This is a genomic window from Mesorhizobium sp. M0590 (assembly GCF_040320905.1).
Lineage (GTDB): Bacteria > Pseudomonadota > Alphaproteobacteria > Rhizobiales > Rhizobiaceae > Mesorhizobium.
The window spans coordinates 1-83,063 of record NZ_JAMYQN010000026.1 but is presented as its reverse complement, the minus strand read 5'-3'; the positions used below and the strand labels follow the sequence as shown (position 1 = coordinate 83,063).

75 protein-coding genes and 11 pseudogenes are annotated in these 83,063 nt (G+C 60.6%); 36 read left to right on the top strand and 50 right to left on the bottom strand.

The window, feature by feature from the left end; genetic code table 11:
- A partial coding sequence (locus NKI52_RS29425) for a hypothetical protein (protein ID WP_352700500.1) occupies window positions 1-193 on the bottom strand: 193 nt, incomplete at its 3' end.
- 528 nt (window positions 194-721) lie between these two features.
- On the opposite strand from NKI52_RS29425, the gene NKI52_RS29420 reads away from it, so the two are divergent.
- Complete coding sequence (locus NKI52_RS29420) at window positions 722-1,084, top strand: hypothetical protein (protein WP_352700499.1); 363 nt, start codon at window positions 722-724, stop codon at window positions 1,082-1,084.
- On the opposite strand, the gene NKI52_RS32810 is transcribed toward NKI52_RS29420, so the two are convergent.
- A complete protein-coding gene (locus NKI52_RS32810) occupies window positions 1,081-1,482 on the bottom strand; it encodes a hypothetical protein (protein ID WP_502897819.1) in 402 nt (133 codons plus the stop codon). The two genes, NKI52_RS29420 and NKI52_RS32810, sit on opposite strands and share 4 nt — an antisense overlap.
- Here NKI52_RS32810 and NKI52_RS29410 point away from each other — a divergent pair.
- Together NKI52_RS29410 and NKI52_RS29405 are read left to right on the top strand one after the other, a co-directional pair.
- Complete coding sequence (locus NKI52_RS29410; protein ID WP_245274835.1) at window positions 1,481-1,651, top strand: hypothetical protein; 171 nt, start codon at window positions 1,481-1,483, stop codon at window positions 1,649-1,651. The genes NKI52_RS32810 and NKI52_RS29410 overlap by 2 nt on opposite strands.
- Window positions 1,652-2,100: 449 nt before the next feature.
- Complete coding sequence (locus tag NKI52_RS29405) at window positions 2,101-2,634, top strand: Ros/MucR family transcriptional regulator (RefSeq protein ID WP_023680033.1); 534 nt, start codon at window positions 2,101-2,103, stop codon at window positions 2,632-2,634.
- 82 nt (window positions 2,635-2,716) lie between these two features.
- On the opposite strand, the gene NKI52_RS29400 is transcribed toward NKI52_RS29405, so the two are convergent.
- The 3 genes and pseudogenes from NKI52_RS29400 to NKI52_RS29390 all read right to left on the bottom strand — a co-directional run.
- Window positions 2,717-3,028, bottom strand: coding sequence for a DUF736 domain-containing protein (locus NKI52_RS29400; RefSeq protein ID WP_023680034.1), 312 nt, complete (start codon window positions 3,026-3,028; stop codon window positions 2,717-2,719).
- A 141-nt stretch (window positions 3,029-3,169) separates the two neighbouring features.
- A pseudogene (locus NKI52_RS29395) lies at window positions 3,170-3,496 on the bottom strand (DUF736 domain-containing protein).
- Between the two features lie 552 nt (window positions 3,497-4,048).
- Window positions 4,049-4,813 (bottom strand): annotated as a pseudogene (locus NKI52_RS29390) (IS110 family RNA-guided transposase); the annotation flags it as partial.
- A 38-nt stretch (window positions 4,814-4,851) separates the two neighbouring features.
- Between NKI52_RS29390 and NKI52_RS32805 the strand changes: the two are divergent.
- Together NKI52_RS32805 and NKI52_RS29385 are read left to right on the top strand one after the other, a co-directional pair.
- Window positions 4,852-5,122 (top strand): annotated as a pseudogene (locus tag NKI52_RS32805) (IS110 family transposase); the annotation flags it as partial.
- A 239-nt stretch (window positions 5,123-5,361) separates the two neighbouring features.
- Window positions 5,362-5,583: a hypothetical protein gene (locus tag NKI52_RS29385; RefSeq protein WP_023680037.1), complete on the top strand. Its 222-nt coding sequence runs from the start codon at window positions 5,362-5,364 to the stop codon at window positions 5,581-5,583.
- Window positions 5,584-5,678: 95 nt separating this feature from the next.
- On the opposite strand, the gene NKI52_RS29380 is transcribed toward NKI52_RS29385, so the two are convergent.
- The 6 genes and pseudogenes from NKI52_RS29380 to NKI52_RS29355 all read right to left on the bottom strand — a co-directional run.
- Window positions 5,679-6,140 (bottom strand): hypothetical protein, encoded by a 462-nt coding sequence (locus tag NKI52_RS29380; protein WP_352700497.1) that lies wholly within the window; start codon window positions 6,138-6,140, stop codon window positions 5,679-5,681.
- Between the two features lie 733 nt (window positions 6,141-6,873).
- Window positions 6,874-7,470: a 2-hydroxychromene-2-carboxylate isomerase gene (locus tag NKI52_RS29375; RefSeq protein ID WP_023680039.1), complete on the bottom strand. Its 597-nt coding sequence runs from the start codon at window positions 7,468-7,470 to the stop codon at window positions 6,874-6,876.
- A 76-nt stretch (window positions 7,471-7,546) separates the two neighbouring features.
- On the bottom strand, window positions 7,547-9,676 hold the full coding sequence (locus NKI52_RS29370; RefSeq protein ID WP_352700496.1) for an ATP-binding protein: 2,130 nt from the start codon (window positions 9,674-9,676) through the stop codon (window positions 7,547-7,549).
- The gene (locus tag NKI52_RS29365) at window positions 9,673-10,920 is read right to left on the bottom strand and encodes an adenylate/guanylate cyclase domain-containing protein (RefSeq protein ID WP_352700495.1); all 1,248 of its coding nucleotides are present in this window, start codon (window positions 10,918-10,920) and stop codon (window positions 9,673-9,675) included. Before NKI52_RS29365 ends, NKI52_RS29370 begins: the two co-directional genes overlap by 4 nt.
- A gap of 146 nt (window positions 10,921-11,066) precedes the next feature.
- Entirely contained in the window at window positions 11,067-11,546 is a 480-nt protein-coding gene (locus tag NKI52_RS29360; RefSeq protein WP_352457996.1) for a c-type cytochrome, read from the bottom strand.
- Between the two features lie 55 nt (window positions 11,547-11,601).
- Window positions 11,602-12,057 (bottom strand): annotated as a pseudogene (locus NKI52_RS29355) (IS1 family transposase); the annotation flags it as partial.
- Between the two features lie 293 nt (window positions 12,058-12,350).
- On the opposite strand from NKI52_RS29355, the gene NKI52_RS29350 reads away from it, so the two are divergent.
- The 3 genes from NKI52_RS29350 (at window position 12,351) to NKI52_RS29340 (ending at window position 14,110) form a co-directional block, all read left to right on the top strand.
- Window positions 12,351-12,602 carry a hypothetical protein gene (locus tag NKI52_RS29350; protein WP_031212899.1) on the top strand — a complete coding sequence of 84 codons (252 nt, stop codon included), beginning with the start codon at window positions 12,351-12,353 and terminating at the stop codon, window positions 12,600-12,602.
- Between the two features lie 66 nt (window positions 12,603-12,668).
- Window positions 12,669-12,920 (top strand): helix-turn-helix domain-containing protein, encoded by a 252-nt coding sequence (locus NKI52_RS29345; protein ID WP_352700494.1) that lies wholly within the window; start codon window positions 12,669-12,671, stop codon window positions 12,918-12,920.
- Window positions 12,920-14,110, top strand: a complete 1,191-nt coding sequence (locus NKI52_RS29340) for a tyrosine-type recombinase/integrase (protein ID WP_352700493.1) — start codon at window positions 12,920-12,922, stop codon at window positions 14,108-14,110. The genes NKI52_RS29345 and NKI52_RS29340 overlap by 1 nt, the downstream gene beginning before the upstream one ends.
- Window positions 14,111-14,570: 460 nt before the next feature.
- Here NKI52_RS29340 and NKI52_RS29335 read toward each other — a convergent pair.
- Window positions 14,571-15,731 (bottom strand): annotated as a pseudogene (locus tag NKI52_RS29335) (IS30 family transposase).
- Between the two features lie 342 nt (window positions 15,732-16,073).
- Here NKI52_RS29335 and NKI52_RS29330 point away from each other — a divergent pair.
- The 5 genes from NKI52_RS29330 to NKI52_RS29310 all read left to right on the top strand — a co-directional run bounded on the left by NKI52_RS29330 (window position 16,074) and on the right by NKI52_RS29310 (window position 22,743).
- Window positions 16,074-17,258 (top strand): ROK family transcriptional regulator, encoded by a 1,185-nt coding sequence (locus NKI52_RS29330; RefSeq protein WP_352700492.1) that lies wholly within the window; start codon window positions 16,074-16,076, stop codon window positions 17,256-17,258.
- Window positions 17,259-17,370: 112 nt separating this feature from the next.
- Entirely contained in the window at window positions 17,371-18,678 is a 1,308-nt protein-coding gene (locus tag NKI52_RS29325) for an ABC transporter substrate-binding protein (protein ID WP_352700491.1), read from the top strand.
- Between the two features lie 76 nt (window positions 18,679-18,754).
- Complete coding sequence (locus NKI52_RS29320) at window positions 18,755-19,675, top strand: carbohydrate ABC transporter permease (protein WP_352700490.1); 921 nt, start codon at window positions 18,755-18,757, stop codon at window positions 19,673-19,675.
- Window positions 19,675-20,577, top strand: coding sequence for a carbohydrate ABC transporter permease (locus NKI52_RS29315; RefSeq protein WP_352700489.1), 903 nt, complete (start codon window positions 19,675-19,677; stop codon window positions 20,575-20,577). Before NKI52_RS29320 ends, NKI52_RS29315 begins: the two co-directional genes overlap by 1 nt.
- 24 nt (window positions 20,578-20,601) lie before the next feature.
- The gene (locus tag NKI52_RS29310) at window positions 20,602-22,743 is read left to right on the top strand and encodes a beta-galactosidase (protein WP_352700488.1); all 2,142 of its coding nucleotides are present in this window, start codon (window positions 20,602-20,604) and stop codon (window positions 22,741-22,743) included.
- Here NKI52_RS29310 and NKI52_RS29305 read toward each other — a convergent pair.
- Window positions 22,727-23,122: a substrate-binding domain-containing protein gene (locus NKI52_RS29305; protein WP_352700503.1), complete on the bottom strand. Its 396-nt coding sequence runs from the start codon at window positions 23,120-23,122 to the stop codon at window positions 22,727-22,729. The two genes, NKI52_RS29310 and NKI52_RS29305, sit on opposite strands and share 17 nt — an antisense overlap.
- 15 nt (window positions 23,123-23,137) lie before the next feature.
- Between NKI52_RS29305 and NKI52_RS29300 the strand changes: the two are divergent.
- A pseudogene (locus NKI52_RS29300) lies at window positions 23,138-23,234 on the top strand (carbohydrate ABC transporter permease); the annotation flags it as partial.
- A 713-nt stretch (window positions 23,235-23,947) separates the two neighbouring features.
- On the opposite strand, the gene NKI52_RS29295 reads toward NKI52_RS29300, so the two are convergent.
- A complete protein-coding gene (locus NKI52_RS29295) occupies window positions 23,948-26,017 on the bottom strand; it encodes an oxidoreductase (protein ID WP_352700487.1) in 2,070 nt (689 codons plus the stop codon).
- A 282-nt stretch (window positions 26,018-26,299) separates the two neighbouring features.
- Between NKI52_RS29295 and argE the strand changes: the two genes are divergently transcribed.
- Window positions 26,300-27,466 carry an acetylornithine deacetylase gene (argE, locus tag NKI52_RS29290; RefSeq protein ID WP_352700486.1) on the top strand — a complete coding sequence of 389 codons (1,167 nt, stop codon included), beginning with the start codon at window positions 26,300-26,302 and terminating at the stop codon, window positions 27,464-27,466.
- A gap of 75 nt (window positions 27,467-27,541) precedes the next feature.
- On the opposite strand, the gene NKI52_RS29285 is transcribed toward argE, so the two are convergent.
- The 15 genes from NKI52_RS29285 to NKI52_RS29215 all read right to left on the bottom strand — a co-directional run bounded on the left by NKI52_RS29285 (window position 27,542) and on the right by NKI52_RS29215 (window position 45,327).
- Complete coding sequence (locus NKI52_RS29285) at window positions 27,542-28,477, bottom strand: LysR family transcriptional regulator (protein ID WP_111547928.1); 936 nt, start codon at window positions 28,475-28,477, stop codon at window positions 27,542-27,544.
- A gap of 48 nt (window positions 28,478-28,525) precedes the next feature.
- Window positions 28,526-30,016, bottom strand: a complete 1,491-nt coding sequence (locus NKI52_RS29280; protein ID WP_352700485.1) for an aldehyde dehydrogenase — start codon at window positions 30,014-30,016, stop codon at window positions 28,526-28,528.
- 40 nt (window positions 30,017-30,056) lie between these two features.
- Window positions 30,057-30,731, bottom strand: a complete 675-nt coding sequence (locus NKI52_RS29275) for a DUF1028 domain-containing protein (protein ID WP_352700484.1) — start codon at window positions 30,729-30,731, stop codon at window positions 30,057-30,059.
- A 5-nt stretch (window positions 30,732-30,736) separates the two neighbouring features.
- Entirely contained in the window at window positions 30,737-31,153 is a 417-nt protein-coding gene (locus NKI52_RS29270) for a RidA family protein (RefSeq protein ID WP_112394870.1), read from the bottom strand.
- A 44-nt stretch (window positions 31,154-31,197) separates the two neighbouring features.
- Window positions 31,198-32,472: a flavin-containing monooxygenase gene (locus NKI52_RS29265; RefSeq protein ID WP_352700483.1), complete on the bottom strand. Its 1,275-nt coding sequence runs from the start codon at window positions 32,470-32,472 to the stop codon at window positions 31,198-31,200.
- Between the two features lie 141 nt (window positions 32,473-32,613).
- Window positions 32,614-34,218, bottom strand: coding sequence for a GMC family oxidoreductase (locus NKI52_RS29260; protein ID WP_352700482.1), 1,605 nt, complete (start codon window positions 34,216-34,218; stop codon window positions 32,614-32,616).
- 10 nt (window positions 34,219-34,228) lie between these two features.
- Window positions 34,229-35,032: an ABC transporter ATP-binding protein gene (locus NKI52_RS29255; protein WP_352700481.1), complete on the bottom strand. Its 804-nt coding sequence runs from the start codon at window positions 35,030-35,032 to the stop codon at window positions 34,229-34,231.
- A gap of 13 nt (window positions 35,033-35,045) precedes the next feature.
- Window positions 35,046-35,858, bottom strand: a complete 813-nt coding sequence (locus NKI52_RS29250) for an ABC transporter permease (protein WP_352700480.1) — start codon at window positions 35,856-35,858, stop codon at window positions 35,046-35,048.
- A 151-nt stretch (window positions 35,859-36,009) separates the two neighbouring features.
- Window positions 36,010-36,999: an ABC transporter substrate-binding protein gene (locus tag NKI52_RS29245; RefSeq protein ID WP_352700479.1), complete on the bottom strand. Its 990-nt coding sequence runs from the start codon at window positions 36,997-36,999 to the stop codon at window positions 36,010-36,012.
- A 1,676-nt stretch (window positions 37,000-38,675) separates the two neighbouring features.
- On the bottom strand, window positions 38,676-40,877 hold the full coding sequence (locus tag NKI52_RS29240) for a xanthine dehydrogenase family protein molybdopterin-binding subunit (protein ID WP_352700478.1): 2,202 nt from the start codon (window positions 40,875-40,877) through the stop codon (window positions 38,676-38,678).
- A gap of 3 nt (window positions 40,878-40,880) precedes the next feature.
- Window positions 40,881-41,339 (bottom strand): (2Fe-2S)-binding protein, encoded by a 459-nt coding sequence (locus tag NKI52_RS29235; protein ID WP_352467057.1) that lies wholly within the window; start codon window positions 41,337-41,339, stop codon window positions 40,881-40,883.
- A 237-nt stretch (window positions 41,340-41,576) separates the two neighbouring features.
- A complete protein-coding gene (locus tag NKI52_RS29230; protein WP_352700502.1) occupies window positions 41,577-41,873 on the bottom strand; it encodes a DUF4917 family protein in 297 nt (98 codons plus the stop codon).
- Between the two features lie 633 nt (window positions 41,874-42,506).
- The gene (locus tag NKI52_RS29225) at window positions 42,507-43,967 is read right to left on the bottom strand and encodes a mannose-1-phosphate guanylyltransferase/mannose-6-phosphate isomerase (protein ID WP_352700477.1); all 1,461 of its coding nucleotides are present in this window, start codon (window positions 43,965-43,967) and stop codon (window positions 42,507-42,509) included.
- A 55-nt stretch (window positions 43,968-44,022) separates the two neighbouring features.
- On the bottom strand, window positions 44,023-44,184 hold the full coding sequence (locus NKI52_RS29220) for a hypothetical protein (protein ID WP_352479197.1): 162 nt from the start codon (window positions 44,182-44,184) through the stop codon (window positions 44,023-44,025).
- A gap of 153 nt (window positions 44,185-44,337) precedes the next feature.
- On the bottom strand, window positions 44,338-45,327 hold the full coding sequence (locus NKI52_RS29215) for a nodulation protein NodZ (protein WP_352700476.1): 990 nt from the start codon (window positions 45,325-45,327) through the stop codon (window positions 44,338-44,340).
- 796 nt (window positions 45,328-46,123) lie between these two features.
- Here NKI52_RS29215 and NKI52_RS29210 point away from each other — a divergent pair.
- From NKI52_RS29210 to NKI52_RS29190, 5 genes and pseudogenes are all read left to right on the top strand, one after another.
- Window positions 46,124-46,489: a hypothetical protein gene (locus tag NKI52_RS29210; RefSeq protein WP_023718700.1), complete on the top strand. Its 366-nt coding sequence runs from the start codon at window positions 46,124-46,126 to the stop codon at window positions 46,487-46,489.
- Between the two features lie 476 nt (window positions 46,490-46,965).
- Window positions 46,966-47,282, top strand: a pseudogene (locus NKI52_RS29205) (nodulation factor ABC transporter ATP-binding protein NodI); the annotation flags it as partial.
- A gap of 131 nt (window positions 47,283-47,413) precedes the next feature.
- Entirely contained in the window at window positions 47,414-48,484 is a 1,071-nt protein-coding gene (gene gmd / locus NKI52_RS29200) for a GDP-mannose 4,6-dehydratase (protein WP_023718702.1), read from the top strand.
- A gap of 891 nt (window positions 48,485-49,375) precedes the next feature.
- Window positions 49,376-49,648 carry a hypothetical protein gene (locus NKI52_RS29195; protein ID WP_023680062.1) on the top strand — a complete coding sequence of 91 codons (273 nt, stop codon included), beginning with the start codon at window positions 49,376-49,378 and terminating at the stop codon, window positions 49,646-49,648.
- Window positions 49,649-49,768: 120 nt separating this feature from the next.
- Complete coding sequence (locus NKI52_RS29190; RefSeq protein WP_245278576.1) at window positions 49,769-50,467, top strand: thermonuclease family protein; 699 nt, start codon at window positions 49,769-49,771, stop codon at window positions 50,465-50,467.
- 43 nt (window positions 50,468-50,510) lie between these two features.
- On the opposite strand, the gene NKI52_RS29185 is transcribed toward NKI52_RS29190, so the two are convergent.
- A complete protein-coding gene (locus NKI52_RS29185) occupies window positions 50,511-50,663 on the bottom strand; it encodes a hypothetical protein (RefSeq protein ID WP_352700475.1) in 153 nt (50 codons plus the stop codon).
- A gap of 137 nt (window positions 50,664-50,800) precedes the next feature.
- Between NKI52_RS29185 and NKI52_RS29180 the strand changes: the two genes are divergently transcribed.
- Genes NKI52_RS29180 through NKI52_RS29170 form a run of 3 tightly spaced genes read left to right on the top strand, consistent with a single transcriptional unit; the run spans window position 50,801 to window position 52,378 of the window.
- Complete coding sequence (locus tag NKI52_RS29180; protein ID WP_023718705.1) at window positions 50,801-51,286, top strand: hypothetical protein; 486 nt, start codon at window positions 50,801-50,803, stop codon at window positions 51,284-51,286.
- Entirely contained in the window at window positions 51,283-51,987 is a 705-nt protein-coding gene (locus NKI52_RS29175; RefSeq protein WP_352680970.1) for a hypothetical protein, read from the top strand. The genes NKI52_RS29180 and NKI52_RS29175 overlap by 4 nt, the downstream gene beginning before the upstream one ends.
- Window positions 51,971-52,378, top strand: a complete 408-nt coding sequence (locus tag NKI52_RS29170) for a hypothetical protein (protein WP_352700504.1) — start codon at window positions 51,971-51,973, stop codon at window positions 52,376-52,378. The genes NKI52_RS29175 and NKI52_RS29170 overlap by 17 nt, the downstream gene beginning before the upstream one ends.
- Here NKI52_RS29170 and NKI52_RS29165 read toward each other — a convergent pair.
- A pseudogene (locus tag NKI52_RS29165) lies at window positions 52,307-53,013 on the bottom strand (IS110 family transposase); the annotation flags it as partial. The gene NKI52_RS29170 and the pseudogene NKI52_RS29165 overlap by 72 nt on opposite strands.
- A 503-nt stretch (window positions 53,014-53,516) precedes the next feature.
- On the opposite strand from NKI52_RS29165, the gene NKI52_RS29160 reads away from it, so the two are divergent.
- From NKI52_RS29160 to NKI52_RS29140, 5 genes are read left to right on the top strand one after another with little or no spacing between them, the layout of a single operon-like run.
- The gene (locus NKI52_RS29160) at window positions 53,517-54,695 is read left to right on the top strand and encodes an SIR2 family NAD-dependent protein deacylase (protein ID WP_352700474.1); all 1,179 of its coding nucleotides are present in this window, start codon (window positions 53,517-53,519) and stop codon (window positions 54,693-54,695) included.
- Window positions 54,682-56,580: an ATP-binding protein gene (locus NKI52_RS29155; protein WP_023718710.1), complete on the top strand. Its 1,899-nt coding sequence runs from the start codon at window positions 54,682-54,684 to the stop codon at window positions 56,578-56,580. The genes NKI52_RS29160 and NKI52_RS29155 overlap by 14 nt, the downstream gene beginning before the upstream one ends.
- A gap of 3 nt (window positions 56,581-56,583) precedes the next feature.
- Window positions 56,584-56,802, top strand: coding sequence for a KTSC domain-containing protein (locus tag NKI52_RS29150; protein ID WP_023718711.1), 219 nt, complete (start codon window positions 56,584-56,586; stop codon window positions 56,800-56,802).
- A gap of 20 nt (window positions 56,803-56,822) precedes the next feature.
- Window positions 56,823-57,860, top strand: a complete 1,038-nt coding sequence (locus NKI52_RS29145) for a hypothetical protein (protein ID WP_023718712.1) — start codon at window positions 56,823-56,825, stop codon at window positions 57,858-57,860.
- 41 nt (window positions 57,861-57,901) lie between these two features.
- Complete coding sequence (locus NKI52_RS29140; protein ID WP_352700501.1) at window positions 57,902-59,266, top strand: DUF4062 domain-containing protein; 1,365 nt, start codon at window positions 57,902-57,904, stop codon at window positions 59,264-59,266.
- Between the two features lie 443 nt (window positions 59,267-59,709).
- On the opposite strand, the gene NKI52_RS29135 is transcribed toward NKI52_RS29140, so the two are convergent.
- The 13 genes from NKI52_RS29135 to NKI52_RS29070 form a co-directional block, all read right to left on the bottom strand.
- Window positions 59,710-59,982 carry a DUF2274 domain-containing protein gene (locus NKI52_RS29135; protein ID WP_023718715.1) on the bottom strand — a complete coding sequence of 91 codons (273 nt, stop codon included), beginning with the start codon at window positions 59,980-59,982 and terminating at the stop codon, window positions 59,710-59,712.
- Between the two features lie 11 nt (window positions 59,983-59,993).
- Complete coding sequence (locus NKI52_RS29130) at window positions 59,994-61,211, bottom strand: TraB/TrbI/VirB10 family type IV secretion system protein (RefSeq protein WP_352700473.1); 1,218 nt, start codon at window positions 61,209-61,211, stop codon at window positions 59,994-59,996.
- A 10-nt stretch (window positions 61,212-61,221) separates the two neighbouring features.
- A complete protein-coding gene (trbG, locus tag NKI52_RS29125; RefSeq protein ID WP_352700472.1) occupies window positions 61,222-62,250 on the bottom strand; it encodes a P-type conjugative transfer protein TrbG in 1,029 nt (342 codons plus the stop codon).
- Entirely contained in the window at window positions 62,240-62,971 is a 732-nt protein-coding gene (trbF, locus tag NKI52_RS29120; protein WP_352700471.1) for a conjugal transfer protein TrbF, read from the bottom strand. The genes trbG and trbF overlap by 11 nt, the downstream gene beginning before the upstream one ends.
- Window positions 62,972-64,294, bottom strand: coding sequence for a P-type conjugative transfer protein TrbL (gene trbL / locus NKI52_RS29115; RefSeq protein WP_352700470.1), 1,323 nt, complete (start codon window positions 64,292-64,294; stop codon window positions 62,972-62,974). It abuts the gene before it with no gap.
- Between the two features lie 36 nt (window positions 64,295-64,330).
- Entirely contained in the window at window positions 64,331-65,056 is a 726-nt protein-coding gene (gene trbJ / locus NKI52_RS29110; protein ID WP_023718720.1) for a P-type conjugative transfer protein TrbJ, read from the bottom strand.
- Window positions 65,053-67,503, bottom strand: coding sequence for a conjugal transfer protein TrbE (gene trbE / locus NKI52_RS29105; protein ID WP_352700469.1), 2,451 nt, complete (start codon window positions 67,501-67,503; stop codon window positions 65,053-65,055). The genes trbJ and trbE overlap by 4 nt, the downstream gene beginning before the upstream one ends.
- On the bottom strand, window positions 67,497-67,769 hold the full coding sequence (locus NKI52_RS29100) for a VirB3 family type IV secretion system protein (protein ID WP_352700468.1): 273 nt from the start codon (window positions 67,767-67,769) through the stop codon (window positions 67,497-67,499). Before NKI52_RS29100 ends, trbE begins: the two co-directional genes overlap by 7 nt.
- Window positions 67,769-68,077, bottom strand: coding sequence for a TrbC/VirB2 family type IV secretion system protein (locus NKI52_RS29095; protein ID WP_352528997.1), 309 nt, complete (start codon window positions 68,075-68,077; stop codon window positions 67,769-67,771). The genes NKI52_RS29100 and NKI52_RS29095 overlap by 1 nt, the downstream gene beginning before the upstream one ends.
- An 11-nt stretch (window positions 68,078-68,088) precedes the next feature.
- On the bottom strand, window positions 68,089-69,057 hold the full coding sequence (gene trbB / locus NKI52_RS29090; RefSeq protein ID WP_352700467.1) for a P-type conjugative transfer ATPase TrbB: 969 nt from the start codon (window positions 69,055-69,057) through the stop codon (window positions 68,089-68,091).
- Complete coding sequence (locus tag NKI52_RS29085) at window positions 69,054-69,467, bottom strand: CopG family transcriptional regulator (RefSeq protein WP_352700466.1); 414 nt, start codon at window positions 69,465-69,467, stop codon at window positions 69,054-69,056. Before NKI52_RS29085 ends, trbB begins: the two co-directional genes overlap by 4 nt.
- Before the next feature lie 119 nt (window positions 69,468-69,586).
- Entirely contained in the window at window positions 69,587-71,614 is a 2,028-nt protein-coding gene (locus tag NKI52_RS29080; protein WP_352700465.1) for a conjugal transfer protein TraG, read from the bottom strand.
- 974 nt (window positions 71,615-72,588) lie between these two features.
- The gene (locus NKI52_RS29070; protein ID WP_352700464.1) at window positions 72,589-72,822 is read right to left on the bottom strand and encodes a hypothetical protein; all 234 of its coding nucleotides are present in this window, start codon (window positions 72,820-72,822) and stop codon (window positions 72,589-72,591) included.
- Between the two features lie 274 nt (window positions 72,823-73,096).
- On the opposite strand from NKI52_RS29070, the gene NKI52_RS29065 reads away from it, so the two are divergent.
- The 8 genes and pseudogenes from NKI52_RS29065 (at window position 73,097) to NKI52_RS29030 (ending at window position 78,355) form a co-directional block, all read left to right on the top strand.
- Window positions 73,097-73,315, top strand: coding sequence for a KTSC domain-containing protein (locus tag NKI52_RS29065; protein ID WP_352662409.1), 219 nt, complete (start codon window positions 73,097-73,099; stop codon window positions 73,313-73,315).
- Between the two features lie 760 nt (window positions 73,316-74,075).
- Window positions 74,076-75,125 carry a YihY/virulence factor BrkB family protein gene (locus NKI52_RS29060; protein ID WP_352467848.1) on the top strand — a complete coding sequence of 350 codons (1,050 nt, stop codon included), beginning with the start codon at window positions 74,076-74,078 and terminating at the stop codon, window positions 75,123-75,125.
- Between the two features lie 99 nt (window positions 75,126-75,224).
- Window positions 75,225-75,395 carry a hypothetical protein gene (locus NKI52_RS29055; RefSeq protein ID WP_352662260.1) on the top strand — a complete coding sequence of 57 codons (171 nt, stop codon included), beginning with the start codon at window positions 75,225-75,227 and terminating at the stop codon, window positions 75,393-75,395.
- Between the two features lie 15 nt (window positions 75,396-75,410).
- Window positions 75,411-75,734: pseudogene (locus NKI52_RS29050) on the top strand (transposase); the annotation flags it as partial.
- 237 nt (window positions 75,735-75,971) lie between these two features.
- Window positions 75,972-76,319 carry a hypothetical protein gene (locus NKI52_RS29045; protein ID WP_352467850.1) on the top strand — a complete coding sequence of 116 codons (348 nt, stop codon included), beginning with the start codon at window positions 75,972-75,974 and terminating at the stop codon, window positions 76,317-76,319.
- Between the two features lie 4 nt (window positions 76,320-76,323).
- Window positions 76,324-76,719, top strand: a complete 396-nt coding sequence (locus NKI52_RS29040) for a phage holin family protein (protein ID WP_352662262.1) — start codon at window positions 76,324-76,326, stop codon at window positions 76,717-76,719.
- Window positions 76,716-77,597 carry a hypothetical protein gene (locus NKI52_RS29035; protein ID WP_352700463.1) on the top strand — a complete coding sequence of 294 codons (882 nt, stop codon included), beginning with the start codon at window positions 76,716-76,718 and terminating at the stop codon, window positions 77,595-77,597. The genes NKI52_RS29040 and NKI52_RS29035 overlap by 4 nt, the downstream gene beginning before the upstream one ends.
- A complete protein-coding gene (locus NKI52_RS29030) occupies window positions 77,594-78,355 on the top strand; it encodes a hypothetical protein (RefSeq protein WP_352700462.1) in 762 nt (253 codons plus the stop codon). The genes NKI52_RS29035 and NKI52_RS29030 overlap by 4 nt, the downstream gene beginning before the upstream one ends.
- Window positions 78,356-79,087: 732 nt before the next feature.
- Here NKI52_RS29030 and NKI52_RS29025 read toward each other — a convergent pair.
- The 6 genes and pseudogenes from NKI52_RS29025 to NKI52_RS29000 form a co-directional block, all read right to left on the bottom strand.
- Window positions 79,088-79,597, bottom strand: coding sequence for a ferritin-like domain-containing protein (locus tag NKI52_RS29025; RefSeq protein WP_352700461.1), 510 nt, complete (start codon window positions 79,595-79,597; stop codon window positions 79,088-79,090).
- Window positions 79,598-79,929: 332 nt separating this feature from the next.
- A complete protein-coding gene (locus NKI52_RS29020; RefSeq protein ID WP_352700460.1) occupies window positions 79,930-80,163 on the bottom strand; it encodes a hypothetical protein in 234 nt (77 codons plus the stop codon).
- A 2-nt stretch (window positions 80,164-80,165) separates the two neighbouring features.
- Window positions 80,166-80,393 (bottom strand): annotated as a pseudogene (locus NKI52_RS29015) (transposase domain-containing protein); the annotation flags it as partial.
- 28 nt (window positions 80,394-80,421) lie between these two features.
- A complete protein-coding gene (locus NKI52_RS29010; RefSeq protein ID WP_352700459.1) occupies window positions 80,422-82,491 on the bottom strand; it encodes a recombinase family protein in 2,070 nt (689 codons plus the stop codon).
- Complete coding sequence (locus tag NKI52_RS29005) at window positions 82,478-82,666, bottom strand: hypothetical protein (RefSeq protein WP_352458677.1); 189 nt, start codon at window positions 82,664-82,666, stop codon at window positions 82,478-82,480. The genes NKI52_RS29010 and NKI52_RS29005 overlap by 14 nt, the downstream gene beginning before the upstream one ends.
- Window positions 82,667-82,974: 308 nt before the next feature.
- Window positions 82,975-83,063 (bottom strand): annotated as a pseudogene (locus tag NKI52_RS29000) (IS66 family transposase); the annotation flags it as partial.

Genomic DNA, 83,063 nt, shown 5'->3' with positions numbered 1-83,063 from the left:
CGCGGGCGTTGAAGCGGCCACTCCCCTTCCCGGCACCGCTGCTTGCACCGAGGCGATAGGGATTGCCGCCCTGCTTGCGGATGGCAATCTCGACCTGGCGCACAAAGGGCAGCGTGCGCGAATTGACCGGCGCGCCGCCATGCCGCGTCCGGCCGGTGCGAACCTGGAATTGGTCGCTGTCACGATCTGCCATGACGGCAGCATCGGGCGTCGGGATTCGCTCTTCAAGACGGCCGGAACGCTGAGCGTGCTATGGAGCGCAAAGACTTGCTGTGGCGTATAAACGGCGGATCGCACATCGCCCGGGCACCGCACCTTTACTTTTCAGATCAGCAGGATAGCGGACCAACCGGCACCCGCCACACCTCGCGTGGTGCCTCCCGGTGTCCGCATGTGCCGGAAAAAACAATGTGCAGACACACACTTACGAGCGAAGCGAGGGCGAGCGCCAGCTCGCTTTATCTTGCTGTCCCCCACCACCCTCGCTGTCCCCCACCACCCTCGGTAACCGTCCGGATCCTGCACATCTTTCGGGTCGTGCAATCTCGCAACATGTGACGTTCCTTGCTATTGAGAGATTTCCGGCGGTGCCTCAACGTTCCTGGGACAAGGCCAACAACCCGTGCTGGTCGACGCATGACGCGACCTGGTATCGGGCCGTTTTGAGGCGGAGGAATATTGCCGCCGGCGCAAGCTTTCGACGAAGACTTTTGAGCTGTGAGTGCGCCATCTGGTGAGCCCGGAAGATCGGCGCAAACGTACGGAATATCTGCGGAAATTGCGCCAGGAAAAGCCGGAAAAGCGGGGCAAGAAAGGGCCGCCGAAGCGACGCAAGAGCCCGCGCCGCTACCGCTACAGCGTGCGTACGGACACCGGTCCGATTGCCCTGCAGGCGTTCTGGGGCAAGCATGTGGAGGCGATGAACTGGAGCGGGTTGGGGCTTGCCGAATATGCCGCGGCGCTCGGACTTTCGCCCCATGCGCTGCGCAAATGGCGCGCTCGTCCCCGAGGAATTCGAGGCCGAAGTGGACTGGCGATCTCTGTTGCATCCGAGTGCGCGGGCTCAATTCAGCAGCGCTGCTAATTGCGTACGGCGCCAATGTCACTTGACACCGCCGTTGACGGGCGGTCGAACCGGCGCCGCTTCAGCAACGCACAGAAGCAGGCGATCGTGCAGGAGACGGAGAAGCCCGGCGTCAGTGTGGCGGAGGTTTGCCGCCGCCATGGGATGGCCACCAGCATGCCTTCGGCCGGCGTGTCCAGTTCGGCGTGACCGCTCGCAAGGCGCCGCAATTGGCAACGGTTGCACTCATCCATGGGACGGAAACCGAACCGCCGGTACTGACTGCCCTGCGCAATCTCGTACGACCGCCGGACGGCGTGATGACAGCCCAACTGGACGACGGGCGGCGCGTCTTTGCATCCGTCGGCACAATGCAGATGCAGTCCAGCAGCATCTCGCGGCGAGGAAGAACGCATCATGATCGTCGTTCCGACGGGGGTGAAGGTGCATCTGGCGCTCGGTCATACCGACATGCGCAAGGGGCTCGATGGGCTCGCGGCGCCGTGGTGTCAAACGAGTTGTCAGCTGCGGGGTGGCAAGCGCTTCAAAAGCAGCACGCCGTTCATCAGATATTCGTTGAGCCAGTAGGCGGCAGCCGTTCGGGCGCATGCCGGCTGCCATGTCAGCAACATCCATCCTGCCGATCGGCGCGAGGCGGTGCAGCCCACCTGAATGAGTCCCACAAGAGGTACACGCGAGGGCCAATTCATGCCGGGGCGAGACCAGGACCGCGGCACAGAGTGTCGCGACGACAATTGTTCATGGCTCAATCCTGCGACGCAGGAGCCATGATTCATGGCGCTGGCTTGCGTTGGGCTGTGCGCTTGGCGCGCGGAGAAGCGAGGGGGAAAGCCTTCCTGCTTCCCCGACGCGATCGGCAACTTGTCTGCAGCCGGACCGAACGATCGCAGCGACACTTGCCTGCTTGATATTTACACGGAATGAGGTTTGTTGGCGGAGTAACGAATTATTTGCCTGGATTGGCGAATAGACAGACCATCCGTTTTCAAAGCGCGCTTTGGACAAGAGGAAATTCGATGACCGTTTCTCCAGACCCAAGCGACCAGGCTGATCTCGTATCAATCACCGCTGACATCGTTTCCGCCTACGTTTCGAACAATCCGTTGCCGGTCGGCGAGTTGTCGAAGCTGATCGGGGATGTCTATGTCGCTTTGCAAGGGATCGGCACACCTGTGGCTCCGACCGCAGCCAAACTGGAGCCGGCGGTGTCGATCAAGAAGTCAGTGTCACCTGATTTCATCATATGCCTGGAAGACGGGAAAAAGTTCAAATCCTTGAAGCGGCATATCGGAACGCACTACAATCTGAGTCCGGACGAATACCGCCAGAAATGGAACCTGCCCTCCGACTATCCTATGGTTGCGCCGAACTACGCGGCGACTCGCTCGGCCCTGGCAAAATCAATAGGATTGGGCCGCAAGGCGGCAGCGCCAGCGACAGCTGCGGCGGAAAAACCAAAACGAGCTGCTCGCGCGCCAGCGGCGGCAGCAATTGCCACGGCAATCAAATCGCCGGTGAAGAAGGCGCGCAAAACACCCGTCAAAGCATAGCGTGCTGCACCAGATAGAGGTGCAGTGGCGAACCTGAACATGGCGAAGCCCCGCCTTGCGCGGGGCTTCGTGTTAGCTCGGATCACTCGGCGGCGCGGCGGGACCAGATGAGCGAGAACTCGCCCCCGGGGTCGGTTTCGACCAGGCTCGCATAGATCGGAGCGGGGAAGCTGGGATCGTCGAGCTTGACTGAGTGATAGTCGCGGCCCTCGCGCGAGGTCTTCTTCCATGCCGCCCCGAACTCGATGGCGCCGGCGAAGATGCGGAAGTCCGGACCTTTTTCATTGTCGCCGTCGACCGGGGTGAACGACACTGTCTTGACGTTGAGGTTGAGGGTTTTGACTGAGCCGGAGAAGCCGTTCGCGGTGCGGGAGAATGTGCCGATCGTCGCCATTGTGGTGGTTCCTTCTGTTTCTCGGGCCGCGCCCATTGCGGCCTCACATGAGGGACCACTCGTCAAGCTGTGGCTCTGAGCTGCTGAGTGGTCGTTTCTGGAGGACGCTCCGCTCGGTGCGAGGCGTCCTGTCAAGGGTGCTCAATCGCCGTTGCGGCGGTTCGGACGTGACCAGATGAGGCTGTAGCCCTGGCCGTCCTCGCCCACGACGAGGTTGGCGTAGATCGGAGCGGTGAAGCTCGGGTCGTCGAGCTTGAGACCCAGTTAGCTGCGACCCTCGTTGGACTGCTTGGACCAGGCCGCCCCGATTTCGATGCGGCCGACGAAGACCCGGTGGCTGGGAGCGTTTTCGCCGCTGGCGCGCGTATCGGGTACGATACGGACCTTCTTGGCCTGGAGGGAGAGGGTGACGATCTCGCCGCTGAACTCGTTGTTGTCCGATTGCTGGAAGTTGCCGATGGTAGCCATTGTCGTTCTCCTGACTGGTTGCCGAAGCCGCCCTGTGCGGCCTCGATAGCGGTCGTGAGGCGACGATCGGGCCGACTGCATCCTGTGGACCGCAGCGCCAGCGGAGGACGGCGGCAGCCGAGCTTGTTGTCCCGCGAGGAATGCGGCAAAGCCGCAGGGGAAGAAGGTCGGGGAAGCCGTTGCAGGCAGAGGCCCGACCGGCGCCAGACCAGCCAGTAGAGAGGCCGTATAGGGAGGATTTCAGCATCAGTCTCTCGAGAACGATGCTGGCCATCGGCCCTTCAGCCACGCATTCGGCACAAGCAGCGCGATCCCTACCGCCACATGAACCTGAGGTCTGAGCCCATTCCTGATCCGCGCGTTTGCACGTATCAACCTCACATCCGGTCGCCGCTCGAGCGGCCGCACCATAATCCCGCCTGCGGCGGCAAGGGCTCAGGAGGACGAGACCAGTCTCGATGACGGCGTTCAAAGCCATGCCGCAATGCGGTCGTCCACCTGGTTCCGGCGGGGCTGATCAGGCCCTGGCCGAACTGGAATGCGGTCAGATCGTCATGGTCTTACAAACGCTCCTTCGATCACCACGCCGGCGCGGACGTATTTCCACAAAGCCACGATCAGCTTGCGGGCCAGCGCGGTAATCATCACCTTCTTGAAGCGTCCGCCATTCTGGGCAACTCGCTCGTTGAACCAGCGGCTGAGCGCCGAGGCGGGCTGGTGCCGCAACCAGAGCCACGCCATTTCCAGCAGCGTCGATCGCAAGCGTGGGTTTCCGGACTTTCCGATCCCCTGTTCCCGGTCGATCGACCCGCTTTGCCATGGCGTCGGCGCAAGGCCGGCATAGGCCGCCAGCTGCCGGCGATTGTCGAAGCACCGAAACAAGCCCTCTCCCCACAGCACGGCCGCAAACTCTGGTCCGATACCGACGACTTTCGACAGCATAACCACTTCACGCGCCGATTGGCGTTCTTCGGCGAGCATGGCGTCCCGTTCCGCCTCGACTGCCTTGATCTGATCGAGCAACATTTCCATTCGGTCGACCTCACGCAGAACCTGGCGCTTCATATTTGCGGGCAGATCCCGTCCATCGCCGGTGTGAAGAGTTTCCAGCCGATCGCGACGATCACGCCGCAAAGGATCGTAGCCGGTGATGCCCTGCGAGAAGAGCAGACCCTTGATCCGGTTGCCGTGCCGGATGCGTTCTTCCATCAACACCTTGCGCTCCCGGACGATGCGGCGGCGATCCTCCTCATAAGGGCTCGGCACGCGTAGCATGGAGCAGACTCGCGGTTCGCCACGCTTGAACGCCAGCAGCGACGCCGAGTGGTTTTGAAAGCAAGGCAGCGCACAAAGAGCTGGACGAGATCTTTGTTTCGGTGGAGTTGAGCAAGAAGTCCTGGCTGGTCACCTCGATTCGCCGGGAGCTGGCGGGTTATCGCGCCATACCATCCCCGGCGCGGATATTGCCGGGCTTCTTGGCCGCCTCGCTCAGTTGAAGCAAAGGCTCGTAGCCGAACCGGCCGCGACTATCCGTTCGTCATCATTCAAGGGGCCGGCCTTGATGGCTTCTGGGTCCACCGAGTTCTGGAAGCAGAAGGCCACGACACTCATGTCGTTGACGCGGCATTTTGAACATCACTACGGTTCGGTCGCTCCTCCAAGCGCCCGCCGTGCGGGTGGCGGAGGAGTTGTATGGCCTCATGAGGGTTGAACGAATGTTTCGGGCAAGTTTGCAGCCAGCTCCGCCGACTGAACCAAGTCCGGAGATTCCATATCGACGCTTGGGTTGGACGCTCGCGCCAGCCGGAACCAACGGCGGCCACAAGCGGTTTACCAATCGAAGGGACTGCAATGGATGCAGGATAATGGAATTTTTGGATATGGAACTGGCGAGAGCCCGACAGCGGCTCAACGGAGCGCAGCTTTCCCTTAAACGTGCGAATGAAATGCTGGATGAAGACTGCGGCGTCGGCATCAATATCGCGCTGTGCAGCAGGATACGGGCTGCGCAACGGCGCGTGGTGGAGGCCAGATCGCGGTTGACGAAGATCGATCCCACCAGCGCTGACGGAGTTCGCACACGTTGAACCATCCGGGCCGTGAAAGCCTTCCGATCCGCCGCTGCCCCATGTCGTCACGGCTAGCGCCTCAGACCGCGCAGCAATATGTGAGGACCGGCCTCTCATTCGTCACGGCCCTCCGGCCAGCTCTTTGCGAGCGTAAGATCGGACAGCGGAACCAAAGGCGGATTCGCGAATTCTACCGCTAGACAATTGGATTGTCGCCCATGAGGCTCGCGACCCTCCACCTTGAAACTGCGAGATACGGCGATGTATATCGCGCCGCCAGGCTCGCGCGACTGACGCGGCAAATGATCCGGCACATCAAGCGCACTGACACCTCGGCTCAAAACGTCGAGCAAGCGCTGGCTAGGTTGGCCGAAGCAAACGCGCCCATGGATCGGCTCACGCTGCATCAGTAAGGCCGCCACGCTCATGCCCGCCCCCGCATCGGCACGATGTGCGGCGGGTTGTTCGTGTGGCGTTCCCTCCACATCCGTTTCGCGGTGCCGGGGATGGCGCTCATGATCTTGGCGATCGGGCGCTCGCTGCCCAGTCGAGTAGATCGAGCTGCGCTGGGTCATGATATCGCTTCTTCGTGACTCCGCTGGTCCTTAATCGGTTGTTCTTGCGAGACTTATGTAACATCGTGCCAGCGCCGTTCAGCGCATCGTTGCCGCCACGGCCTCGGATGATGTCGGCGACATTGAAAGAGCCGAGCCGTTGATGCAGCCCAGTTCGCTGCTACGGTCAATGATCCTGGTCGGCGGCAGACTTAAAAGTGCTGACGGGTGGCTAGAATGTATTACGTCCACGGATATGCCTACGAGAACGTCTTCCCCTTCCCGGGTGACTTTACGCGGCTTCCTCATCATCGTCCGACTCGTACTTTCGAGCTCGTGACGCTGGATCCCGGGTGCTGTCAGGCCGCATGCCGGCGATAGCAAAAGAACGCCCCCTCAATAGTGGGTCTTGCGATGTAGCGGTCTCCCACCCTCAAATTCCAAACAATTCTCTGTTGGAATACAGCGCGCTCTGAAGCCCAGGATGGCGCCGAAAGCTGTTTGCTGGGCCGTGCGCCAAATCAGCCGAATTGCTCTCTAGAAAGCCGTTCTTCTCCATACTTCTGTGCTACGCTATTTAGCACACAGGTTGGCGATCTCAATGAATTCAAGTGCTTGGCGCATAGCGCCTAGCATCGAGTTTGCGGCCTGCTGCGCTGGAGCGAGAGAACCCGACGACGAACGCGAACGCCCATCGACAGGTTTGAGAGATTTTGCTCTAGTGAGAGTATGATCCACGCCGCATAGACCGGTGTTATTTCCCCTGGCGATTCTTCCAAGAGATCGCGTCCTCAAGCCGGTCGTCACCCCAGAAAATCTCCTTGCCGACGACGAAAGTCGGCGAGCCGAAAATGCCGAGGCTCTTGGCTTGGTTCGTCGCGTCAACAAGCCCCGCCACGGCTTCTTCCGCGTCCGCGCGTGCCAGCACATCCTCCACATCGGCGCCGGCCTCCGTGATACTCTGGCTGATGTTCGGCTCATTTCCGGCAGGAAGTCCTTCTTCGATCCATCGCCTGTAGCTTGCCCGGACATAGGCGGGACACCAGCCTTCTGCTGCCCCCACGATTGCTACACGGTTCGCCCGTTCCAGCTCCGCTAGAGGGTACGGCGCCGGGAGCTTCGGCGAGAGCCCGCGCATTTGCGAGCGCCGCTCGATGTCCCTCCACATATAGGCGGCCTTTGCCGGCTTGTTCACAAAGGGGACGTTGTTCATCTCGATCATCACCACCCGCACATTGAAGGGTTTCCAGACGAAACGAACGCCAGTCTGCTTCTCGACCTGCTCGATGCGCATGACCGACAGGTATGTGTAGGTGCTGCCTATTGAGAACCAGAAGTCGATGATTGGCATTACCTAAAACTCCAGAGCATGACCCGCCTTGTCGCCAGCGAGGTGTGCTCCCAACGCGGCGATCCCGCTCCCGACATTAAGGCAGGCCTGGCTTCGTTGCCATTGTGGTTACCAATACGTCACCGGAAACCTGCGAGGCCAGGAAATTGCGAGCGTCGCGTATGTCCCGAGAGAACTCTGCATCTGCAAAGGGAACCAGGAGTTGCTCCAGCATCGAGCAGGGATAGAGCCCAGGGCTGGCCTCGTGTGCGAAACGCGCGAGATCTGTCGCGGCTCGAAGTTCCAACATTCGGGCGTCCTGCTGCCGCGCAACCTCCATTGCGGCGAGGAGGCTGGTTTCCACCCGGGAGAGGTCCGGCTGTGGTTGCTTCAGTGCCACCAGGCCATCGAGCCGATGAAGTTCAGCCAGCCAGAACTGCTCGCCCGACCGGCCAACGAACGCGAAACCTTCCCGCACCGCAGCCTCTGCTGCCACCGTATTGCCGGCCTTCAGAAGGCATTCGGCAAGCTGCGCGACGAACACTGACTCGAATAGGTGAGCGTCGCGCGTTCGATTGGAATCGAGCGCCTGACGGATCGTCGCTATGTTCTCGTCGGTTGGCTCGCGCCGGGCTCGCACACATGCATGGCATAGAACGCCGTTTCGCTTCAGGTGCTCGACCTTCCGTTCGCCGCAATAGGTGACGAGCGCAACAGCATCGCTCTCGCAAGCGTCGAGATTGCCGAACAGAAATTGTGGCCACACGATCGTGTAGAAGTTGCCTGCCGCGACGGTGTGAGCGTTGCCATGATTTAACAGCTCTGACCGCACCTGTTCACTGGATTTCGCGACGCCCTCGTACTGTCCCAGCAGAGCTAACGCCATTGTCTTCCAGTACAGGACGTTCAGGCCGGGGTCGATGCCAAACCAGGAGCTCAACACCTTCTGGCGGTCGGGGTCACGATATCTTTCAGCCGACTGCAGACTTTCCAGAGCCTCGCGAGAACGTCCGGTCAGGACCTGGGTCGTCCCGAGAAGCCGATAGGCGACCAACTTGAATGTCGGGTCGACCTGGCGGTCCGCAAACTCTACAATCTGCCGCGCTAGGGCGAACGCATCCTCCATCTTCCCCGCGAAATAGCTGCTCGCGCAAAGGCCATGCAGAACCGAGAAGCGTTGCAAGTCGGAACCGACGCCTGCGTCAAGCAGTGATTTGGCACTAGTCAACGCCGCAACTGTTTCCTGGAACGGCAGCAGCGAGTTGGCGCGGGCGACCAATAGAGCCAGTTCAAGTGGTCGACGCACCTGCTCGTCTTCGATTTGCCGGGCTGCCGTCAATCCGGCCCCGGTGTGCTGAGTGGCCTCGGCAAGAGCTGACCGCGACAGGGCCAATTCCGCAGCAGTCAGCCAATAGTGCGCCGCCGGCTCCGAGAGTCCCGCCTCAGTGTAGTGATGGGCGATCACCGCCGGCGCGGATTCGCTGCTATCAGCAAAGCGCTCGACAATTGACCGGGCGATGTCCGCATGGATGCGCTGTCTGCGGGAGCGAAGCAGCGAGTTGTGGGCTGCATCCTGCACGAGCGCGTGTTTGAAAACATAGATCGTGTCACCTATGGCGGCGCGAGAGAATACCAGCTCCGACTCGACCAGTTTGTGTAACGCCTCCTTAAGCGCGGTTCCGGTAATCGGCGAGATCGCTTCCAGCAGACGGTACGAAAATTCCCGGCCGATCGCCGCGCCAATCTGTGCGATTTCCCGGATCGACCCGAGCCTATCCAACCGCGCCATTAGGGAGTCCTGCAGCGTCGATGGAATCGCCAGTGCCGTCAACGGCGCGGCCAGCACAAAACACTGGCTTTGCTCGCGCAGTTGCCCCGATTCAAGGACCGCCTTGGTCAGCTCCTCGACGAATAAGGGAACGCCGTCAGTCTTAGAGATTATCGCGCTTTGCACTTCTGCAGGAATCTCCTTGCCGCCGGTGATGCGATCGATCATGGCTGCAGCGTGACGCCGTCCGAATCGGTTGAGCGCCAGCCCATGGCCTTGACCGACCCAGGGATTTGTAAACTCCGGGCGAGAGGTCACTATCAACAGCGCCCGCAATCCCGGTACTCGCTCGACGATGCCGCTGAAGAAATCCAGCGAGGTGGGGTCTATCCAGTGCGCGTCCTCCAGCACGGCAAACACGGGCGCCTCTCGCGTCAGCCCGGCGAACAGCTCAATCAACGCGCAATCGTCTGCTCCTTTGCCTCGCTCGGCACTACTCCGAGGTCCTGAAAGTGTCCCTCGGTCGAGATCGACAGAAGCGAGGCGAGATAGGATGCGACGCCCCGGCCACCGAGGCCCGAGCGGGCGATTAAAGCTTCGAGCCTTTCGATTTGCGCTGTCGGCGGCTCGCCGGACCTAAGACCCAGCGAAGATGATATCTGTCGGACGACTGGATACATCGAGACGTTGCGATGGTGCGGAGAACACTGGTAACGCACAAGGCCATAAGGTTGACCCACGATCCGTTCGCGCAGTGCCTCCAACAGGCGTGACTTGCCGATGCCTGCCTCGCCGGTCAGCAACACTACTTGGCCTTCCCCCCCGCACGCGTCGCTCCAGCGGTCGGCAAGCAACGCCACTTCCTGATCACGTCCCACCAGGGGCGCGTTCGACCGGGACGCCTCGAACCGATTGACGTTCTCCGTCTCGCGGAGGACCTCCCAGGCCGAAACCGGAGCATCAAAGCCTTTGATGACGTGGACGCCCAAGGCCTTGAGCTCGAATACCTCGCCAAGTAGTAGGCGCGTCGAAGACGCGATGACGATGCGGCCTGCGTTCGCCAGACCCTGAAGCCGGGCCGCGAGATTCGGCGTATCGCCGACCACCGCATGCTCGCGCGATGCACCATGGCCGATCACGTCCCCCACCACCACCAGGCCAGTCGCAATTCCGACGCGCGCCTGGAGTGTGCCTGCTGCCGCCGTTTCAATCGTGGCAACCGCAGCTACGATCTCCAGAGCGGCACGCACGGAACGCTCCGCGTCGTCTTGATGGGCAAGCGGATAGCCGAAATAGGCCAACACGCCGTCACCCATGAACTTCGCAACAAACCCCCCGTACCGGGCGATGATGACGGAGCAGGCTTCTTGGTAAGCGCGCAGTACGTTGCGCATCTCCTCCGGATCCAGCCGTGTCGACATTTGCGTCGAGCCGACGAGATCGCAGAACATAACTGTAATCTGACGTCGCTCAGCTGTGTCGACATGCGGCGTCGTCGGCTCTATGGGCTCGGGTTCCAATTGCCGCGCACCAAGGCGTTCGATTGCCTTCAACAACCGCTTGCGATGCCCGAGAAGCACGCCGATCTTTTCCAGGTCGGCGTCCGTAAGGTCAGGCAGCACTTCGCTGTCTATCCCGTTCTCACGGAACGAAGCTTCATATTGAACAAGACCGAGGCTCTGCAGCCATTTCCCTAAATTCATGGACGTATCGCAGCCCGATTGGACCAATAGTCCTCAAACGGGAGCCGGATGTCTAGTGAAGAGAATTCCGGGTAGTGGGTCAGTTTGAAATCTGACGCTGCGCTTTTTGCCAGGCGCCGTTCTTCGCTCAGCTCTGGGCATATTTGTCAGTTCTTCGGCATTTGGGGTGGCACAAGTTGAACGTATGGCGTCGTCGGTTCCTTATCAGGGCGAATGCGACTGGGGGCCGGCTTCCCGTGTTTGCCGAGCGACCTAATGTATTGATAGAGCGATTGCATATCGCTCTCGTCCATCGCTCGAAGATTGTACCAAGGCATCGGTGGAGACGTTCTAATGCGCTTCAGCATCCCTACAAATCCACGCTCGGTCATTACCGAAGCATCTATCCGAAGATTGGTCGCATAGGTCGTGCCCCAAGGACCGCGCCAACCGACCGAGTTGCCCATTAAAGCCTTTTCAGGATCAATCTTGCCTTCTGTTTCCCGGTAGCCTTCGGTATGGCAATCGTGACACCCGCCGATGATTGATACCTGCAACCCTCGTTCGACCGATACTTCGCCTTGAGCGAAGGCTGCAATTGGCATCGTGAGACCGGCTAATAGGAAAAACAGGCTTGTGACACGCATCCTTCCCTCCCATGCGTTCCGCTAAGCAGTATGAGCCAACGTCCGAAGGCGACGGCTAGCTTGAAAGGCTCTTTTTGTAAGGGCCGCGAATAGCCGGTTTCTCGGCTTCTCTCGCTTCGATCAGCGCAACGATGTCACCAATCTCCCAAAGCTTGTCAGTGACGCCAGTGGCCATCGCAGGCGTCATGCGCAACGTGGCATGGATGCGAACAAAATTGTAGTACATGAAATGCAACGCCACCGCATTGGCGTGAGCCTCCACCTTCTTGGAAAAGCCATTGGTCAGGCGAGTGAAGCGGCGCATGTGCATCCGCATGGTCAGGTTCTGGCGTTCCGCAAATGACGTGCTGACATGCTTGATGTCAGGATTTCCTTCGATCCGTTCTTTCCGCGCGCCAGTGCATTCGGCGGGGCTATAGCGGCCCTTGGCGCTGTCAGGCGAAGTGCCATAGAGCTTGATCAGCATGGCATAGTCGATATCGCCGCCGAACGCACCTTCAACAGCCTCTAGCGACTTGAACCCCCGACGTCAGCACCGAAACATTCTGCCGCATCTTACCCTGTCCGATTTGCACGTCGCTACTCGCCTTTCCCGAACGAGCCGGCCAAGCAGCTTCCGCACCACGCAACATCTCTTATCTTGGGCAACACGGTCTCTTCATTACCGGATGTGCGGGATGTGGATTTGTTGTGCCGAGTGCAATATGGCCCCGTTTACCGGGACCGAGGCTTGTCGAAACAGTCAACCGCCTGGATTTGATATCGTTGTGCTGTTTCAGTACCGACGTTCTCGAGGCCGCGTCTATGAAGAGTGACGCGCTTTCGTACCCGCCCCGCGGCCTCTCTCGTGAGGAAGCAGCGCGCTATGTCGGCGTCGGATCGACACTATTCGACGACATGGTTGCTGACGGCCGCATGCCGAGGCCTAAGCACGTCAACAGTCGCGCGATCTGGGATCGTGTGGCGCTCGATATCGCTTTCTCCGCCCTGCCAGACAAAGACAATGGTCTCCAACAACTATTGGAGCGGAGCAAACGAGAGCCGACAAGGAGATAAGCAACTACGCACATTGCGTATACGCTGCAGGCGTAGTACAGTCATCGCCTGAGCGGATGAGATGACGTGAACGACAATGAAAAGCTCGCGCGAGAAGTGAAAGCCTGGCGGGCGAAGGGAGGATTCACCGCCGAGAGTGCAGCCAAGGTCTTGGGAATACCGAAACGCACTTTTGAAGGCATAGAGCAAGGTCGAGGCTTCCCTTACCCGGTACTCTTGCGCATTGCCATGGAAAGCAAGACCCTTTCGCTTCAGGCAATGTTGGAGGATTCCCCGCCTGTGGAGCAACGGCAGCGGAAAACTCAAAGGGAGATTTGATGGTCAGGCCTTTTAAAGATGTCCGCTACCCCGGCGTTTCGTCGCGCATCAAGAACGGAAAGCTCGTCTATCGCTATCGCGGCAAAGGAATGCCCGAAATTCGGCTTCCTGGCGCACCAGGCGATCCTGAGTTCGAAGGCGCCTATGAACAGGCAACGCAAGGCCAAGGCCAAAAGGCCGTCATCATTGACTTGCCCGGTCGGGCGTTGCCAAAGACATTTGGTCATGCTGCACGCCGACTTGAAGCGACGATGGAATGGCTGAACTTCGATGAAGCGACGCAGCAGAAGAATGCTCGGCTTATTGAGTGCTTCCTTCAGATGCAGGTCGATCCTGCCTATCCGCTGACTTGGCGCAATACGCCGGTGGAACATCTCGATGCCGACCATCTGCGTGCGATTATCGAAAGCGTCTTTGCCACCAACCGGACGGTTGCCAAGCACCTGCTGGTGGCAATCAAGAAGCTCCTGTGGGTGGCGATCGAAGTTGAGAAATGGATCAAACCGCAGGACGATCCCTCGCTGTCGATCCGCGTCCGCATTCCCAAATCGACTGCCAATCCCGCCTGGCCGATCGCCATTCGTGAAAAGTTCGAGGCGCACCATCCAATCGGCTCAGCGCCGCGCACCTGCTATGCGCTCGGTTTCTGGCTCGGCAACCGACGCGGCGATATCGCCTCACTGGAATGGGACGACTTGGTCTTCGAGGAGATCGAATTGTTCGATGGCTCCTTGGAAACAATCGAAGCCTTCGACTTCCGACAGCAGAAAAATCGCAACCGTCATGGCGGGCGCGAGATGTTCATCCCGGTTGTGGACAAGCTGGCGCAAGCTTTAGTGCCATTAGATCGCTCTAAGGGTGGCACGGTATTGAAGAACGCCTATGGGCGTCCGTTCTCCGAAAAGAGCCTCACCGGCATGATGGCACATTGGAACAAGCAGGCCGGCATCCCGGAGGGCTACACCTTGCACGGGCTGCGCCGTACCTTCGGCACGTATCTCGCCGAATGCAACATCCAAGCGCGCGCTATCATGGAGGCGATGGGGCATTCTTCAATGACGGTAACAGACGAGTATGTGCGAGAGGCCAATAAGAAACGGATGGCTGTCGATATCGCCCGCGCCATTAACGAGCGGGAAGCCAAACGCGACGCCATGAAGCAACGGATACCCCTGCGCGTCATCAAATGAGTGAATCAACCCGACCAAGTGGAGGGTGGCATATCGGCCGCCCTTTTTTGGGCCCATAATGGGCCCAAACGTTTTGGGCCGAGGCGTATTTTCTTCAATAAAATCAATGGTTATGGTGGGCCCGGAGGATGTTTGGAAAAGAAGCTAAATCAAGCAGTTAGGAACCAGTGGGACAGCAAAGCATTCAAATCTGTTCCAATGTTTTTCGATGTTCTTGTCCCACCTGCGGCGCTACATTTCCACCCGATTAACGCCTCGCTCACCTTAACACGGTGGAAGGAGGATCATGACGGTGTTTCAGTCTCACATTGGAAGGTCGCGGTAGAACCATTGACGACACTCTGCGACGAGCGAGGAGCGTCTCGTTCGGGGCCGTTAACGGCCTGGCAGCTTTCAGGATGACTGGCAAGAAAGCCGACCGTTGCGCCCAGCGTAGTGCGGACCGCTTTGCGCGGCGGGTTCAACCGATCGCTGCAACACACTCAGCGAACTTCTCCGCTGGGGTCTGATAGAGCAAGGTCTTTCTGGGGCGTTCGTTGAGCTGCCGCGCGATGGCGCTGAGCTTTGCCTGGCTGTGCAGGGACAGGTCGGTGCCACGTGGCAGATATTGGCGCAGCAGTCGGTTGGTGTTTTCATTCGAGCCGCGCTGCCAGGGTGATCGAGGATCGCAGAAGTAGACCTCGACGTCCGTGGCCAGTGTCAGTCGCTGGTGCTCGGCAAGCTCTTTGCCTCGGTCCCACGTCAGCGATTGATAGAGTTCCCCGGGCAATTTCTGCGACTGCTTGATTAGGCCTGAGACGACGCTTTCGGTATCTTTGTTGGCGACCTTGATCAGCATCACATAGCGCGAGTGACGCTCGACCAGCGTCGCCACGTAGCTGTTCTTGGACCCGCCGATGAGGTCGCCCTCCCAGTGGCCGGAAACTGCTCGATCTTCGACGGTGGCGGGCCGTTCGCTGATGGAAATTGCATCCTTGATCTGGCCCAGCCCACTCCGCTTCATGCTGGCGTGCCGGGAACGGCGGATCGTGCGCCTGGCTCTAAGATGCTCCAGCAGTTCCTTTTTCAGCACTCCACGTGCCTGGATGAACAGGCTGCGATAGATCGTTTCGTGCGACACCTGGTTATGCGGCTCCCCTGGGTAGGTGCGCTTGAGCCAGCCGGCAATCTGCTCTGGCGACCATTTCCGCTGCAGCTTGACCGATACTGTCCGGGCTAGTGACGGACAGCAAGCCAGCTTGCACAGCTTGGGGCGCAGGGCCCGATCCCAAGCGGCGTGATCGGAACGTGCTGCTCTATACCGATCAGGCCCGCCATTGCGAAGGATCTCACGACTGATCGTGGACGGCGATCGACCCAGTGTGTGGGCGATCGAACGCAAAGAGCACCGCGTACTGAGCCCTCAGGATATCTCCTCCCGCTCGCCCAGACTGAGCGCCTTGGGCGCCCGTCGCCGCTCGGCTGGGCGAATGCCGCCGGCTGGGGAGATCACCGAGAACACCGATGATGACGCCCGATCAAACCGCCGCCCAATCGACTTCATCGACTCGCCAGCCTGCCATCGATCCCAGATCTCCGATCGCTGGGCGGCAGAATAATAGATGCGACCTCGCTGCTTCATGGCCCACACTCCATCTCTGATGAAAGACTAGTGTGTTGCCCTCACCGATTGAGCCCACCGCCAAAAGCGGTCATTGATGTTGGTTCCGCGCCAAAGGCGGACGAGCTCGTAACCGATTGAAGCAACCGGAGGCAGTTATTTGCACGAGTAAGCGCAGTGACTCCGGAGGGCTTGGGCGCCCGCCACGGATCGCCGTTATCATCGAACGGGCTACCGCGGTAGCTTTCACTGCGGAGCGACAACTGACGTTCGGCGTCATCAGAAAAAGGCGGACTCTGGCACGGTTCTGGTCTATGCCGACGCTCGTTGCCGGTCCGCCGGCCTTTTGCACCTGGTCCATGAATGAAGCGCCAGCCCACGACGTCGAGCCTGTTACGCCGACTCAATCGTTCGGCCGTGGTGGATTTGATCCGCACCGAAGGAGTGGCATCACCTTCGAGCCTAGCCGAGCGACTGAACATCAGCATCCCGACGGTGATGCGGGTGATCGAGGATCTGATTGCCGAGGATTTGGTGGCGTATGACGGGTTTGACGAGGCCAATGTCCGGGGCCGTCCCCGGGCACGCATCAAGTTCCGCGGCGCGGCGCATGCGATCATCGGCATCGAGGCCGGCAAGGGCGAGTTCTACGGCGCCGTGGCCAATCTCGAAGGCGTCGTGCAGACAGAAATGCACGAGACCGCCGACGATGATGGCGAGCGCAATTTCGAGAAGCTGCTCGGCCTGATCCGCCGGTTGATGGCGGCTCCCCGCCCACGCGGCCAAACCATTCGCGGCATCGGCATTGGCCTGCCCTCGATCGTCAGGCAGCCGGAGGGCGAAGTGGTGCTGACGCTCGGGCTCGGCTGGCGCGACATGCCGTTGCGGGCGCGGCTCAGCGAGCATTTTCAGATGCCCATCGTCGTTGAAAACGGGCGCAACCTCGCCGCCGTGGGCGAATGGGGATTCGGGGCCGGGCGTGGCGCCGACAGCGTCGTGAGCCTCTCGATCGGGCCCGGCGCCGGCGCGGGCGTCGTGATCGACGGCAAGCTCTATGGCGGGCACTCGCATGCGGCGGGCGAGCTCGGCTGGTATCTCGATGACCCCCTCCTCACCGGGCGGCCGTTCGAACATCTGGGCGACAAGCAATCGTTGCGCTTTTTCGGCATCCCCGAACAGGCGACCAAGATGCTCGAAGAGGCCAACACCCAGTATGCGGCGGGGAAGCTCACCCTGGCTGCCGTCACCGACCGGCAGGCGGGCAAAATCGCCCCGGTCGTGACCGAGCTGCTCGACTATGCGACGATGGCGGTGGGCAGTGTTGCTGCCTTCATGAACCCCGAAATCATCGTACTGGCGGGCCGGGTCGTCGGCGGCGGCGATCTGGTACTCGATGTGCTGCGGCATCGCCTCAAGGGCAATGTGTACGACCCGCCGCGCCTCGTGATCGGCGCGCTGGGGCACCGCGACATCGTGCTTGGAGCGGTGCGCCTGGTGCTCGATGCGACAACCCTCAACCCTGCCGACAGCCTCGTGATGGCCGACTAAGATCAATCGATCGCGATTGACAGCGACTGAATCTCGGCATTAAGTTTCTAACTGAAAGAAAAACCGCGTCCTGCGTCGTGTGGGAGCGTATCTTTCGTGGGAGGACTTCAAGATGAAGATTTTCAATCCGCTTGGGCGGACGATGCAGCGTCGTGACTTCTTGAAAGTCGCGGGTGCAAGCGTCGCGGTTGCAGCCCTGCCGGCGGCGGCTCGCGGTGCCGAGCCCGTCAAGGTGGTGCTGTGGTCGTGGGTGCCGGATCTCCAGCTTCAGGTCGACCTGTTCAACGCCGCGCATCCGGGCATCAAGGTCGAACTCGTGAATGCCGGCCAGGGGAACCCCGAATATCAGGCGGTCCGTGCGGGTCTGCAGGCGGGCAGCGGCCTGCCCGACGTCGTCCAGATCGAATACCAGCTGATCGAGACCTTCCGCCAGGTCGACGCCTTCGCCGACATCGGCCAGTACGCCAATGCCCATAAGGGCGAGTTCCCCGCAGGCCTATGGGCGCAGGTCGCCAAGGGCGATGTGGTCAACGGCATGCCGCAGGATTTCGGTCCGATGGCGATGCTCTATCACAAGGACATCTTCGATAAGCATGGGATCACGCCGCCCACCACCTGGGCCGAGTTTGCCGATGCGGGCAAGAAGATCCATGCGGCCGATCCGAATGTGTTTATCACCGACGCGCCGTTCGGAGCCAATGCCGACTGGGCCTTGGGTCTGTTGTGGCCGATGGGCTGGAAGCCGGTCAGCCGCGATGGCGACAAGCTCGCGATTAACATCAACGACAAGATTGCCAAGGACTTCGCCGCCTATTGGCAGGACCTTATTGACGCGGGTGTCATCGAGACCAAGCCGGGCTTCAATAATGAGTGGTACACCGGCCTCGATTCGGGCCGCTATGCCACGTGGCTCGCTGCCGGCTGGGGTCCGCTGTTCCTGACCTCGGTCGCCAAGACCAGCGTGGGCAAGTGGCGTGCCGCCGATCTGCCCCAGTGGGACGCGAGCAAGTTCGCGACCGGCGCTTGGGGTGGCTCAGCGCTAGCCGTGATGAAAACGACCCAGCATCTGCCCGAGGCCGCCGAAGCCGCGATCTGGCTGAACATTAATCCCGAAGCCACAAAGCTCTACACCACCAAGCAAAACTTCTTCCCCTGTACCAACGCGTTGCTGTCGAGCCCGGAATGGGCGGGCAACAAGCCGGAGTTCTTCGGCGGCCAGGAAGTGAACAAAGTGTTCGCCAAATCGGCGGCCGCAGTCAGCAACTTTGAGTGGAGCCCGTTCCAGGACTTCCTCTACCAGTCGATGGCCGATGAATTCGGCGCCTCGATCGGCGGCAAGGGCACGCTGTCGGATGCGTTCGACCGCATCCAAGATGCCGTGGTCGCCTACGCGAAGGAACAAGGCTTCACCGTAGACTGATTTCTCCCGGGCAATGGCCGGGCGCGCTTGACCGGCGCGCCCGATCTCTTCATCTTGCCGGACGGGGACCATGGCAATGTCGAATTCGCCAGCCGCCGCGACGCGCCCAGCGCGATCGGGCGGTTTTACGTCACGAAAGCTCGCGCCCTATCTGTTCCTGGCGCCCTTCGTGCTGCTGTTTATCGCCTTCATCGTCGCGCCGTTGGTCTATGCGTTCTACATGAGCCTCTACCGCGACACGCTGGTGGGCGGGCGGCAATTCGCGGGTGCAGCCAGCTACATCAAGGTCACGGGCGACGCCAAATTCTGGGGCGGCGTGTGGAACCTCGTTCTGTTCGGCATCGTGCAGGTGCCGATCATGCTGAGCCTGGCGCTGTTGTTTGCCATCGTGCTCGATCGTGGCCAGGTCTATGCCAAGGGCGTCTTCCGGCTCGGCTTCTTCCTCCCCTACGCCGTGCCGAGCGTGATCGCGACGATTATCTGGGGTTATCTCTACGGCCCCACCTTCGGCCCCTTCACGCAGATGGCCAAGGCGTTCAACCTGCCGCCACCGAACTTCCTGTCGCCGGGCGCGATGATCTTCTCATTGGCCAATATCGTGACGTGGGAATATGTCGGCTACAATATGGTGATCTACTACGCCGCGCTGAAGGCGATCCCGTCGGACCTCGCCGAGGCCGCGCGGATGGATGGCGCCTCGCCCTGGCAATTTGCGCGGCTGATCCAGCTGCCGCTGCTGTGGCCGGCGATCCTGCTCACCATCATCTTTTCGATCAACGGCACACTGCAGCTGTTCAATGAGCCGTATTTGATGCGCTCGCTCGCCGGTAACACTATCAATTCGAGCTACACGCCGAACCTCTATGCCTATTCGCTGGCGACTCAGAACCAGCAATATGGCTATGCGGCCGCCGTCTCGTTCGTGCTTGGCATCGTAATCGCCGGTGCCTCCTACATCTTCACCCTGATCACCAACCGCCGTCGGCCGGCGCAATGATGACTGCGACCACCGACATCGCCACTTTCGACGCTACCAGGCGCCGGCCCGGCGAACGGCGGCGCTCGCGGATCATCCTCACGCTGCTGCTGTCACTGTTCCTCGTCTACAGCTTCGTGCCGCTGGTCTATCTGGTCCTATCGGCAACGAAGACGAATGGCGACCTGTTCACCACGTTCGGCTTCGGCTTGGGCACCGAGTTCAACCTCTGGCAGAATCTGAGCGATCTGTTCAGCCGCGACAATGGCATCTTCTCGCGCTGGATGTTCAACAGCGTGCTCTATTCGACCGCCGCCGGGCTCGGTGCCGCGATCTTTGCTACCGCGGCAGGCTATGCGTTCGCCAAGTTCAAATTCGTCGGCCGCAATCTGCTGTTTGCGCTGGTCTTGGGCGCTGTGATGATCCCGCAGACGGCCCTCGTCGTGCCGATCTTCCTGCTGCTGGCGCTTTCGGGTCTCAGCGACAATCCGCTGGGCGTGATCCTGCCCTCGATGATCTCGCCGATCGGCGTCTATCTGATGCGCGTCTATATCGACCAGGGAGTCGACGACGAACTGCTCGATGCAGCGCGGCTCGATGGCGCCGGCGAGTTCGTGATCTTCCGCGCCATCGTGCTGCGGCTGGTGGCGCCGGGCATGGTGACCGTGGCGCTGCTCTCGTTCGTCGGGACCTGGAACAATTACTTCCTGCCGCTCATCGTGCTGCGCTCGCAGGAGTATCAGCCGATCACGGTGGGCCTTGCGACCTGGTATCAGCTCGCGCAGCAAGGCGGTGGCGGCGGACAGGTGCTGTTCTCGATCATCATCACCGGCGCGCTGGTCAGCATCATCCCGGTTATCGTGGTGTTCCTGCTGCTGCAGCGGTTCTGGCAGGGCGGCCTCACCGCCGGCTCCATCAAATAGACTATCGCCTGGAGTTTTCCGACTATGACGACTGCCTCGAAATCCGCGCCGCTCTCTGTCTGGCGGCCGATCGCGACCGACACTTTCCTCGTCGGTACCCCGCATTACCCGGAGCATGTCGATGAGAGCTATTGGCAGCGCGACGCCGACCGCATGGCAGCCGCGGGCTTCAACGCGGTGCGACTTGCGGAATTCGCCTGGCATATTATCGAGCCGCATGAGGGGACGTTCGACTTCGATTTGTTCGACCGCGCCATAGATGTGCTGGGCAAGGCTGGCATCAAGACCATCATGTGCACGCCGACGGCGACGCCGCCGCGTTGGCTGACGGTGCGTTATCCCGAAGTGTTGCGCGTCGATGCCAATGGCCGCGCCATGAGCCATGGCTCGCGCCAGCACGCCAATCTTGCGAGCGGAGTGTTCCGCCAGCATTCGAAGCGCATCACTAAAGCGATGGCCCAGCATTATCGCGGCAATTCGCACATCATCGGCTGGCAGACGGACAATGAGCTCAATACCTCTGGATCGCTGTCCTACGGTCCGGTGACTCTGGCCGAGTTCCAGGCCTTCCTCAAGGACAAGTACAAGACCATTGCCGCGCTCAACGATGCGTGGGGCGGGCATTTCTGGGCCACCGCCTACGACGATTTCGATCAAGTGGTGCTGCCCCTCGACTACGCCCCTGCCCCGGTCGGGCCAACCCATATGGTCGACTATCACCGCTTCCTTGCCTTCGTCACGGCGCGGTTCCAGCACGATCAGGTGCTGATCCTGCGCGCCACCAATCCAGACTGGTTCATCTTCCACAATCTGGGGCGGATCGACGACATCGACTTCCGCGGCGAGTTCTCGACCGATCTCGATTTTCTCGGCTTCGACATCTACCCGCATCTCTATGACGAGATGCAGCGGGTCGGCGGCGTCGGCGAGGTGCAGGCGCTGCATCTCGACATCTGCCGCGGCTTCACCGGCAACTTCATCGTGCCCGAACAGCAATCGGGCTTCGGTGCGCAGCCGAACATCTCGACGCTGACGCCCGAACCCGGCGAGATGCGCCGCATGGCCTATACGTCAGTGGCGCGCGGCGCCGATGGCGTGATGTTCTTCCGCTGGCGGCCGGCGCATTTCGGCGCCGAGATCTATTGGATGGGCATCATCGATCACGACGACATCCCGCGGCGGCGCTATGACGAGGCCAAGCAGTTTGCGGGTGAGGTCACGGCGCTCAAGGACAAGATCCTCGGCACGCATGTGCGCATGGATTTGGGCATCGCCGGATCAGATTTCGACAATCAGGAGATGCACCGCTCCTACCCCATCGGCATGCCGAGCCCGCAGGACGATGCGACGCTGCTGCACCGCTATTGCTACCGCCACAACATCGCCTGCGGCTTCATCCATCCCGAGGATGATCTCAGCAAGCTCAAGGCGCTCTACGTGCCGCATTGGCTGAAATGGACCGATGTGTGGACGGCGCGGATCGAGGCCTTTGCCAAGGTGGGTGGAACGGTAATCCTGGGCGGCCGCACCGGATCACGCGACGTTAACAACCACGTCATCCGCGACACCTCGCCGGGCAAGAGGCTCTCGGCGCTGGCCGGGATCACGGTCGAGGAGTTCGGGTTGCTGACGCCGATCGGCGGGGACGGCCTGTTCGAGCATGGCGGCCGCTTCGGCGCCAACACGGTGCGCAAGAAGCTGCCGGCGACGTCGGCGAGCCGCCAATACAAGCTCAAGATCGGGAATGCGCAGGTGACGGCGGCGCATCTTTATGAGCTGCTTAACGTCGCGCCCGGCACGGAGGTTATCGGCAGCTGGGCCAGCCGTTTCGCCGAGGGCCGAGCCGCAATGACTTCGCGCAAAGTCGGCAAGGGCAATGTGATCTACCTCGGCACGTACCTCAGCGATGCTCTGGTCGAGGTGCTGGCCGATCAAGTGCTGGCGCCCGCCGGTATCGTGCCGCTCATCACCGACATGCCGGCCGGCGTCGAGGCGACGATCCGCGAGAGCAAGGACCGCCGCCTGCTGTTCATCCTCAATACGATGGGCGAGCCGTCAAGCATCGGCAATGTCCCCGCGGGCAAGGATTTGCTCGGCGATGGCAAAGTACGCGGCGGTAAGCTGTCACTCCCTGCCTATGGCTGCAGCATCATTGAACTCGACTAGGGATGTTGTCGCGAGGCTTTGTGAAACGCTCAATATCTTCTGTCCCAGTGATCTTAGATTGGGCAGCAATCTCCACTCTAGGCATCCTTGTGCTGCCACGTGCCACGACTTTCGGTGCGACCGTCACGAACACGCTTTTCGTACGTCCCTCGATCCTTTCGATGAGAAGCCGTGCCGGCGTTTGCGCAAAGTTCGGCCCCGACTGATCGAAACTTGTCATGGAGGCGATACTGAGATCGCAAAAGGCTGTATTGTCGTGACCCATTATTGCCACGTCGCCTGGCACATGCAGACCCAGCTCCCTGGCAACGCTCAAAACCTCGAAAGCGACGAAATCCGTCCAACAAAGACCGCTTCGGGGCGTGTCGTTTGTCGAAATAGTCGAAGCGCTTGTTTCATGAACATCCTTCTGATCACCATCCCGCCGCTGATCGTCTACCTGTTCTTCCACCGGCAGATCGTCGCGGACGGCTGGCGCTGTAAAGGGATAGGAAGTTATGGACCCGTGTCCGCTTTGGGCCAAACCGGACATCATGTCGTCCAAGCCGAACGGCTGCTTTGAGGAAACGGCGAATTTGATCTCAACAGCCGACATGAGGCGCGAAGCGGTCATCCACGGCTCTGCCTACGAATGTCGCCTTCGGGGTCATGATCTCCGGTTCGGCAGAAGTCCGATTCCAGACAGGATATCGCAGCTGCAATAACCATGGGATCACAGATGCTGGCATTTCACACCAGCTTACTTCCTGCCGCGGCATCCTCGATTTGGCGCGCCAACCATCCATTCGTACGTCGTTGCCGCCTTTTGCCGCACGCGTTGCCCAAGGGTCTTTCCAGCCTTGAAATAGCTGGACTATACATGGCTGCACAAACCTGACTGAAAGGAGGACAATAGGACTTAAGAGCAGACACAACTCGCCTTTCCTAGCTCATGGATCGAGTCAATGCACCTGAGTCGTTGGAGATAGCGAATCTAGATTGGCCCACTTCGAAGCGAAGTAGACCATAAGTGATTGAGATTGAATAATTTTGGTGGGCCCGGAGGACGTTGATTCTATTGCGTTTTTCGTGGGCCAAAATTAGAAAATTTCCCGTATCGTTCCGTATTGTCTTGCGATTGATGCCGACATCAGATTTCGACACGCTAGCGCGAAACACTATCGGCCTGTGGCGACGTCATTCCCTATCAAGCCATGCCATCGGCCTACCCCGCCGCCAAAGCCGTCACTTCCCGCCGGAATGGCAGCGCATCGCCAATATCGGCTTCATCCAGCTCGCGGGCGAAACGGTGGCCGGCGTAAGTTGCCCAAGCAATCGGACCCGGCGCGTCGGCGTCTCCGATGACCTTGATCGAGCGGATGCCGCTACACGCCCACTCGTCCTGCCGTGTTTTCAGCTCGTGCCAGACCCCATCGTCTTGTTGGCGCGATGTCACCATCACCACCGCATCCGCGGCGATGTCGTATCGGGAACCCGTATAGGCACAGGCGGTGGCGACGCCTCCCGGCACGACGCGCGTCACGGTCCGGTTCAACACGATCTCGACGCCGAGTTCGGCGAGCCGGCGGTGAATGGCACCCTGCTCCAGCGTGTTGCGGGTCCAGTCGGACACATAGGCCGACGGCGTCACCAGCGTCACCTTTGCGCCCTGGCGCGCCATCAGCTCGGCCAGCACGCCACCCATGTAATAGTGGTCGTCGTCGAACAGCACGATGTTGCCGGACGGCACAGTGCCGCCCATCAGATCGTCGGGCGTATAAATCGGCATGGCCGGGTCCACCGGCATCGGCACGACATGCGCGCGCGCCACGCCGTCGCGTCGCCATGTCGAGCCGGTGGCGATGGCGATGTTCTGAAAGCCGAAGGCCAGTATATCCTCGGCAGACAACCGGCTTTCGAAATAGACGTCGACATTGGACATCTGGCTGATCTGGTACTGGCGATAGTCACGCACGCGGCCCCATGCGGAGAGGCCGGGCAAGCGGCATTCGCGCGCCACGCGGCCGCCGAGCTCGATGCCGGCTTCGGCGATGGCCACCTGATAGCCGCGCAGGCCTAGCGCGCGGGCGGCCTCAAGCCCGGCGGGACCGGCGCCGACGATCAGCACGCTGTCGCTGTCGCCCTTGGCCTGCATGCGTTCAGGATGCCAGCCCTTGCGCCACTCCTCCATGAAGGTCGGGTTCTGCGTGCAGCGCGAGATCGACATGGTCATGTCGCCGGTGATGCAGATGTTGCAGCCGATGCACTCGCGAATGTCCTCGATCCGCCCCTCTTCAACCTTCTTCGGCAGGAAGGGATCGGCGATGGACGGGCGCGCACAGCCGATGAAATCCAGCGTACCGGACTTGATCATCTTCACCATCACATCCGGCGACGTGAAGCGCCCGACGCCGACCACCGGCTTCGAGGTCAGCTTCCTGATTCCGGACACCAGGCTCTCCTGCGCGCCCTCCTCCTTGAACCGCGACGGCCCGGAGCAGTCCTCCCAGGCGCCATGCGCCAAGTCCCAAAGGTCGGGCAGGTCGGCATGCATCTCGATCATGTCGCGCACTTCGGAATTGGCGAAGCCGAGCTCGCCGATCATCTCGTCCAGCGACAGCCGCAGCGTCAGGCCGCACGTGTCGCCGATGGCACCCCGGCCTTCTTCGATCAGTTCACGCATCAGCCGCGAGCGGTTTTCCAGCGAACCGCCATATTCGTCACTGCGCTGGTTGGTGGCGGTGGACAGGAAGTGTTGGATGATGCCGAAGCCATGCGCGCCGTAGAGACAGACCAGGTCGAAACCGGCCAGCTTGGCGCGTTTGAAGGCATTGCGATGCCAGCGGCGCAGGTCACGTATATCCTGCTTGTCCATGGCGCGTGCCTGGACTGGATCGTTGGTGAAGGTGCGGATCGGCAAGGCCGACGGTCCGCGCGGCACTTCCTTGGTGTAGAGGTTCGAGCCGTTGATACCGGAATAGGCTAGCTGGATGCCGGCCAGCGCGCCATGCTGGTGCATGGCCTTGGCCATCTTCGCCAGAGCTGGGATGTCGGCGTCGTCCCAAAGCCTGAGCTCGATGAAGGGCGTAATCTCCGAGGTGTGGTGCATCTCGGTCTGCTCGGTGAAGATGACGCCCCAGCCGCCTTCCGACTTGATGCGCCGCATCTCGGCCGCGGCCGATGGATCACGATAGCCGCCGCCATTGCAGTGCGGCACCTGGTAGAAGCGGTTCTTGGCGGTCACCGGACCGATCTTCACAGGCTCGAACAGAATGTCGTAGCGTGGATCGCGCATGGAACTTGCCTTCCTGCCAGCTCAGCCTTGCAACATGCCCGATCATGGTTCGAGCCGTAGCGCAAGCCGGCCAGCCCAGTGGGTTGATGCCGTGAGAGACCATTCATAAGTTGCGGCAAGCGCCGGGAAACAACAGATTTCTTCTGTGCCGGTTAGGACGCGCCTAATCGGTCAACCCCGCTTGGATTAGCGTCCGCTGAATCCCGGCTGAGCCAAATGCAACTTCAAGACCGACGCGGCGCGATGCTAGATAGCGCGCACGGCCAACGAGACGCAGGACGCATGGACAGCATCCAGATCCTTGAAAAGCTCATGGCATTCCCGACGGTAAGCCGCGACTCGAACCTCGCCCTTATCGGCTATGTGGCAAAGCTGCTGGACACGCACGGCATTGCTTGCCAGATCATCCACAGCGAGGACGGCCACAAGGCCAACCTCTTTGCCACCATCGGACCGGCCGGCGCTTCCGGCATCATGCTGTCCGGTCACACCGACGTCGTTCCAGTCGACGGGCAGGCCTGGACGCTGCGGCCTTTCGAGATGACGAAACGCGACGGCAAGCTTTATGGGCGCGGCGCAGCCGACATGAAGGGTTTCGTTGCCTGCGCACTCTCGGCCTGCCTCAAGGCCTCGAGAATGACGCTGCGCACGCCGCTGCACCTGGCACTCTCCTACGACGAGGAGATCGGCTGCATCGGCGTGCGCAGCCTGATCGACATGCTGCAGACTGCGCCGCACCGGCCATTGCTGTGCATCGTCGGCGAGCCGACCAGCATGCAGGTTGCGACCGGCCACAAGGGCAAGCTTGCGGCGCGCGCCATCTGCAGGGGACGCGAAGGCCATTCGGCGCTGGCCCCCTTGGCACTCAATGCCATTCATCTGGGCTGCGACTTCGTCTCCGCACTGCGCCAAGAACAGGATCGGCTGGCGCGCGATGGCGTACGCGACGGCGACTACGACATTCCCTACACGACCGTCCACGTTGGCAAGATGAATGCCGGCGTGGCGCTCAACATCGTGCCGAACCTCTGCCAGCTCGACTTCGAGATCCGCAATGTCGCGGCCGACAATCCCGACCAAATCCTCGATGGGTTGCGCGCGGCGGCAGCGCGCATTGCCGCTGAGGCCTCAACGATCGCGCCTGAGGCGACCATCGACATCGATATCACCAACACCTACCCAGGGCTGGACACGCCAGCGAACTCGCAGGCCGTAGCCTTCGTCAAATCGTTGACCGGCGCCAACGATACCATCAAGGTTGCCTTCGGCACCGAAGGCGGATTGTTCAGCCGCGACCTCGGCACGCCGACCATCGTGTGCGGACCAGGCTCGATGGCGCAAGGGCACAGACCGGACGAATTCGTCAGCGTCGAACAGATGGGCCGCTGCGACGACATGCTGGACAATCTGCTGCGGCGGCTTGCTGGTCACCGGCTTCAGACGGCCTGATAGGTCGTCGCGGGATCTCTTCGTTTTGACGCAATTCCTGTGGGAAATCCGTTCCACACCTTTCCTGGAATTGCTCTATTCCACGACCCGCCCGCTGCCGAACACGCCCTGTTCGACGACGAAACGGCGGCAATGATCGATGAATGCCTGCACTGTCTGGGTGCGGTGCTCGGCGTTGGGCAATGCAACCCCCATAGTCAGAGGCCGCAAATCCCCCTCCAGCGGCACGAAGACCAGCGGCTTGCCGTCTGGCGCCAGCGTGTTGAGCGGCCGCATGTTGGCGATGCCATAGCCGAAGCCGTTCGCAACCATCGAACGCATTACCGCGATGTCGCCGGTGCGCTCGGCAATGTTCGGCCGGATCCCCCGCGAATGAAAGGCCGAGAGGAAATATTCGCGGCTATATGGCAGGTCGAGTAACACCATCGGCTCGTCGGCCAGCTCTTCCGTCGTGATGGAAGCCTTGCCGGCGAAGCGGTGCCCCTGAGGCAGCATGACATAGGCCGGCACCAGCATCAGCGGTTCGAACGTCGTGTCCTGCGACAGTTCTAGATCGTAGGTCAGCGCCGCGTCGATTTCGCCCCGTTGCAACATTTCGAGCAGCTGACCCTGGTTGCGTTCGAACTGCCTGAACCGCACCTCGGGATAGGCGCGCTCGAACTTCATGCGCAGGGTCGGCATGACGATCTGCGCGAAGGTCAGCAGGCATCCAACCGCCAGCGGCCCACGCACCTTCTCGGCGATGTCGCCGGCAATATCGTGCAGAGCGTCGGCGTCGGCCAGCAGCCTGGCGGCCTCCTTCAGAAAAACGCGCCCGCCGGCCGTGAGCGATAGGCCATGCGAATGCTTGCGCACAAAAAGCTGGACGCCGAATTCGGCTTCCAGCTGCGCGATCGACGCCGAGATCGAAGGCGGCGAAACATTGACCTGCTCGGCCGCCTTGGTAATGGAGCCGGCTTCGCCGACGGCGACGAAATATTCCAGTTGTCTCAGGGTGAAGCGTAGCGGCATGGGCTTCTATGTTGCCGGTTTGGGCGCCGGGATCAAGCGCCCGCGCCTTCAGTATTTGATCCATGTCGTTTTCAGCGCGGTGTACTTGTCGAGCGCGTGCAGCGACAGGTCGCGGCCAAAGCCGGATTGCTTGATCCCGCCGAACGGCGTCATCGGGCTCAGCGCATCGACCGTGTTGACGGAAACCGTGCCGGCGCGGAGCCGGCCGGCAACGCGGTGCGCACGCGAAAGACTGTCGGTCCACAGCCATGCGGCCAGTCCGTACGGGCTGTCATTGGCAATGCGGATAGCCTCCTCTTCGTCGTCGAAGGCTATGACCGAAAGCACCGGTCCGAATATCTCGTCGCGGGCAATCGGGTCATCATGGGCAACATTGTCGAAGATGGTCGGCTGTATGAAGCTGCCGCGACCGTTGATCGTGACCCGATCGCCGCCGGCAACCAGGCGCGCGGTCTTCTTGCCGGCCTCGACGAACCGCATGACGTTGGCGGCGTGGCGGGCATCGACCATGGCGCCCATTTTCGAGGCCGGGTCGAGCGGATCGCCAGGCTGGGTGGCCGCAGCGCGCTCCGCCAGTTTCTCCAGAAGCGCATCCTTGATGCCGCGTTGCACGAGCAGGCGCGAATTGGCCGAACACACCTCGCCCTGGTTGAAGAAGATGCCGAAGGCCGCCATGTCGGCCGCCGCATCGAGATCCTTGCAGTCAGCAAAGACAAGGTTCGGGCTTTTGCCACCGGTTTCGAGCCAGACCTGCTTCATGTTCGACTGGCCGGAATACTGCAGGAACATTTTGCCGACCGAGGTCGATCCGGTGAAGGCAAGGCAATCCACATCCATGTGGCGGCCGAGCGCTTGGCCGGCCGTCTCGCCAAGGCCGGGCACGACATTGAGCACGCCGGCCGGCAGACCCGCCTCCATGGCAAGTTCCGCCAGCCTGAGCGCAGAGAAAGGCGACTGCTCCGCGGGCTTCAGCACCACCGAATTGCCCGCCGCCAGCGCTGGCGCGCATTTCCAGGTTGCCATGTCGAGCGGGAAATTCCACGGCACCACGGCACCTACCACGCCGAGCGGCTCGCGCCGCACCAGCACCAGATCGCTCGTGCCGGTCGGCGCCACTTCGTCGTAGATCTTGTCGATGGCCTCGCCATACCACTGGAAGATCGCCGCCGAGCCGGGGACATCGACAGTCGCCGCATCCGTGACAAGCTTGCCCATGTCGAGCGACTCGAGCAGGGCAAGCTCCTGCAGGTTTTCGCGCAACAGCCGTGCCAGCCGCAGCAGCACCTCCTTGCGGTGCGCCGGGCTCGTGCGCGACCAGACACCGGCCTCGAAACTGCGGCGCGCCGCGGCAACGGCCAGGTCGATGTCTTCCTCACCGCAGGACGCCACCTCGGCCAGCGTTTCGCCGGTGGCTGGATTGATGCTGGCGAAGGTACGGCCCGAACGCGCGGCAACCGTCTTGCCGTCGATGAACGCCTTGTCGCGAAAACGGATCGCCGATGCTTTGCCGATCCAGTCCTTGTGACTGAGTTCGCTCATGCGGATGCCTCCCCCTGTATGCCGGCTACTCGCGTACTGGCTACTCGTCGCCCGGCACGCCGTAGCTCGGTGCGTCCGACGGATTGATCGCGCGGGTCACATAGGCATCGAGCTGCGGCTTGTAGCGATCCCACAAGGTCCCCAGTTCCTCGATCGGGCAGTCGTCTGTCCAGTCGCAGCGCAGGTCCGCGACCGGCCATGCGACCTCGCGCACCAGCTTCATTCCAGCCGAATGGACCGGGCCCGCCTCGCCACCCGCCTTCAGCGCGGCGCGCATGGTCGCGATCAGGCGGTCGCCGAGATGCCCTTCCGAAACCAGGAAGGCTTCTACCATGGCTTGCGGCACGCCATCATGGGCCAGCATGTTGCCGCCGCAGGCGACATTGTCCGCACGCGCCTCCGCCCAGATGCCAAGCGCCTTGGGCCCGGAATGAATAGCGGTTGTCCCGGCGGCGTCGACGGCCAGCACCTGCCGGTATTCGGGATAGGCGCCGGTGCGCCTCAAGATCGTAACCGCCTCGGCGGCCGAAGCGCCGCGCGCCAGCAGTTCGAGCCCCCTCGTGCCGAGCGCCGGATCGGTGACGTTCTGGCTGGCAATGGCGCCGACGCCTGCCTGCGCATAGGCACAACGCGCGGCCACCGCAGGCGACGAGGATGACACCGCGACCCCGAACATGCCGGTGCGGCTGCAGCGCGCGACGATGGAAAAGGTCATGGCCGTCAGTCCGGAATGACGGCGGTGCCGTCGATCTCGACCAGCCAGTCCGGCCGCGCCAGGGCCTGCACGACGAGGCCGGTCGAAACGGGATGCACGCCCTTGATGTACTCGCCCATGGTGCGGTAGACCGCCTCGCGATGGCGCACGTCCGTGATGTAGACGACCACCTTGACCAGGTGCTCCATGGTGCCGCCGCACTCCTCGATGAGCTGCCTGATGTTCTGCATCACCTTGTGCGTCTGCTCCGCCGGATCGTGGCTGTCGATATTCTTGGCGGTGTCGAGATCCTGAGGACACTGGCCGCGCAGATAGACCGTCCGGCCGCCCCGCGTGACGACCGCCTGGCACAGATCATTGTCGAGCTTCTGCTCGGGATAGGTGTCCTTCGTGTTGAACTTGCGGATTCTTGTATGCGCCATCCTGGTCTCCATCAGATCGGGCTCGTGGCTGTCGTCAGCGTCGGTCAGGCGTCCACGGTCTCGCGCCGAGCGGCAGCATGGTAGGCCAGATATTTGCGCTGCGTCGAAATCCGGTCTGCGACATGCTTGGCATCATGCCAGACACCCCAGATGAAACTGGACCCTCTTCGCGACTGCCAAGGCAGGCCGAGAAAATAGATTCCAGGCTCGACCGAGACGCCGCGCTGGTGCTTTGGCCGGCCCCTCTCGTCAAAAGCATCGACCTTCAACCAGCTGTAATCGACGGCAAAGCCGGTGGCCCAGATGATCGCCGCTATCCCGGCGCCAGCCAGATCGAGCTCACGAAGCGGGTTGGTCAAGCAGTCCGGATCCGGGTCGATCCGACGGGCCGTGGGCTCCTGCTGAAGGTCGAGGCCGTTGCGCGCGACATAGGCGTCGGCCTCGTCCAGCAGCGACATCAGGTTGGCGTCACCGCGGGCAATGTTCTTCGCCAGATCGGGCGCGAAGGTCAGCACGCCGTCCTGATATGTCTTGGTCATGCCCACAAGGGTAAGCCCCTGCGCGGCCAGTCGACGGAAATCAATCGTCTCGCCGCCACGCGCGCCGCTCACCGCAATCGTGACATGTTCCGTGCCAGGCCCCGGGGTTTCGAGGTCCCATTTGCCGAGAACGCCAAGCCACCAGCAGAAATCGCGCCCGCGATAGGCGCGTGGCGGGCGGTCGTGCGGGCCGACCGAGAGGTAGACGCGCCGCCCCGAGCGCTGAAGCTCGTCGGCGATCTGCACGCCTGACGATCCCGCCCCGACCACCAGCACCGCGCCCTTCGGCAGCTGTCCTGGGTTTCGGTACGCGCTGGAATGAATCTGCAGAATACCTGCATCGTCGGGGACAATGGCGGGGATGACCGGGACCTGGAAAGGTCCGGTCGCCGCGACGATGCTGTTGGCTTCGATCACCCCATCCGACGTCTCGACGCGGAACCCGGGTCGACCGACAATTCTTTGCGCGAGCTTGACCTCGACGCCGCAGCGGATCGGCGCATTGATCTGCCTTGCATAAGCGGCGAAATAGTCCGCAACCTCCTCCTTGGAGGGAAAGCCGTCGGGACCCGTCACGGGAAATTCCATGCCCGGGAAACGGTCATGCCAGGCTGGCCCATTGGCAACGAGCGAGTCCCATCGCTGCGAGCGCCAGCGCTCGGCGATCCGGCCACGCTCGAGAACGAGATGCGGCACCGCGCATTTGCTCAGATGCTCAGACATAGCCACCCCCGCCTGGCCACCGCCGACGACAAGCGTGTCTATTTTTTCCACTGACATTTCTGCGTCCTTTCCCTCCAAGAGTTTCTGCGGATGCGAGGAGGTCAGATCGCTGGTGTACTGGAGGGACTGGTTAGCGAAAATTACGATTTCACGTGGCAGTGGTTAGCTTGTCCCTAAACGCCAGGAGCCAACGCGAGACTACGACAACATCGCCCTGGCCGCTTTTTCGCCGATCATCATGGATGGCGCATTGGTGTTGCCGCCAATCAGCGTCGGCATGATCGAGGCGTCGGCCACACGCAGATTTTCGAAGCCGCGCACCTTGAGGCCGGCCGGATCGACCACCGCCTGGGTATCGGTGCCCATCTTCGCCGTGCCGACCGGGTGATAGACGGTGAGCGCCTCGGCACGCAGATAGGCGAGGATGTCGGCGTCGGTGACGACATCGGGTCCCGGCAGGATTTCCGGTCCGCGAATATCGGCAAAGACCGGCGAGGCCAGGATCGAGCGCGCCAGCTTGATGCCCTCGACCAGAGTCAAAGCATCCTGCCCGTCGCTGAAGAAGCGGTGATCGATCAGCACATTTCGGCGGGTGCCGTCGCGCTCGAGCGTGATGTCGCCGACGCTTCCGGGTCTGAGCACGCAGGTGTGCACGGCATAGCCGTGGCCATATTCGACGAGCCGGCCGCGATGGCTGCGATAGCCCGGAACAAAGTGGAATTGGACATCGGGAATATCGCCGGCATATTTCGTCTTGGCGAAGCCGCCGGCCTCGACGTAGTTGGTCGTCAGCATGCCCTTGCGCCGGACGAAATACTGAAACGGCGCCACCAGCATCGCCGGCAGATTGGCGAGCGACAGGCCGAGCGTCTTGGTGTTGTTCGACCGCACGGTGATCATGCCGTCGACATGGTCGCGCAAATTCTTGCCGACGCCCGGCACGTTCATGACCGGCTCTATCCCCGCCGCCTTCAGCTGGTCGGCCGGGCCGATACCGGAAGCAAGCAGGATGCGCGGCGATCCGATCGCGCCTGCGCTGAGCACAACTTCGGCGCGGCATGTCAGCCTTTGGGCTGCTCCGTCCTTGATCACATTGACGCCGGTGACGCGCCCGCTTTCGACTGCCAGATCAAGCACCTCGACGCCTGATAGGACTTGGAGGTTCGGGCGGCTAAGAACCGGACGAACGAAGGCTGCATAGGCCGAGAATCGCTCGCCCTTGTCCTGGGTGACATTGTAGATGCCGAGACCGAGTTGGCCATCGGCGTTGAAGTCGCGGTTTTCAGGCAGGCCGATGTTCCGGCCCGCCTCTACCCACAGGTTGGATAAGACGTTGGGATCACGCGGATTGTCGACCAGCAATTCGCCGTCGAAGCCGTGATAGGCCGGGTTCTGCGACAGGAGATTCCGCTCCAGCCTCTTGAAGACCGGCAAGACGTCTGCATAGGACCACCCCGCACAGCCAAGCGCTGCCCACTCATCGTAATCCTGGGCGGCGCCGCGAATATAGACCATCGAATTGATCGAACTCGACCCGCCGAGAAGCTTGCCCCGGTTGACCGGTATGCGGCGGTTGTTGAGCAGCGGCTGCGGCACGCCCTTGTAGCCGTAATCGAAAGTCGGATTGCCGTAGAGCGAGAGAATGCCGGCCGGCACACGCACCCTTGTGCGGTCATCGCTGCCGCCGGCCTCGACGAGGCAGACGCGGTTGGCGGGGTTGGCGCTCAGCCTGTTGGCCAGGACACAACCGGCCGACCCCGCGCCGATGACGATATAGTCGAATTCCGCGGTCGCGATGCTCATGCCTTGCCTGCTAGTGCTCTTCGTCTTCGTCGTTCTTCAAGAGCTCGAGGATTTCCCGCTTCATAGCGATGAAGTCTGGCTCCATGACCAGATCCATGCTGCGCGGACGCGGGAGGCTGACGCGGATTTCCTTCTTGATCTGGCCGGGCCGGCCGGACATGACGAGCACCCGGTCCGCCAGCAGGATCGCCTCGTCAATGTCATGCGTGACGAACAGAACCGTTTTCTTGGAATGGTCCCAGATCCTCAGCAAAAGCTTCTGCATTGAGTGGCGGGTCTGGCTGTCGAGCGCTCCGAAAGGTTCGTCCATCAGCAGCACCTGCGGATCGTTGGCGAGCGCACGCGCAATCGCCACGCGCTGCTTCATGCCGCCCGACAGCTGCGAGGGATAATGGTTGGCGAATTTCGCCAGGCCGACCTCTTGGAGAAAATGCTCGACGATGGCCCTTCGCTCGACCGCCGACATGCCCTTGCGCTTCGGACCGTATTCGACGTTCTGCGCCACGGTGAGCCAGGGAAACAATGTATATGCCTGAAACACCATGCCGCGATCCGGGCCCGGCTCGGTGACCGGCTTGCCGCCGACCGAGATCATGCCGCCGGTGCGCTCCTCGAGACCGGCGATGAGATAGAGCAGGCTCGACTTGCCGCAGCCGGATGGGCCGACGATCACACAGAACTCATTGGGCGCGACATGGAACGAGATGCCGTCCAGCGCCAGTACGGCGTTGTCGCCGGTGCCGTAGCGCAGGGCCACATTATCGACGCCGATGTCGGCGCTCTTCGGTTTCGTCGCAAGTGTCAGGGCGTCCATGTCAGCGAATTCCTCAATTGGCCCAGGGAGCGACGAGGCGGCGGATGCCCCGGAACAATTGGTCGGTGCACAGACCAAGGATGCCGATCATGGCGATGGCCATGAAGATGACGTCGACTTGGAAGCCGCGCATCGCCTTGAGCGAGATATAGCCAAGTCCGCTGCGAGCGGCGACGAGTTCGGCAACGACAAGATAGGTCCAGGCCCAGCCCATGGTCACGCGCAGCACATCCAGCACGTTCGGCAGCGTGGCCGGAAAGACGATGTGGAAGACCGTGTCGCCGCGTTTCGTACCGAGCGTGTAGGCGGCGTTGACGAGATCACGCTGAACGCCGCGGGCGCTGTCGGCAATCATCACGAGCTGCTGGAAGAAGATGCCGAAGATGATGACGGCCACGCGCTGCTCGATGCCGATCCCGATCCACAGGATGAAAAGCGGCACGAAGGAGGTTACCGGCAGATAGCGGATGAAATTGACGAGCGGGTCGAGCGCGGCCTGGACGATGCGATAGGTGCCCATCGTCAAGCCGAGCGGCACCGCCACGATGCTCGAAATGACGAAACCGATCAGCACCACCTGGACGCTGGCGAGCACGTGCTCCCACAATGAGCCGTCAAGCGCCATCCTGATGGTAGTGGACAAGACGGATTCCGGGCGCGGCAGGAACATTTCCTTGACCGCTCCGGAATAGGTCAAAGCGAACCAGCCGCCGATGACCGCGGCCCAGACCAGGACGCTGAGCGTGATGGCGAGAGGGCGCGACACGGCCTGAAAAGGCGTGGCGACAGCTTTCCAGGCGGATCGACCGGGCTGATTTTTATCCACGCTCGTGGTCACGATATGGCTGATGGGAGAGGTTGCATTCGGTGCCAGTGTCACAGGGAAACCCTTTGGGCTGGAGAGACCGCAGGCGCGAGGCCCTACCTGCGGTCCAGCGACCTCACTTTACAAGGCGAGATCACTTCGTGAGGCCAGATCACTTCGCAAGGAAGGACGGATCGACGAGGTCATCGTATTTGATGTCCATCTTGAGCTTGCCGAAGCCGCCCCAGACATCGCCGCCGAGCTTGATCAGCTTGCCGGCTTCACCGCTCTCGCCGCCGGCGAAAAATTGGGCATTGCGGTCCTTGCCGTAGAAGTTCACGCCCGCGGCGGACGAGGCGAAGTCCTTCGGATCCTTGAGCCAGCCGCCAACGCCCTTGGCCATCACCTCGTAAGCCTTCGCAGGATCTTCCTTGATCAACTCGTTGGCCTTGTAGAGGCCCTTCACCAGCGCCTCGACGTCCCCGGGGTTCTTGGTGATGTAGTCGCAGTTCAGCGCCACCACATCGACGATCACGCCTGGTGTCTTCGAGGAGTCGATCAGCACCTGCCCCTTGTTTTCCTTCTTGGCCAGCGTCAGATGCGGCTCCCAGGTGACGGCCACAGGAATGCGGTCGGCCATGAAGGCGGCGGCGGCATCATCCGCCGTCATGTTGGTGATCTTCACGTCGGCCTGACTGAGACCGGCCTGCTTGAGCAGGATGTTGAACCAGAACTGCGACACCGAGCCTTCGTTCAGCCCGACCTCCATGCCCTTGAGATCGGCGACGCTCTTGACGCCGCTCGGCGCCAGGACGCCGTCGCCACCATGGCTGTCATCCAATGCATATACCGATTTGAAGCAGACATCCTTCGAGCGGTACTTCATGATTTCGTCTATGGTGGAAGCGCTGCCGTCGAGTTCGCCGGCGGCGACGGCGGCCATGTACAGCGATGCTTCCTCGATGATTTCGAGCGAAACATCGAGGCCCCCTTCCTTGAAGTAGCCCATGTCACGCGCAAGGAAGAGCGGGCCGTAACCGACCCAGGTCGTCATGCCCAGCTTCAAGCTGCCGGCTTCGGCGTGGAGGCTCACCGAAAGGGTGCTGAGGGCAATGCCGGCCGCAAGCGCGGCACGGCGAAACTTCGAGATTATTGTCGTCATCACGTTCCCCTGTCTTTTTCTGAGGTCAGGCGCTGTCTGCACCAAAACAACCCGCTTCGGGCGCATCGCCGAAGGCTGCCGCCTGACGTTCTTTTTGTTCTCTTTCAGCCGGCGGATGAAGCAAAGCACGCTGTGTGCGATGCACAAATAATGATTTTCGATAATTCTGCTTAGGCTGGGCCTAACCAAGCCGGCGCTGCCGCGTCTGCGCCACCCACAGACTTTGGCGTGAGACGGGTTGACGATCCCGATGACCTCATCGTCGCTTTCGGAGAGGTCAACGACGGTCGCCTCCTGGAATTTGCGAAGCTGGCTGGTGCGAAACAATTGGCGCCTGTATTCATGGTCGGGTGCAGGCAATGTAGAGCGAGGCGTGATAGCGATCAAAGCGACGGCGTGTGCAGAGTTTGCGTTCGATCTTCCTCATAGGCAGTGCCCTTTAGCATGGCTCGTCAGCATAGTGTTCCGGCAAAGGCGCCAACATCTGTGCTAGGCCGACGAAGTGGGACTGGAGAAGGTCGCCGATTTGCGCTGGCGAGCTCTCGCCATCGTGGAGGCGCAGGTCACGTCGCGAACAGCTGGCAAGTTCTGTTGCCGTGCCAACCGTGTGAACGAACTGTGGTCGACATCTCCCGTGAAGCGAATACCGCCGACGAGTTCATACCGAGGTGAAGCCAGCTTCTCTCGCGTCGGCCCCGAGGATGTCTGCTTTCAGGCCGCCGCGAAGCTGACCTGAACGTCCGATATAAAGCGCGAAGCGGTCGTTCACGCAGCGACTAACCTACGTCGTCTTCGGTTAGCCTATATGGCATGGGCAGCACTTCGATCAGGCGCTCGAGACCATCCCAATCGCACGTCATTACCGCCTTTTGCCGCATGCATCGACTTAAGGTCTTTCCATCCTCGAAGGAGAGGCGCTATGTGTGGCCGTGCAAAACAAAACTGCAAGGAGCAAGAACTGAAGCAAGGAGCAGAACCTCTACCCTGCCCTTGGATCGTGTTCATATAAACGCTGGCATAGTGAAGCTCGGTTTGGCCCACTTCTAAGCGAAGTTGACCATAACTAATTGATATTATACAGTTTTGGTGGGCCCGGAGGGTATTCAGAAAGCCATAAAAATCAATTGGTAAGAGATCAGTGGGACTTCAGAGCATTCAAATCTTTTCCAATGTTTTTCAATGTTGTTGTCCCACTCAGAAGTGCCTCAGTCCACCAAGCCGACGCACTGAACGCCTCACTCCGAAGGGAGGTTTGCGCAAGGCGAAAGGAAGATCGCGTCGGTGTGCAGCCTTCCTGAGAAAGGTCGCGGTAGCGCCAACTGCTGACGCTCAGCGCGAAGACATCAATGTCCTGTTATGGGGCCGTCAGAGGACCGGCCGCTTGTCGCGCCAAGAAGCGATAGCAGACATGCAACTAGGTGGTACAAAATCTCTAGCGTGACCCTTTCGAGACATTTGCGTGCGGCATTTGCGTCTCGAAAGCGGTTCTTTAGTGCTACCAGCACCAACGACCGTCGGCGGTCGTTCAGAACACGGGTTACCGTCTCTAAACCGTATATTGGACCGGGCAGCCGCCGGAAATTGATCGAATGGAGGTGATCGCATGTCAGGAGGCGTTCAAAAACGACCTACGACCGCGATCTTCATCGCGGCCGTTTTCATGGTGTCATTCCCGGCTATGCTGACAAGTTCTTTATGATCGGCAGCTTGCGGATCGTCTTGCCCGTCGCCGCCCGTAGCGCGTTGGCGACGGCCGGGCCGATCGGCGGCACACCCGGCTCGCCAACGCCCGTGGGCGGCTCGTCGGACGGCACAATGTGCACCTCGACGCGCGGCATCTGCTCGATCCTGAGCGGCATATAGGTGTCGTAGTTCTCTTGGTCTACGACACCGCCCGTCAGGGTCAGCTCCTCCTGGAGGATCGCGCCTAGCCCGAAGCCGATACCGCCCTCCATCTGAGCGCGGATCTGGTCAGGATTTATCGCGGTGCCGCAATCTACCGCGCAGACGACGCGGTCGACTTTGAAATCATTTCCATCGTTGAAGGTGATCTCGACCACCTCGGCGACATAAGTCGAGAGGCTTTCATGCAGGGCCACGCCGCGGAAACGGCCTTCCGGCAGAGGCTTGTCCCAGCCTGCCTTCTCAGCAGCCAATTTCAGCACGCCGGCATGCCGTGGATGGTGACCGAGCATCGACATGCGGAAGTCGACCGGATCACGGTTCGCAGCGGCGGCGAGCTCATCGATCAGGGTTTCCATTGCGTAAGCGGTGTGGGTGGAGCCTACCGAACGCCACCACAGCACTGGGATGTTCACGTCCGTGGTGGTCAGCTCGACCTTCAGGTTCGGGATCGCATAGGGCAGGTTGGTGGCGCCCTCTACGGAGGTCGGATCGATGCCGTTCTCGATCATCGCCGCAAAGGGCGAACCGCCCGCGATCGATTGGCCCACGATGTGGTCATGGAGAGCGACGACATTGCCTTCCTTGTCGAGCCCCGCCTCGACTGCGTGCACATAGGCCGGCCGGTACCGCCCACCCCGCATGTCGTTCTCGCGGGTCCACTGCACCTTCACTGGCTTGCCGGGTCCCAGTGCACGCGCTGTGGAAACAGCTTCGATAATGAGATCTGCGTCCGAGACCGCTCGGCGGCCGAAGCTGCCGCCGGTCTTCATCACGTGCAGCCTCACCTTGTCCGGCGTGGTGCCGCCTACTTGAGCGGCAGCCGCCTGATAAAGGTCGGGCATCTGGTGTCCGCCCCAGACGTCGATGGTGCCGTCTTCGTTGATTCGGGCGGCCGCGTTGAGTGGCTCGATCGAAGCATGGACAAGATAGGGGAATTCGTAGTGCCCTTGGATGACTTTCTCAGCACTGGCCAACGCTGCGGGAGTGTTACCGTCGTCGCGCGCGGTGGCCGCGCCCGGATCGTCTGCTGCCTTAGTGTATTCGGCCATGATCTCGGCCGTGCCGCGCCTTTCGGCCTTCTCTTCGTTCCAGGTCACCTCCACGAGATCGCGGCCCTTGAGCGCCGTCCACATGTCCCTGCCGACCACGGCAATGCCGCGCGGCGTCTGGACGACATCGACAATGCCGTCGAGTGCCTTGGCCTTGGAGGCGTCGAAGCTCTCGATCTCAGCGCCGAACTTCGGCGGATGGATCATAACGGCCGTATTGAGTCCATCCATCTTGAGGTCGATCGTGTAGGTCTGCGCGCCATTGGTCTTGCCGGCGGAATCGTAGCGCTTGAGGCTGTCCGATCCGATCTGGGCCCACTTGTCGCGCGGCTTTAGCGGCACGTCGTCGGGAACCGGCATTCCCGCTGCGGCTTCAGCCAGGTCACCGAAGCGCGCCTGCATCCCTGAGGCGTGCGACACGACCCCGGAAGCGACTGTGATCTCGCCGGCTGGCACGTCCCACCGCTGCGCCGCGGCCGCCACCAGCATGGCCCGTGCGGCAGCACCCGCCTTGCGATAGCGCTCCCACGACGAGCTCATCGACGTGGAGCCACCGGTTCCCTGCGCGGCCCCGCCCCAGGCGAGATTGCCGTAGAGCGCGGTATTGCCATATCCGCCGACCACGTGGACCTGCGCCCAGGCGCCGTCGAGCTCTTCCATAACCAGGGTGGCGATGCCGAAATAGGAGCCTTGTCCCATCTCGAACTGCGACGAGTGGATGACGATTCGGTTCTCCGGTGTGATCTCGACATAGGTCTGGAAGGGGTTCGCCTGGACCGCTGCAGGCGTCGTTTGTGCGTTGGCGGGCGCGGCCATCATTAGCCGGTAGCCCACGGCGAGGCCCGCGGTGGTGACGGCCGTGCCGAGGAGGAACTGGCGGCGCGTGGGCCCCACGGCATTATGCTTCGGGAGAAACTGCAACATGCCTCAAGTCTCCAGCCGGTTGGCGGTCTCGTGGATGGCCGCGCGGATGCGATGATAGGTGGCGCAGCGGCAGAGATTGCCGCTCATCGCCGAATCAATATCATCGTCCGTCGGCTTCGGCGTCTCTGTCAGGAGGGCCACGGCCGACATGATCTGGCCAGACTGGCAATAGCCGCATTGAGGTACGTCGAACTCGGCCCACACGGCCTGGACCGTTTCGCCGATCTTGCCCGACACGCCCTCAATGGTGGTGATCGAGGCTCCTTCGATGTCGCCGACTGCGGTCTGGCACGAGCGCGTCGGCATGCCGTTAACGTGAACCGTGCAAGCGCCGCACTGGGCAAGGCCGCAACCGAATTTCGTTCCTGTGAGTCCGATGCCGTCACGGATCGCCCAGAGCAGCGGCATCTCTGGATCGACGTCGAGTGTTCGCGCCTCGCCATTGAGGGTAAATGCGACCATGGCTTGCTCTCCTTGTCCTGAGCTGGCTATCTCGTTGCCCCTCCGCCCGGCTAGAAACCGGACTCTTCTTGCTGAGGCATAGCGACCACAGACTAGGATCGCGCAGCTCGAGCAACAAGCCGCTAGCTGGCAATCGCGAGATCGTGAAGTGGCTCGTGTCGAAAGGCTGGAGGCAACTGAATGTCATTTTTGGGCCGACCGGCCGGTCAGTTTCCGGCTCGATGACCTGGTTGGCAGTCATTCCGCTTCTAACCCTAAACACCAGACATGAACTGTAGCAGCATCATAAAAGACGACATCAAGCGGCGATTTTTCGTTGCGCTGCACCGCTAGCTCGTTCGCGTGGTTCATGATCCGCTGGTTATCCGCGGATGCTGGTTCACCATAGATGCCAACACAGAGCTTGCGAAACTTGCCACGCGCTATGCGGTTAAGGATGTGGTCGTCATTCGTAGCGAGCGAATGGCCGAAAATGAAGAAGCAATGGCTGGCGGTCTTCACATTCGCGGTGAACTGCTTGAAGCCTTGGTACAGGTGGGCATTGTGACGGATCTTCGCCTTCTTCTGGGCGCTGGTGGGCTGATGAAGGGCGGCTTAGGGTCATGATTTCCGGTTCATCGCGCTGCAATGACCGATGAGTCACAGACGCCGCATTTCGCGCTAGACCGCAGCTGCGGTATTCTCGATCATACGCTCACCCATCCTATTCGCACCTCGTTGCCCCCGTTCGCCGCACCTATCGATCGGAGGCTTCCAGCCTCGCGATAGCCGCGCTATGCGGCTGCACACAACCTGACGACGAACAGGAGCAAGATTGGACATACAAGCCAGCACAAGATCGCCCTCCCCCTGTCCTTGCTCGTTTTCATGCGAAAATAATCAACTGAGTGCTGCGGGGATAGCGAGGCCGATTTGGCCCACTTCAGAGCGAAGTCGGCCATAAGCCATTGACATTAAACATTTTGGTGGGCGCGGGGTGCTTGGAAAGTCAGAAATATCAAAGGCTTATTCGACAGTGGGACTGTGTTGCGTTGCTACGCTCTCCGGTCTTTTCCGTTTGATTTGTCCCACCCTGATGCCGATTGCGGTCATTCGCCGCTGCCTTGGTCAATTCCCGATTCCACAAGCATCCGGTCCTGAGTGGGCAGACGGCCTTCCTAGTGGCAATTAGCCAGCGACACGTTGACCTTTCTCGTCATGCGCGGGTGAAATCTGCGTTCGACCATATACGTCGTCGAAGCGAACGATATCATCCTCGCCGAGATAATCGCCGCTCTGCACTTCAATGATCACCAGGTCAATTCTGCCTAGGTTCTCCAGCCGATGCTTATGGCCGCAGGGGATGTAGGCTGATTCGTTTGTCGCCAGGAACAACTCCTGCTCGCCATTGACGATTTTCGCGGAGCCGCTGACCACGACCCAGTGCTCCGAACGATGATAGTGCATCTGCAGGCTCAGCCGCCGACCGGGCTTCACCTCGATGCGTTTGATCTTGAAGCGCTCGCCTTCCTCAAGAACCGTGTAGGTACCCCACGGCCGGTGTACCGTGCTATGGACCAGGTGAGCTTCATGTCCTGAAGCCTTGAGGCCCTCGAACAGCTTCTTGACGTCCTGAACGCGGTCGCGGGATGCGACAAGCAAAGCGTCCGGGGAATCGACGATCACCAGATCGCTGACACCGACCGTGCCGATGACGCGCTTGTCGGAGCTCACATAGCTGCCGGTCGTGTCGACCATATGCACATCGCCGCGTATCCTGTTCCCGCTTTCGTCGGGGGCGATCAAATCGGCCATTGCGTTCCAGGATCCGATGTCGTTCCAATCCATGTCGCAGGCAACCACGGCAAGTTTGTTCGTCTTCTCCATGACAGCGTGGTCGAGCGAGATTCGCGGGGCGGAGCCGAAATGCTCAGGCGCGAGTTCGATTTTGGCAAAGCCTTCGCCTTGACTGAAGCGCCCGTTCTCGTAGCTGTCGGAGACGGCCTGGATCACCGCGGGGCAATGCGATGCCATCTCGTCGAGCATGGTTTGTGCGCTAAAGCAGAAAATGCCGGCGTTCCAGAAGAAGCGCTTGGACGCGACATAGGCTTTGGCTGTGTCCAGATCCGGTTTTTCAACGAAACGGACGACTTTCTCACCATCCGCTTCGATATAGCCGAATGCCGTGTCCGGTCTGGTTGGGGCGATGCCCAATGTGGCGATCCGCCCGAGCTTCGCATGTTCGATGGCCCGGCACATGACGTCTAAAAATGCAGGCAGGTTGCCAACCATGTGATCGGCTGGGAAGACGCATAGAATCGCGTCAGGGCCTTGCGTTGCCTTGGCATGGATGGCGGCTGCCGCAACGGCTGCGGCCGTATCCCGGCCTTCAGGCTCGAGCAGAAAGGTGCGTGGCAGGACCACGGAATCTAGTTCGTCGAACTCGTCCTTGGTAAGGAAGAGGTGTTCCCCAGATGTCACGGCGACGAGTTCCACTACGCCCTTTATCGAACCGACGCGCAGCACAGTGTGCTGAATGAGAGAATGTCCATCTGCTACTTTAAGGAAAGGTTTGGGGTGCGATTGCCTCGAAGCGGGCCATAGCCGCGATCCGGCTCCACCGCTGATGATGACGGGAACCACTTTCATTAAACAACCTCGATTTCGTCTCTGGACGTCATTGCCCGCGCCCTTAGCGTCAGCGTCACGACCGCCGTCGCTCTAGGATGGTCTTGCGGCGCTCCGAGTAACAGCGAAGTTCTGGCGCGTTGCCGGACGGCCGCAGATGAATGATCTCGTCATTCTGTATTCGTGCCCTAAGGCCGTTGGTTTCATCGACGTCGGCAACAGTCCCGAATGGAGCCAAGAACTGCTGCAGTGTGTCCGGATCCTCGAGCCTGCGGATCAAGCTGAGCAGCTGCGGGACATTTAGCGTATGCCATGGCCCGCCTCTCGTGAATTGCGGTCGATGTCTCTATGCCTGTTCGTTGCATCTGCCGAATTGCCCCGGTAGCGGGCCCTAATCAAGATGAGAGATTCTTTGGCTGCCTTCTATCAAAATCAAACGACTTGGGTCCTTCAGATCGAACTCAATTACCCGCGGTACGAAAAGGCGTGCATATCGTGTAAAGGCGCTCGTCGGAGGAAACCGAATAACGGTATCGCAGCGCCCGAGAAGATACATCTCAACGAGGGCGGAAATTGCGCCGTCCATCCCAAGTGCTGCAGTGTGCAAGGGGCCGTCTTGATCGGATCGGAAATGCTTGGGGACGGTGAGAAGATCGGGAAACCTGGCCGACAGGTGATCCAGGATTTGCGCGCTGTCCGTGCACAAGAACAGCCGCACAGGCTTGGGGTGCGGTAACGCTTTAGCCTTATCAACCGCAGTGCACACTTGTTGAACGGCGAACTCCGGATCGGCCCAGTAGGGCGCATGGTCCATGATGTCTTCACCGTTACCATGTCGAACATGAACCCCGATGATGCTGTGCCCCTCAAAACATTCTTGGTAAATGGCATCTATGCGTGTTTGAATTTCAGACCGAGGCTTGACACTCTGGAAGACCTGCCGCTCGGCATCCTCATCGCAGCGCCACATTAAGCAAGCGTCACACACTACTGTGTTCGCTTCGACATCGTGTTCGGCCTGAAAGAGCTCGCCCAACTCGTCGCGCTCTTGGAAAATCTGCTCATCTGGGCGGTAAAGGCAGTCGATCGCTGGCCTATTCCACCACTCCGGGAAGAATGGACCCGGGAAGGAAAAGTCGTTGATCCGGTCGTCGCAAATAGCCGGTACGCCAGCGATGTCATTGATCGGTTGGAAGAACACCGGAAAGGCATTTGTGAAGGGTTGGTCGAGATAGCAGGACCCGCGCCAGTCGACGGCTAGCGTTCGTCCCGACCGCTGAGCGTAGCGCCAAGCGGCCGCCAGCGACCACAGACAATCACCGAAGCCCGTACGCCTCTGAGAGACGACGAACCTGCGCTTTACCAATCCACTGACCTGCATTTTCGGAAATCTCGTTTCAGAGACGAGGTTGCATCTGGCTTGGGATCTCTTAATCGATACTAGTCGACCGTTACGCCGGGCGATTTGGTAGAGGCTGCGCGTGGGGCAGAAGAGCTCCCTCAGCACTGCCTATCCTTATCTTCTGTGACGCTCGCAAATCTTGACGCCGGGTACACTCGCTTCCGGTTTAAATTCAGCGTTCTCTAATGCGCCCGGCGACATGTGTAAAATTGATTGCGTGAATGTGGCCCATCCATGTGATGGATACTAAGGCGTTCCTTGACCATGAGCCTCTGCTGACGTGGGGCCGCGCTTAGCTAAGCGAAACAGCCGGTCGAGGCAGTCCACAAAGTCCCTTTTTCAGTCCAATTCTTAACTGCCTCAACGTAACATGTCATTTGCGGGCGTTTCCTGAAGGACGGATGTGCAGGACCCGCCAGCCGTCGAATGTCAGGCGCAGGCCATCCACGTCATTTATGGCCATCATGGCGTCGGTCCCACCGAAAGATGCGACACGGCGCCCTCTGACGCTTTCAAGTGCGCCAACATGGCGCAACTCCTGCCGGATAGCTTTCGAGCCGGCTGGACTGAGCGACTGGCACGCGATGCTGTGCGACGATGGCCGGGAGAGGAATTTTGGCGTCTGCAGCCATGTGGAGGATCGTTCCGACGGTTCTGCGGGTTCTCGGTGTCAGAGCCGACACCTGTGCGAACCCGCTCTCGTCCGTTTTCGACAGGCCCTTGAGGTTCATGACCCTGTTGTTCGCCGAGATCACCCGCCAGTTCAGCGATCCAGGTGAAGATCGGCACGCCGGTCGATGCGGCGATCATCGCCTCGGCCAGCGAAGATGATGAAGAGGGCCATTGGGTCAAGTACAAGCGCCGACCAGCGTTTCATTGCTTCAAAGCCCATTTCGGTGCCTACGCCGAGACGGCCCTTGTCGAGGAGATCGCCGTCACGGCGCCCACACCGAGGACGGCAACGCCGTTCCTGATGCTCTGCCCGACAATCCCGGCGAAGTGTTTGCCGACAGCGCCTACCGAGGCAATCATCTCGGCGACGCGGTGCGCGCCAAGGGTGGAAGGCCGCGCATCGTCGCAACCGCTATGTGGGGGCGCGACGAGGCCGAAAGCTCGACGCCTGGAACCAACCGATCCTTAGAATTTGTACTCGGATCGAGAAGATCTTCGGCACCTGTAGCCGGATGCGATGGCGAGGGCTGGCAAAGGCGGCCGTTCAAATTCGCCGCACTGCGATCGCCTACAGTATGAAACACAGTTTGATGGTCGCCTCGTCCCGCCCATCGTTGAAGCCCAGCTACCGTTTTCGGGCTAGCGCGCCCGAAATTCCTTGGAGGTCAATACGTAATGCCCTACCCGGCTTTTCGCCGCCGTCTCAGATGTGCGGTTCGCCCAAAGCCCCCGACTGCCACGAACTTTGTCTTCGCGCGGAGCGAAACCTCGCGCCCACGACTTTGTGCCGCCGATGTGCCGCGCTGCCTGTCAAACAATCCATTTTATGGATGCACCTCATCCAAACAATCGATTTCACTGATCAAAACAATTTCCATTAGAAGACGCTGAAGCAGGCAAAGATTACTTGGTCAGCGCAAAAGAGGGATGGTGGAGTTCTAGTGTGGCTTGGACCCACATGCTCGCCATTTTAGCTGGGAACGGCTACGTGCCCTGCTGGCGCAGGGCAATACGATTCTACTGGCCACCAACTTCGTGGAAGAAGCGGAGCGGCTATGCAACCGACTGTGCGTGCTTGAGAACGGATGTAGAATCCCAGAAGGGCGTCCTAACTCGCTGATTGATGAGCAAATCGGGTGCGACGTGATTGAAATCTATGTCGCTCACCCCGCGAGCTGAGTTCGGCACTCAGGCCGCATGTGCGACTTAGGCAGGTTAGCGGCGAGACTCTGTTTTGCTATGCCTCGAAGCCGGAGCAGGTGTGCTCGCTGGCTGACACTGTCAATGACGAGCTCCGCGCCGCATCTGTCGAAATCCTACCATAGGGTATGAGGCGGGCCGCCGGTGTGGCGAGCCAGATTCGAAACTTCAACTACCATAGAGCAGGAAGAAAATGGGCGAGAACAGGAAAGTTGCTCTGGTTACGGGCATAACGGGACAGGATGGTGCCTATCTCACGCGTCTTCTGCTGGAAAAAGGCTACGTCGTTCATGGGATTAAGCGACGTTCCTCTTCCTTCAACACGGGTCGCATCGAAGACATCTACCAAGACCCGCACGATCCCGATCCGCGCCTAATTTTGCATTACGGTGACCTCACTGATGCGACTAATCTCATCCGAGTAGTTCAGGAATCCCAGCCAGACGAGATTTACAACTTGGCCGCTCAGAGCCATGTCCAGGTGTCGTTCGAAACGCCGGAATACACAGCAAACGCCGACGGTATCGGAACATTGCGACTTCTTGAGGCGATCCGCCTCCTCGGTCTGAAGGACAAGACCCGCTTCTATCAGGCCTCGACTTCAGAGCTCTACGGCCTCGTGCAATCCGTACCGCAGAACGAAACAACGCCCTTTTATCCGCGCAGCCCTTACGCCGCCGCCAAGCTCTACGCCTACTGGATCGTGGTCAACTATCGCGAGGCCTATGGTATCCATGCTTCCAACGGCATTCTCTTCAATCATGAAAGCCCACTGCGCGGCGAAACTTTTGTGACGCGCAAGATCACCCGCGCCGCCGCTGCTATCTACCTCGGCAAGCAGGACAAGCTTTATCTCGGCAATCTCGATGCTCAACGCGATTGGGGCCATGCGCGTGAGTACGTGCGTGGTATGTGGATGATGATGCAGCAGGATCAACCGGATGATTACGTGCTGGCGACGGGCAAGACGACCCCTGTCCGCCAATTCGTCGAATGGGTTTTCGAAGATGTCGGCGTCGAGCTCGAATGGCGTGGTGAGGGAGTCGACGAAAAGGGCTATGATGTCGAGACCGGCAGATGCCTAGTCCAGGTAGACCCACGCTACTTCCGCCCCACGGAAGTCGATCTTCTCCTGGGCGATGCCACAAAGGCGAAGGAGAAGCTCGGCTGGGTGCATGAGACATCCGTGCGCGAGCTCGCCGCGGAAATGGTGCGGGAAGACCTAAAGGTCATGCAGACATCGGTAATCATGAAGGAAGCATAATGTACGATCTGAAGGGAAAAGCCGTGTGGGTCGCGGGCCACAAGCATGGTGGGCAGCGCTGTTGTAGGCCGCCTCGCGTCTGAAGACTGCAAAGTTATGGCCGCCCTGACGTTTCCCCCAAATTTTATCCAGTCGATTACCGGATAGCTATCTGCCTTCACCTACCTCGGCCTAGTGCAGAATCTTGGCCGAATGAACTCGGCGCTCTTGCTGCACACCAATGGTCCGTCCGCGCGAAGTGCGATCATACCGCCGCAGCTTACCTTCAAATCCGGCACTGGGTAGATCCAAGCGGACGGCGCCGGGCATCAAATAGAAAGCCGCCGACCGAAGCCAGCGGGCTTGATTGGGATGGCCCGCGCGGACGGTCAAGGCTGCGCCGGCCGACCATGGCGGAGGGACCACCTTGGTCAACGGCACGGCCCGATGACGCCGTGCCGATGTACCACAACATGCGGCGAGATAGAGCCTTCCGGCGTCGCGGAAAAAAAGCCCGCCGGTTTTGAGCCAGCGGGCAAGTTCTGGAGTGGCTGAGATCAACCCAGCATCAGTCAACGACCGGCGGAACGGTTGGTTGCAGTGGATGCCAGCTAGCCGCAGCATGCTGTGAATCGTAGCAAAGTGAAAAACAAAACTCTGGACTTCTAGGTCGGACTCGCCCCAATATTTGTTTGGGGGATTCACATGAAAATTGGAGCACTCATCGCAAGTGCAGCCCTGTGCGTCAGCAGCTGCTCTACGAGCGCTGTCGTGTCGGACAGCGATCTCACGGCAATGAATACCGTTGCGCTATGTCACGTTCTCGCCAGCAGCACGGACGAACAGTATCGTAGCAGGGTAGCGGCCCTTCTAGTGCGCAGGGGCGCAACAGCAGAGAAGTGCACCAGGCTTGTGCAAACCGACAATGCTGTCGCGACAGGCATAGCAATCGCGGCTGTCGGCGGCGCAGCTGTGGGTGTCGCTGCCAACAACGGCTATGGAGGCGGAACATATTACCGGCCACCGCCACCACAAACCTATGGCGTCGCGTGGGACCAATTCTATGGCCAGAACTACAGCGTTATCTGGCGCTGCCGCGACCGGTCCACCGGGCGGTTCCTTGACGATTACTATTGCGCCGGCCTGCCCATGGTCGACAGCGCATGGCCGGGCTGGTCGGCGTAGCGGATGAGCAGGCCATACCGCAAATATCGATCCAATCGGTGGCAGAGACCCACCGGTGCCAAGCTGTGGCGGCGCCAACTTGCGAGCGTGCCGGCAATGCTCGGTCTTACGGCAGCGGCGGTGGCCGCCTTCCTGGCGCCGTCGGGCGCGCAACGTAGCGACGATGCATCAAAGGCCAGCCCACGAAGGGCGGCGCCCGCCTCGCTTACCGGTGTCGCTTCCGTCATTGACGGCGATACGATCGAAATCCACGGCCAGCGCGTCCGCTTCAACGGCATCGACGCGCCAGAGAGCCGGCAGCTGTGCCGCGATGCGAATGGCGCCGAGTATCCTTGCGGCCGGCGATCGGCCGAAGCGCTGGACGCTTTCCTGGCCGCGTCGAGGCCGCTCGAATGCACATTCGTGACGTGGGACCGCTACCACCGCTTTGTCGGCGATTGTCGGCGCGCCGACGGCGCGGGCGTGGCCGCCTGGATGGTCAAGCACGGCCAGGCGCTGGATTGGCCTCACTACAGCCAGGGCGCCTATGGGGGGCAGCAGGCGCAAGCCCAAGCCTCAAAGATCGGCCTGTGGGCCGGGACGTTTCAGGCACCCTGGGAATGGCGCGCTGCGCACGCCGACGGCGCGGCGCCGTCGAGTCGCCCGCTGGGCATCATCAGCCGTAAGCTGGTCGCGCAGAGCGGCTATTCTTGCGAGCCGCGGAGAACGTGCAAGCAGATCGGTTCCTGCGACGAAGCCAACTGGTACCTGCAAAACTGCTCATGGGGCGGAAAACTCGATCGCGACAAGGATGGGATCCCATGCGAAACACTCTGCTAGCAAGATCGCTGCGGCAGCGATTGGCCTTACGACAGGCGTAGCTCTAGGTGTCCATGGCGTTTTCTGCGAGCGAATCCGTAACTGCCATGGATTTGACGCTCGCCAGTGCGCCCTTTCTCATGGTGGCAATTGCTGAGCTCACCAAAATACCGATAGCCACCCTGCTTTTTAGTGCGTCCTGGTTCTGGAAGCCCATGATCTTGGTCTTCCTCCTCGTTCTGGCAGGCATAACCTTTGAGACGGTGTTTATGGGAATGGAGCGAGCGGGTGCTCTGCGCCAACTGCGTTACGAGGAACTCGTAAACAAAATCGACGCGCTGGACCCAGGAGGCTATGAAGCTGGCCTCGGCCGACGAACTTGGCCGAAAATCCGATCAGGTCGAACAGGCGCGTTCCGAAATTGAGCAGCTTGCGTCTCTTGCGGAAAAATCCCGGGCGACCTTTCAGTCGCAGATTGCCGAGGTCAATGCTGAATTGGAGGGAACGACCGCCCTTACTCCAGAAGCGTCGCGCGTTCGCGACCAAGTGGAGGAAAAAAGCGCGGTTCGATTGGCGTTGATTCAGCAGCGCGACGGCGAAGCAAAGGAAGCCGTTGATCAGTTCGAGCGTCAACGCGACAGCTTTGTTGAACGTATCAAGATGGCGCGCGATTCCGGCGATAGCGACTCGGCACGCCGGCTAGAATCAGAAGTGGCGAAACTTGCTAATCCACGCACTAAAATTATAGCCAAGTTCGACACTCAGATAGAGCCGCTCGACCAAGAGGTCGCCGCCCTGCGTGCAGGTTTCGATGTTTGCGGGCAAGCAGCCCTCCTATGACTGCCGACCAGAGGCAAAAACTTATGGATAGACGCTCGACGTTGGAACAGACGCGCGACAGTGATGCCGGGGCTTGGCAGCGCCGATTGGATGACGCTGGCAAACGGCTCGCAGAAGCGCAGGCCGCTGAGGCCAACAAGGCACACATCTCGGCCCAAAACCAGGTCAGACAAGACCTGATTGCCAAGGAACTCAGCGGTTTGGAGAAGGAGCGGATCCCCATGGCGCGAACAGATCAGGTCCGCCGTATTGCCTCCCGCTGGTACGGCAGCAAACCTGAACTGGAGACTGAGGCACAGGCCGGAATAATCTCTGTGATTTGGTTCGGCTCGCTCGCGCTCATCGCCGCGCTCGCGGGACCAATTACGGCAATGGTCGCTCTAGCGCTCCAGCGCATTGCCGCCCGAGAAGAGGACAATTCAGAGAGCAAGACTTCCAGGCTGCTCCGCAGAATGCTTCTGAGTTGGCGTTGGCGCCGAATTCGAACGATTAAGGTACCAGTCGAAGTTATGGTCGAGAAAGAGGTTGAGAAGCGGGTTGAGGTGCCTGTGGAAAAGGTGGTCAAAGAGATCCTCTATGTTCCGCTCTTCACGGACGACCCCGAAGTTCTTCGAAAAGCCCTGGACCAAGATTTGCCGCCTGAGGTCGCTGATCTCGTGACGGTATCAATGAAGGACCGCAAAAGTGCTCGTCAGGCATAACACCACGCTGCTTGAACAAGCCGTCGATCTCGCCGTCAAGAGGTCGGCAATTCCGACCCTGCAAGCTCAAGCCGCGGCTCAAGAGAAAACAGCTCGAGCGACCGCCATTCGCCGAATGGCGACAGGCGGGGCCATTGCAGTGGCGGCAGTCGGGATTGGGCTGGGCATCAAGCTTGGTCTCTGGGATAAAACCTTGCCGGAGCCAGTGGCTTTGCCGACCATAGAGCAGCCAAGCGATCTCACCTCCCCAACAGATGAGCCGCCTATTCCTGTTCCAACTCCAAAGCCAACTCAGGAGCAGGCGCCCCAAGGCGTCGCGTGCCTCTTCAACATCCTTGATCTGCTGGATCAGCAACTCGATGCGATCAAGCTCGCGGCTGATCTGCGCTAATGAGCGCTGGCGGCAGTGGACGCCCATCTGCGGTAATGAGCGCGTCGAGACATCTGCGTCGATCGCCTTTCAACGGTTCGTATCCGGACACACCTTGGCTGAACAAAAGGCCCTTTATCCTGTTGACGTGCCTGATCGCTCGTTCGTCAGAGCCTTCCGCTCCCGCACCAACCGGCGACGGTCTTCCTCCTCCAGCGTTGGCACTCGCAACATGGCGCAAACCCTAGGCTCGCCGCGGTTGTAGGCCAGCAACGCTCGAACCAGTGCTTCCCCGTCAATCCTGTCGGTCTTGGCCCGCCGGCGGCGACGCGATGTGGCAATGGATGCCGGGTCAACGACATAACTCTCGATGCCTTCGCGTTCGAGGACCCGATGTATCCAGAATCCATCCAGACCAGCTTCCTTGATTGATATGACCCGGAAACGCTGCCCTGTCCGCACTTCCGCCTTTCGTTGCAGCTCTGCGAAGTGATCGAGCAAACCCGGAATGTCGCCCCCGACACGAGGTGTCTCGACATTCTCTCGCCCCCACCTGGCGAAAGCGAAGTCACGAGCCATTTTGAACGAGACAGTTCTAACGAGACAAATATTGCGGCAAGATCGACGCGGATAGCGGCCGTGGTGTTGGCTTGCATGCTGACCTCCAGGTGATGTTTGGCGGCTTCACTCTGGCAGAGCGCTGGTCGCCTTCCATCCCCATAGGATCTTCACGAGAGCGGACTGGCAGCACACAGTATGATGATGCTCAGAGGCGGCCGTTCCGCTGTTGGCCCGTGAGCTGACGTCAAAATTCCTTGGGCATGTCCGATAGTGTGAAAACCGTATTTCACACTGACGACATACACATCGAGGGAATTTGCGACATCTACGCACCCTACACCTGCACCCGGATCTCTTCGGCTCTCGGTGGACTTGAGTAACTTGGCCGACGATTTGGCGAGTTTGGCGAATTTCTCGTCAAGCTCGCCGACCTTTTCGAGGTGATTCTTCTTTGTCACCGCGCGGTCATCCAGACTTAGCTTGCCGCCAATACCCTCATCGCACTAATTGCTATAGGACCGTCAACTGCCTTGGCGCGAATCGTAGCAATCAGATACGGTGCTAAATAGTTCGTCGTGAGGGCGACGGGGGTAAATACTTGGAACACGAAGCTGTACGCCAGATACATTATATCCAGCAGGCTCTATCCCAAAACAAGAGAGCGGTCGGCTTCTTCATTGGAGCCGGATGTCCGCTATCGATCCGGTTGGCCGACGGCTCGGCCTTGATCCCTGACGTCGCCGGCCTAACCAAAGTGATTAGCGAGACCTTCGCCGTCGGGGCGCACAAGGAAGCATGGAAGAAGTTGCTCACGGCCGTGATCGAGGACGATGGCGGAGCCAATAATATTGAATATATCTTAAGCTACATCCGGCAACTGGCCGCCGTTGCTGGTCCTAGTACAGTCAGAGGGCTCGACCGAACAACGCTCGATCAGCTGGATGCCGAGATTTGCGCCGTCATCAGTGAGCAAGTGGATAAGGCCCTGCCGGATCGCAGTTCTGCGTATCACGACTTGGCGATCTGGGCCCGATCGATCCGACGCGCCAAACCGGTTCAGATATTTACTACCAACTACGATCTCTTGGTCGAACAAGCGCTCGAAGAGTCCGCCACACCTTATTTCGATGGCTTCGTCGGAACTCGGAAGGCGTTTTTTGACCTTGGGGCCGTAGAAGATGAAAACCTGCTTCCAGCTCGCTGGGCGCGCTTATGGAAAATACACGGCTCGCTCAATTGGCGCTTGACGGGTGATGGCAAGAGAGTCGTGCGGTCAGACAACCGCGACACGAGCACCTCGTATCTGATCTATCCGTCGCATCTTAAATACGATCAGAGCCGGAAGATGCCCTATCTGGCAATGCTCGACCGATTGAAGGCCTTCATCCTTCAGCCGAATGCAATCCTGTTCATGTCGGGCTATTCGTTTAGCGATGAGCACATTAATGACGTCATCTGCAGGTCTCTGGAAGCCAATCCGACCGCCCAGGTCTTCGGCCTTATATACGGTGATCCCGCTGATGTTCGTTACAAGAAGGCTCGCGAGTGCGGACTTCAGCTGCCGAACCTGAGCATCTTGGGCGATCATTCGGCTATAATCGGGCGAATTGAAGGGCTCTGGAAGGCCCTCGCTGATGACGTTTCCTCTTCTATACCACCGGGCATAGTCATCAAAGCGGCCGACGGAAAGACAAAAGTCGGCGTAGGTAATTTCGCTCATTTCGGCTTTTTGATCCGTTATCTCACCGGTGAGGTGACCGAAGATGACGCCGTCTGAATCGGCCCTCGCGACGGTCATTGGCACGGTTCAGGACGTCAGTGGAACGACTGTGAGCGTTACGCTCGGTTCCGGGCAGCATTCGGGGCTGACCTTTGTCAGGGGCCAAGGCTACCGCATCGGCCAGATCGGCAGCTTCGTCAAGATCCCGGTCGGCTATACAGAATTATTCGGAATCGTCAGTCAGGTGGGAGCCAGTGCTGTCCCTGCCTCCAGGGTCGGAGAGCAGGCAGAAAGTCATCGGTGGATGACGGTGCAGCTGATCGGGGAAGGTCATAAGTCCGAGAGCTTCCAGCGGGGCATCTCCCAGTACCCCACCATCGACGACGAGGTTCACCTCGTCTCCGAGACCGATCTTCAGGCGATCTACGGCCGCGTGGGCGCGCTCAACAACTACGTAAGAGTAGGACACATTACGGGAAGCGAGTCGATCGACGCCCTTGTCGACATCAATAAACTGGTCACGCGCCACTCGGCAATCGTCGGAACCACGGGATCGGGCAAGTCGACGACCGTCGCAGGCATCTTATCCGCGCTGTCGGATCCAGGCCGGTTTCCATCATCAAGGATCGTTGTTCTCGATCTTCATGGAGAATACCCAAAAGCGCTGGGGGATCGGGCGAACATTTTTCGAATCAATCCAAACGCCAAGGCCGCCAACGAGCTTCCGCTCCGCATCCCCTATTGGGCTCTGAATTTCGATGAAATGCTCCGCCTGACCTTTGGGGCTCTACCGGCAGACGGCAAGGCGCGGAACGTCATCCTAGAACGCGTGATCGCAGCCAAAGGCGCGTTCCTGCGCACCTACCCACTTGCCGGGATTGACGAAGCCAGTGTCGGCGGAGACAGCCCTGTTCCCTTCTCTCTGAACAAACTCTGGTATGACCTGTATTGCGCCGAGTTCGGAACTTACAATCCCGCGCTCGGCAATCCATCTGATCCGAGCTCGTGGATGTATGAGAAGGATGGCGCGGGCAACGATATGGTGGGCGACGCGATGAAGGGCGTCGCTCCTCGCTTCCGCAGGGTCAAGGATATCAAGGGGGACGATGAGAAGATCCGCTATCTTCCGGACCCTCTCAATCTCGCCAGCGCGCTTGAAAATTTAGGGTCCAAGCTCCGGGTGTCACGGTTCGACTTTCTTCTGAAGGCGGGTGATTGGCATCCTGCCCTGGACGGAAAGGTCGAAAAAGACCTAATGGAGTTGATGAAGCAATGGATTGGGGGCGCTCGCAACACCAGCATCATCGACCTGTCCGGCGTGCCGTCATCCATGACCAACGACATCATCGGGGTCGTGCTGCGCGTCCTCTACGATGCACTGTTCTGGGCTCGAAACCTCTCCGAGGGAGGGCGAGAACGTCCGTTGCTGATAGTCATGGAAGAGGCTCACAACTATCTCAACGGCGCTAACGACGGCCTGGCGGCGAGCATCGTGCAGCGGATAGTCAAGGAAGGGCGAAAATACGGCATCGGTGCAATGATTGTCAGCCAGCGCCCCGCCGAAATCGATCCGACCATCCTCTCTCAGTGCGGAACTTTTTTCGCGCTACGGCTGAGCAACGCGACCGATCGCTCACACGTGACCGGCACGCTCTCGGACAATCTTGAGGGTCTGACGAACATGTTGCCTATCTTGCGGACGGGAGAAGCCATAGTGCTAGGCGAAGCCGTCAACATGCCGATGCGAGCAACTATCCAGGCCCCGCCCAAGGACCGCAGGCCCGACAGCCAGGATCCACTGGTCTGCGACGTCCAGATGCCAGAGGATTCCCAATCGCCGGGCGGATGGAATATTCACCTCAACGCGGACGCATCATACGACGATTTCGTTCGTGTCTGGCGGCAACAGAATCCTTCCCTCACAAACTCCAACGAGGCCTAGATCATGGCATTCCGAGACTTTGCACCATTCACTTCCTCCAGCATCCAGGCATTGCGATACGATGAGGGGACGCAGGTTCTGCAGGTTCTGTTCAATAATGGAGGCGTGTACGAATATTACGGTGTGCCGGCACGTATGGCTGAGGAGTTCGAACGGTCCGAGTCAAAAGGCGTCTTTCTAGCCGCGAACTTGAAGGGACACTACCGCTACAGCCGCGTCTGAACCCTGGAGGCCCCAACCGCATGGCAACCGTCTCGCTCGACCAGAAACGACGCCGGGTCGAAATCTCGTCCTTTGAGCTAGCAAACGAGGTGGTGTTCGCCTTCTTCAACCGGTTGCCTGCAGCCGATCGTGATGAAAAGCTGCATCGAGCGCTCTACATCGGTGTCCTTGCTCTGATGGAGGACCGGCTGTCTTCGTTCCTCTCTCAAACTGCAAACAGTCTCGGCACCGAACTGGAAAGCCTGAAGCTGATCTTCGATATGAAGCAAGAGCTTTTCTACAAAAGCGCCGCCAAGGGTGCGCACGCTGAGATTGAGATCGCGGACTTCCTCAACGACCTCATCAAATCACGCCGGTTTGAAGACACCGTGCATCTAACCGGAAGCAGCACAGGACTGCTTCCGCGGAACAAGACGGGGGATATCCTGTGCGAGATAGCGGGGCGTCCGGGCGCGCGCATCGCTATCGAGTGCAAGTTCGACAAGGGTATTCGGCTCGGCGACATCCGATCCAAGGACGTCTTCTCCAAGTCTTTCGACACCGCCTGGAGCCAACTTCTGGAGACCCAAGCCAACCGCGACGGACAGGCCGGCATCATCGTTCTGGACGCTACTTTGGCTGACAATTCGGTGCTCGCCGAAGTCAACGACCTGAAGTTCATTCCCGGTGTCGGTTTTGTGGTGATTGTGGATTCAGCCCGCGGCGACTACCGCAACTTGGCGATCGCCTATGCGTTGGCGCGGGACCTTGTTCTGCGACCCAAGAGCGATGACATCGATTTGGAAATACTCGCCCTCATCGTTAGCCGGACTGCGAAGGATCTTTCTGACGCGGCAGCCATCCGCTCGCTTGTCCTTTCCAATATCGAGACTGCCAAAGCGATTCTGGCGCGGCTAGAAAAGAGCATTTCCCTGATGGAATTCAACGGCCGGTATCTGGCGAAATTCATGAAGGACGGAACCCTGTCGAAACAGGATCTAATCAGCTTCTACTCCGGAGAGGAGGTTAGGGAGCGCTATCGTGTGGTAGAACAGGAAATCAGAGCCCTGGGCACTTAAGCAGCGTAGAGAGACTAGAGCGCTTGACGCCGCCCGTTTTAATGGCGGGTGACAGATTGCGTTCTTCGGATGGGAGAGTGCCGGTGTCCAGCAGGTTACGTGTGTTCATTAGTAGCACGATGAATGATCTCGGCGATGCGCGTCGGGCCGTGTCTGCACGGCTCAGCTCTCTCAACCTTGAACCCGTCAATGCCGAAAACATGCATCCCGATGGTAGCGCCAGTTGGGACGTCATCCGCGCAGAGATTGAGGCATCTCACCTCTTCGTCTTGCTGAGTGGAGACAGCTACGGTTGGATCCCGCCGACCGGCCCTGGAGGCGGCGAAGGACGATCGGTAACGCATATGGAGGCTCTGTACGCCAAAACGATCGGGCTGCCGATTCTTCCCTTCTTCAAGAAGATCCCGTACGGATCGTCCAACACCACGGTGGAGGCAATAGCGCGCGACTCGTTTCGCCGGGAGGTCGGAGATTGGGAGGCTGGCCGTTTCAGGCAAGAGTTCGAGTGGATTGATGAACTCGAGCGCAAGGTAGGAGACGCTTTGCTTGATCTTTTCCACCGCTCGGTCTTGAAGGAGATGGCCGAGAAGCGGCTCACTGGCATCCGGACACTTACGGGGGCCTCTGGACGGAAATTCGACAGGATGCCGATTCCTACCGGCTTCGTCGGTCTCGACCCGGTGCTCTTAGCTGGCGCAGGCATATCGGTGTCTGCTGGACTGCCGACGGCTAACGTGATGATTGAACTCTTCGGCGCGCGTTTGTCGCTTGGCATCGACGGGGACCGTATCCTCGCGAGGCACCGCTTCGCGGACGTCGCTTCTGCCGTTGAGCGCCGGTTCGGCCGAGCGGAGCTGGAAAGGACTGTGGTTCAAGCATTCGATATGGTGCAAGGTGTGGCGCCGACGCTTGGCCATCTGGCGGCGGTCTCAAGCTTCCGCCACATCGTCACCACTAATCACGACGACCTGTTCGAGCGGGCCAGCGTCGCACGAGGCGTGCCCTACACAGTCCGATCATCGAACGGTGAGGTTCGTGGGGACGGAGAGCAACTCACCATATTTCAGGTCGATGGGTCCGTCGGTAGCCCCTCTTCATTGATTGTCACCGAAGAGGACGCAGCCCACGCTCGCCTCGACAGTCTATACTGGAGTAGCATCGCCCAAGTGATCGGGAATCGACCAGTGATTGTTGTTGGCCACTCACTCCGGGATGAAAATGCGAGACGCGTGTTGGTAGAGCGCGGTAGTGGAGCCGGGCTCTACGTGTCAATCGCCAGTGATCCGATGGACGAGATCCTGCGCGATCGGTTCGGACTTGCGGAATGTGTCGGCACTGCGGACGACTTCCTGCAATCCTACGAGTACGCCCATAGGCAGGCGGAGAGCGGAGCCCTCACCCTGTAGCAATCGTTGCGTCGGCGAGCTACGATCTATACGACCATCCAAAGGCCACGCTAGAAAAACTCGGACGGGTTGGACTGCAAGCGGCCCAAAACAAAGCCCTCACTGTCTGGCGCTGTCTTTGGATCAATTCCATAGTAGAAGTGTTCCCCAAGAGCCTCCTATGGATAATTCGATCTACTAAATTGAGTCGTTCCTTAGAGAAGACCGTCTCAGTGTGAAAGTCCCATTTCACACTCTCGGACGATTCGAAGGAATTGTAGCGTCTGCTTTTAGGAGCCTGCATAACAGTCCGCAACGACCGACAACGGGCGCAGAGCCGGCATTGGTTCGGGGCAGATCAGCTCGTCTTTTGTGCCCTGTGTTTCGGCTTGCCGCCGGCAAGTTGCTTCAATGCATTTGCCCGCCTAGAAAGGTGCCCCCTCGGACTCACTGGTCGCTGTCACTTATTCGGACCCTGAAATTGGCTGCCGCCGCGATTTCTCTGACTTGTCGACGACAGGGAGCCCTTCCTTTCTGGCCTTGGCAAACGCTCGATCGCTCTCCAGGAACTCCGCCAGCATGAACGGGATGAGTTCCGCTACCGATTCGGACTCGCCATAGGTCTGACGATAAAGCGCCGCATAGTCCTTCAGTGCTTGGTTCAGGTCTGCACTTACGCTTATGGTGATCTTCGAAGGTGTCCGATCCGGAAGTTTGCCGAGTTTCAGATTGGTCATGATGACTCCAGTCAATTCGGGTACGGTCGCAGCACAAGATCCTTGTGCACGATGACGCGCAGTGGCCAACCAGGGCGGACGGTGATCGTGGGCTGAATATTGAGGTTCTTCTCGGTGATGCGCTGGCCAGCTTGACTGACGTTCTGCTGAGCGGATTCGCGGATTGCTTTGACCAGGTCGCTTTCGTCTTGCCCGAGGCTCAGCTCGGTGCCGACCCCCAGCAACGTGGCCAGCGCAACGCCTTTCATCAGCTGCCAGGTGTGGAAATCCACCTTGTCCTCAAGCCCGGCATAGCCGGCGGTGTCCGTCGCCGGCAGATTGTCGATTTCGATCGAAGAGCCGTCGGGCAGCAGTATCCGTTGCCAGACCAGCAGCGCGCGCCTTTGTCCAAAGGCAACAACGCTGTCATAGGTGCCAATCAGGCGAGAGCCTTGCGGAATGAGCAAGGTGCTGCCGGTGACTGTGTCGTGCACATTCTCGGTGACCTGTGCGACGACGAGGCCGGGCAAGTCGGAATTGATGCCAGTGATCAGGCTCGCTGCGATGACGCTGCCGGCCATCAGCTGATACGGCGAAGCCGGCGTCTGCAGTGCATGCAGATTGTAGATTCCACTTGTGTTCCGCTGGCTGACAAAATCGAGCTTGCGCTGTTGATTGTTTTGGTCGCCCTCGGCCGGTGCAACGGAAGCTGAATCGCGTGCGGCATCGGATTGTGGAGCCGTTCCATCAAAGGGTGGACGCCCGCCCTGCCCGTTGCCGGCGGCATCCGCTTGCCGGGGTCGATTTTCGATCCGGAAGAAGATTTGCGATTCGCGCGCCTCGATCGCCTGCTGTGCAAGGCGCTGCTCCTCCGCCGAAACCTCCTGGCCCGGCGCGATGCCCAGCTGGCGTTGGTGCTCAAGGATGGGGCGGCCGAGGTCGCCGGGCAGCGGTGGTCCAAGCACCGGAGGCTTGGGCTTGATCCCGGAATAGTCCTTAGGCAGCCTTTCAATTGCCTCCGCGGTTGGCTTCCGCTCAGTGTTGTAAAGCTCTTCAGCCTGCTCTTTGATGCGCAGTGCCGGTCCCTGCAGCGCCATCATGGTGATGCCTAGAACGGTGCCGGAACCAACAGCTGCAATGGCGACAATAATGCCGCGCTTGAAGCGCACAGCGCGGCGGGGCGGGGCCCGCAGCTGGAGCTGTTCTGGATCGAGTTTCGGTGAAGGATCGGAGCGGGAAGTATCCGTCATGGGCCGTCCCTCACCTGCTGGAACGCGAAAAGAGCAATATCCGCCGCGGCGCTTGCCTGCCGTCGGTCCTCGTGATGCGCACCACCTGTTGCTGCTTGGCGCCGAGGCGCAGTTCGGCCGCGGCGAAGAGGCGATCGACAATGTAATAGTTGCCGCGTATGCGGTAGTTGACGAGCTGGTTGTCCCCGTCAGCACCGACGATGAAGAGCGGCGGGGCCTCGCCCTGATCGATGCGGCGCGGAAACTCGATGTAGACCTTGCTGCCATCATCGAACGCGCGCGTCGGCCTCCAGGGCGGCATGTCGCCGGTAATCGAATAGCGGAAGCGAATATTTTCGAGAGCCACATTCGACGCCACTGGCATAGCAGCCTCGGCCTGCGCATCGCGCCGGCGTAGCGCGATAATCTGGTCCTCGCTGTAGGTCCAGGAGATTGCCGCCATGGCGGTCTTATCCGTGCTTTGAAGCTGCAAGTGATAGCTTCGCCGGTCCGTGGTGATCACCAGATTGGTGGCAAGTCCTGGCGCGAAGGGCTTCACCAGCACATGGGTGCGCTGGTCATCGCCGGAGCCACTGACGGTGTCGCCAATTACCCAGCGCACTGTATCGCCGGCCGACACGGATTGGAGTTTCTCGCCTGACTGCAGAGCGATATCGCTGACGCGCTCCGGTGCGGCATAGAGCTGGTAGAGCGCGCCTTCGGCAAAGGGGTAAACCTGCACCGCATTCACATAGCCATATTTGGTGGGTTGCTGCGTCGCCGCCTTGTTGGCATCGGCGACACGTTCTTCAGGCGAGCGCCTGTCTTCAGCAGCCTTGCCCGGCTCGGGCTGCAACTGGCCGGGCAGCGGTAGCGGTTTCGGCACTTCCACGACTTTGACGGGCTTCTCCGGCGCCTTCTCGATTGCCGCCGGTTGGAACTTGGCAGCATCATAGGAAATCTGAGGTGGCGGCACCGGCTTCGAGGCACAGGCGGAGATGACCGCAGCCGACGTCGACAGGACCAGCGCAGTGCGGAGCGACGAGAGTCTATTTTTCATTGGCGGGCTCCTTTGGGGGAACGGAAGTCTGCGCGGCACTGTCGAGCTCGCGCGACCAGTCGATGGCATTGATGAAGACGCCGAGCGGGTTTTTGCGCAGCTGATCGGTATTGTTCGGCGGCCGGATCACAATGGTGAGGATCCCGGTCCAACGCGTTGTGCTGGCGAGGCTGCCGCGCTCAAAGACCTGCTCGGTCCATTTGACTTGAAAGGAGCTGTCGGACGCTCGAACCACGCTCGTCACCTGCACCGAGACGCTGCGCGTGCCGATCTTGCCGAACGGGTCGTTGGCCTTAGCGTACTCGTTGAGAAAGAGGGCTCCGCGGTCGGTGGCAAAGTCGTAGGCCGAGAGCCAATTCTGCCGCACCAGCACCGCATCGGTGGAAACAGAGCGGACATTCTGGATGAAGCGGCCGAGATGCCAGGCGATCTGGGCATCGGTGGGCTCGTAGTCCCGGATTGCTGGAGCGACGGCGCGCGCCTCGCCGAAACGATCAACCTCGACGACATAGGGCACGACGCGGCCCTGCATCGACTGCCACAAGAGTCCACCAGAGAGCCCGGTGGCCAGAGCGAGGCAGCCAAAGGCCATCAGGCGCCAGTTCCTTGCCTGCACGCGCGCAGTGCCGATGCGCTCGTCCCAAAGTTGGGCGGCCTTCTGGTATGGTGTGACGGGGTGGGGCGTCTTCCCGTAACGCTGAACAGGTCGCTTGAAGAGCATCTAGTCTTCCTTATGGTTGAGAGAGGGGTTGGCGCCGCTTCCACCCCGATCGCCATCGCGGACGGCCTGCGTGGCGGCGTGGCGATGGGCGCGCGCGGTCTGTTCGGAACGCAAGCGCCTCGCCCACGCCGGCGCGGCATTGGCACCTGACGCGGCAGGGTTTCCGGTCATTGATGCGGTCGGCGTGCCGCCCGTCGCGGTCCAGGCGGCATCGCGGCCGGCATCGGCGCTGCGCCGGAATGGTTCTGTTGCAGGTCGCATTCCCCGAATCGCGGCGCCGCCAGCTGCGCCGGCAACGCCCTGCAGTCCAGCAGCTACGCCGGAGAGGCCGGACTCGGGCGATGTTGCACGCCTCATCTGCCAAGCTGTGGAAGCAGCCGATCCCATGGCCGTGCCGGCTCGAAGGGCGGCGAGACCGCCGCCGGTTGCCATGCGCGCGCCGGCAAGCGCCGCACCTCCGGCAACGAGCGTTGATCCGGCGGCCGCCGCGGTGGTTCCGAGTGCGGCTCCCGCGCCAAGCTGCGGCGCGCCGGAAACAAGACCCGAGGCAATTCCCGGTCCGAAAATGCCGAGCCCAAGCAGCGCCAACGCGCCCAGTACCTGTGACATGGCCGCGGCCAAGTCCGGCTCCTTGCCTTGCAGCGCGGAAGCGAACTCGCCGAAGAGCGTGGAGCCGATGCCGACGATGACAGCAAGCACCATCACCTTAATGCCCGACGAGATCACATTGCCGAGCACGCGCTCGGCCAGAAACGCCGAGCGGTTCCAGAGCGCGAAGGGCACCAGAACAAAACCGGCCAATGTGGTGAGTTTGAACTCCAGGATAGTGATGAAGAGCTGAATTGAAAGAATGAAGAAGGCGATGAGGACCAGAAACCAGGCGAGAAGCAGCACGAAGATGGTCAGCGCGTTGCCAAAGATCTCGGGGAAGCCGACTAGCTGGCTCGCTTGATTGAGCAGCGGCCAGGCGCCCTCGAAGCCGGCCGCGGCAATGCGGCCTGGCCGCAGGAGACTGTCGGCGGACAGATTGCCGGCCGATGCGTTGATGCCGAGCCCGGCAAAGGAATGGTAGATGATGTCGGCGAGGTTCTTAAAATTGTTCAGGATGAAGGCGAAGGCGCCGACATAGAGCACTTTTCGGACAAGCCGGCCAAGAACATTGGGCTCGCCGCCGAACGCCCAGACCAGGCCTGCCAGCGTGATGTCGATGCCGATCAAGATGGTGGTGAGAAAGGCGACGTCGCCCGAAAGCAGACCGAACCCGCTATCAATATAGCGGGTAAAAGTCTCCATGAAGCGATCAATGACGCCGAGGTCGTTCATGTCGCCGCCTTCCTCGTTGTCTTGAAGAACTGCTGATCAGTTGCCGGGATAGGCCGTTCCGGTACCCAGGAAACGCTTCGTCGTCTCGCGGGCGGCTTCCTCGGACTGCGCCTTGCGGGCAGCATCTTCGGCTTCAGCCCGGAACTGGGTCGCGAGCAGCGTCTGGATCTGAATCTGCTGCTTGGTCGAAAGCGCGATCAGCTGATTGGTGGCCTGGCTTGCCTCAAGGGCACCTGCCGCGCCCTGACTGCGGTTGACGAGATCGGTAAGCAGGTCGCCGTCGGCCCGCACGTTCTCCACGATCTGCGACTGCGCGCTCATGGTTTGGCGGAACGCCTGCATGGCGTTTTGCCAGCGCTCGCGCGCGGCGCTCGCCACATCGCTGACCTTGATTGTGGCGTCGTAGCTTTCCGGATATTGCACACGCCACTGGTTCTGAAGCTTGTCGAGATCGAAGCTCAGGCCGCTGGCCTGGGTCATCAGGCCGTCGATCCGTTGGAGCGAACCTGTGAGCTGGCCGACGGAAGAAAAATCCAGGCGCTGAAGGTTGCGCGCCATGTTCTGCAGCATCGTCGCCTGGTTCTGAAGCGACTGGATCTGGTTGTTTATCTGCTCCAGGGAACGTGCCGCTGTCAGCACGTTCTGCGCATAATTCGACGGATCGAACACGATTAGGGCGTGGGCCGGCTGGACGTAGTCGGCCATCGGTTTTGCGATTAGGGAAACGGTGATCAGGCTGGTGAGAAGGCGGCGCCGCATCATGACGATTGCTCCTTGTCTGGTTGAGGGAATTGCTGGAGAAGCTCGGCAGCCCAATCGAGGCCGCGCGCACTCAGGAACCGGGAGGCAAAGCTGTCCTGCCCGTGCTCTGACAGGACGCTGTCGATCAAAGCTTGCGTGGCCGGATCAGAGGCCCCGCAGAGCGCAAGAGCGATCGGGCCGAGCCCGAGCTCGAAGAGGCGGTTGCCGCGGCGCGACTGCAGATAATACTGGCGCTTCGGTGTGGCACGGGCGACCAATTCGATCTGCCGCTCGTTCAGGCCGAAGCGCTCATAGGCTGCCCGCGCCTGCGGTTCCACGGCACGGTCATTGGGAAGAAAAATGCGCTGTGGGCAGCTCTCGATGATCGCCGGCGCGATCGACGAGCCAGCGATGTCTGCAAGTGACTGCGTGGCGAAAATGACGGAGACGTTCTTCTTTCGCAGCACCTTCAGCCATTCACGGATGCGGGCGGCAAAGAGAGGGTTGTCGAGATAGACCCACGCCTCGTCGAGCATCAGCAGCGTCGGCCGTCCGTCGAACCGCTCCTCGAGACGATGGAACAGATAGGTGAGCACCGGGAGCACAGCGCCTTGGCTGTGCATCAGCTCTTCGGTCTCGAAACACTGCACATCCGACAAAGCCAGCCGATCTTCATCGGCATCGAGCAGACGCCCGAACGGGCCGTCGAGCGTGTACGGCATCAACGCGGATTTCAGCGCATTGGACTGAAGCAGGACCGACAATCCAGTGAGCGTGCGTTCCTGCGCCGGCGCGGTGGCAAGGCTGGTCAGGGCCGACCAGATCGCCTCCTTCACCTCCGGCGTTACGGTGACATTCTCATGGGCGATGAGGCCGGCGATCCATTCGGCTGCCCAGCTGCGGACAGCCTGGTCATTGATATTACGCAGCGGTTGGAAGGCAAGCGCACCGTCCGCACCAAGCCCATGGTGCTCTCCACCCATGGCGAGTGTCGCCGCGCGGGCCGAGTTGCCCTTGTCGAAGACATAAACCTGTGCGCCGGCATAGCGGCGGAACTGCAGAGCGACGAGGGCAAGCAGAACCGACTTGCCGGCACCGGTCGGACCAACGATCAGCATGTGACCGACATCGTCGACATGGGTGGAAAGCCGAAACGGGGTGGACCCGCTGGTCTCGGCAACAAGAAGCGACGGTGCTTCGATCCGGGTGACTTTCGCGAGATGCTCGTTTGTCGCCGGACCGGCCCAAACCGACGATAGCGGCATGAGATGGGCAAGGTTCAATGTATGAATGAGCGGCTGGCGAACGTTGGCATAGACATGGCCGGGCAATGAGCCGAGCCACGCCTCGACCGCATTGATGCTTTCACGGATTGTGGTGAAGCCGAGTCCGTTGACGATGCGCTCAACCGCGCGAAGGTTCTCCGCGGCGGCTTGGCGATCCTGGTCCCATACCGTCACCGTTGTGGTGAGATAGCCGAAGCCGACGTGATCGCCGCCCAATGCCTGAAGGGCGGCATCCGCATCGAGCGCCTTGTTGTCGGCGTCACTATCGACGAGAGGGGCGGGTTCGTTGGTCACGACCTCGCGCAGGATGGCTGCGACCGATTTGCGCTTGGCAAACCACTGACGGCGCAACCGGGTCAGTGTCTTTGTGGCTTCCGTCTTGTCGAGCGGGATGAAGCGCGTCATCCAGCGGTAGGCGAAATCCTGATGGTTGAGCGCGTCGAGGATCCCTGGCCGGGTGACGTTCGGGAAACCAAGGATGGTGAGGTTGCACAGATGCTGCTCACCCAGCATCGGCTCCAGGCCGCCGGTAAGCGGCGCGTCAACCAGAACACCGTCGAGATACATTGGCGTTTCCGGCATGGCGACCGGATGGCGGTAGGTCGAGATTGTGCCGTGCAGATAGGTTAGCGTCTCGGCATCATCGAGGGCGCGCACTTCCGGCATGAAGCCGGACAGCAAATCCAGGACGCGGTCGGTCTCGTCGCGAAACCACGCCAGCTCCTGGCGCCAGTCTCTAGCCCCTCCCGAGTGATGCGAGTCGACCAGTGCGCTTTCCGCCCGCGCCTGGCCATCTGGCGCCGGCATGAAGACCAAGGTCAGATGATAGCGACTCTCGAAGTGCGCGACCTTGCCCTCGAAGGCCGCGCGCCGTTCTTCATCGACCAGCCATGAGGCAGCATCGGGAAAAGCCGAGCTCGGATAGCCCAGCGCTTCAACGCGCTCGGCCTCGAAAAACAACCCCCATCCGGAGCCCAACCTTCGTAGCGCATTGTTGGCTCGTGCGCAGATGCCGACCAACTCGGCTTCGGTCGCGCTTTCAAGGTCGGGGCCACGGAACCGGAAGGTTCGCTGGAAGCTACCGTCTTTATTGAGCACGATGCCGGGCGCGACCAAAGCGGCCCAGGGCAGATGATCGGCAAGCCGATCGGCTTTGCCGCGATACTCCGAAAGGTTCAGCATGCAAGCCACCCCTTCAGGCGAAGATGACGGACAAGCACGCTGGCGAAGTCCGGATCGCGGCGAGCGGCAAAGACCGCGAGGGTGTGGCCGGCGATCCAGAGCGCCAGTCCGGCGATCCACTGCTGCAGGCCAAGGCCTATTGCCGCGGCCACCGTGCCGTTGAGGATCGCCACCGCTCGCGGCGCGCCGCCCAGCAGGATCGGCTCAGTCAATGCCCTGTGAACGGGGACTTCGAAATCCTCGATATGCTGCTCTCCGGTGGCCATCAGACGAGTGCCCCGCCGCCGAAGGAGAAGAAGGAGAGAAAGAAGCTCGATGCCGCGAAGGCGATCGACAGGCCGAAGACAATCTGGATCAGCCGGCGAAAACCGCCTGCCGTGTCACCGAAAGCAAGGGTCAGGCCGGTGGTGATGATGATGATCACCGCGACGATCTTGGCGACCGGTCCCTGCACCGACTCAAGGATCTGCTGCAGCGGCTGTTCCCAAGGCATGCCGGAGCCCGCTGCGTGGGCCGGGACGGTGAGAAGAAACGCGAGCGCGGTGGACGAAAGGAAGCGAAGCTTCTTGCGCATGAGGTGACCTTTCAAAACTGCTGGAGTTGCGGAAGCGTGAGCGGGGTGACGGCGTAATCACCGCTGCTGTCGAGACCGGTGACCTCAGCGATCGCGTCAATGCGGCGCGAGGATCCGCGCCCAGCGATGAAGACGATCAGATCTACCGCATCAGCGATGAGGCGGCGGGGAACGGTGACGACGGCTTCCTGGGCGAGCTGCTCGATACGGTAGAGAGCGGAGCGCGCCGAATTGGCGTGAACCGTCGCGATGCCGCCGGGATGCCCGGTGTTCCATGCCTTCAGCATGTCCAGGGCTTCCGCGCCCCTGACTTCGCCCACGATGATGCGGTCGGGTCTGAGCCGCAGGGTCGAGCGCACGAGATCGGCGAGCGTGACCGACCCCCGCCTCGTCCTCAAGGCAACGCAATCCTTCGCCGCGCATTGCAGTTCGCGCGTGTCCTCGATCAGGATCACCCGCTCGTCGCAATCGGCGACTTGTGCCAGCAGCGCGTTGGCAAGTGTTGTCTTGCCCGACGACGTGCCGCCGGCGACCAGGATGTTGCGCCGCTCGCGGACCGCCGTCTTCAGCGCATCGGCCTGCAGCGGCAGCATGACCCGGTCGGCGACATAGTCGGCCAATGTGTAGAGTTTCGCCGCAGGCGTTCGGATGGCGAAGCATGGCCCCAGCACGACAGGCGGCAGCAGACCCTCGAAGCGCTCGCCCGATGGCAATTCGGCGCTGACAATCGGATTGTCAGCATGCGCCTCGGCGCGCACGTGGGAGGCGACCAGGCGGATGATGCGTTCGGCCTCAGAAGGATGCATGTGCACGCCGGTATCGACCCGGCCTTCACCCAACCGGTCGAGCCGCAGCGCACCGTCGGGATTGACCATCACCTCAATGACGGTCGGATCGGCAAGGGCTTCAGTGATCGCCGGACCCATGGCGGTGCGCAGCATGGCGCGGCGGCGATGGTCGGCTTCCGGATGAGAACTCATCCTTCCCCTCCCCTGCGATCGTCGGTGCCAAGGGACCGTTTCCCGGAAGCGATTTGGCGGCCGACCTGTTCGACGAATTTGTCGAAGCGCTCCTGGGCAATCCCTTGCGTGGCCCTGTCCGGCACCGGCGTGTGAGCATGAAGCGTGATCGAAAAGCGGATGAAGAGCGCCAGGCTCTCCAGGATCATCTCGACATCGCGCCTGACATGTCCGAGGTCGCGGGAAAGACGGTCGAGCCTCTTGCCGTAGCGCTGGTCGAGTTCATTCTCCCCACGCCGCTCGATAAAGGCCTCGACCGCGTGCGCCACAATGGCCGATTTGGTGGTCGATGGATTGCGGCTGAGGTTCTCCAGCTTCTCGCTCAACTCGGGTTCAAGCAAAAACTGGTGACGAATGCGGTGGGGCTTCATGCTGCTCGTTCCTCTGACCGGCGCTGATGCACCGGCGACGGGAACGAGCATCGTCGAGATCCTCGAAATCGCTTACGGCCGTTATCTACGCTGAGATGCGCCCGCGTATGGCGCGCCGTTCAGAAGCCGGGCACGATGTCCTTGTCGTCGCCCATTCCCTCATTGAGGCCGTACGCACGTGCTGCGGTGGAAATCCGATCCATGACGCGCTTGTCGGCGAGCGTCTCGCAGTCATCGTCTGCGGGCGTGAACAGATCGCCATGATCAGGCTCCTGGGCGACGAGGGTCCGTTCTTCGGGCAGGCCCGGATGGCGCTGCTGCTGGACACCTCCGTCTTCGATTGCCGCGCCGGCACTGTCGTCGTCGCCAGCAAGACGCCGATCCACGCCGCGCACCTGTCCGCTCCAATCGTCCGGGCGCGACGTGGGCCGATCCGCGTAGGCACCGTCGCGCAGCACCGGCGAAGGCAGCACTCGCTCCGTGAAATTCGGATCCTGGTAATAACGCAACTTCTTGGCGCGAATCGGCGGCAATCCCGAAACCAGGATTAGTTCGTCAGCCTGCGGCAACTGCATCACCTCACCCGGCGTCAGCAGGGGACGAGCGGTCTCTTGGCGGCTTACCATGACGTGGGACAACCAGGGCGCCAACCGATGGCCGGCATAGTTACGCATCGATCTGAGTTCCGTCGCGGTACCGAGCGCGTCCGAGATGCGTTTGGCCGTGCGCTCGTCATTTGAGGAAAAGGCAATCCGCACATGGCAATTGTCGAGAATGGCGTTGTTCTCGCCATAGGCCTTGGAGATTTGGTTCAACGATTGCGCTATCAGATAAGCGCGGATGCCGTAGCCTGCCATGAAGGCGAGCGCAGTCTCGAAGAAGTCGAGCCGACCGAGCGCCGGAAATTCATCCAGCATCATCAGCAGCTGATACTTGCGGCTCTTCTTTGGATCGCCCTCCAGGCGCTCGGTCAGCCGCCGGCCGATTTGATTGAGCACCAATCGCACCAGGGGCTTAGTGCGCGAGATATCCGACGGCGGCACGACCAGATACAGCGACATCGGTCGCTCGGCATCCACAAGGTCGGCAATGCGCCAGTCGCAGGCCGATGTTGCCGCGGCCACCGTTGGATCACGATAGAGCCCGAGAAACGACATGGCGGTCGAGAGAACGCCTGAGCGCTCGTTCTCTGACTTGTTCAGCACCTCACGAGCCGCCGAGGCCACGACCGGATGGACCTGGGGCTTGTCCACCGTGCCGAGGTGGTTGGTGGTCATCATCCGCTGCAGTGTCGCAGCGAATGAGCGTTGCGGGTCCGACAGGAAGGTGGCGACACGGGCGAGTGTCTTTTCCTCTTCGGCGTAGAGCACGTGCAAGATGGCGCCAACTAGGAGTGAATGACTGGTCTTCTCCCAATGGTTCCGCCGCTCCAGCGCGCCTTCCGGATCGACGAGAATGTCGGCGATGTTCTGAACGTCGCGGACCTCATCTGGACCTTTGCGCACTTCCAGCAGCGGGTTGTACCGCGCCGATCTCGGATCGGTCGGATTGAACAAGAGACAGTGCGAGAACTTCGACCTCCAGCCAGAGGTCAGCTGCCAGTTCTCGCCTTTGATGTCGTGAATGACGGCCGAGCCGGTCCAGGAAAGAAGGGTTGGAACAACGAGTCCGACGCCCTTGCCCGAACGTGTCGGCGCAAAGGCCATGACGTGTTCCGGTCCGTCATGGCGCAGATAGCGATAATTCAGTCCACCAAGGAAAACGCCGGCCGGCTGAAACAGCCCCGCCTTCTCGATCTCCAGCTTCATGGCCCATCGTGAGGACCCATAGGTGGTGACCAACCCCCGCTGCCGTGCGCGCCAGAGGGACCCAGCTATCGCGGCGGCACAGCCCAGGAACCCGCTGGCTCCGGCAAGTATGCCAGCCTTGTCGAAGACTTCAGGCGCATAGGCGTCAAATTGGAACCACCATTCGAACAGTTTCCACGGCTGGTAGATCGGCCAGCCGACTGTCACAAACCATGGCGCGCCGAGTGGCGGCTGATAGGAGAGCATGTGGGCGCACCATTGGGTTGCAGTCCACACGCCAAGAATGACAATTGCGAATACGACAGCGATCTGCCCAATCAGCAACTTCGTGGGTGTCAATGGCTTGCTCCGCTCTTCTGGCCAGACGGACCAAACATCGCGCCGAGCGATGAGAATTCGAACGGCCGCTACGTGCGACTAGGTGCGATGACAAGGTTGATAGGCATTGTTCAGCTGCGAACAGCGAAAATCCGCCGCAGCAACCGATCGGCGGTGCCAGGTACGCGGTTTGGTCGCAGAAGATGTTGGGGCTTCAGGCGCGGGCACATTGAAGATGTGCTGACAGACAAACCTTTGGAGCCGACGCGTTTGTGCGAGTAGCGAGCTGAAGGGCTCGGCGAGAAGTCGTCGTTCTCAATCGGGCGACGGGGGATACATCGGCGAAGACGGCATAAGGGAGGATGGGCCAGACCGAGCCGACGGAATGGGCGTAGCCAAGGCCTTGGAGCGCATGGCGCTTGGCCGGGAGGCCGCCGCCCGTCAGACTTACGCGGCGCGTCGTTGAGCGAGGTGGAGACCCGAACGGGCTCGACGAGGGTCCACGGCGGTCACAATGTTGTGGTGGTGATCGCAGTAGACGCGATCCGGCGAAGTTGGCCCAGCACAAAAACGATAACCGCCGGGTACTGACGGGTCTTCGCTCACCGGGAAGCGGCATTGATAGAGGCCTAGCTGAATGAGGGGGACATCTCTCGAAGTTAGTCTGATATTTTCAGGCATGATGGTTTCCTAGTTCGTAGCAATTGCCGGGTGACGGCCGCAGTGCGACCCGTCAGGGGCGAGCTTCTCTCGTTTGGGAGGCTATGGATTACCATATGGTGTTGGCAGCACCGTCAATGAAGCCCGACGCCCTGCTTCTGAAGCCAATAGTTTGCGACTTAAGGCCACACCCGCAAACGCATTAGCGATCTACCATCTTGTCCCCGAGGCACCCGCCCGCCGCGGTTGTCGGCGGCGGTGGTGGCACTGGCTTGTGGGGCCCCTAGGCCCACTCGCGGCGCTCGCACTGGATCTCGGTGCGGGTTTCCCTTGTCTCATCGCCCTGTCAGCGCCTTGCAAATGAGCGAAACCAAGCGGTCGCGCGCTCGCTCGTGGAGTGCGCCTTTCGGCCGCCATGCAAGGAAATCATCAACGCTCATCCAATCAGCCGGGTTTGTGTCGGCGTCTGGCTGGCTGAATTCCACATACAGATGCAGTTCGTCCGGCACGAAGACGACCCTCCACAATCCTTTGATGTCATTGGCAAGGTTGTAGGCGAGGACGGTCATGGCGGGGCACTCCTTTCGCCGTGGAGCGTGCCTATCTCACGGGAAAATTCCATCACCAGAAGTTAGTATTGACGCTCGCGCTTTCTCAGAAATCCAACGTCCGCGTGATGCCGAAAGGTGCAGCTAGCTTTTTGTGTATCTCGATTGGGAACACGGGACCGCCGCGAAAGTTCGGTGCACGCAGCGAATCCTCCCCCTCCAGGTATTGCTGCAGATCGGTATCCCGATCGGCCCGCGCTCCCCGCAAGGGCGCGGGCCTCGGCCTGTGGTGCTCATGCCATCTACTTCGATCCGCAAGATGGAATATGATCCTGACAGAAGAATCCTCTCTGTCTGGTTTGTGGCCAGCGTCAAGCGGTACGAGTTTGAGGGGGTACCGCCGGAAACCTTTGCCGCGTTCCGGGCCGCGTTCGCCAAGGGCCGCTACTTCAACGACCACATCCGCAACAATTTCCGCTACCGTCTGGTTGCGAGCGATAGCGACCCGGGATGACCTGACCTGCCGGCGGCTCAATCGTCCTGTCGCTCCAACCGGCGGTTGGTGGACGCGTTGCCGCTGTGGCGCTTAGGGTTGGTTACGGTCCGCGCTCACTTGGCAAGCCCACCCCCCCGCATCCCCCCGCCTGGTGCAAAGCGTTTGATCGGTCCCGCCGTTCTGGCAGTGCGGCGGGACTTTTTTGCGGTCCAGGTGGAGCATCGGCGCGCGGGGAAGGCGCGGTGCACGCAGCACCTTTTCCTCATCCAACGTACGTCGGTGGCGCGCTGAAGGATCTCAACATCGGTCTGCCGCCGGAGCTCAACTAGCTGGACTATTGCTCGACCGGAAGCGGCTCGTGCTGCGGCTCAGCGTGGTGGAAGACCTGTCCAAGATCGCGCGCGTCCTCCAGAAGTCCGGGAAGCCGTGCAGGAGCATGACCGGCTTACCCCCGGCAGGCCCGGCCTGAACGACATGAAACCGAATGCTTCCGGCGTTGACGAACTGATGTTCAGGCGCGAGCGAGACCATGGCTGGTAACGCGGGTGTCCTAAAACTGATCCAGTGCAATGAGGATATCAGGCTGTCGTCCCGACAACATGCACGCTCAGCCGTCGCATCCCCCGCCAGATGAGCATGGGAGCCGAAGGGCCAAGTGGGGATCGCGCAGTTGTTGCTGCAGGCGGCGGATGTTTATTTGTAAGCGCAGGTCTGCACCTGCATCCTTTGGCGCTATTATACGTTTGCCCCGCGAAGAAGATGCTCCGGACCGGCGGCCATGTCGAAGAAAACAACCGAGGACGCTTACGAAGGTCAAGTGCAACTTGAGCGGCGGGCCGAACGGGAGAGCCGCGGACGCAATGCCGAATGGCCGTCAGAGATTCCCAGCCGCGGCTGGAAGGACGTGCTGTGGCGGGTCTTTGCTGAGGTAACCGAGGACCGTGTTATGCTGATCGCGGCGGGGGCTGCATTTTATCTGCTTCTTGCCCTCTTTCCAGCGCTTGCCGCGTTCGTGTCCATCTATGGTTTCGTCGCCGATCCTCAGACCATCGCTGAGCACATTGCGTTCCTTGGCGGCGTACTGCCTTCGGGAGGTCTGGATATTATCAGATCTCAGCTTGCGTCCTTGGCCGCTCAGAAGGCTGGCGCGCTCAGCTTCGGCTTCATCTTCGGCCTTGCCGTCGCACTGTGGAGCGCCAGTAACGGCATAAAGACGCTATTCGAAGCCATGAACATCGCCTACGAGGAGAGTGAAAAGCGCGGCTTCATCCACCTGAATCTCCTGGCCTTGGGCTTCACACTTGGCGCCATCCTCATTGGTATCGGCTTTATCATCTCGGTGGGGATTGTGCCGGCCGTGCTTGCGCTGCTGAACCTCGGCGGCTGGACCGAAGCCCTTGTGCGGATCTTTCGGTGGCCGATGATGCTGATCATGGTGGGCGTCGGGATCACGCTGATTTACCGCTACGGACCCAGCCGGGAAAGGGCAAAGTGGCAATGGGCGACATGGGGCGCCTTCCTCGCCGCTGTGGTCTGGATCGCAGTCTCGATAGGCTTCTCCTATTATCTTGAAAACTTCGCCAACTACAACGCCACGTATGGGGCTCTTGGGGCAGTCATCGGCTTGATGATGTGGACTTGGATTTCTGTGATTATCCTGGTTGTAGGTGCGGAGCTGAATTCCGAGATGGAGCATCAGACAGCGATGGACACCACCACAGGTGCGCAGCAGCCGATGGGTGCGCGAGGTGCCACGGTTGCCGACACGCTGGGCGGATCGGCCGATGCCGCCGACCAGCAGTCGCGTTTTGACGAGCGCAACGAGTAGCGCGCAGATCACTTTGGACATCATGGTCAAGCGGCTGTAACCAACGCCGCGGCGCGTAGCCCAGAACGGCTCAAGGCGCTGGTCGCCCGGCTTGCCCAGGTGACTGGCGATCTCACCATCCAGAAGCAACGCAAAAGCGCCGTCGCCGATGCCGAACCCCTCGCCAGCCTCGACGAGGTCATTGTTCTGCTCAAGCGTCAGAGCCGCCGACTTGAAGGGCGAGATCGCCTCGCTAGCGACGACGACCCGCTGTGGGCCTGTCTCGATTAGGTCTTCCGTTCGGTCAACGGTGTCGCCCGCGTACTCCTGATGGCCGAGTTGCCCGAGATTGGCACCCTTTCCAATAAGGCCATCGCCAAACTCGTAGGCTTGGCGCCGATCGCCAGTGACAGCGGCAGGCGCAGCGGTCGAAGACCGGTGCGCGGCGGCCGTGAAGGTCCGCGCTCCAGCCTCTCCTCGTCGCGCTCACCGTCGCCAGATATGATCCCCTCGCGCCTTCAGACAGGAAAGGAAAAGATGACTATTCGCATTGCGCCCGCCCGCAAGCTACCCATCATTCCCAATGCAAAAGCACGCGATGCGCGCCTCGAGTTCGCAAACGCAACTTGAAACCCCAGATAGTCACTCATTGGGAACCAACGGGCCTTACCTCCGTTTGCTCCTCGAATGGAGGAAACCATGAACAACCGGAATTCTGAACGGCGTCCCCCGACTGCGGTAAGAGTTGGTGACGGTACCTCGGAAGACATAGGAGCGACTGTAAGCGGCACGTTATCCAAAGCGTCCGACATAGCGCAAGGGGCAGCGGAAACCGCCAAACGGGCGGCCGTTGGTGGCGCGTCCACCGTGACCAATCAGGTGAAGGAGATGTTGGACCGTCAGGTCGGCAGCGGCGCCGAGGTGATGGGCCAACTGGCGAGTTCGACCAAGCGTGCGGCCGAGGACCTCGACGCAAACGCACCGATAGTCGCTGGGGTCGTGCGCACCTTCGCGAATAGGCTTGATGGATACGCAGACGACCTGCGAGACAGGTCCGTCGATCAGCTGGTTCTTGCAGCGTCCGATTTCGCGAGGCGCAAGCCGGGTTTGGTGTTTGGGCTGGCCGCCGTAGCGGGCTTTTTGACGTTCCGCACACTGAAGAGCGCGCCTCCCGCACCAGAGTCCATCAAAGGAAGGCGGCAGGGAGCGAACTGATCTGATGGCACAGGAACATCTGAAGAATTCGCCTCTCCCTCAAGCACTGTCGGCAGTGTTGGCGGACGTCGCGGACCTCTTTCAAAAAGAGTTGCGCCTGGCGCATGCGGAGCTGTCCGCCAACGTCTCAACGAAGCTCCAAGCAGGTGTGTGGATGTCTGCTGCTGGCGCGCTGGGAGTGGTCGCCGCTCTGCTTCTAATGCAAGCCCTCGTACTTGGAATCGCCAGCTTAGGGATAGCCCTGCACTGGTCGTGTCTGATCGTCGCGGCCGCAACGGGCGTCGCCGCTGCTTTCGCCTATTATAGGGGCCGGGCTGATGCGCAAAAACAACTTCTGCCGACACACTCCATTAGCCAAATAAAGCAGGATATTGCGACAACCAAGGAGCAACTAACATGAGCCGCAATTCACAGGTCCAGGATTTTGGAACGAAAGAATGGCTTCTCAGCTCCGCTAGGAACAATCCCGAAGGCCTTCTGCTCGTCGCAGCAGGGTGCGCGCTGCTAATGCGCAGCCGCGGTTCAAGTGCCGGGCATCGCGAGCAATCCCGTGGAACCAACGGGCGCCAAAATGCTCCGCACGTACGCACCGCCAGCGGCGGGGCGTCAAAAACGCAGGAAGAGGCTAGCGAGACAGCTGAGGCCATGCGCGACAATTTAGCCGGCATTGGGGAGAAGGTGAGTGAAACCGCAAGTCACTACGCATCATCGGCCGCGGCATACGCAGAACAGGCCGGTCGCACCGTATCCGAGAAGTCAGGGCGCGTGGTGCAGCAAGCCCAATCAACGTTCCAGGACACGATTGGCCGCATGGTGGAAGAACAGCCATTGGCTTTTGTCCTGGCCGGCTTCGCAGCCGGTGCCGCTATAGCTGCTGCTTTACCGGCCAGCGATGTCGAGAGGCGCACGCTCGGCCCTGCAGGAGAGCGATTGACGGATGCTGCTGAAAAAGCTGGGGACCGCTTGAAGTCTTCGACAGCAAAGGCGGGCGAACGGCTCAAGAGCGTCGCCGAGGAACGTGGGCTGAATTCGGACGGCCTCAAGGAGGTGGCGAGGGACGTTGCGGGCGCCTTTGGAAGCGCCTTGTCAGAAGAGCAATCAAGTGAACCCGTGCAGCCGCCTTCGCCAAGCCCAAGTGGATCGAGCGGTTCATCCACTCCGGCCGCCAAGCTGCAACCGGGCAGCGCCACCCCTTCGGAAGGAATAACGGCCAAATCGCGGTCGGGCAACGCTCGGTCGAGCAAACCTGCCCGCCCCGGTGGCAAGAGAGATTTATGATGGCCGATCCGCAACTTGAGCATCTTGAATACGAAGTTGAGACTGCCCGGGCTAAGCTCGCCGAGGACTTGTCGACACTTCGGTCGCCAAACACGCTCTCCGAATTTACCGATGATTTGAAACACGAAGCGCTTGAGGCAAAGAATGCCCTGGTGGAGAAAGCAAGAGCCTCAATGCAATCGGTGGCGCAGGCGATTATTGACGATCTCAAGGCCAAGGCGGCTGCCAATCCGAGCGCTGCTTTGGCGATTGGGGCCGGTTTGGGGTGGCGTTTCCTCCGCCATCCGCCGATCGCAACCGCACTCGTCGGAGCGGGATTGATCAGCTTGTGGCGGACCAATTCAGCCCGGCCACCCGGCGAGCAGCAGGTGGATCACCTATCGTACGCCAAGGAGCGCCTGAAGGAGCAATCTAGTGATTTGGCGGAAAGCGTCAGTGATTTCGCTCTTGAAACGGCTGGTAAAATAAAACGCGAAGCTGCCGAGTTGACCGGCGTGGCCAAGGAAACTGTTAAGAAGACAGAACGTCTAGCTGCGGGTATCCGCCATAGCGGCGCTGGGGCGCACGAGGGCGAGACTGCCGCAAGAGCATCCGCACCCTTCGATGAAGCTTCGTTAGCTATTCAAGACGCATCGGGCAATGAGCATACCGAGGACAAACTCCTTCTGGCGGCGGCAGGTTTGGCAGTCGCCGCGGCTGTCGGCTTTGCCTATCAACGACGTCTGAATGAGCAGATGGACACCGACCGAACTGGATGAGCGTAGACAGAGGTCATTGCAGAGAAACAGTCGTCCTGAAGGCAAAGTATGATGCCGCGCTGACATTTATCGAGTCCCGACGAGTTCAGCCATCGGATTGCATATTCTGGAACCACGGACGGCGCGATGACGATGCGCACGGCGGAGAAGACAAAGCGGTCAACCCCTTCGAGCATGATGATCGTCGGCCGGTCGGTCACGGCCTTCAGCGAAACCGCCAGCGACCGGCTGAAGCGGAATTCACCCCGAAAACCGTGCAAGTGCTGCCGACCCCATAACGTGAGCGCAACGGCGCGCTCTGTCCGCTGTCAGGACGAACTTTCTCCGATCCGGCTTGGCGCTGCCGGTGCCCGCGCACGCAACTGCTCAGTCATCTGGGGCGTTCTCGGGCATTCCGCTATCGCGACCTCGTTTCGAACGTTTTAACACGCCCACTCGAGCTTGATCTCGCGGAGCGCTGCGCTAGCCCTTCCGATCTGGCTATTGCCAATGCGTATTTAACCAGGCTTGCGCAGGCGAACGCTTCGACTCGACCAGGCTTGCGCAGGCGAACGCTTCGACTCTCTAAGTGACGACGCCGCAATATTAGCATCGCTCGTCGTTGCAATTTCTCGAAATGCGCAACTCGACGACCGCTTGCTAGGCGTGTTCGTTGCCCAGCGTTCACGAAGGGGGACGCGCTAGCGGACGAATCCCGATCACCCAGTTTACGGTTACTGCGTTCCTACCCGATCACCGCTTGGCGCTGTCACTGTCCGCTTCGGCCCGCACAAGGAACTGCTCGGTCGTGGAGGGAAGACGGGATTTCAGCCAATCCGCCATCGCGACTTCCTCTTGCAGATTCTCTTCGCAAGCCCGAAGAACCTCGGTTTCGCCGAGCGATCGAGCGGCGGCAATCAGGATCGTGTAGGAGGCGATTTCCATGTGCTCGAACGTGTAGCTCGCGAGCGATCCTTTCATCACCTCGTCTTCAGCGAAGACGCCGCTCAGCGATTGCGCCATCGCCGTCAGCTTACCGCCAGCATCCTTCATCATGGATGAACCCTCGTCCATCTGATCGAGACAAGTCTTCAGCCGGGCAGCCTGCTGTTTGGTCTCGTCGAGGTGCTGTCGGATCCGGTCGCTCAGTTCGGGATAATTCTCGATACGGCTCAACTGCCCGTTCAACATCGTTTCGGCCTGCTCTTCCATGGCATGAGCATCTCTAAGCCATTGGACAAACCATTCGCGGCTTTCTGACATCTTGAATCTCCTTTGCGATGTAAGGAAAAACTTTCAGAAGAAGACATTGTTCCGGAGTAGAGCCCGCCGAACGCCCCTGACAGTCGTGGCGGGTCTCAATTCACCTCGCGAAAAATCCTGCAGCGATGCGTGGAAAAGGCCAAGATCGCGGAAGATCGGCGCAAGGAAAACGGCCCGTGGACGCTCGCCGCTGCGCCGCTCCATCACAAAATCCAACTGGCACTGGCCGCTCCTGGCCATCCGACGCGGCGACATACGGCGTACGCATCCGGTGAAGACCGCAGACGTGCGCATCCGGCAGCCAGGAGAACCTGAGCACCGGAGTGCTGGGGTCAAGCTTTCTTTGGGGAGACGCGATGATATTCTTCGAGGAGGAGTTTGACCTCCTCGATGCCTTCATCGGTGAAGGCCAAGATCCCGTCGTCATCGTTGGCGCCGTAGATCCAGATGACGCCGTCCTCGGCCTCGAGACCGAGGGTCAGGTCCTGGATGAGCGCTTCGCTGACGCCGAGGTCCCTGGCGACACGATCGACGGTGTAGACGTGATGCACCTTATTGCGCTGCATGATCAGGCCGCCGCTGGTTGGGTCCGCAATTTTGCGGATCTCCAATTCCACGGCAGCAAATCATCGATCCGATGGGCCGGATAGGCGGGCAGTCGGGCGAGGACGTCGGCGAGCCAGGCCTGCGGGTCGACATCGTTCATCTTGGCGCTGACGATCAGGCTGTAGAGAACGGCCGCGCGCTGTCCGCCGCGATCGGAACCGCAGAAGAGCCAGGACTTTCTGCCGAGAGCGAAGACCGATTCATTATGCACCTCCTTTTCAAATGGCGGAAAACAGCGATTCTTGGTTGTCGTCGTGGATGCGACGCGGAGTATTGCGCGCCAAATCGGCCTTGATCCGTTCGTCTTCGAGGTCGCTGGCGCGGATCTGGTAGGGCGCGCCGCGCATGACCTGCTCGGCGGGCAAGAGGCCATCCCTGATGAACCGGCGGATTTTGACGTGCGAGACTCCAAGCCGGGCGGCCGCGTCCGACATGGTGAGCCACTCGCCATTCTTGTCGGAAGAGCGATAGCCGCTGATCTTGTGCACCGTGCGCAGCGATTGGACGCGACGCGCGGTCCAGGTCTTTCCCTGACCGGTCTGCATGCCCATGCGGTTGAGTGTGGCAGCGATTTCGGCATCCGACCACCGGGTTGCCATGGATCGCATGATCGCCAGAGCCTCCTCAGGCGTACGCTGGCCATGCTCTCCGGATTTGGGCTTGCGAACCCGTACCTGCGAGTGCTGGCCTCCATGCCAGTGGATGGTCAAGATCACGTCGCGCGCATCGTCATCGACATCCGCCACGATGTCCTCGATGAGTGCGCGCAGCAGTTGCTGACGACAGCGCATGTCGACACCCGGCGCATTCCAGGTGGCCTCGAGATCCTGGGCGAGGCCCGTGAAGTCCGGAACCGCGTCGACAGGCTCCACACGCTGGACTTCGCTCAGCCGGGCCTCGCAGGTCTCCACGCGCCTGAGCGTGGCTTCCCAACTCCTCTCGAGCTGGGCCGCAATAAGCCGGTTCTCCGGGTCGCAAGCGGCATAGCGGCGCTCGGCAAGCGATGCCTCATAGCGCGCCTGCTGCAGGTCCATCTCGATCATCTGCCGCCGCTTGGCTTCGCTCTCCAGCTGCATGCGTTCAGCCTCCAACGCCGCTTCGATCGCCATCGGCGCAACCGCCTCCAGCGCTTCGCGGGTCACCGCCGCGTCGGTGCGAAAGCCGTTGAACGACATGCATCGCGCCTGGGCCATCATGAGGTTGCCGCGCTCGCAGCGATATACCGGATAACCTTGGCCGCGTCCGGCATACATGACAACCAGTCTTCGCCCGCATCGACCACAGGAGATGAGACCGGGGAGCAGCGCGCGACCGCCGCGGCCCGACTTGACGCCGCCGGCTTTGCCATAAGCGTTGGCCGCGAGCAGTTCCTGGTTCCGTTCGTACTCGCTCCATCCGATGTAGCCTTCGTGATGGTCCTTGAGCACCACCGCCCACTCGCTAGCCGGCTTGTAATGGCCATAGCTCTTGCGAACGCGGCCATCGACGATCTCAGTGCGCTTCTCGCTCTTACCATAGACATAGGCGCCGGCGTAGAATGGGTTCTTCAGGATCGAGATCACGTTGCGGTAGCGGATCGGAACCCAGTCGAAGGACACCATCTTCTTGCCGTCGGAGGGTCTGGGGAAATGCACGCCATCGTCGATCATCGAGATCAGGACCTGACGCGCACTGCCGAGTTCGCGGAAGCGCGCGAATATCAGGCGAATGGTCTCCTGCAGGCGCATGTCGGGATCGAACCCGAGACCGTAATCGCGGTGCCAGACATAGCCGAAGGGCACGGAGATGCGCAGTTCTCCGCGCTGTGCCTTGGCGCGGGCGGCCTCGTACATGCGGGCACGCAGCACGCCGAGCTCGAACTCGCTGATGCTGCCCTTCATACCGAGCAGCAGGCGGTCGTTCGGCAATCCCGGATCGTAGACTCCGTCCAAATCGATCACGCGTGCATCGACTTCGCCGCACAACTCGAGCAGCCGATGCCAGTCCGGCCCGTTGCGCGACAGGCGGGACGCCTCCAGGCAAAGCACGGCGCCCACATGGCCGGTGCACAGATCGTCGACCAGGCGCTCGAAACCGGGACGCTCCACAGCCCCGCTTGCGGTTCGTCCCAGATCCTCGTCGATCACCTCTACTTTGCGGAATCCCCAGCGCCGCGCGACGTCGACAAGCTCATATTGCCGACGCTGGCTCTCAAGGTTGAGCTGGACCTGCGCCTGAGTGGACTGACGCACATAGACGACGGCCTTGCGCTTGAGGACGGCAGTCGGAATCAGATTACCGCTCGTCATCGCAGCTCTCCTCCTCCGTTGCCACGCCGGCGGCGGCCATCAGTACGTTGGCGAGCCGGGCGATCACTATGGTCCGTTGCGCTGAACTCAGCCCGTTCAGCTTCTCCGAGTCGAGCGGCAAGCTGAGTTGGCGAACGACCACCAGAGATCGTGTCGGGGGTGGCAGGGTTCTCATGTTGCGCCTCCGCGATGGTGAAACCATCCGAAGAGCCTCGCCGGAAACGGCGTTCGATCAAGAGCTTGTGCAGCTCAAGCAGCGCGGCAAGCGATACGCGCGGGGGGCCCAGGTCCATCGCCGCGCAAGCCACGGGATCGATCATCCAGGCCGGAGCGGTAATGACATGCCCGGGCGCGACGACGAGATGAATGATCCGGCCGTTGGCGCGCTCTTCGCTGTTCTCGCAGCGAAGCCGACGTCCGAAATACGGGTGCCAACGGTAATGGACCTCGACCTCCTGCCCAACATGGGCAGAATGACCCCGAGATGGCGATGCCGCGCAGGGCTCGCTCGGCTGCATTGTTGGATAGGCAAATCCGCCCATCGTCGAGGAACCGGGTGAAGGATGACCAGC

What these genes read in the sequence shown, in the direction of transcription:
- NKI52_RS29025 (WP_352700461.1), bottom strand. Translation starts at nt 79,597, where the DNA reads ATGTCAGAAAGCCGCGAATGGTTTGTCCAATGGCTTAGAGATGCTCAT.
- NKI52_RS29350 (WP_031212899.1), top strand. Translation starts at nt 12,351, where the DNA reads ATGAAGAGTGACGCGCTTTCGTACCCGCCCCGCGGCCTCTCTCGTGAG.
- NKI52_RS29065 (WP_352662409.1), top strand. Translation starts at nt 73,097, where the DNA reads ATGCCATCTACTTCGATCCGCAAGATGGAATATGATCCTGACAGAAGA.
- NKI52_RS29245 (WP_352700479.1), bottom strand. Translation starts at nt 36,999, where the DNA reads ATGACGACAATAATCTCGAAGTTTCGCCGTGCCGCGCTTGCGGCCGGC.
- NKI52_RS29100 (WP_352700468.1), bottom strand. Translation starts at nt 67,769, where the DNA reads ATGGCCACCGGAGAGCAGCATATCGAGGATTTCGAAGTCCCCGTTCAC.
- NKI52_RS29020 (WP_352700460.1), bottom strand. Translation starts at nt 80,163, where the DNA reads ATGCAGCGCAATAAGGTGCATCACGTCTACACCGTCGATCGTGTCGCC.
- NKI52_RS29130 (WP_352700473.1), bottom strand. Translation starts at nt 61,211, where the DNA reads ATGACGGATACTTCCCGCTCCGATCCTTCACCGAAACTCGATCCAGAA.
- NKI52_RS29135 (WP_023718715.1), bottom strand. Translation starts at nt 59,982, where the DNA reads ATGACCAATCTGAAACTCGGCAAACTTCCGGATCGGACACCTTCGAAG.
- NKI52_RS29030 (WP_352700462.1), top strand. Translation starts at nt 77,594, where the DNA reads ATGATGGCCGATCCGCAACTTGAGCATCTTGAATACGAAGTTGAGACT.
- NKI52_RS29240 (WP_352700478.1), bottom strand. Translation starts at nt 40,877, where the DNA reads ATGTTGCAGTTTCTCCCGAAGCATAATGCCGTGGGGCCCACGCGCCGC.
- trbG (WP_352700472.1), bottom strand. Translation starts at nt 62,250, where the DNA reads ATGAAAAATAGACTCTCGTCGCTCCGCACTGCGCTGGTCCTGTCGACG.
- NKI52_RS29040 (WP_352662262.1), top strand. Translation starts at nt 76,324, where the DNA reads ATGGCACAGGAACATCTGAAGAATTCGCCTCTCCCTCAAGCACTGTCG.
- NKI52_RS29140 (WP_352700501.1), top strand. Translation starts at nt 57,902, where the DNA reads ATGGCGGGTGACAGATTGCGTTCTTCGGATGGGAGAGTGCCGGTGTCC.
- NKI52_RS29070 (WP_352700464.1), bottom strand. Translation starts at nt 72,822, where the DNA reads ATGACCGTCCTCGCCTACAACCTTGCCAATGACATCAAAGGATTGTGG.
- NKI52_RS29225 (WP_352700477.1), bottom strand. Translation starts at nt 43,967, where the DNA reads ATGAAAGTGGTTCCCGTCATCATCAGCGGTGGAGCCGGATCGCGGCTA.
- trbB (WP_352700467.1), bottom strand. Translation starts at nt 69,057, where the DNA reads ATGAGTTCTCATCCGGAAGCCGACCATCGCCGCCGCGCCATGCTGCGC.
- NKI52_RS29375 (WP_023680039.1), bottom strand. Translation starts at nt 7,470, where the DNA reads ATGCCAATCATCGACTTCTGGTTCTCAATAGGCAGCACCTACACATAC.
- NKI52_RS29095 (WP_352528997.1), bottom strand. Translation starts at nt 68,077, where the DNA reads ATGCGCAAGAAGCTTCGCTTCCTTTCGTCCACCGCGCTCGCGTTTCTT.
- NKI52_RS29150 (WP_023718711.1), top strand. Translation starts at nt 56,584, where the DNA reads ATGGCATTCCGAGACTTTGCACCATTCACTTCCTCCAGCATCCAGGCA.
- trbF (WP_352700471.1), bottom strand. Translation starts at nt 62,971, where the DNA reads ATGCTCTTCAAGCGACCTGTTCAGCGTTACGGGAAGACGCCCCACCCC.
- argE (WP_352700486.1), top strand. Translation starts at nt 26,300, where the DNA reads ATGGACAGCATCCAGATCCTTGAAAAGCTCATGGCATTCCCGACGGTA.
- NKI52_RS29385 (WP_023680037.1), top strand. Translation starts at nt 5,362, where the DNA reads ATGGAATTTTTGGATATGGAACTGGCGAGAGCCCGACAGCGGCTCAAC.
- NKI52_RS29360 (WP_352457996.1), bottom strand. Translation starts at nt 11,546, where the DNA reads ATGCGTGTCACAAGCCTGTTTTTCCTATTAGCCGGTCTCACGATGCCA.
- NKI52_RS29325 (WP_352700491.1), top strand. Translation starts at nt 17,371, where the DNA reads ATGAAGATTTTCAATCCGCTTGGGCGGACGATGCAGCGTCGTGACTTC.
- NKI52_RS29400 (WP_023680034.1), bottom strand. Translation starts at nt 3,028, where the DNA reads ATGGCGACGATCGGCACATTCTCCCGCACCGCGAACGGCTTCTCCGGC.
- NKI52_RS29310 (WP_352700488.1), top strand. Translation starts at nt 20,602, where the DNA reads ATGACGACTGCCTCGAAATCCGCGCCGCTCTCTGTCTGGCGGCCGATC.
- NKI52_RS29175 (WP_352680970.1), top strand. Translation starts at nt 51,283, where the DNA reads ATGACTGCCGACCAGAGGCAAAAACTTATGGATAGACGCTCGACGTTG.
- trbJ (WP_023718720.1), bottom strand. Translation starts at nt 65,056, where the DNA reads ATGATGCGGCGCCGCCTTCTCACCAGCCTGATCACCGTTTCCCTAATC.
- NKI52_RS29155 (WP_023718710.1), top strand. Translation starts at nt 54,682, where the DNA reads ATGACGCCGTCTGAATCGGCCCTCGCGACGGTCATTGGCACGGTTCAG.
- NKI52_RS29320 (WP_352700490.1), top strand. Translation starts at nt 18,755, where the DNA reads ATGTCGAATTCGCCAGCCGCCGCGACGCGCCCAGCGCGATCGGGCGGT.
- NKI52_RS29340 (WP_352700493.1), top strand. Translation starts at nt 12,920, where the DNA reads ATGGTCAGGCCTTTTAAAGATGTCCGCTACCCCGGCGTTTCGTCGCGC.
- trbE (WP_352700469.1), bottom strand. Translation starts at nt 67,503, where the DNA reads ATGCTGAACCTTTCGGAGTATCGCGGCAAAGCCGATCGGCTTGCCGAT.
- NKI52_RS29380 (WP_352700497.1), bottom strand. Translation starts at nt 6,140, where the DNA reads ATGACCCAGCGCAGCTCGATCTACTCGACTGGGCAGCGAGCGCCCGAT.
- NKI52_RS29010 (WP_352700459.1), bottom strand. Translation starts at nt 82,491, where the DNA reads ATGACGAGCGGTAATCTGATTCCGACTGCCGTCCTCAAGCGCAAGGCC.
- NKI52_RS29185 (WP_352700475.1), bottom strand. Translation starts at nt 50,663, where the DNA reads ATGGGCTTCCAGAACCAGGACGCACTAAAAAGCAGGGTGGCTATCGGT.
- NKI52_RS29330 (WP_352700492.1), top strand. Translation starts at nt 16,074, where the DNA reads ATGAAGCGCCAGCCCACGACGTCGAGCCTGTTACGCCGACTCAATCGT.
- NKI52_RS29255 (WP_352700481.1), bottom strand. Translation starts at nt 35,032, where the DNA reads ATGGACGCCCTGACACTTGCGACGAAACCGAAGAGCGCCGACATCGGC.
- NKI52_RS29410 (WP_245274835.1), top strand. Translation starts at nt 1,481, where the DNA reads ATGATCGTCGTTCCGACGGGGGTGAAGGTGCATCTGGCGCTCGGTCAT.
- NKI52_RS29260 (WP_352700482.1), bottom strand. Translation starts at nt 34,218, where the DNA reads ATGAGCATCGCGACCGCGGAATTCGACTATATCGTCATCGGCGCGGGG.
- NKI52_RS29060 (WP_352467848.1), top strand. Translation starts at nt 74,076, where the DNA reads ATGTCGAAGAAAACAACCGAGGACGCTTACGAAGGTCAAGTGCAACTT.
- NKI52_RS29215 (WP_352700476.1), bottom strand. Translation starts at nt 45,327, where the DNA reads ATGCAGGTCAGTGGATTGGTAAAGCGCAGGTTCGTCGTCTCTCAGAGG.
- NKI52_RS29285 (WP_111547928.1), bottom strand. Translation starts at nt 28,477, where the DNA reads ATGCCGCTACGCTTCACCCTGAGACAACTGGAATATTTCGTCGCCGTC.
- NKI52_RS29180 (WP_023718705.1), top strand. Translation starts at nt 50,801, where the DNA reads ATGAAGCTGGCCTCGGCCGACGAACTTGGCCGAAAATCCGATCAGGTC.
- NKI52_RS29005 (WP_352458677.1), bottom strand. Translation starts at nt 82,666, where the DNA reads ATGAGAACCCTGCCACCCCCGACACGATCTCTGGTGGTCGTTCGCCAA.
- trbL (WP_352700470.1), bottom strand. Translation starts at nt 64,294, where the DNA reads ATGAACGACCTCGGCGTCATTGATCGCTTCATGGAGACTTTTACCCGC.
- NKI52_RS29265 (WP_352700483.1), bottom strand. Translation starts at nt 32,472, where the DNA reads ATGTCAGTGGAAAAAATAGACACGCTTGTCGTCGGCGGTGGCCAGGCG.
- NKI52_RS29405 (WP_023680033.1), top strand. Translation starts at nt 2,101, where the DNA reads ATGACCGTTTCTCCAGACCCAAGCGACCAGGCTGATCTCGTATCAATC.
- NKI52_RS29275 (WP_352700484.1), bottom strand. Translation starts at nt 30,731, where the DNA reads ATGACCTTTTCCATCGTCGCGCGCTGCAGCCGCACCGGCATGTTCGGG.
- NKI52_RS29145 (WP_023718712.1), top strand. Translation starts at nt 56,823, where the DNA reads ATGGCAACCGTCTCGCTCGACCAGAAACGACGCCGGGTCGAAATCTCG.
- NKI52_RS29085 (WP_352700466.1), bottom strand. Translation starts at nt 69,467, where the DNA reads ATGAAGCCCCACCGCATTCGTCACCAGTTTTTGCTTGAACCCGAGTTG.
- NKI52_RS29235 (WP_352467057.1), bottom strand. Translation starts at nt 41,339, where the DNA reads ATGGTCGCATTTACCCTCAATGGCGAGGCGCGAACACTCGACGTCGAT.
- NKI52_RS29270 (WP_112394870.1), bottom strand. Translation starts at nt 31,153, where the DNA reads ATGGCGCATACAAGAATCCGCAAGTTCAACACGAAGGACACCTATCCC.
- gmd (WP_023718702.1), top strand. Translation starts at nt 47,414, where the DNA reads ATGGGCGAGAACAGGAAAGTTGCTCTGGTTACGGGCATAACGGGACAG.
- NKI52_RS29280 (WP_352700485.1), bottom strand. Translation starts at nt 30,016, where the DNA reads ATGAGCGAACTCAGTCACAAGGACTGGATCGGCAAAGCATCGGCGATC.
- NKI52_RS32810 (WP_502897819.1), bottom strand. Translation starts at nt 1,482, where the DNA reads ATGATGCGTTCTTCCTCGCCGCGAGATGCTGCTGGACTGCATCTGCAT.
- NKI52_RS29035 (WP_352700463.1), top strand. Translation starts at nt 76,716, where the DNA reads ATGAGCCGCAATTCACAGGTCCAGGATTTTGGAACGAAAGAATGGCTT.
- NKI52_RS29365 (WP_352700495.1), bottom strand. Translation starts at nt 10,920, where the DNA reads ATGAATTTAGGGAAATGGCTGCAGAGCCTCGGTCTTGTTCAATATGAA.
- NKI52_RS29295 (WP_352700487.1), bottom strand. Translation starts at nt 26,017, where the DNA reads ATGCGCGATCCACGCTACGACATTCTGTTCGAGCCTGTGAAGATCGGT.
- NKI52_RS29315 (WP_352700489.1), top strand. Translation starts at nt 19,675, where the DNA reads ATGACTGCGACCACCGACATCGCCACTTTCGACGCTACCAGGCGCCGG.